The following is a 111,497-nucleotide window of genomic DNA, read 5'->3' as shown; positions in this document are numbered from 1 at the left end:
CCTGGAACCGACCTCCGGCAACACCGGCATCTCCCTCGCCATGGCCGCGAAGCTCAAGGGCTACCGCATGGTGTGCGTGATGCCTGAGAACACCTCGCAGGAGCGCCGGGAACTCCTCGCGATGTGGGGCGCGGAGATCATCCCGTCACCCGCGGCGGGCGGCTCCAACACCGCCGTACGCGTCGCCAAGGAGCTGGCGGCCGAGCACCCGGACTGGGTGATGCTCTACCAGTACGGCAACCCCGACAACGCGGGCGCCCACTACGCGACCACCGGGCCCGAGATCCTCGCCGACCTGCCCTCCGTCACCCACTTCGTCGCCGGGCTCGGCACCACCGGCACCCTCATGGGCGTCGGCCGCTTCCTGCGCGAGCAGAAGCCCGGCATCAAGATTGTCGCCGCCGAGCCGCGCTACGACGATCTCGTGTACGGCCTGCGCAACCTCGATGAGGGGTTCGTCCCCGAGCTCTACGACGCGTCCGTCCTCACCACCCGCTTCTCCGTCGGCTCCGCCGACGCCGTGACCCGTACCCGTGAGCTGCTCCAGCAGGAGGGCATCTTCGCCGGTGTCTCCACCGGGGCCGCGCTGCACGCCGCGATCGGCGTCGGCGCCAAGGCCGTCAAGGCCGGCGTGTCCGCCGACATCGTCTTCGTCGTCGCCGACGGCGGGTGGAAGTACCTGTCGACGGGCGTCTACACCGCGGCCACCACGGAAGAGGCCATCGAGACGCTGCAGGGGCAGCTCTGGGCTTAGCGCCCGGCCCACCGGCCCCTCAGTGGAGGGCGCGTCCTGTCCCTGCCCGGGTTTCTTCGCCCCCGCCGCCCCTGTCCGTCCCGTACCCGGGGCTCCGCCCCGGACCCCGCTCCTCATACGCCGGAGGGGCTGGATTCAGCCCGTCCGGTGCTTGAGGACGAGCGCGCAAGCGCGATACGGGGGTCTGGGGGCGGAGCCCCCAGGTACGGCGCGGCAGAGGACCGGCTGCGGGGCCGTGGGCCCCGGGAAGAGCGTCAAGCCAGGTGGCGGAGCTGGTCCCAGAGGGCCGGGTCGACCACGCCGACCCGCCGCCGGAACTCCCGTACGGGAACCTGCCGCAGCTCATCCGTCTCAAGGAAGCTGGGCCTCCCGTGGGCATCGCCCACGGCCCCCGGCGGCAGCGGAATCACCCCGGCACGCTCGTCGTGATACTTGGTGGTGATCTTCGCGACCTTGGCCCGCCCACCCCGCACGGACAGCACCAGACAGGGCCGGTCCTTGGCCCCCGGCCCGTCCTCGAACGGAACGTTCGCCCACCAGATCTCCGCCGGCCGAGGCCCCGCCGCCCGCCCCCGCGGGCGGCCCGGCGGCCGCGTACGCCCCGCGGGCCCACGCCCACCACGGCCCCAGCCGTCGATCAGCGTCGCGACCAGCGCGAGCAGTACGACCGCCGCCAGCGCGAGCCACCAGGACGTGTCCATACCGTAGAAGGTACCGGCGCGCACCCCGGGCCGCTCCCCTGAACGCCTTCCTCCACACAAGGCCCACCCGCCCCATCTGCATCAGGTCCATCCGAACCGGTGACAGCACGGGTGAGTTCGCCCACAACGGCCCCTGGCGGAGGAGCGACCGGCCCTTTTGCGCCTTACGCTCGATGGACCGCACGCCCCCCTTTTCCCCTGTCCCATCCGAGTACCTGCTCACCGCATCTGCTCTCTGCACTTCCTGACAGCGCGGAGGTTCCAGCTCTCATGAAGCTCACCGTCGTCGGCTGCTCGGGGTCGTTCCCGTCCGCGGAATCGGCCTGCTCGAGCTACCTCGTCGAGGCCGACGGCTTCCGGCTGCTTCTCGACATGGGCAATGGTGCCCTTGGCGAGCTTCAGCGCCACTGCGGTCTCTACGACCTCGATGCGATCTTCCTCAGCCATCTGCACGCCGATCACTGCATCGACATGTGCGCGTACTTCGTCGCGCGCTACTACCGCCACGACGGCGGCCGCTGCGACCCGATCCCCGTCTACGGACCCGAGGGCACGGAGCAGCGCCTGACCACCGCGTACGCGGACACCCCCAGCGCCTCCTCGATGAGCGAGGTCTTCGACTTCCACACGGTCAAGCCGGGCACGTTCGAGATCGGTCCCTTCACCGTGCACACGGAGAAGGTGCGCCACCCCGTGGAGGCGTACGGCATCCGCGTCGAGCACGGCGGGCGCGCGCTGACCTACTCCGGGGACACCGGCGTGAGCGACGCTCTGGACGAACTCGCCCGCGACGCCGACCTGTTCCTGTGCGAGGCCGCGTTCACGCACGGCAAGGAGAACATCCCCGACCTCCACCTCAACGGGCGCGAGGCGGGCGAGACGGCCACCCGCGCGGGCGCGCGCCGCCTGGTCCTCACCCACATCCCGCCGTGGACGGACCCCCAGGTCAACCTGGCCGACGCCCGGGAGGCCTACACCGGAGCGGTGGAACTGGCGGCCCCCCGGTCGACGTACGAGATCTGAACCCTCCCGCAGCCACGACACACGAAGACCCCGGAACCGACTGGGTTCCGGGGTCTTCGTGTGTGCGTTGCGGCCGGGACTCACGCCTTGGTGAGGTCCTCGACCTCCTCCTCGGGCTCGCGGCCCGGGGTGGGGAGATTGAACTTGGTGATCGCGAAGCGGAAGAGGACGTAGTAGACCGCGGCGAAGACCAGGCCGATCGGGATGATCAACCAGGGCTTCGTGGCGAGGTTCCAGTTCAGGGCGTAGTCGATCGCGCCCGCGGAGAAAGTGAAGCCGGCGTGGACGCCGAGCCCCCAGGTGATCGCCATGGACAGGGCGGTGAGGACCGCGTGGATCGCGTACAGCACCGGCGCGATGAACATGAACGAGAACTCGATCGGCTCGGTCACACCGGTCACGAAGGACGTCAGCGCGAGCGAGACCATCATGCCCATCACGGCCTTGCGGCGCTCGGGGCGGGCGCTGTGCGCGATGGCGATCGCGGCGGCCGGAAGGCCGAACATCATGATCGGGAAGAAGCCCGACATGAACTGTCCGGCGGTCGGGTCACCGGCGAAGAACCGGTTCAGGTCGCCGTGCACGACGTCGCCCGCGGCGTTCTGGAAGTCACCGATCTGGAACCAGGACACGGTGTTCACGAACTGGTGCATGCCGACCGGGATCAGCGCACGGTTGATCAGACCGAACAGCCCCGCACCCAGCGCGCCGAGGCCGGTCATCCACTCGCCGAAGTTGGAGATGACCTCACCGATCGGCTCCCAGACCAGACCGAAGAAGACGCCCATGAGGGTGCCGACGAAGGCCATGATGATCGGAACCAGGCGGCGACCGTTGAAGAAGCCGAGCCAGTCGACCAGTTGCTTGCGGTGGTACTTCTGCCACAGCACGGCGGCGAGCAGACCCATGATGATGCCGCCGAGCACGCCCGGGTTGTTGTAGGTCGCGGCTATGTCCGCGCCCTTCTGGACCTTGGCCTCGGTGACCGGGAACGCCTTCAGCACATTGCTGTAGACAAGGAAGCCGACCAGAGCGGCGAGAGCGGTGGAGCCGTCGGACTTCTTGGCGAAGCCGATCGCGACACCGATACAGAAGAGCATCGGCAGGTTGTCGAAGATCGCGCCACCGGCCGTGGCGAATACCGCCGTGACCTTGTCCGGCAGGTTGAGCTTGTCGTGGATGTCCGTCTGCCCCAGCCGGAGCAGAATGCCCGCCGCCGGCAGCACGGCGATGGGGAGCTGTAGGCTTCGGCCGACCTTCTGCAGGCCCTGGAACAGGCCGGATCCCCGCTTCTTAGCGGGGGCCGCCGTAGCGCTGGCGGTGCTCATAGTTCCTCCATGTGCCGGTGCTGCCGGGGGACGGGAAGGGCGAATCAAGGGGTGGGCAGCAACCGCGTGGTCTACACCACTCAGTGGTGTAGACCTGTTGTAGCACGGTGAAGGCTGGATAAGGAACCCGCGAATTTTGTGGTCTGGGCCATACCGGAAGAACCGCGTCCACTCATGCCGAAGGACCCCTGGACCGGCCGGTCCAGGGGCCCTTCGAGTTCATTCGGCACGGAAACCGCGCCGACTCCTACGCCTTCGTCGTGTCCTCGACCTCCTCCTCCGGCTCGCGCCCCGGAGTCTTCAGATCGAACTTCGTGATCGCGAAGCGGAAGACCGCGTAATAGACGGCGGCGAAACACAGGCCGATCGGGATGATCGCCCACGGCCTGGTCGCCAGGTTCCAGTTGATGACGTAGTCGATCAGACCCGCCGAGAAACTGAAACCGTCATGCACACCCAGACCCCAGGTCACCGCCATGGACACACCGGTGAGCACCGCGTGGACCGCGTACAGCAGCGGCGCGATGAACACGAAGGAGTACTCGATCGGTTCGGTGATACCGGTGACGAACGACGTCAGCGCGACCGACAGCATCATGCCGCCGATCTCCTTACGGCGATGGGGCTTTGCACAGTGCGTCATCGCCAGACACGCGGCCGGCAGCGCGAACATCATGATCGGGAAGAAGCCCGACGTGAACTGACCCGCGTTCGGATCGCCCGCCAGGAACATGTTGATGTCACCGTGCACCACCGTGCCGTCCGGCTTCGTGAAACTCCCGAACTGGAACCAGATGGGCACGTTCAGGAACTGATGCAGCCCGATCACCAGCAACGCGCGGTTGGCGAGACCGAACACACCCGCACCCCACGCACCCAGACTCACCAGCCAGTCGCTGAAGTTCTGCAGACCATCACCGATCGGCGGCCAGATCCACAGACACAGCGCCGCGAACGCGATCGCCACGAACGCCATGATGATCGGCACCAGCCGGCGCCCGTTGAAGAAGCCCAGCCAGTCCACCAGCCGGGTCCGGTGGAAACGCTGCCAGAAGTACGCCGTCATCAGCCCCATGACGATGCCGCCGAACACGCCCGGATTCTGGTACGTGAACGCCGTCACCGAACTGTCCGCCGCCTGGCAGCCGATGTTCTGGATCACCTTCGCCTGCTGCGCACAGGACTCCGGGAACTGACGCAGCACGCTGAAGTAGACGAGGAACCCCGCGACCGCCGCCAGCGCCGTCGAACCGTCCGACTTCTTCGCCATCCCGATCGCCACACCCACACAGAACAGCAGCGGCAGACCCAGCGAACCGTCGAGCAGGGCGCCACCGGCACCCGCCATCACCTTGGAGACATTGGTCCAGCCAAGGCCGTCGTCCCCGAACACATCCGGCTGCCCCAGCCGGTTCAGGATGCCGGCGGCCGGCAGCACCGCAATGGGAAGCTGGAGACTGCGGCCCATCTTCTGCAACCCCTGGAACGCATTGTTCCAGCGGGCACGCGCGGGCGCGGCAGCGCTGTCGGCACTCATCGGCGTCCTCCGGACCGGGCCGGGTTTGGCTCCCGTCCGCCAACTGGTGTAGACCAGTCGACAGACGGTCGCCCTGTCGTGAACGCCATCATTCGGCACCCGCGACATGACCGCTCGCGAAGATGGGCCAACTGTGGGTTACTGCGACAAAGCGGTTCGGATCAGGGAGTAGGGACATGGCCACCAAGGCTGAGAAGATCGTCGCCGGGCTCGGCGGCATCGACAACATCGAAGAAGTCGAAGGCTGCATCACCCGCCTCCGCACCGAAGTCCACGACCCGAGCAAGGTCGACGAAGCCGCCCTCAAAGCCGCCGGCGCCCACGGCGTCGTCAAGATGGGCAACGCCATCCAGGTCGTCATCGGCACCGACGCCGACCCCATCGCCGCGGACATCGAAGACATGATGTGAGCCGACGGGCCCCCGCCGGCCCCCGCTCACCCCTGAGGGGCTGCCTCCCACACCCGAGGCAGCCCCTCAGCCATGTACAGCTAGGCTCATCCGCATGTCTCGAATCGACGGCCGCACCCCCGACCAGCTCCGCCCCATCGCCATCGAGCGAGGCTGGAGCAAGCACGCCGAGGGCTCCGTCCTCGTCTCCTTCGGCGACACCAAAGTCTTCTGCACCGCCTCCGTCACCGAAGGCGTCCCGCGCTGGCGCAAAGGCAGCGGCGAAGGCTGGGTCACCGCCGAGTACTCCATGCTCCCCCGCTCCACCAACACCCGCGGCGACCGCGAATCCGTCCGCGGCAAGATCGGCGGCCGCACCCACGAGATCAGCCGTCTCATCGGCCGCTCCCTGCGCGCAGTCATCGACTACAAAGCCCTCGGCGAGAACACCATCGTCCTCGACTGCGACGTCCTCCAGGCCGACGGCGGCACCCGCACCGCCGCCATCACCGGCGCCTACGTCGCCCTCGCCGACGCCATCACCTGGGCCCAGGGCAAGAAACTCGTCAAAGCCGGCCGACAGCCCCTCACCGGAACCGTCTCCGCCGTCTCCGTAGGCATCGTCGGAGGCATCCCCCTCCTCGACCTCCGCTACGAAGAAGACGTCAAAGCCGACACCGACATGAACGTCGTCTGCACCGGCGACGGCCGATTCGTCGAAATCCAGGGCACCGCCGAAGCCGAACCCTTCGACCGCAAAGAGCTCAACACCCTCCTGGACCTCGCCGTATCCGGCTGCGACGAACTCGCCGCGATCCAACGCGCCGTCCTCGAAGCAACCGCGCGATAACCGATCGCGTTCTAACAGGTACGGGCGTACGGTCCAGCCGTGCGCCCCGCCGACCACACCACGGGGTCGACCACACCATGCCCACGGGGAGGGACCGTTCCATGGCCGCGCGCCACCGCCGCCGCACCGCCGCAATCGCCGTCGTCACCGCACTCATCGCCCTGCCGGCCGCCGTCGGCTGCGACGCCGTCAGCAAAGCCCTCGACTGCGTCCAGACCGCCGACGCCATAGCCGACAGCGTCACCGACCTCCAACAGGCCGTCGAAAACGCGGCGAACGACCCCACGCAGACGGACCAGTCCCTCAACTCCATCGAGAAAAACCTCGACAAGATCGGCGACAAAACCGACAACGCCGACGTCAACAAAGCCGTCGACGACCTCAGCCAAGCCGTCGAAAACGTCCGCACCGCCGTCAAGAACGGCGACAACACACCCGACATCAGCCCCGTCACCGACGCGGCGGGCGAACTGACGAAGGTCTGCACACCGTAGGAGCGCCCGGAAGGCGCACGGCGCACCCCGGGAACCTGGGGATACTGAGGGCCATGACCCGCCTGATCCTCGCCACCCGCAACGCCGGCAAAATCACCGAACTGAAGGCGATCCTCGCCGACGCAGGCCTCACCCATGACCTCGTCGGCGCGGACGCCTACCCCGACATCCCCGACGTCAAGGAAACCGGCGTCACCTTCGCCGAGAACGCCCTCCTCAAAGCCCACGCCCTCGCCCAGGCCACCGGCCTGCCCGCCGTCGCCGACGACTCCGGCCTCTGCGTCGACGTCCTGGGCGGCGCCCCCGGCATCTTCTCCGCCCGCTGGGCCGGCCGCCACGGCGACGACAAGGCCAACCTCGACCTCCTCCTCGCCCAGCTCGGCGACATCGACGCACCTCACCGCGCCGCCCACTTCGCCTGCGCCGCCGCGCTCGCCCTCCCCGACGGCACCGAACGCGTCGTCGAAGGCCAGCTCCGCGGGACCCTCCGCCATGCCCCGTCCGGCACGAACGGGTTCGGCTACGACCCGATCCTCCAGCCGGACGGCGAGACCCGCACCTGCGCGGAACTCTCCCCGGACGAGAAGAACGCGATCAGCCACCGCGGCAAGGCGTTCCGGGCACTGGTGCCGGTGGTTCGGGAGTTGTTGGGCTGAGGACGCGCACAGAAACGGCCTGCAAATCGTCCGCCGATTCGCAGGCCGTCCAGGTGCGGCGGAAGGGATTCGAACCCTCAAGCCGTTTCACGGGCCACAGATCCTAAGTCTGCTGCGTCGCCTGTTGCGCCACCGCCGCTAGCCGCATGCCATCGTACCGGGCAGGTGGACCAGCCTGAGCGGGGGTTTTGCCGACGGGTCGTTCGCGGCGCCGATTGCCTCGTCTGCACCAGGTGCTCGTGAGCGAATGGCAGTTGGGGCACATATAGCGGAGATTCTCCTGGCGGTTGTCCCGCCAGTCCCCGTTGGCATGGTCGATCTGCAAGGTGATCGGCTGCCCGAGCCACTCACCGGTGCTGCCGCACCCTACGCATACGTACGGCACTCCGACTTCGGCCAGGGCTCGGTGGAGCTGGCTCCTGTTGGTCCGCCCGGCTTGGTCCGGGAGAACCACCAGTACCCGGTGGGCTGTCGATGCGGGCGCCGGCCGTTCTGGCCGCCCCCAGGCCCGGCGCTTGAAGTGGCTGGTGTCGAGCCTGAGGCGGGACGCCTCGCGCCGGACGCGCCGGTGGTTGGTGTCGTTGACCTCCATACCGAGGCCTCGCATCACGTCGGCGTAGCTGGAGGCGCTCGGTACGAGGGCGCGCAGCCGGTCCTCGGGAATCGGCACCCGCCGGTGCGAGAAGTGTCCGATGTCGATGTGCTGGGTGCGCAGCATGCGGCCCAGTGCCGCGCGCGAGCTGCTGTCATCCCGAACCCCCAGGACGCGGGCCACTGCGCGCACGCTCGTTGCCGCAGCGGCGGCCGTACGCAGCTCTTCCCGGGTGAAGGGCAGCTCCAACTCGGGCCGATCCACGCCCCGGAAGTGGCCGATGTCGATACCCGCCGCGCTGATGCGGCGTCGGATGTGGGAGAGCGTGCCCGTGGCGGGGGTGGCACCCAGCTTCAGAGCCACTTCGCGCAACGAGGACGATGATGCGCACGCTTCGGCAATCGCTGCGTCCGGGTACTTGCGCCACGGGCTGCGCTTGCCGAAGTGGCTCGTGTCGAGCCCGTGTCCCGTTACCTTCTCCTGCAGCACCCGCCGTTGGCCCCCATTCGTGCCGAGGTCGAGCCGCCGCATCAGGTCGGTCCGGTTGCGGGCCTCGGCGACGACCGGCGCGAGCCGTTCCTTGCTGTACGGGTCCGGCCGCTGGATACCGCGGTCGCAGTGGTTGTCCGGTGTCGGTTCCGGTGCGCTCCGCACGCTCATGTTCCCCTCCGCCCCGGCCACACGTTCGTGGCCTCGCACGGAGTAACGAACCGACTATCGGACAGTCACGCGGGGTGTCAGAAGCGTAGTACCGGGGCCTGGGCCTCGACCAGTTCCGCCGCCTCCTCGTGGGTTTCGACCGAGGGGGGTGATCCCGCCAGGGGCTTCTGGGCGGTCTCCTTCATGCAGGCGACGGCGATGACGCCGACGAGGGCCGCGGCCATGGCGTAGTACGCGGGCATCAGGTCGGAGCCGGTCACGCTGATGAGGGCGGTGATGACGAGGGGGGTCGTGCCGCCGAAGAGGGAGGCGGAGAGGTTGTAGCCGACGGAGAGGGAGCCGTAGCGGACCTGGGTGGGGAAGAGGGCGGGGAGGGCCGCCGACATGGTGCCGAGCATGCAGACCAGGGAGAGGCCGAGCATCAGCATGCCCGCCGAGACCGCGACCAGGCTGCCCTGCTTGACCAGCAGGAAGGCCGGCACGGACAGGACGAGGAAGCCGAGCATGCCGGACATGAGGAGCGGCTTGCGGCCGAAGCGGTCGGAGAGCCGGCCCACCTGGCTGATGATCAGCATCAGCACGGCCATGGTGGCGATCAGGATCAGCAGGCCGTGGGTCTCGCTGTAGCCCATCTCGTCGGACAGGTACGTCGGCATGTACGACAGCAGCATGTAGTCGGTGATGTTGTACGCGCCGACGAGGCAGATGCACAGGATCAGCGTCGGCCAGTAGTCGCGGAAGATCTTCGCGAGGTCGCCCTTGGCGGTGGTCTCGACCGTGGAGGCCGCGTCGGAGGCCTTGTGCGAGGTCGCGTCCTCCAGTTTCTGGAAGGCGGGGGTCTCGTCCAGCTTGAGCCGCAGGTACAGGCCGACGAGGCCGATGGGCCCGGCCACCAGGAACGGGATGCGCCAGCCCCAGGACTCCATGCCGGCGCTGCCGAGGAACGTCGTGAGCAGGGTGACCAGGCCGGCCGCGCCCACGTATCCGGCGAGCGTGCCGAACTCCAGGAAGCTGCCGAAGAAGCCGCGGCGCTTGTCTGGGGCGTACTCCGCGATGAAGGTCGACGCTCCGCCGTACTCGCCGCCGGTCGAGAAGCCCTGGACGAGGCGGAAGAGGATCAGCAGGACGGGCGACCAGAAGCCGATCGTGGCGTAGGCGGGGATGAGGCCGATGGCGAAGGTGCCGATGGCCATCAGGATCATCGTCAGGGCGAGGACCTTTTTGCGGCCGACCTTGTCGCCCATGGGCCCGAACACCATGCCGCCGATGGGCCGCACGAGGAAGGAGACGGCGAAGGTGGCGAAGGAGGAGAGCAGTTGGACGGTGCCGTTCCCGGACGGGAAGAAGACGTGGCCGATGGTGACGGCGAGGTAGCTGTAGATGCCGAAGTCGAACCACTCCATGGCATTGCCGAGCGAGGCGGCTTTGACGGCGCGTTTGACCGCGCTTTCGTCGGTGACGGTGATGTCGGTGCGTCGCAGTGGGGGGTTGCGGCGGCGCCGGACGGCGCGGAAGAGCGTGCGGTGACGTTTCACTGCCTCGGGATCGGCAGCGACCTCTGCGGTTTCGGGCGCGGTGGTCGCCATGGGGGTGATCCTTTCGTTTCTGGACGCACGTACTTCCAGGGGATCACCTGCTCGGGGTTGCCGACCGCAAACGGAAGTCCTCACTGAGAGGGACTTCCGTCACATATGGGCGAGCCCCCACCCGGGGTGCGGGCGGGGGCGGCCGTGCGGGGCCTTCGGGGGTCCCGGCCTGCGGAGACGCGGGCGGCGCCGGCGCCGGCGGGCGGTGCGGCAGCTCGGGCGTGCGGGCAGGGGGCGGGCTTGCGCGCAGGGACGGGCGTGCGGGCAGGCGCGGGTGCGTCAGATGCCCAGGTCCTTGATGATCTTCGCGACGTGTCCGGTCGCCTTGACGTTGTAGAACGCCCGCTCGATCTTGCCCTCCTCGTCCACGATCACCGTGGAGCGGATGACGCCGAGGTAGGTCTTGCCGTAGTTCATCTTCTCGCCGAAGGCGCCGTAGGCCTCGATGACGGTCTTGTCGGGGTCGCCGACGAGGGTGACCTTCAGGTTCTCCTTGTCGCGGAACTTGGCGAGCTTCTCCGGCTTGTCGGGGGAGACGCCGATGACGTCGTAGCCGGCGCTCGCCAGTACGTCGAGGTTGTCCGTGAAGTCGCAGGCCTGCTTGGTGCAGCCGGGCGTCAGGGCCGCCGGGTAGAAGTAGACGATGACCTTGCGGCCCTTGTGGGCGGCCAGGGAGACGTCGTTGCCGTCGGCGTCGGGCAGGGTGAAAGCGGGGGCGGTGTCGCCGGGCTGGAGTCGCTCGCTCATCGGTACCTCACGTGGCAGGGGCGGTTTGGACACCGAGCCTAATGCGCTTCGGCGCACCCAATAGGGGCGCATCCAATAGGGGTGCCGTGGGGTGCGTTCGCTCCGGAGCTGACAGACTGTCGACCACGGGAAGGCGGAGTCGGGCCCCAGGGTCGGACGGAGCCGGACCACAGAAGCCAGTACGTCGCTACGACCACGGAGGCAGCGCGGTGTCGGATACGTCGAGAACGTCGGATACCAGGACTCCGGCGCAGATCGAGGCGGACATCAAGCGCCGCCGCGAGGTCCTCGCCGAGACGCTCGACGAGATCGGGGTGCGGGTGCATCCGAAGACGATCGTCGGGGACGCGAAGGCCAAGGTCGTCTCGAACATCGACCACACGCTCGGCCGGGCGTACGTCGGTGTGAACCGGGTCGTGGGCGATGTGAAGGGGCGGTTCGTCACCGAGGAGGGTGCGCCGCGGCTGGAGCGCATCGTGCCGGTGGCCCTGGTGGTGGTCGGGGTCGTCGGTCTGCTGGCCGTGGGTTCACGGCGCCGCAGGGGCTGACCCGACTGCGTACGGATTCGGCCGAGGCAGGTAGGTTCGGGGCGTGAGCGAGAAGAACCATCACGACGACAAGCTGCCCATCCGGATGCTGCACGACCGTGTGCTCGTGCGGCAGGACGCCGCCGAGGGCGAGCGGCGGTCCGGCGGCGGCATCCTGATTCCCGCGACCGCGGCCGTGGGCCGGCGCCTCGCCTGGGCGGATGTCGTGGCGGTGGGGCAGAACGTGCGGACGGTGGAGCCGGGCGACCGGGTGCTGTACGACCCCGAGGACCGTGCCGAGGTCGAGGTGCGGGGTATCGCGTACGTCCTGATGCGTGAGCGGGATCTGCATGCGGTGGCCGCGGACCGTTTCGAGGGGTCCGAGGACTCGACCGGCCTGTATCTGTAGGGCCTGCCGCAGGGTTTCGAAAGGGGCTGGTGACCATGGTCACCAGCCCCTTTCGCCTGGGTTTTGCTACCTTTGAGGGACCCCGACGAGACGCGCCGTACCGGGTGGGAGCACGAACGAGGGCTCCTGGGCAAAGACGACGCACCCCTGTTGATTCCCAGACGGAGGTGCCTGTCATGGCCTGGATTCTGCTGCTCGTCGCCGGTCTGCTCGAGGTCGGCTGGTCGATCGGAATGAAGTACACGGACGGCTTCACGCGGCTGGTGCCGAGTGTGCTCACGGGCGCGGGCATCGTGGCGAGCATGGTCCTGTTGTCGTACGCCGCGAAGTCCCTGCCGATCGGTACCGCCTACGGCGTGTGGGTCGGGATCGGTGCCGCCGGGGCGGCGGTGCTCGGCATGGTCGTGCTCGGTGAGCCGGTGACCGCCGCCCGGATCTTCTTCGTCTGTCTGCTGCTGGTGGCCGTAGTGGGGCTGAAGGCGACGTCCGGCCACTGAGGCCGCCGCCGGCCCGCGGCCTACGGGCGCCGGTGCGTGGGGCGGCTGAGCGGGCCCGCGGTGGTTGTCCCCGTGGTGCCGCCGTCCGTCGTTCCGCCGTCGGTTGTGGTGCCGCCGCCGTCGGTGGTGGTGCCTCCGTCGGTGGTGCCGCCGTCGGTCGTCGTGCCACCGTCGGTGGTGGTGCCCCCGTCGGTCGTTCCGCCGTCGGTCGTCGTGCCGCCGTCCGTGGTGGTGCCGCCGTTCGTCGTTCCGCCGTCCGTCGTGGTGCCGCCGTCGGTGGTGGTGCCGCCGTTCGTCGTTCCGCCGTCGGTCGTCGTGCCGCCGTTGTCCTGGCCGCCCGGGCCGGAGGGCCGGTCGCTGGGTTCGTTGGTGGGGGGCTGCTGCTCCTCCGCGCCCGGCTGCAGCTCCAGGTCGAACTCCTTGGCCGGGCTGCCCTTCAGGGCCGCCTTCGTGTACTGGGCCCAGATCTGCGCGGGGTAGGCGCCGCCGTTGATGCGGTCCTGGCCGAGTGCGCCGTACAGCGACTTGGGTGCGCCGGTGTCGGGGTCCTGGCCCATCACGGAGACGACGGTGGCGAGGTCGGGGGTGTAGCCGGCGAACCAGGCCGCCCGATCCTCCTCGGCGGTGCCGGTCTTGCCGGCGGCGGGGCGGCCGGCGGCCTGCGCGGCCGTACCGGTGCCGCCCTCGACGACGCTCTGCAGGATCGCGGTCGTCGTGTCGGCGGCTTCGCGGCTGACGGCCTGCTTGGTGTTCTGCGCCGGCAGTTTGACGTCCTCCGCGCCGTCCTTGGTGATCTTCTCGACGAGGGTGTACGTGCCGTGCCTGCCGTGGTTGGCGAGCGTCGCGTAGGCCTGGGCCATGTCGAGGACGCTGGCCGTGGCCGGGCCGAGGGCGATGGACGGGGTGGCGGTCAGGTCGGGGGTGTCCGCCGGGATGCCGAGGCTGACGGCCGTCTGCTTGACCTTGTCGGGGCCGACGTCGACGGCCATCTGCGCGTACACGGCGTTGACCGACTTGTCGGTGGCGGTGCGTACGGTGATCGGGCCGTAGGAGACGTTGTCCTCGTTCTCGGGTGCGTACGGGCCGCCGTTCCAGCCCTGCACGGGGCGCTTGTCGGTGCCGTCGTAGATCGTGTTCGGCGTGATCGTGCGGCCGTCCTGGGTCTCGGAGTCGTTCTGCACGGCCGAGGTGAACACGTAGGGCTTGAAGGTGGAGCCGACCTGGTAGTCGCGGCGGGTGGCGTTGTTGACGTACTGCTTGGTGTAGTCGATGCCGCCGTACATCGCGACGACCTTGCCGCTCGCGGGGTCGATGGAGACGCCGCCCGCGCGGACGTAGTTGTCGGCCTTGCGGTCCTTCTTGTCGAGTTCGCTCATGACCTGGTCGTCGACGGCCTTCACGAAGTCGTCCTGCTTGGTCTTCTGCAGGGTGGTCGTGATGCGGTAGCCGCCGACGTTGAGAGTGGCCTCGTCGATGATCTTGTTCTCGACGAGATAGTCGTTCACGGCCTTCAGGAGGTAGCCGCGCTGCCCGGACATGCCGGCCGCGACGACCGTCTGCTTGGGCTCGGGGAACTTCACCTTGTCCCGCGCGGCCTGGGTCAGCCACTTCTTCTTGACCATGCCGTCGAGCACGTAGTTCCAGCGGGCCAGGGCCGCCGACTTGTTCTCGGGGTGGGCGATCACGTCGTACTCGCTGGGCGCGTTGAGGAGCGCCGCGAGATACGCGCCCTGGCCGGCCGTCAGGTCCTGTGCGTCGACGCCGTAGTACGCCTGCGCGGCGGCCTGGATGCCGTACGCGTTGCGGCCGAAGTAGCTGGTGTTGAGGTAGCCCTCGAGGATGTCGTCCTTGCTCTTCTCGCGGTCCAGCTTGATGGAGATGAAGAACTCCTTCACCTTCCGGGTGACCGTCTGTTCCTGGCCGAGGTAGTAGTTCTTCACGTACTGCTGGGTGATCGTCGAACCGGACTGCCTGCCCTTGCCGGTGACGGTGTTCCAGGCCGCGCGGATCATCGCCTTGGGGTCGACGGCCGACTCGGTGTAGAAGTCCCGGTCCTCGGCGGCGAGTACTGCGTGCTGGGTGTTCTTGGCGATCTGCGCGAGCGTCACGTTCTCGCGGTTGACCTCGCCGTCGCGGACGAGTTCGCTGCCGTCCGCGTACAGGTACACGTTGCTCTGCTTGGTCGCCGCGGCGTTCGCGGGCGGGATCTGGACGAGGTAGTAGCCGAGGGCGAAGAGGCCGACCAGCAGCAGGACCAGGCCGATGAACGTGCCGAGCACCATCCGCCAGGTCGGGAGCAGCCGGCGCCAGCCGGTGCGCCTGCGCTTCTGCTTCTTGCCGGGCGTGCCCGGCGCCGCGCCGGGTTCCGGTGCCGGAGCGTGCGCGGACTCCGGGTCCCGAGGGGCCCAGCCCTGGCTGTTCTCCTGCGGCTTCGGCTCGTCGCTCATCTGTCTGCCCGGACTCCCGTTTCGCGTCGTACGTTCCCGTACGCCCTCGTACGCCTTCTGCGCCCCCTCTTGAAGACTGTCGCACCATGCGTTCCGTTCCCTGACCTCGGCACGCGTCCTGCGGGAAAAATGCGTGGCACACGGCGTCACCGGCGGGCTAGGCTCCTGCGCTTTGGTCCGACGCGGCGGAAGGGGCGGTCTCGTGGGGACTGGACGGTTGTACGCGGCCGTCGCGATGAGCGGGTTCCGGCGGCACGCCACCTACCGGGCGGCCACGGCGGCGGGGGTCTTCACCAACACCGTCTTCGGGCTGATCATGGCGTACGTCTTCATCGCGCTGTGGGACGTCAGACCGCACCTCGGGGGCTACGACCAGGCGCAGGCGCTCACCTATGTGTGGCTCGGCCAGTCGCTGCTCATGGTGGTGTCCGTGATGGGCGGCGGCTTCGAGGACGAGCTGATCGAGCGCATCCGTACGGGTGACATCGCGATCGACCTGTACCGGCCCGCCGACCTTCAGCTGTGGTGGCTGGCGCAGGACGCGGGCCGCGCGCTGTTCCATCTGCTGGGGCGCGGGGTCGTGCCGCTGGTGTTCGGGGCGTTCTTCTTCGACCTCGCGCTGCCTACCGACGCGCTGACCTGGGTCGCGTTCCTGGTCGCGGTCGCGCTCGGGGTGCTGGTCAGTTTCTCGATCCGCTATCTGGTGGCGCTGTCGGCGTTCTGGCTCCTCGACGGGGCGGGCGTGGCGCAGATCGTGTGGATCGCGGGGCTCTTCTGCTCGGGGATGGTGCTGCCGCTGAACGTCTTCCCGGGCGTGCTCGGCGAGGTCGTACGGGCGCTGCCCTGGTCGTCGCTGATCCAGGCGCCGGTGGACGTGCTGCTCGGCACGGCCGATCCGCTGGGCACGTATGCCTTCCAGTCGGCCTGGGCGCTCGCGCTGCTCGCGGCTGGGCGGCTGGTGCAGTCGGTGGCGACACGGAGGGTGGTGGTGCAGGGTGGCTAGCCCCGTACGCGAGGACGAGCCCGGATACGAGGGACCCGGCGGCGTGGGTGGGACCGCGGCGGACGGGCGGGTGCGGGTGGCCGGGTGGCCGGCCGAGCGGCAGGGGGCGTACGCCCGGGTGTGCGACGGACTGCGCGCCTATCGCATGATCGCCGCCATGTGGATCCGCTCCACGATGGCCTACCGCGCGTCCTTCCTGATGACCGCCTTCGGCAACTTCGCGGCGAACGCGCTCGACTTCGTCGCCATCATGCTGATGTTCTCGGGGATCGACCGGCTCGGCGGCTACACCCTGCCCGAAGTCGCCTTCCTGTACGGCGTCTCGGGCGCCGCGTTCGGGCTCGCGGACCTGGTGCTGGGCTCGATGGACCGGCTGGGCCGGCGGGTGCGCGACGGCACGCTCGACACCCTCCTGGTGCGCCCCGCGCCGGTGCTCGCGCAGGTCGCCGCGGACCGTTTCGCGCTGCGCAGGCTGGGCCGGATCACCCAGGGCCTGCTCGTCCTCGGTTACGCGATCGGCGCGCTCGACATCGCGTGGAGCCCGCTCAAGGTGCTGATGATCCCGCTGATGCTGGTCAGCGGCGGGGCGATCTTCGGGGCCGTGTTCGTGGCGGGCGGGGCCTTCCAGTTCGTGGCGCAGGACGCCTCCGAGGTGCAGAACTCCTTCACGTACGGCGGCAACACGCTCCTGCAGTACCCGCCGACCGTCTTCGCCAAGGACCTGGTGCGCGGGGTGACCTTCGTGCTGCCGCTGGCCTTCGTCAACTGGCTGCCCGCGCTGTATGTGCTGGGGCGGCCCTATCCGCTCGACCTGCCGACGTGGGCCGCCTTCGCCCCGCCGCTGGTGGCCGCCGGCTGCTGCGCGCTCGCGGGGCTGGCCTGGCGGGCGGGACTTCGTTCCTATCGCAGTACGGGGAGCTGAACTCGCTTGGAAACAGACCAGGTTGGTGCCTTCATCGAGCTCGACGGCGTCGAGAAGGTCTTCGACGTGCGCAAGAAGACCGGCTTCCTGCGCAGCGAGCGGCGGCAGGTCCGGGCGGTCGACGGTCTCTCCTTCACCGTGCCGCGCGGTGAGATGGTCGGCTACATCGGCCCGAACGGCGCGGGCAAGTCGACCACCATCAAGATGCTGACCGGGATCCTCACCCCGAGCGGTGGCCGGCTGCGGGTCGCCGGCATCGACCCGTCCCGCGAGCGGACCCGCCTCGCGCAGCGCATCGGGGTCGTCTTCGGGCAGCGTACGACGCTGTGGTGGGACCTCCCGCTGATCGACTCGTACCGGCTGATGCACCGCATGTACCGCATCCCCGACGCCCGTTACCGGGCGAACCTCGACCGGTGTGTCGAACTCCTGGAGCTGCACGCCCTGTTGGACGTGCCGGTGCGGCAGCTCTCGCTCGGGCAGCGGATGCGCGGCGACATCGCGGCGGCGCTGCTGCACGACCCCGAGGTGCTCTACCTCGACGAGCCGACGATCGGCCTCGACGTGGTCTCCAAGGCCAAGGTCCGGGAGTTCCTGCGGGAGCTCAACGCCGAGCGCGGCACGACCGTGCTGCTCACCACGCACGACCTCACCGACATCGAGCAGCTGTGCCGGCGCGTGATGGTCATCGACCACGGGCGGCTGATGTACGACGGTCCGCTCGCCGGGCTGCACGAGGTGGGGGAGAGCGAGCGGACCCTGGTCGTGGACCTGGAGCGGGAGCTGGCGCCGATCGAGATCGAGTCGGCGCGGGTGGTCAGGGTGGAGGGGCCGCGGCAGTGGCTCGCCTTCCCGGCCGCGGAATCGGCGGCTCCGCTGGTGGCGCGGATCGCGGCGGACTATCCGCTGGTCGATCTGTCGGTGCGGGAGCCCGACATCGAGGCGGTCATCGCGAAGATGTACGCGGAGAAGGCGACCTCGTAGGCTGCTTTCATGACCGACGCCGAGCCTTCCCGGGGAAACGACGACGAGCTGCCGGTGCCGCGGGCCTCCGGCCTGCCGAGCCCGGAGCTGCGTGCCTCCGACGCCGATCGTGAACGAGTCGCCGAGCAGCTGCGGGACGCCGTCGCCGAGGGCCGTCTCGACATGGCGGAGTTCGAGGAGCGGCTTGAGGCCACGTACGCGGCGCGTACGTACGGGGAGCTGGCGCCGATCACCCGCGATCTGCCGGGCGCGGCGGCCGTCGTCCCCGTGTCGATGGTCAAGCCGCCTGCGGAGAGCGGGAGTTGGGGCGAGCGGATCGTCGGTGGCGAGGGCTCGTCCTCGTGGGGTGTGGCGATCCTGTCGGGGTTCGAGCGCAAGGGCCGCTGGACCGCGCCGCGGCGCTTCACCTCCTTCTCGTTCATGGGCGGCGGGGACATCGACCTGCGCGACGCGAACTTCGCGGACCGCGAGGTCGTCTTCAACTGCGTCGCGGTGATGGGCGGGATGAACATCGTGGTGCCGCCCGGCGTCGAGGTCGTCGTCCGCGGCATCGGCATCATGGGCGGCTTCGACCACCGTGAGGACGGCGTCCCGGGGGATCCGGGCGCCCCGCGCGTGATCGTCACCGGCTTCGCGTTCTGGGGCGGTGTCGGCGTCGAGCGCAAGCTGCCCCGCGCCGAACGCCAGCGCCTGAAGGAGGAGCGCCGCCGGCAGAAGCTGGAGCGCAAGGACGCCCGCCGGGAGCTCTACGGGTCCGGCCGCGACGACCTGGACGCCCTCGACGACGGCGCGAACGACGCCGGCGGGGAGCGGGAGGAGCATCGCGACCTTGTGCGCGAGCGGCACGAGGAGCGCCGGGAGCGGCACGCGGAGCGCCGCGAACAGCACCGGGAACGCCGGGAGTCGCGCCGCGACGAGCGCCGGCGGCGGGACTAGGCCGCGGGGCCCGGCGGCGGGACGAGGCGGCGGGACTGGACCGCGGGACCCGGCGGCGGGGCGGGGCGGCGGGACCGGATCATGGGACCCGGCGGCGGGGTTTGAGCCCCGCCTGGGTCTCCTGACCCTCCGTCACAGCTCCGCCGGCGCCGCCCCCTTCAGGCTCTCCAGGTCGAACACGTCCGCCATCCGCTGGTAGCCCTTGTCGCTCGGGTGGAGATGGTCGCCCGAGTCGTAGTCGGCGCGCAGTCGGCGCGGGTTGTACGGGTCGCGCAGTGCCCGGTCGAAGTCGGCCACGGCGTCGTACACCTGGCCCGACCGGATCCGCGCGTTGACGGCCTCGCGCACCGCCTCACGGTCGTTCCGGTAGCCGCGGTGGCCCTGGAAGGGCATCAGCGTGGCGCCGACGACGCGCAGCCCGCGCGCGTGCGCCTGCTGGACCAGCGTGCGCAGCCCGGTGACGATCCGGTCGGCGTCGGCCCGGCCCGGGTTGCGCAGGATGTCGTTGACACCGAGGTCGATGACGACGGCCTTGACGTTCGTACGGCTGAGGACGTCGCGCTCGAAGCGGGACAGGCCGCTCGGGTTGTCGGCGGGGCGGCCCAGGCCCGCGGCCAGCACCTGGTTGCCGCTGATGCCCTGGTTCACGATGCTGTAGCGGGGCACGTCGCGCGAGCCGGCCGCGTTCCGCAGCCGCTCCGAAAGCACGTCCGTCCAGCGCTTGTTGGCGCCCACGGTCGACGTCACACCGTCGGTCAGCGAGTCGCCGATCGCGACGACCGTGCCGTCCGACTCGTTGCTCAGCACGTCGAGCGCGGTCAGATAGCGCCAGTACGGCGTCTGCGCGGTGTACGGCGTGCCGCTGACGTTCTCCGTGCGGTCGCCCTCGGCCGTGTAGGACATCTGCCGTGCCTGCGGGTGGTAGGTGACCGGGCCCGACGGGGTGGGGGAGTACGTGGTGACGAGGATGTCGCTGCCCCGCGGGACCGTGATCTGCACGGCGTCGCTGATCACCTGCCGGCCCGCCGGGACGATCACCGAGACGTTGCCGCCGAAGGTCAGCCGGCGCATGGTGTCGGCCGCCGCGGCGGGGTTGTTCGTGGCCATCGCGACGGCGAGCGTGGCGTGCGTGATGCTGAGCGGCTGCTGTCCGTAGAGATTGGACAGTGTGATGCGGGCACTCGTACCACCGACACTCGCGTGCACGACGTTGCGTACGGAGCGGCCGGCCATGCCGTTCGTCTCGGTGCCCGGTTCGGCGCCGGCCGGGGAGGCCGACCATGAGCCGACCCACGCACCGGTGGACGCCGGGGCGGCCGGATTGTGCGGGGTGCGACCGCCGGCGATGTCCGTCCGGCCGCCGCCCTCATCAGTGGAGGCACCGATGTATATGGCGGCGGAAAAGACGACGATCACGGCAACGATCGCCGCCAGCAAGGCGCCGTGCCTTGCGGGGGACACCCCCGCACCCCCGGCGTGACGCTTGGTCATGCGGCGTGTGTCTCCTCGGGCGATGGGAGCCCGAGGCTCCGATGTGATGACCCCATGATGCGTCATGGGGAGGAAGAACACCGAAAAGACCCCCGAGGTCCCCCGGCGAACTCCCGTCCGGACAGACGCCGGGAACTCCTGTTCCGTTCCAAGAGTCGGTCAGGAAGGGACAATGTGTACGAGGTCACCGAACGGGTGGAGTGGATGGAACGTACGAAACCGGAAGAAGAGGGCCCCGAAGGGCAGCATGCCCGGCCGGACGCCGCCGTGAACCGCACGACGACGGCCGCCGGCCCGCCCGGCCGCCCGCGCAGCGCGACGGCCCCGACCCGCGCCATGACCTCCTTCAGCCCCGCCGACGAGGAGAAGCGCCGCGGTGTCCGCCGGATGAAGACCACGGCGACCGGCCTGCTGCTCCTGGTCGCCGTCGTGTACGTGCTGGCCAAGTGGGCGTCCCAGGAAGGCGCGGGCGTCTGGGCCGACTATGTCGCCGCGGCCGCCGAGGCCGGCATGGTCGGCGCGCTCGCCGACTGGTTCGCCGTCACCGCCCTCTTCCGCCACCCGCTCGGCCTGCCGATCCCGCACACGGCGATCATCCCCACCAAGAAGGACCAGCTGGGCATCTCCCTGGGCGAGTTCGTCGGCGAGAACTTCCTCTCCCAGGACGTCGTACGGCAGCGGCTGCGCGCCGTCGGCATCGGCAGCCGCCTCGGGGCCTGGCTCGCCGAACCGGAGCACGCCGACCGGGTGACCGCCGAGCTGGCCACGGCACTCCGGGGCGCCCTGACGGTCCTGCGCGACTCCGACGTCCAGGCGGTCGTCGGGGAGGCCATCACCCGGCGCGCCGACGCCCAGGAGGTCGCGCCCGGCATCGGGAAGATGCTGGAGAAGATCGTCGCCGACGGCGGTCACCGGCGGGTCGTCGACCTGGTCTGCGTCCGCGCACACGACTGGCTGGTCGAGCACGGGGACTCCGTGATGGACGCCGTACAGGGCGGCGCCCCTGGCTGGACCCCGCGGTTCGTCGACAAGCGGGTCGGCGAGCGCGTCTACAAGGAACTGCTCCGATTCGTCACCGAGATGCGCGACGCGCCCTCGCACCCGGCCCGCGGCGCCCTCGACCGCTTCCTCACCGACTTCGCCACCGACCTGCAGTCCGACACCGACACCCGCGCCCGCGTGGAGCGCCTCAAGGGAGAGGTCCTCGGCCGCGGCGAGGTCCAGGACCTGATCGCCTCCGCCTGGACGGCCGTACGATCCATGATCGTCTCCGCCGCCGAGGACGAGCGCAGCGAGCTGCGGCTGAGGGTGCGGGCCTCGCTGCTGTCCCTCGGCGCCCGCATGGCCACCGAGCCCAAGCTCCAGGACAAGGTCGACGGCTGGGTCGAGGGCGCGGCGGTGTACGTCGTGACGACGTACCGCAAGGAGATCACCTCCCTGATCACCGACACCGTCGCGGGCTGGGACGCCGAGCACACGACGAAGAAGATCGAGGCCCACATCGGGCGCGACCTGCAGTTCATCCGGATCAACGGCACGGTGGTGGGCTCGCTGGCCGGACTGCTCATCTACGTGGTGTCGCGAGCGCTGGGAGCCTGACTTCTCCGGCCGGCCGCCGAACGGCCGGTCCGCCGTTCGCGCGCCGCGGGCTGCTGTCCCGGTCCGTCGCGCGCCTGGCGCGGGCCGCCGTCCCGGTCCGCCGTTCGCGCGCCGCGGGCTGCTGTCCCGGTCTGTCGTGCGCCTGCCGGGGGCCGTGCGGACACGCCGCTCGCCGGGCGTGGGAAGCGCGGATCAGGGCACTCTGGATGAGGTCACCCACGGGTCACTCAACGGAGAGGGAGCCATGACAGCATCCGACACGCCGGCCTCTGTACCCGCCGCCACGGGAACCGTCACCACCGCCGTACCGGCCCGCCTCGACCGGCTGCCGTGGTCCCGCTGGCACTGGATGATCGTGATCGGCCTGGGCACCGTATGGATCCTGGACGGCCTGGAAGTCACCACCGTCGGCAACATCGCCGGCCGCCTCTCCGAGAAGGGCAGCGGACTGGCCATCTCCTCCGCACAGGTCACCGGCATCGCGGCGGCCCTGTACGTGGCGGGAGCCTGCGCGGGCGCGCTGTTCTTCGGCTGGCTGACCGACCGCTTCGGCCGTAAAAGGCTGTTCATGGTCACCCTCGTGGTCTATCTCGCGGCGACGGCCCTGACCGCGCTGTCCTTCTCGCCCTGGTGGTTCTTCACCTTCCGCTTCCTCACCGGCTTCGGCATCGGCGGCGAGTACGCGGCCATCAACTCGGCGATCGACGAGCTGATCCCCTCCAAGTACCGCGGCCGGGTCGACCTGATCATCAACGGCAGCTACTGGCTGGGCGCGATCGGCGGTGCCCTGCTGTCCGTCGTGATGCTGAACACCGACATCTTCCCCAAGGACCTCGGCTGGCGGCTGACCTTCGCCCTCGGCGTCGTACTGGGCCTGGTCATCCTGCTGGTCAGGCGGCACGTCCCGGAGAGCCCGCGCTGGCAGTTCATCCACGGCCGCGGGGAGGAGGCCGAGGAACTGGTCTCCTCCGTGGAGCGCGAGATCGAGCAGGAGAAGGGCGAGACGCTGCCGCAGCCGGACCGCGAGATCACCATCAAGCAGCGCAAGAGCATCGGCTTCGGACTGATCGCCAAGACCGTCTTCGGGCGCTACCCGAAGCGGGCCACGCTCGGCCTCGCGCTCTTCATCGGCCAGGCGTTCCTCTACAACGCGATCACCTTCGGCTTCGGCGCCATCCTCACCAAGTTCTTCGACGTGCCCACCGACCGCACCGGCTACTACTTCGCCGTCATCGCCGCCGGCAACTTCATCGGCCCGCTGGTGCTCGGCAAGCTCTTCGACACGGTCGGCCGACGCATCATGATCTCCTCGACCTATCTGCTCTCCGGCATCCTGCTGTTCGGCACCGCCTGGCTCTTCGACCGCGGCTCGCTGAACGCGACGACGCTGACGGCCTGCTGGTGCGTGGTGCTGTTCTTCGCCTCGGCGGGCGCCTCCAGCGCCTATCTGACCGTCTCGGAGATCTTCCCGATGGAGACCCGGGCCATGGCCATCGCCTTCTTCTACGCGCTCGGCACCGCCGCCGGCGGTATCAGCGGCCCGCTCGTCTTCGCGGACCTCACCAAGTCCGGCGTGGTCGGCGACACGGTGCTCGCCTTCCAGATCGGCGCGGGACTGATGTGCGCGGCGGGGCTGGTCGCCGCGTTCCTCGCGGTGAACGCGGAACGCCGGTCCCTGGAGGACATCGCCACACCGCTGTCCGTGGCGGAGCCGTCGGGGCCGGCCTCGGCGCCGGCGACGTGATGCCGCGAGGGTGAGCAGGCGGCCGGCCGGTCTGAGTACGCGTACTCTGTCGGACTCCTCCCGCGCGCGGGAGGCTCGTACACATGACCGAGAAGCTGTTGAGCCCCTTGCGGACGCGCCCCTGGCCGGAACGCTGGCTGACGCGCACACTCGGCGCCGCCCTCGCCGCGGCGGCGTACCTCCTCTGCCTCCCCTGGGATCTGCGCAACCGCGTCCAGAGCGCGGACTCCGTACAGGAGACGACCCCGGTGACCGGCGTCGGCGTCCTGCTGCTCGCCGTCGCCCTGCTCCTGCTGGCCGCCTACTTCGGCCGCCGGGACGCGCTCGCCTGGCCGCTGCTGGTGGTGGCGGTGCCACCGGCGGCCCTGATGTACGTCTCCCTGCGCACACACCCCGGGCCGGCGGGCGGGTTCGCGTCGGCGTGGCCCCTGGCATGGGCGTCCTTCACGCTCCTGATCGCGGCCGCGGTCCTCGTCGCGGCGGCGGTGGCACGGCAGTTCAGGGCAGACTTGGGGGACTTGATGTACGAGGAATTCGTCGTGTCCCGAGTCTGTGACGTGTGACGTGTACGTGTCACGCGTGTGAGTCGTCGTGCCCGTGACCGTGCTCGCCCGAGTCTGTGATGTGTGAGGAGCTGCTCTCCATGACCGTCCGCAGGATCGTTCCGGACATCCACGTCGAGTCCGAGCAGGCGATGGGGGCGAACCGCGACTTCTACGGCCTGCTGGGCTTCGAGGAGGTCATGAACCAGGGCTGGGTCATGACCCTCGCCTCACCCGCCAACCCCACCGCCCAGATCAGCTTCCTCACCGAGGAGCGGACCGCCCCGGTCGTCCCCGACCTCAGCGTGGAGGTCGAGGACGTCGACGCGGTCCACGCCCAACTGCTCGCCTCGGGCGCGGAGATCGTACGGGACCTGCGTGACGAGGAGTGGGGCGTACGGCGCTTCTTCGTACGGGATCCGAACGGGCGGGTGGTGAACGTGCTGGGGCACCGGGGGTGAGCCGGGAGAGGGACGAGCCTCGGCGGGTTCAGGCGCCGTAGAAGTACGCCGTGCCCTTCTCGACGAAGTGCGAGGCGTAGACCCGGCCGAGCGCAGGCTTCCCGCGGTACATGCCCACGTACTGGCGGCCGCTGTCGACCACGACGGGCCGTGTCATACAGGCGAACTTGAGGCGCTGCTGCTCCTCGGCCCAGTGCACCGCGGCCGGGTCGACCCGATCGCTGACCAGGACGGGGAAGGCGCCGATCCCGTTCTGCAGGCCGACCGGCAGACCGCCCTTGTGGTCCTTGGCGTACTTCGTCACCTGGTCGGTGAAGGCCGAGACGGTCGCGACGGTTATCTCCGGAACGGCCGCGGCCACGGTGAACAGATGCAGCTTCGTCGCCATCCAACGCATCCGGAAGTCGGCCCGACGCCCCACGAGTACGGGCACTCCGCTCCAGTCCTCCCATCGGGTGGCGCATCCATCGGCCGTCAAGCGGCCCTCCAACGAGGCGAGGTAGGCCTGTGCGGCCCCCGCCTGCTCGTGCTGTCCATACATGAGCGGGATCCTAAGCCCCGGTCGTGGACGACCCCGGCGGGGTGACCATCAGGACGGTGACGGTGACGGTGGCCGACGCCGGGCGGTCCGGGGGCTCAATGTGCCGGTGGCTCCGGTGGCTCCGGTGGCTCCGGTGGCTCCCGTGCCCCGGGGCGTGGCGGGCCGGTGCCAGGGGCTGGGCGTTGTGGTCGGCCACGGTCCGGGAGACGAGGGCTCCCCTGTGCCGGTGACGCCGGGGTGGCGGGCCGGTGCCAGGGGCTAGGCGTTGCGGTCGGCCACGGTCCGGGAGACGAGGGCTCCCCTGTGCCGGTGACGCCGGGGTGGCGGGCCGGTGCCAGGGGCTAGGCGTTGCGGTCGGCCACGACCCATGAGGCGAGCGCCACCGCGCCCGCGACACCGAACACCGCGGGCCAGGCGCCCACCTTCTTGGCGAGCGGGTGGGACCCGGCGAAGGCGGCGACGTAGGCGACGCTCAGCGCCCCCGCGGCCTTGCCGCCGGCCTGCTGCCGCCACTGCTGCGCGGCCGCGGCCCCCGCGACTGCCAGCACCGCCCCGCCGAGGGGCCGCTTCCTGGTCCAGCGGGCCACGCCGTACCCGCCGATGAGCCCACTCGCGGCCACCGCCGCCGCCGGTACCTTCGCCATCGCTGCCTCCCGTTGCTGCTCCGTCTGTCGAACGAACCGAGGCTAACGCGGCCGGTCGCCCGGACGACGGGCACCCTCACCGCGCATTGCCCATCCGTGCACACACTGCCGCGCGCCTGCTGCGTATTCGGTCCTGCGCATTCCGTCCGCCCCCGGGCTTGAGTCGAGGCTTGTCAATTTTCCTCCCCCGAGCTATATAAGAAGCCGTAGGGGGCATCGCACCCACCATCAGCTGAAAGGAGTGACCTGTGATGCTCATGCGCACCGATCCCTTCCGTGAATTCGACCGACTCACGCAGCAGGTCTTCGGCGCCGCCCGCCCGGCCGCGATGCAGATGGACGCCTACCGCGCCGGTGACGATTTCGTCGTCCACTTCGACCTCCCTGGCATCGATCCCGAGACGATCGCCCTGGACGTCGAGCGCAACGTCCTGAACGTGCACGCCGAGCGCCGTTCTCCCGCCCCCGAGGGTGCGGAGATGATCGTGTCCGAGCGCCCCACGGGAGAATTCACCCGTCAGCTGTTCCTCGGTGAAACCCTCGACACGGAGCGCATCGACGCCTCGTACGACGCCGGGGTCCTGACGCTGCGCATTCCCGTGGCCGAGCAGGCCAAGCCCCGCCGCATCCAGATCACCGGCGGCAGCAAGCCCAAGCAGCTCAACGGCTGACCGGCGCACACTCCGGCACCGCCGCCTCCGCGGGCACGCATGCCGGCCCGCGGGGCGGCCCACGGCCACCGTCGGAAACGGACCACGGAGGAGACCACCCGATGATGACGCTGAACAAGACGAGTACGAGTACAGGTACGGGTACGGGAATGAGCGCGACCGGGACTGCGGTGAGGACGATGACGCCCGCGCCGTTCAGGTCGGCGCTGCCGTTGACCTCGGCGGGCCCGACGAGGTGGCGCGAACTGGTGGAACTGGTCAGGCGGTTCGGCCAGTACGCCACAGGGGCGGAGGCCGAGCGGGTCACCCGCATCGTGCTGTCGGCCCTCGGAGCCCTGGTGGTCGGCGACGAACGCGTCGACCTCGTGCGCCGGCTCCCCGAAGAGGCGGCACTCCTGATCGCCTCCCAGGTGCCGGCCACCCGGAAGCCGACCGCTGCGGAGTTCGTGGAGAGTGTCGCCCCGCGTATCCCGGGCGCGACCCCGGCCACGGCCCGCTGGGACGTCAGCTCGGTGCTGAGCATCCTGCCCCAGGTGATCGGCGAAGACCTCACCGACCGCATCCTGAGCCAACTCCCCAACGGCTACGCCCTGTTGTTCGGCCGAGCGGAACTCAAGCGGTCGGCCTGACCGCAGGAGGCCCGGTTTCGTGGCGCTACCCGAAGGCGGCGCCACGACGAGGACCACGCCACGCCACTCCGCCAACGGCCGGCACCCGGCGCAATCCACCGCAAGCGCCGGGTGCCGGCCGCAGCCCGATCCGCAACCAATCCCGCTCCCCGGCCCCGGCCTCTCCACCGACCGCATGCCGCCAGACCCGCCCGGCGTGCAACCGAGATGCACTCGCGCCCCACAAGCCGGCCGCTCGCCGCTGAGCCTGCACGGCGTGCAGGCGAGACGCAACCGCGCCCGCAAACCCCGGCCTTCCCTCCACCCCGCCCAAGCGCACACCCACCCGAGGACCCCTCACCCCTGGTCCGCACGCACGCTTCTCCCACGTGTTGGAGTGGTCCGAGTCAAGGGTGGAGCGCAGCGAAATCGCCGCAGGCGACGCGACCGGAGGGAGCGCCCTTTACTCGGCCCACGGAAGCACGACACTCCCCAGAAGCGGGCGGACCCACGGCACCATTGGAACCAAGGACCGCCAAAACTCCTCGGACAGTCAGCCCATCAGCGCGGCTACGAAGTCCGCCCACGCTCCCGCCGACACCCCGACACGAGGCCCTTCCGGCCGCTTGGAGTCCCGCACCATCACACCAGCCGGTACGAAGGCGGCCTCCACGCACTCTGTCGCGTTTCCGCCGCTGTACGACGACTTGAACCATGCCTGTTCAGAGGGGGGTTGAGGGGCGACGGACATTCATAGCTCCTTGCGGACGCGATGGATCAGGGAAGAGGAAGCCTCCATGTCCAACGCTTGTGCGCGAAGGTACTCGAACGCAAGTCTGTATCGCTCCAGTTCCTCATCCTTCTCAAGGAAGAGCGAGCCCGTGTGGAAGTCGACGTACACGACGTCGAGCGCGGGTTCAGTGCCACCGATCGTCACGAAGCTCCCAAGCGCCGCACTGTGAGCCCCCTTGGAGAACGGCAGTATCTGGAGTGTGATGTGAGGAGACTCGTTCGCCTCGAGCAGCCGGTCCAACTGCTCTTTCATGATGGCCGGAGACCCGACGACACGGCGGATCACTGACTCGTCGAGGATCGCCCACAGGCGCGGCGGCTTCGGACGGGTGAGGATCTCCTGCCGCTTCATGCGGATGTCGACGAGCCGCTCGATCTCCGTCGATTCCAGGGGGACTTCGTTGGCCTTCTGGAGAGCGGTGCTGTAGGAGCGGGTCTGCAGAAGCCCTGGCACGTAGACGCATGAGAAGTGGTCCTCCCGTACGGCCTCGTCTTCAAGCGTGAGCAGCAAGTTCATGCTCTCGGGGATGGAATCGGCAAAGGAACTCCACCAGCCCTGCTGCTTGGCATCCTTTGCGAGGCCGACAACGGAAGTCCGTTCAGCTTCAGTTGCGGCGTACGCCCGGCACAGCGCATCGACGACGATCCACTTGACCGGGCCGGCCTGAGTCTCGTACCGGCTGACCGTTGCCTTGGACACCCCGACGAGCCGACCGGCTTCTTCAAGGGTCAGTCCTTTGCGGGCACGCAATTTACGCATCATCGCACCCAGTTGGCGACGGCGTGTGGTGGTCCGAACGGACATACGGCTCCTCTGCGCGTGCACCGGGCAACTGCCCGGAAGCCCAATCAGGCTAGGCAGTACGGGAGTCGGCCCACCACCAGGTTCACTCGATGGATTCTCATGAGAAGTTACACGGTGAGAGTTCTCTCTGGCATGCTCGCTCGCAGACCGCTACGCAATGCAGCCGTACGGATGCGGCGGGCGCAGCATGCGCGTGGCATGGGAGGGAGGAGTGGCCTTGCCTGGCTACGAATTCACCGAACCCCGACTCCGCTGTGTCCTGCCTTTCGAGGCGGCGCCGGCGGAAGTGCGCCTACTCCGAAGAGCCGCTGCGGCGCAGCTCGGTCAGTGGGGGATCTCCGCGGCATCGGATGAGGCGGAACTGCTCGTCACGGAACTGGCGACGAATGTCGTCAAGCATGTCGGCGAAGGCGTCTCGGCGACCCTGATCCTTGAGCGGAGAAGCGAGCGACTACGCGTTGAAGTCCATGACAAGAGTCGACGTCTCCCCTCACTCAGGGGTGCAGTCTGTGATGAGGAGTGCGGTCGTGGCCTGCACTTAATCGCGGCTCTGGCGGTGGACTGGGGGACCGTCCTGACGGGGGCGGGCAAAGCGGTCTGGTGCGAGATCTCGCTCGGCGCGGGCCGTGCTTATCGCCGAATCGAGCGGGCTGTCGCGGCGCTGGAGAGCTATCGGGAGTCCAAAGGCGGAGCTGCCCTCCGCGGCGCCAGGAAAGAGACGGACCTGAAGGAGTCGGCGGTGGAGCTGATCGCCGACCTACTCCACTGGACCGCCGACTGCGGCCATGATCCGGACGACATCCTCGACCGTGCGCAGATGCACTACGAAGCTGAGGTGGACGTGGCCTGACGAGCAGCTCTGCTTGGAGAAACGTCGTTCTTGATCGAGGCCCCAATCGTCACCACTTGATGATTCGTGGGCTTGCCGAGGGGTTCGCCGGCCTGGTTGTCGGCGGGCCCACTCGTGTGCTGTTTCGGCGACTGACCGTGACGTGCCGACGATGCACTCGGCAAGTGATGGGTCGCTGTCCGGTTGGCGCCGGCGCTGCTGGGAACACCGGGGGCATGGCTTGCGCAGCGACGGGAGCGCGGGAGACTTGGGCCATGTCACCGATCGCGTCGTCTCCGGCCGTCTCCGCTCGCATGAGTCGGCAGGCGTCCCGTGACACTCAACCGGAACGGACCGTACGCCGCCTGCTGCATGCCGACGGTATGCGGTACCGGGTCCACTATCCCGTCCCGGGCATGCCGCGGCGGAGCATGGACATCGCCTTCAGCAAATTGCGGATCGCCGTGTTCCTCGACGGCTGCTACTGGCACGGATGCCCCGAGCACGCCACGCATCCACGGGCCAACGCGGAGTGGTGGCGGTCGAAGCTTGATCGGAACATTGCGCGTGACCGCGAGACGACCGACCACCTGACTGCCGCCGGCTGGGTCGTGCTGAGGTTCTGGGAGCACGAGGCGGCCGATGCCGTTGCCCGTCGGATCGGGGCCGAAGTTCTGTCTCGTAGATCGGCGCCGAACGGCCCTTGACCCAAGCCGCCCGCACCTGAGAGCACTCCGTTCCCGGTCGTGCCCTTGGGTTCCCGCATGGGCTTCGCGACGGCTGAGGTTCCGTACCGGGCTGGGACCACGATTTGGAGTATCAGGACTTGCTTCACGCAATATCGTGTAGACGTTGTGTGCACACGGCGTGACTCCTTGATGCACGTCAAGGTGTCTGCGTCGCGGGTGGGCTGATCTGCGAGGGGCAGGCCTGGCAGTCCGGTTGGCTCCAGCGAACAGAAACGGGGAACGGTCGACTCCCATGACCGACGAACTCGACGGAATGTACGACACGTTCAAGGCTCTGCTCGACTCGTTTCCTCCGGCGGAGGCGGTCAAGCGGTTGGAGGTGTTCGGCATCGCTCCCGAGATCGTGCAGCAGATCCGGGAACGCCATGAGCAGCAGATGATCCGCATCAAGGAGCTCGAGGAACCCCACGCGGTGATCCTGGGACATCGGGACACCTGGTATACGGGGCCGCAGGCCAAGGACAAGTGCTGGCCGGCGATCGAGGCTCTGCTGCGCAAGGACGGTTGGCCCGAGAAGCCCGCGATCAGGAGCCTCGACGACTCCTCAACCCGTGTGGTCTCCTTGCTGAACCATCCCAAGGAGAAGTCGTTCTCGACTCGGGGCCTCGTGGTCGGTTACGTGCAGTCGGGGAAGACAACAAACTTCACCTCCGTCATGGGGAAGGCGGCGGATCGCGGCTACAAACTCTTCATAGTGCTGGCCGGCATCCACAACGGACTCCGTCGCCAGACCCAGGCCCGTCTCGTGCAGCAGCTGGTGGAGCCGAACCCCTCTCTGTGGTCACAGCTGACCGGACTCGAGAAGGACTTCACCCCGCAAGAGAACCCGGCCTCCTATTTCGGCAAGAGCAACAAGACCCACGTGCTGTGCGTGGTGAAGAAGAACGCGGCGGTCCTGCGAAAGCTCTCCAAGTGGCTCGAGAAGGCTTCGACCTACCTTGAGGACTGCCCCGCGCTGATCATCGACGACGAGGCCGACCAGGCCACCGTGGCGACGAACTCGATCAACCCGCTGATTCTGAGCATCATGAGTCACCTGCCCAGGTCGGCATACGTCGGCTACACCGCGTCCCCGTTCGCCAACCTGCTGATCGATCCGAGTGCCGAGGACCTTTACCCCAAGGACTTCGTCGTCAACCTGCCCAAGCCTGCCGGACACTTCGGCACCGAAGTCCTCTTCGGTCGCTATGCCCTCGACGGTGAGGACCCGGAGCAGGTTGACGACGGATACGACATGATCCGCTCGGTGCCGGTGGAGGACGTTCCCGCGGTGCGGCCCGGGACCAGGGCGGACGTCGAAGGCTTCGAGCCGTACATCACGGACACCCTGCGGCGGGCAGTCGAGTACTTCTGGTTGGTCACCGCGGCGCGTCGCATGCGGGGCACCGGAAACCCGCACAACACGATGCTGATCCACACCAGCGTCAACACCGCGGTCCACAACAGCTTCAAGAGACCTCTGGAGTTCTTGCGCAAGCGTGCGGCGCAGTCGCTGGAGAGCGCCGATTATCTCTCCGGGCTGCGTGCCTTGTGGGACAGCGAGACCGAGCGCGTCACGGCCGAGGAATTCGGCGAGACGAAAGTACCGTTCGAGGATTTGGTGCCGCAGTTGCCCGGAGTGCTCGACAGCTGTCGCGTCATCATGGACAACTCCAGCAGTGAGGACCGACTCGACTACGAGAACGGCCCGGTCGTCGCGATCGCAGTGGGCGGCAACACTCTCTCTCGAGGACTCACCCTCGAAGGGCTGTCAGTCAGTTACTTCGTCCGTTCGGTCTCGGCGTACGACACCTTGCTCCAGATGGGCCGCTGGTTCGGCTTCCGCAACGGGTACGCCGACCTTCCCAGGACCTGGATGACCGACGAGCTCGCCGAATGGTTCCGCCACCTGGCGACGGTCGAGACCGAGATGCGCCGCGACATCGACATCTACATGACCGAGGACGAGAACCCGCTCACCTTCGCCGTGCGCCTGCGCACGCACCCTGCCCTGCGCGTGACTGCGGCCGCCAAGATGCGCGACGCCGTCGTCGCTGCTTCCTCGTACGGCGGCAAGCGCGTCCAGACCCGCTACTTCCACACGAACGCCGAGTGGCTGCGCGGGAACATCGACGCCGCACGCACGCTTGTCGCTGCCGCTGTCTCGAACACGCACCGTTTGGAGGAGCGCGCGAGGGAGGGGCGTTACGTCTTCCGGGATGTGCCTCATGACCTCGTGCTCGACTTCCTGTCGAAATACAAGTTCCACAAGAAGTCCCCGGAGAACGACGCCGATTTGATCAGCAACTACGTTCGCAAACGGGTCGCCAGCGCCGGTTCGCTGGGCCGCTGGAATGTTGCCATCGTGGGCAACCCTGCGGGGAGGGGCGAAGACTTCACCTTCGCGCCTCACGTGGCCGTCGGGCTGAACAACCGTGCCCGCCTTGCCCTGCCCAACCCCGATCCTGACTTCGCCGACATCAAGACACTGATGAGCCGCAGGGACGCGGCGGTCGACCTTGCCGGGGACACCGGGAAGTTGACCGAGAAAGGGATCAAGGAGGAGCGGCGCAAGCAGCTTCCCGACGCTGGTCTACTCGTCCTGTATCCGATCGACAGGTTGTCCGAGCCCAGCCCGTCGAAGAAGCTCCGTGCAGCGCTCGACGCGGAAGAGCACGTCATCGGCGTCGGACTGGTCTTCCCCGAGCCGTTGAACGGCGACAGCACCGTGGAGAGTTACATCTCTGCGGACTTGTCCAACGTGCCCGTCGAGATCGAGGAAGTGGACTACAGCCTCGTCGATGGCGAGGACGTATGAACGAGGACGAACTTCACAGTCTGGTCGAGCAGCGCTGGGCCGCGCTGGAGGCCGAGCCGACTTCGGGGGAGCGTCGGCTGCGGGTGGCGGAACTCTCCGTCGCCACCGGCAGTGGCCCGCTGGCAGTGGCTGTCGACCACGAGGGGCATCGCCATCTCCTGGTGCCGATCCACACGCACATAAAGGTTCGCACCGGCCTGGACGGGCCGGTGCTCCGGCTGCGCAAGCGTCCCCTGGAGGGTGCTGATACCTACCAGACTTATGCGGATCTGGCTTGTCTGCGCAACGATCTCTCGGACCTGTTCAGTGAGTTGTGCGTGGACGTGTTGGAGGAGGCGGTTGCGCTTCCCGAGAATCCTGTCAAGGCGCTGTATCGGGTGCTCGACCGTTGGAAGTCGCTCTTTCGGACGCAGGGGCTTCCACTGGGTCCGGAGGAACTCGCCGGTCTCTTCGGTGAGTTGACTGTACTGAATCGTCTTCTCGCCAAGGACCCGAGTGCACATCGGATCTGGCATGGACCTCAGGGCTACCGCCACGACTTCGCGGCAGCAAGCAACGCTGTCGAGGTGAAGGCGAGCACCGGCAGCGAGGGTCGACGGCCGCGGATCCACGGCCTCGACCAACTCGAAGCCCCGACCGGTGGAACTCTCTGCCTGGCCTGGCTCCGACTGCACCGCACCTCGAGCAGTGTGGGTGTCCGATTCGTGGATTCGGTGAACGAAGCCCTTCGGTTGTGCGACGACGAGGGAGCCCTTCTCGAACTGCTTGCCAAGGCCGGCTACCGTCTCGCCGACGCCGACCTCTATGAGGACGTGTGTTTCGCGATCGGCGAGGAGCGGTGGTACCGAGTCGACGCGAACTTCCCCGGATTGACCGGGGAAGCGCTCACCACGGCCGGTGTGCCTGTGTCCGTCCTCGATGTCGACTACACCATCGACCTGTCCGGTGAGGTCCCCGCGCCGATGAAGCCCGCGCAGGTGACGCAGATGATCGAGAAGCTGGTTCAGGAGCCCGCGTGACCGAGCCTCGTTGGTTCTCCCAGCCCTATCCGCCGGAAGGCGCCAGCGCCGCCGAAGGCATCCGCAACCAACTCGGACGCCCGGAACTCGACCTGCTCACCATCCTCGTGCGCGAGTCCGCCCAGAACAGCTGGGACGCTCGCATCGGGAGTTTCCCAGGTCCGGTCGACTACCGCATTGACATGTGGACGGTCGGCCCCGCGCACGCGAGTACCTGGCGCGAGCTTCTCCTCGGCGGCGCGCCCACGAGCGCGGATCATTTCCCGTTGCGTGAGACGCTCAAGCGGGGCCCTGCCCGAGTGCTGGCTGTTTCCGACCGTGGTACCCGAGGGCTCGGCGGTCCGACACGGGCCGATGACGCCGTAGGTCCTGAACGCGACTTCGTCTCCTTCATCCGCAATATCGGGGAGCCGCGCGACACCGCACTCGGTGGCGGCACGTACGGATTCGGCAAGGGGATTTTCTACCTGTTGTCGAAATCGGGAGCGGTACTCGTCCACTCCCGATGCCTGGCTCCCCAGGGCGGTTACGAGACGCGGCTCATGGGATGCGTCCTGTGGAAGAGCTATGTGGCCCAGGAGAGCAACGGAGAGCGCCGATACACCGGCCGTCACTGGTGGGGTGACACCTCGGGAGACGTCGTCGAACCCTTGATCGGTCCAGAGGCGGAGACTGTTGCCCAGCGCCTGGGGCTTCGGGCGTTCGGGCCGGAGGAGACCGGGACGACCATCGTCGTCATCGACCCCAACTTGGATGAGCTCGAACCGGCCGCAGCTGCCGCCTACTTGGCCGAGACCGCGGCATGGCATCTGTGGCCGAAAATGATCTCCGTGGAGGGCAAGGATCCGGCCATGCGCTTCACCGTCACCTGTGACGGCGTCGATCACCCTGTGCCGGATCCCCGGGGCACTCGCCCGCTGAACATGTTTGTGGCTGCCTACGAAACGATGACGGGACCGGACGGCAGCGAGCTGGCATGCCACAGGCCGAGGCAGAACCTCGGTCGACTCGGGCTTGTGAAGCGCATCATGCCACCGCTGGAACCGACGCGCGCCTCACGCATGCTCGACATCGAGGATCTCGTGCACCATGTCTGCCTGATGCGGCCCGCGGAACTCGTCGTCACCTATCACCCAGGGCCGAAGCCGCCGAGCGTGAACCAGGGCTATGCCGGGGTCTTCCGTGCGGACGAAGCCATGGACGACGTTTACGCGAAGGCCGAGCCGCCGACTCACGATGCCTGGCATCCGCAGTCATTGGACAAACCCCAGAGCACCTTCGTGAGGACGACGTTCCAACGTATCGGTGAGGCGTTGAACGACTTGCTGTCCTTGACCGGGGTAGCTCGTTCCGGCGCGAGCAATGTCGCGTTGGGCGCCGCCAGTTCATTCTTTTCCGGTCTGGTGGGTGGGGCCTGGGGCATCGGTGGGGCCACGGCCTATTCCCAGCAGGGCAGCGCTCCCTCGCGTGCCTCGAAGCAAGCGGAGAGCTCACGTCGTTCGGCAGCGGGTCGCCGCGACGCGAAGGGGGCGTCCTCCGGCCGGGAGGAGGAATACGTCGCCGGCGGTTCGGGCGACTCCGGCGCCTACGAGGAGTCGTACGGAACCAGGAACGGTGAGAGAGGCACCCCGCGGCGACGCCCACGTGTCCAGTACGTGGGGGAGCCGTACTACGAGGACCGAGGCGTTGACGAACTCCTCGTCCAGGACTTCCGTCTGCCCGTGGACGGTCCGCAGCGAGTCCGCATAGACCTGGCCGTCACCCTCCCTGGAACGGGCGGGCGCGAGACCGACCCACCGATCGGGGCGAGCATGCCTGTGCTCGTCGGATGGGAAGACGCCCACGGTCATCTGCACCCTATCGGCGACTGTGTCATTGAGGGCGGCGAGGCCGTGTGGCGTGCGCTCGTACGGCCGGCCCCGGACACCATGACCGAGATCGGCATCAAGGTCGAGGCGGTGAACGAGTCGTGACCCGCCGCGTTCTCCCGTACCGCGTCCCGTCCGAGGACGTCGTCACTACCGAACCATGGCTGTTGGTGACCGAGGATGGCGAGATCCCGATGCCGGAAGCCCTGCCGGACTGGGACTACCAGATGGATCTGCACCTGCGAAGAACCGTCAGCGTCGATCTCGACCGGGCTCGCTCGCAATCGGGCCTTCCGGTCGGTGCACCGCTCACGCTTGCTGTCGTGTGGACGGCCACCGGCTCCAACCTCAGCGGGCCGGCTGAACACGCGCGGCTGTCCGACAACGGCACGATCACCGCGGAGTTCGACATCGTCCTGCGAGGCGCGGACCTCGGGGGACTGCTCGCGCTCGACACCGCCCTTGTGCTGGCCGAACGCCGTCCCGACGCCCGGCCCGCCTCGCCGCGTCGCGCAGGCTCAGTGCTGTGGAGCGATCGGGAGGAACTGCGACTGCAGGGCGACGCCCCCCAGTTCCCCATGGCAGTGATCGACTTCTCGCTCACGTCGTTCCCGGACGACGCCGCATGGCACCTGCAGATCAGCGGCGGCCTGGAGAGCGCCACCATGGGCTCGCTGCTCCTGCTCGTCAACGAGCGAAACGCCGTCACCGCCACCGCGTTCGGAAACGCAGGCAAGCCCCGACCGATCGACAGGATCGTCCTCTCCGCGGTCTACGCGGACGCGGCCCGCAGCATGATTGAGCATGCGCTGGCCAACGACGACTTCAACGAGGACAGCGACTTTCCCGACGGTTCGCTCGGCGCGACCATGATGAGTCTCTTCGACCGGCTCTTCCCAGGGCAGATGATCACCGACATCCGGCTGCGTCAACGACAGTCATCTGCCCTGTTCGCGTCGGACCTGCAGGCGGCGGTCAAGATCTTCGAGGTGTCATGATGAGTTTCCTCTACCCTCGACTGCTCGCAGAGCAGGCCAGACCACTCTTCGAGGACTACCGGGAGCTGCCGATCGCCGAATTGGCCGGTCGAGTCGGCTTCTCTCACGAGTCCGCCGTGTACGTGGCCACTGGCGGGGACAGGGTTTCCACCGGCCAACTCAGGGAGTTGCGCGCGGCGGTCGTCGACCTCGCCAAGAGGGCGGGTTTCCCCGAGGAGTCGGACCGTACGCGCAACGCCGAATTCGACCTCCGGCTTGCTGCTCTGCTGCACGCCGAGACGGGCATGGTGCCCGCCGAAGCGGCCTCTCGGGACGTCTGGGCCTTCTTTGCCCTCGTCGTTCTCCCGGATGTCGCGTTCTGGCGTTATCCCCAGCCGCCCGGGGACCGCGTCCTCGGAACCGACCTCACCCGGCACGTCTTCGGCCGCTTGTGGTGGCGGGCTCAGCTCGTTCGCGACTTCGACGACCCGGAGCCATACGGCGCGCTCGAGATCCTTGGCGAGGCAGCGTTCGACCAGATCTACGCCCGCCGTGCCGCACTCGGCGGTAGCCCCCACATGGTCCGTGCGATTCTCCGCGTTTGGAAGGACCTCGATCTCCATGGCCTGAACGAGCGTGAGACGCTTCGCGACTTCCTGAAGCGGTTGCTCCGACTCGCTCCTTTTGTTCTGTTTGACGGCATTGAGGAGCGTGCCCTGGACGAAGAGCTGCGGGTGGTTGCCGAGGAATCCGTCGATGCGCAGCGCCCTGCGTCGCAGGGCTCAGGGAGAAGCGTGGCGCAGAGCGCCGCTTTGGCCAACGTCTCCCCTTCTGCCGGGTCGCAGGAGACGTCACCTGTGCCGGAGCCGGAGCCGGCCGAGGTCCATCGGCTCCGCTCCGTTGAGATCTGTGCGGGCTGCGGCGCCCAGGCGCTCGGCCTGGAGCGAGCAGGGTTCGATCCAGTGGTGCTCATCGACAGCAAGTCCGACGCCTGCTTCACGATCGAGCGGAACAGGCCCGAATGGGACACGATTTGCATCGACCTCATGCACTTCCCGCTCAGTGAACGCCCGGACATCTTCGGTATAGATCTCCTCAGCGGTGGCCTTCCACGGGTCAAGTCCATGGCCGCCGTGGGGCGCGACGAGGACACTGATGAGCGCAAGGTTCTTCGGACCGCTATCGAGCTGGCGCGTGCCGTGAAACCGAAGGCCGTGCTTCTGGAGAACGTCCCGGACCTGGCTGAGAGCCCGGAGTTCGAGGTTGACCGTGGGTGGATGGGAGCCCAACTCGCGGAGGCCGGGTACAGCACGACGTGGAACGTTCTGAACGCCGCCGATTTCGGTGTGCCGCAGAATCGCAGGAGCAGTTTCCTGGTCGCCATGCGGGAGCCGTACTTCTCTCGGTTCTCGTGGCCGGAGCCGGATGACAGGCCTGCGCCGACCGTCGGTCAGGTGCTCGGGCCGTCGATGTCTTCGGGGGGTTGGCCGGCCGCGGCGGAGTGGGTCAAGAATGCCGACCGTGTCGCGCCTGCGATCGTGGGAGGCTCCGACCGGAGAGGGGGCGCCGACTTGGGTCCCACCGGCAGCAAGCGTGCGTGGGCTGCACTCGGCGTGAATGGCAACAGCCTCGGCGACGAGCCCCCGGGTGCGGATTTTCCCCGAGGAGAGATGCCCAAGTTGACCGTGGAGCAAGCCGCATTGGTTCAGTCGATCCCTGAGGAATGGATCTTCGCCGGTGGCAAGACGTCCCGCTACCGACAGATCGGCCATGCCATGCCCCCACCCCTTGCCACTGCTGTCGGCCGCTCCATCGCCGCAGCCCTACGAAGCTAAGATCACCCCATGCAAGCGTTCCCTCCCGGCAACCCCAAGATGATCACCGTCCTAGATCTGTTCTCGGGCTGTGGTGGCTTCACCCAGGGATTTCACGAGTTCCGGCCCGAGGGAGAAGAAGACGGTGGGCCGGTTTTCCGAAGCGTCTCGGCGGTCGAGCACAACGCCGCCGCGGCTGCCACGTACGCGGTCAACTTCGGCAGTGGTCGGCTCGACGAGCGACTTCCTCCCGCCCGCGTCCACTTCGGGGACATCGAGAAGTGGGAGCCGACCGAGGACGACCTGCATGCGGACGTGGTGGTCGGCGGGCCCCCATGCCAGGGCTTCTCGGCGCTGAACCGGAACAAGAAGGGCACGGAGCGCAACCGCCTGTGGGAGGAATATGTTCGCATTGTCGCGAGTGTCCGCCCAAAGGTCTTCGTGATCGAGAATGTCGATCGCTTCCTCAAGTCGGATGAGTTCCGCAACCTGCTCGGAGAGGTTGAAGAAGGCGGCAAGTTGGCCGACTACCGGCTGGTCGACCCCCCGGGGCACGCGCTTGCGGACACGGAAGAACAGAAGATCAAGCGTTACCTGCTCAACGCGGCGGACTACGGTGCGGTTCAAGCACGCCGGCGCACCATCGTCATCGGCGTACGTAAGGACATCGACAACGGTCATGCGATGTCCTACCCCACCCCGGCGCGCAGGCGGCGCCCGAGAAACGGGTTGGATGGCGCTGCGCAGACACTCGACGGTGTCGCCAGGCGACCCCTCTACTGGGAAGCCGTGGACCAGGTTTTCGAGGAGTCCGCGAAACTCCGGCTCTCAGGCACCGAGCTCCCCGACGGCGAGGAGCGCATCGAAGAGATCGGCTTGGACATTCCAGGCATCTTCACAACCGATGATCTCCACTTCAGGCGCCAACCGAAGCAACTCTCGGTGGCGCGCTACCTTGCCATTCCTCCGGGCGGGAATCGCAAGGACCTGGAAGGAAAGTGGTACACAGTGGACGAGGACGGCGCATTTGAGTTCTACACCGTCCCGAGTCCCGTGGGTGTGAAGACCGCGGTCGAGTACCTTTCGACCGAGAGCTGGGACAATCACACGACCGGCACCGGCGACGTCATGGGCCGGCTCCGACTCGGCGAGCCATCCGTCACGATCCGTACCGAGTTCTTCAAGCCGGAAAAGGGCCGCTATCTCCACCCGACGGAGCCCCGCCCGATCACCCACTACGAGGCCGCCCGCATTCAAGGCTTTCCCCGACACTTTCGTTGGTGCGGCTCGAAGACGGAGATCGCGAAGCAAATCGGCAACGCGGTTCCGATTCCGCTGGGAATGGCAGTCGCTTCAGCCATTCACGCTTGTCTGCGGTATTCGGCCTGACTGTGCGGTTGTTCAGCCTCGTTCTGGGACTGCGGTCATCGACCTGTGGCGCCCTGAGCAGGGTCATGGCTTGACATGTGACGTAGCGAAGCGGGCTGAGTGCGGCGCTTCTGTCGGCTGTCACGGGTCAAGCAGCGCTCGTGCGTTGGGAAAGGCCCGTCAACTTCTCCTCGCTGGACGGGTGCTCCTCCCATGGAGGAGCACCGCGGGCATCGCCCCGGTCAGCAAGCCGAAAAGCGCGAAATGTCCCAACATGGCGCCCAGGTCACTCGCGAGCCCCGTGGCACTCCCCATACCCCCGCCCCGACCCGCACCAGCAAACATCCCCCCGCTGCGGGGGCCAGGCGACCGCTCGTCCTCGGGCCGCCAGTGTTGTCGCGTACTGCGGTAGCAGGGTCGCGTCGGCCGGGGATGACGCTTCCGAGGCGGCGAAGGCCTCGTACGACGGGACCGTGCCGGTGACGATGCCGAGGTTCGGGGTGCCGGAGGCGGCGAGTTCGCGGAGGGACGCCTCTATCGTCGCGAGGTGCTCCTCGTGGGAGGGGTACTCCTCGGAGAGGGTCGGGTACGCCGACAGGAGTTCGGTCAGTTCGGCCGCCGGCCAGTGGAGGATCGCGACCGGGAACGGGCGGGAGAGGGCCTCGCGGGCCGTGGTGAGTTCGGACTGGAGTCGGGCGATCTCGGCCTGGAGCTCGGCCGGGTTGCTCGAGCCGAGTGACCAGACCCGCTTGGGGTCGTGCAGCTCGTCCAGGGACACCGGCGCCGTGTGCAGCGTGTCCGCCAGCGCGTCCCAGTCGTCGTGGCCGAGTCCGAGCATGCGGCGCACCCGGTGGCGGCCGAAGAGCAGGGGATACGTCGCGTACGGCGGCTCGGACACCCCGGTCAGGAGGAACCGCGCGCCCTGCGTGAACGTCTCCTGCGCCGCCTCCAGCTCGTCGTGCGACTCCAGGGCCTCCGCCACGATCACCCAGGCCGCCGGGTCCCGGGGGGACGACGCGCGGACGCCCTCGATGATCGCCCTCGCCTCGGCCTCATGGCCGTACTCCCACAGGTTGGCCGCCTTGAGGGCCCGTACCAGTTGAGGGTTCTCCAGCGGGGTGGAGGAGGACAGCAGGCTGTCGTAGAGCGACGTCGCGCGCGGGCGCTCGCCTGACAGTTCGAGGTGGGCCGCGGCCTGCACGAGCAGGTGTTCGGCGTCCTCGGGGTAGAGGCCGGCAGTACGTTCCAGGCGGGCTGCTTCGGCGTTGTGGTCGACGTTTTCGGCAGACGTGTCGGGGCGCATGGGTGACACCGTACTGCCGTTGCCCCACGAAAAAGAGATCCCTGCAGGCCAGGGACGGTCGAGAGCAGGCCTTGGGACAAGAAGAGGGACAGGTGGAGGGACGGGAGGAGGGGCAGGCCGAGGGACAGGCGGAGAGGTAGACCCGAGGGTGGGCCCCGCGACGGGTCGGGGTACGTCGTCCGCAGGCCACGGACGTGTCAGAAGTAGCCGTCCGGCAGCAGCGTCGAGATGCGGATCAGGACCGCCGTCAGCGAACCCGCCCACAGCAGGACACCGGCCCACACGCCCAGCACCGCCGACCGGTAGCGGTCCGGCGTGTCCAGGGCCACCGAGTCGGGGGCGCCCGGTGTGCACAGGAGCCGCACCCGGCTGCCCTCCGGCAGGGCGTGCGCGCCGACGGTGTCGGGGACGGGCCGCTCGTACTCCTTCCCGTCGTCACCGGTCCAGCGGACGATCGGGTGCAGAGCGGCGTACGTCGCCTCACGGGACGCCAGGTGACCGGTGACCACGCCCTCCTTGCGGCGGGCGGTGCGGCGCAGCACGTGTTCGGTGATGGCCGTCATGCCCTGCTGCCCCGTCACGGCGAGACCGGCGATGAAGGGGATCAGGGCCAGGAACCAGTACGCACTCATGGCTGGGGAGCCTATGCGGCCCGTGAATTGCGGCCGCCCCCGGTACCGGGCACCCCCGCCCCCGCCCCCGGGCACCCTGGCCCCCGCCCCTGGAGACTTCCGCACGCACCCCCTATCCTGCGCCCCCGGTGAAGGAGGCGTACGGATGCGGGCTCCCGGGATCGTGCACCACGCCACGCGGCGGCGACGGGCCGCGTACCGGCGGGCGTTGTGGAGCGGCGGCGAGGTCCTCGTCACCGTCGGCGTGGTGCTGCTGCTCCTCGTCGCGCACCAGCTGTGGTGGACCAACCGGCAGGCCAGGCAAGGGGCAGAGCGCAAGGTCGAGGCGCTGGAGCGGGAGTGGGACCGGCCGGCCCAGGGCACCGCGAACGGCTCGGCGCCCAGTGAAGGCACCGGCTCCGGCCAGGACACCGGTTCCGGCCGGGACACCCGCTCCGGAGGCGGCGGATCCGACGACGGCGGGAAGCAGGCCGCCGCTACCCGCCAACAGCCCCACTGGTCCCAGGCCTACGCCGTCCTCACCATCCCCCGGCTCTCGCTCCGCGTCCCCGTCGCCGAGGGTGTCAGCAAGCCGAACGTGCTCAACAAGGGGTACGTGGGCCACTACCCCGGGACCCAACAGCCCGGCCAGGCAGGGAACTTCGCGCTCGCCGGGCACCGGAACACCCACGGTGAACCCTTCCGGTACCTCAACCGACTCCGGCCCCACGACACGGTCGAGGTGGAGACCGCGGCCGCCGTCTACACGTACACCGTCGACAAGACCCTTCCGCAGACCTCGGCGAGGGACGGCGGAGTCATCCGCACCACGCCCCGCAGCAACGTGCGGCCCTCGTACGGGTACGACGAGCCCGGGTACTACATCACCCTCACCACCTGCACCCCCGAGTACACCTCCCGCTACCGCCTGGTGGTGTGGGGGCAGCTGCGCTCCATGCGGCCTCGCTAAGGTCCCCTCATGTGAAACCACGTCTCCACCACCTGTGGCTCCTGACGCCCTTCGTCCTCTTCCTCGGCGTGCTGCCGTTCGTGAACCGGGTCGACCCGGTGCTGCTCGGCCTCCCGTTCCTCTTCGTCTGGCTGCTGGGGGCGACCGTGCTCACCCCGCTCGCCGTCTGGCTGACCTGGCGCGGGGACAAGAAGGGGCGGGGGGCGGGGCGGGCATGAGCAACTCCACTGTCGCCACCACCGTGTTCGGCGTCTTCATGGCCGCCACCGTCGCCCTGGGTCTGCTCGCCGTGCGCGGCCGCGGCGGGGGCCAGGGCGGGCTCGCCGAGTGGTCGGTGGGCGGGCGCAGTCTCGGGGCCGTGTTCATCTGGGTGCTGATGGCGGGGGAGTCATACACCAGCTTCAGCTATCTGGGGGCCGCCGGCTGGGGATACAACTACGGCGCCCCGGTCCTCTACGTGGTCGCCTACATGTCCTGCGGATACGCGGTGGGATATCTGGTGGGCCCCATGCTCCACGGGTACGCCCGGCGGCACGGACTCGTCGGCATCACCGACATGATCGCCCACCGGTACGGCCGCCCCTGGGCCGGAGCGCTGATCGCCGTCCTCGCCACGGCCTGTCTGCTGCCCTACATCCAGCTCCAGATCACCGGCATGGGCGTGGTCGTCTCGACCATCTCGTACGGGGCCGTCAGCCTCAACTGGGCCTACTTCATCGCGTTCGCCGTCACCACGGCCTTCGTCGTCGTCAGCGGGCTGCGCGGCAGCGCGTGGGTCTCCGTGCTGAAGGACGTGCTCGTCATCGGGACCCTCGGCTTCCTCGCCGTCTACGTCCCGATGCACTACTTCGACGGGTACGGCGACTTCCTGGACCGGCTCGTCACGCAGAAGCGGGAGTGGCTGACCCTGCCCGGGCACGGCGGCGGCGACAGCAGCCTGGGCACCCCGTGGTTCGTCACCACCTCGCTCCTCAACGCGCTCACGGTGGTCATCTTCCCGACCACCGTGGCCGGTTACCTCGGCGCCCGCGACGGGGACGCCCTGCGCCGCAACGCGATCTGGCTGCCCGCGTACAACCTGCTGCTCTTCGTGCCGATGCTGCTGGGCATGGCCGCGCTCTTCGTGGTCCCGGGGCTGACCGGCGCCGGGTCCAACCTCGCGCTGTTCCGGCTGGTGGTGGACTCCCTGCCGGCCTGGGCGGTGGGGCTCATCGGGGTCGCCGCGGCCCTCTCCTCGATCGTGCCGATGGCCGTGTTCATGCTGGTCATCGGGACGATGTGGGGACGGAGCGTGCTCTCGCACGTGCCCCGATGGCGGGAGCGGCAGAAGCTCGCCTCGCAGGCCGTCGTCGTGGTCGCCGGCACGGTCGCGCTGATCATGACGTACACGGTGCCCAACACCCTCGTACGGCTGTCGCTCATCTCGTACGAGGGGATGGCGCAGCTCGTGCCGATGCTGCTGCTCGGCCTGGTGTGGCGGCGGTTCACGCTCACGGCGGCGCTCAGTGGTCTGGTGGCCGGCGGTGGACTGGTGTGCTGGCTGGTGTTCAGCGACCGGGATCCCGTGTTCGGGGTGAACGCCGGGATCGTCGCGCTGGCGGTCAATCTCGTGGTCGCGCTCGTCGTGGCGTACGCCGGCGTCGGCGCCCGGGGCGACGAGCGGCCCGATGGCGAGGTCCTCGCGGTCAGCCCCGCTCCCGGAGCACCAGCACGCTGACGGTCGCCAGGGCGGCGAGGCCGGCCGAGACCGCCATCGCGAGGTCCGCGCCGCGGGCCAAGGAGCCCTGGGACGTCACGAGCGCGATGGTGAGGGCGACCCCGGCGCACGAGCCGATGTACCGGAAGGTCTGCTGCGCGCCCGAGCCCATCGCCGCCCGGTCGGCCGGGACCGCCTCCACGGACAGCAGCGGCAGCGCCGCGTTGAGGAGGCCGCTGCCCACGCCGGCGACCAGCAGCCCCGGCAGCAGGCGTACCCAGGAGCCCGCGTCGACCGCGCCCAGCATCGCCAGCGCGCCGGCGCCGTGCAGTGCGAACCCCAGCGCCAGCTGGTTGCGCGGCGAGACCCGGCCCGCGAGGCGCCTGGCCTGGAGCGCCACCGCGAAGGATAGTCCGGACCACAGGAGGAACAGCCACGCGGTGTCCATCACCGACAGACCGAGCGTCTGCTGGAGCAGCGTCGGCAGATAGCTGAGCAGGCCGATCACGGCCAGACCCGTGAACAGGCCGCCCGCGGACGAGGCCAGGAAGCGCGGCCGCCGGAGCAGACCGAGGTCGATCATCGGCGCCCGGCCGCGCCGCTCGACGGCGACGAAGGCGGCGGTCAGCAGCACGGCCGCGGCGAACAGCAGCCCCACCGGCGCGCGCAGCCACCCGTCGCGGCCCAGGGTCAGCGCGGCCACCAGCGACGCGAGCGCGAGGCTGAAGACGAGGGCGCCCGCGAGGTCGGGGCGCCCGCCGCGGGGTGCGCGGGACTCGGTGAGCGCGCGGGCCCCGAGGGCCGCGACGACCAGCAGGGCGGCGCCCAGGATCCCGTACGCGGTACGCCAGTTGGGCAGGGAGCCTGCTAGCAGCGGGCCGACCGCGATGCCACCGCTGACGAACGCGCCCCACACGCCGGTCGCGTGCAGCCGGCCGCGCGGGGTCGGGAAGGCGTGCACCAGCAGGCCCAGGCTGCTGGCGAGGACGGCCGCGCTCGCCGCGCCCTGGGCGATCCGGGCCAGCGTGAACATCCAGGTCGAGGAGGCGAGCGCGCCCAGCGCGGTGGTGATGCCGAGGGCGACCGTGCCGGACAGGAAGATCCGGCGGCGGCCGTAGTCGTCCGCGAGGCTGCCGGCGACCAGGAGCAGCGCGGCGAGGCCGAGCGGGGTGCCGTTGAGCAGCCAGGCCTGGGCGGAGACGGAGGTGTGCAGCGCGGCGGCGGTGTCGGGGAGCGTGAACATCGGCGCGGTGTACGTCATCAGGGCCAGGGCGGTGGCGGCGCTGGTGACGACGAGGGTGGCGGCGCCGCGCGGGGTCTCCCGCGCCGGGGCCGCCCGGCGGGCGGGGGCGGTGACTGCGGTGCGGTCGAGCTGTGTCATGGCCTGGCCTTCGGATGAGTAGGTTCGGTCATTGAACTTGCAGTACAGGTCGACGGTAGCACTCCAGGTTCGTTCATTGAACCTATGTGTCGAAAAGTGGCTACAGTGGGGCCATGGCTCTCGGCAAGGACTACGCGACGCAGGACTGCTCGATCGCCCGCGCGCTCGAGGTTGTCGGCGAGCGGTGGACCCTCCTCATCGTGCGCGACGCGCTCTACGGCGTACGGCGCTACAACGACTTCCTCGTCCACCTGGGGATCCCGCGCGCGGTCCTCGCCGCCCGCCTCCAGGCGCTGACCACCGTGGGCGTCCTGGAAAAGCGCCGCTACCAGGACTCGCCGCCGCGCGACGAGTACGTGCTGACCGAACGCGGCATCGCCCTGTGGCCCACGCTGCGCTCACTCGGCCTGTGGCGCCGCGAGCAATTCTCGGAGACGCAGCTGCGCCACTTCCGGCACGCGGACTGCGGCACGGAGCTGGGCCCGTACGGCGAATGCCCGGCCTGCGGAATCGTCGTCCCCGTCCCGGACGTCGAGATGACAGCAGGCCCCGGGCTCGACCCGGACCCGGCGAATCCGGTCAGCCGTGCGCTGTTCGCACCGAGGCGGCTCCTTCAGCCGCTCGAGGCGGATCCTGTATAACGGCAGGACCACTACGCGCACGACAGGGCCGAAGCGCACGCCACGACCAAGGCGTACGACAGGACCGCACCGCGTAGGGCGGGACCGCAACGCATACGAAGGGGGAGCGGCCGATGATCCGGACCTGGGCGAACATGCGCCCCGCCGCGCTGCTGCTCCTGCTTCTCGTCGAGGTGGCCGTGCTCGACAGCGGCAGCCTCTCCGCCGCCGTCGCCGTCGCGTTCACCGCCACCGCCGCGGCCGGCTCCGCGCTCGCCGACTGCGCGTTCCTGACCTCGCGCTGCGCGCCCGCCGTACCGCGTACGCGTGTACGGACGGCCATCCGCGACCGCGAGCACCGTACGGCCTTCCTGCCGCAGCGTGATCCCGACGCATCGGGGCGCAGGCGCCCCCGAGCGCCCGGGCGTGCCCTCCTGACGGCCGCCGCGTAGGGACCCACGCTCGAGTTCACCACCGCGTACCCCGCGCGGGCCGTCATGCCGACATCAGTACGTCCGGCACGACGAGACCCCCGGAGGGCTCATCCATGTCCGCTTTCATGTCCGTTTTCGCCAGTCTGGTCGAGCACCTCGCCGACCTGCTCCAGCCGGTGTTCCACGCCTCCGCGGCGGCCGCCGCGATCGTCCTGTTCACCGCGCTCGTACGGCTCCTGGTGCACCCCCTGTCCCGGGCGTCGGCGCGCGGCCAGCGGGCGCGGGCCCGGCTCCAGCCGCAGATCGCCGAGCTGCGCAAGAAGCACGGCAAGAACTCCGAGAACCTCCAGAAGGCGGTGCTGGCGCTGCACGCCGAGGAGAAGGTGTCGCCGCTGTCCGGGTGCCTGCCCAGCCTCTTCCAGATGCCGGCCTTCTTCCTCCTCTACCACCTGTTCTCCAGCACGACGATCGGCGGCGAGGCGAACGCGCTGCTCGGGCACACGCTGTTCACGGCCCCGCTCGGGGGCCGGTGGGCGGACGCGCTGGGTGACGGCGGGATCTTCGGCGCGCAGGGGCTCGTCTATCTCTGCCTGTTCGCGCTCGTCGCCGTCGTCGCGACCTTCAACTACCGGCGCACCAAGGCGATGATGGCCGCCACGTCCGCGGCCGCCGCGGCTCCGGCGGCCGACGGCACGCAGGTGCCCGGACTCGGTTCGATCAACAAGATCATGCCGTTCATGTCCTTCTTCACGCTCTTCACGGTCGCGGTGGTGCCCCTGGCCGCCGCGCTGTACGTGGTGACCAGTGCGACGTGGAGCGCGGTCGAGCGGGCGGCGCTGTACCGCGACATGCCGGGTGCCGCACCGGCGACGGCGGCCCTCGTCCAGGGCCGGTCCGGCGACGGGTCACGCCGGGGGTTGCGGAGCGGTGGGGTCCAGTCCGTGAACTGGGTATTGCGGACTGGACGCCAAGCTTGGAGGATCGACCAGTCCTCCGATGGCTGCACCCGTCGGTCGGGACGCCGCGATCGAGGGAGACTGTGATCATGAAGCTGCTGCGAGTCGGTACGGCAGGGGCGGAGCGGCCGGCGCTGCTCGACGCCGACGGAACGCTCCGGGACCTGTCGGGCGTCGTCACGGATATCGACGGACCGCTGCTCGCGGACACCGCGGCGCTCGGCCGGATCCGTTCTGCCGCCGAGGCCGGTGAGCTGCCCGCGCTGGACGCCGACGGGCTGCGCGTCGGACCGCCGCTGGCCGGGATCGGCAAGGTCGTGTGCATCGGCCTGAACTACCACGACCACGCCCGCGAGACCGGCGCCGAGCCGCCCGCCGAGCCGGTGATCTTCTTCAAGGCGGCGGACACGGTGGTCGGCCCGACCGACACGGTGCTCGTGCCGCGCAACTCGGTCAAGACGGACTGGGAGGTGGAGCTGGCGGTCGTGATCGGCCGTACGGCCCGCTATCTGGAGTCCCACGAGGAGGCGCTCGCGCACGTCGCGGGGTACGCGGTGGCGCACGACGTCTCCGAGCGCGAGTTCCAGATCGAGCGCGGCGGGACCTGGGACAAGGGCAAGAACTGCGAGACGTTCAACCCGCTGGGCCCCTGGCTGGTGACCGCGGACGAGGTGCCCGACCCGCAGGCCCTCTCACTCAGGCTCTGGGTCAACGGCGAGCTGAAGCAGAACGGTACGACGGCCGAGCAGATCTTCTCCGTCGCCGAAGTCGTCCGCTACGTAAGCCAGTTCATGACGCTCTACCCGGGCGACATCATCAACACCGGTACGCCGGCCGGGGTCGCCCTCGGGCAGCCCGAGCCCAAGCCGTATCTGCGCGGCGGGGACGTGGTGGAGCTGGAGATCGAGGGGCTGGGGCGGCAGCGGCAGGAGTTCAAGCAGGCGTAGGCGCTCCGCTGGTGCACCAGGAAACCACGGTCGGGTCGGGGTCGGTCCGGATGCGTCGCCGGGTGCGGGTTTCGTTGTGGCTGGGCGCGCAGTTCCCCGCGCCCCTGGGCCGGGACGCCCTTGACGGGCGGCCCGGCCCAGGCGCGTCGGGCCTACTCCGCGATGAAGCGCTCCAGGGCCTCCACCACCAGGGCGTGGTCCTCGATCTGGGGGAGGCCGGAGACCACCACCGTGCCGATGACGCCCGCGCCCTCGACGGCGATCGGGAACGCGCCGCCGTGCGCCGCGTACGCGTCGAGGTCGAGGCGGGAGGACTCCTCGAAGGTCGTGCCCTTGGCGCGGAAGCGGGAGCCGACCAGATACGAGGAGCAGCCGTAGCGCTCGACGACCCGGCGCTTGCGGTCGATCCAGGCGTCGTTGTCCGGGGTCGAGCCGGGCAGCGCCGCGTGGAAGAGCTGCTGGCCGCCGCGGCGGATGTCGACGGCGACGGGGGCGCTCCGCTCCCGGGCCAGCTCGACCAGCAGCGCACCGAGGGCCCACGCGTCGTCGTGCGTGAAGTGCGGGAGCGTCAACCGGCGTTCCTGCTCCTCGAGTTCGGGGATCGTGGGAGTGGCGGTGGAGGTGCTCACAGGGACACCACCGCACCCGTGTCGGCGGAGCGGCGCGCGGCCTCCAGGACGTCGAGCGCGGCCGCGGCCTCCAGCGCGGTGACCGGGTTCGGGCCGCCGTCGCGGAGGGCGGCGGCCACCGCCTCGTAGTAGGCGGGGTACGCGCCCGGCAGCGTCGGCTCGGGACGGCCGCCGCCGGTCAGCGGGGACTCGCCGGCGCCGACGCGGCCCCACAGGGCCTCGGGCTCGACACCCCAGTTCGCCGAACTCCCGGGCCGCTTGCCGTCGCGGAGGTCCGCCTCCTGCGGGTCGAGGCCGTACTTCACATAGCCGGCGCTCGATCCCAGCACCCGGAAGCGCGGGCCGAGTTGGGCGGTCGTGGCGGAGACGTAGAGGTGCGAGCGGACGCCGTTGGTGTGCGTGATCGCGATGAACGTGTCGTCGTCGGCCTCGGCGCCGGGGCGGCGTACGTCCGACTCGGCGTAGACCTGCGCGGCCGGGCCGAAGGCGACCAGGGCCTGGTCGACGACATGGCTGCCGAGGTCGTAGAGAAGACCTCCGATCTCTGCCGGGTCGCCGGACTCGCGCCAGCCGCCCTTGGGCTGCGGACGCCAGCGCTCGAAACGGGACTCGAAGCGGTACACGTCGCCGAGTTCGCCCTCGGCGACGAGCTTGCGGAGGGTCAGGAAGTCGTTGTCCCAGCGGCGGTTCTGGAAGACCGAGAGCAGCAGACCGCGTTCGTCGGCGAGGGCGGCGAGCTCGCGGGCCTCGGCCGCCGTGCCGGCGAGCGGCTTGTCGACCACGACCGGGAGGCCGGCCTTGAGGGCGGCGGTGGCGATCGGGACGTGCGTCTTGTTCGGGGACGCGATGACGATCAGGTCGAGCTCGTCGGCGCGCGGCCACAGGTCGTCGGGCGACGCGGCGAACCGGATGCCGTCGCCGAACTCGGCCCGGGCCTCCGCCTGCCGCTCCGGGTTCGAGGTCACGATCGTGTCCAGGGCGAGGCCCTCGGTCGCGGCGATCAGCGGGGCGTGGAAGACGGAGCCCGCCAGACCGTAGCCGACCAGGCCTACGCGGAGGGGGGTGCCGGGGTCAGAACCAGTGCCAGTCATGCCTCCACTTTCGCAACGCTGTTGCCAAAGTGCAAGTGCGGGGGACAATGGCGTACGTGAACAGGACGAACGCGGAGACCGGAGTGGGCCGGCCGGGGGTACGGGGCCGCGGCGCGGAGGCGGGGGTGAACCTGCTGGCGCTGCGCAGCCACAACGGAGCGCTGGTGCTCGCCCTGCTGCGCACGGCCGGGCCGGCCGGCATCAGCCGCCTCGAACTCGCCGAGCGCACCGGGCTCACCCCGCAGGCCGTCAGCAAGATCACCGCACGGCTGCGGGCGGAGGGCCTGGCGGCGGAGGCCGGCCGTCGCGCGTCGACGGGCGGCAAACCGCGCACGGTGCTGCGGCTGGTGCCGGAGGCCGGCCACGCGGTCGGGCTGCACCTCGACCGGGACGAGCTGACGGCGGTCCTGTGCGACCTCACCGGAACGGTGGTCGCCCGCCGGCGGGTTCCGCTGGGCCTCGGGGCGGGGGCGGAGGCCGTCTTCTCGGGAGCCGCGCAGGAGGTGGAGTCGCTGCTCGCGGAGGTGCCGGCGGCCGCCTCCGTGCTCGGCGTCGGCGTGGCGCTGCCCGGCCCGCTCGACCACGCCCACGGGGTGCTGCACCGGGTCACCGGCTTCCCCGAGTGGGACGGGTTCCCGCTGCGGGACGCGCTGACGCGGCGGCTCGGCGTCCCGGTGGTCGTGGACAAGGACACCAACGCGGCCGCGCTCGGTCTGGCGCTCGGCCTCGCGGGGGGCGGATCGGTCGGGGCCGGGTACGGGTCGTTCGCGTATCTGCATCTCGGTACGGGGCTCGGGGCGGGCCTGGTGATCGGCGGGGCGGTGCACCGGGGGGCGCGGACGGGCGCCGGGGAGTTCGGACACCAGGTCATCCAGCTGGACGGGCCCGTGTGCACCTGCGGCAACCGCGGCTGCATCGAGGCGTTGTGCCTCGCCGCGGTGGCGGCCGGCGCGGTGGACGAGGCGGCGCGGGTCCTCGGCACGGGCGCCGCGAACCTCGCCGGGCTGCTCGACATCGACCTCGTCCTCCTCGGCGGCCGCACCGTCGCCGCCCACCCGGAGCCCTTCGTACGAGGGGTCGGGGCCGTCCTCGACGAACGCGCCAGGCGCGAGGGCCTGGACGCGGCGGTCCCGGTCCGCATCGCCCCCGGCGAGGCCCGCGGCGTCGCGGAGGGCGCGGCCCAACTCCTCCTCGCCCCGCTGTTCGGGCGGGCGGAGGGGTGAAGCGGGCGGGGTGATCCCGGGCTGCCGGGTCTCCGGGGGGACCGGCCCCCGGACCGCCGGGCGCCCGTGTTCGGCCGGATCCGCGCCCCGGAGGGGATGGGTGTTCCCGGGCTGCCGGGTGTCCTGGGGGACCGGGACCCGGACCGCCGGGCGCCCGTGTCCGGCCGGACCCGCGCCCCGGAGGGGATGGGCCGCGGGTGGCCGGCCCCGGGCCACCGGGCGCCCGTGCTCCGTCGAACCGGGCGGGCACGCCCGCCGCCCGCGTCCACTGCGCTGATCGAGGGGACTTGAGGCGCCGTCCGGGGCGTCTTGGGCGTGGCAGACCCTGAGGTGCGGTGTGTATGGCGGGTCATATGTTCATGCGACTGTGCACGTCTCTGTCCCTCGCCGTTGCCGCCGCAGCAGCCGTCACCTGCGGCCCCGCCCCGAACGCCGCCCTGGCGCACGCCGCGCCCCACCTGGCCGTCGTCGCCCGCGCCCAGGGCACCGCCCAGGGCACCGCCCGCGATCGCCGGCCCACCTGTGCCACCCCCGGGGCCCGCGCCTTCCCCCTCACCACCCGGGTCCACGGTGGTCCTGGGGCGTACGAACCCGGGGGCGGGGACGGGACCTGGTACATCGATCTCACCAACACCACCGCGCACCCCTGCGGGAACATCCACCCGGTCGTGCTCCTCGTCGACGGCAAGAGGGAGCTGCGGCCCGCGCAGGTGCGGCTGGAGTTCTACGAGGGGACGCGGCCGCATGCCGTGCCCTTCACGCGGACGGACGACGACGAGCTCGTCGGGGCCTTCGACGGCGGGTTCCCGGGATTCACCGTGGCGCCCGGCCGGACCCTCAGCGTGAAGGTGCGGCTGAACGTCACCTCCGACGCGGCCGTCCCCAACGACATCGTGGCCAACGCCGCCGTCGTGCAGCGGCACAGCGACGACGGCGAATGGGTCGGCCAGTCGAACGACTACCGCTTCCGGATCGACGACGACCCGGACGCCACCGCCACGGAGTCCGCGTCCGGCGACCCCACCGCGTCCGGCGACGGCGCATCCGACGGCACGTCGGCCGCGGACGAACTCGCCAGCACCGGCCCCGGCGCACCGCACGGACTCGGAGTCGTCATCGGAGGCCTGCTGCTCGCCGCGGGCGGCGTGCTCCTGGTCGTCTCGCGCCGCGCACTGCGCGGGCGCCGCTGAGCCGGGCGGCCCGCGACCTGACGCCGATGCGCAGACCGCGCCGTGACCCCTGATCCGTGAGCAGGCCGGCCCATGGACGGACCGGAGATCTTCGAACCCGAGTGGGCCGAGAGCGACAACCACCTGCTGGGTTGCCTCGCGAACCGGAGGACCGTGATCGGTGGCTGATCGCTAGGCTGAGGCGGACGCAGCACCGCGTACGGCAGGAGAACGGCATGGCAGACCGCAAGCCCATCGAATCGTGGCTCACCGACATGGACGGTGTGCTCATCCACGAGGGCGTGCCGATCCCCGGCGCCGACGCCTTCATCAAGAAGCTGCGGGAGTCCGGGCGCCCCTTCCTGGTGCTGACCAACAACTCCATCTACACCGCCCGTGACCTGCACGCCAGGCTCCAGCGCATGGGCCTTGACGTGCCGGTCGAGAACATCTGGACCTCCGCCCTCGCCACCGCCAAGTTCCTGGAGGACCAGCGGCCCGGCGGCACGGCGTACGTCATCGGCGAGGCGGGTCTGACCACCGCCCTGCACGACATCGGGTACGTGCTCACCGACCACGAGCCGGACTACGTGGTGCTCGGCGAGACCCGTACGTACTCCTTCGAGGCCATGACGAAGGCGGTCCGGCTGATCAACGCCGGCGCCCGTTTCATCTGCACCAACCCGGACGAGACCGGCCCCTCGACGGAGGGCCCGCTGCCCGCCACCGGCGCGGTCGCCGCCCTGATCACCAAGGCGACCGGCAAGCAGCCGTACTTCGCAGGCAAGCCGAACCCGCTGATGATGCGGACGGGTCTGAACGCCATCGGGGCGCACTCCGAGACCAGCGCCATGATCGGCGACCGGATGGACACGGACGTGCTCGCCGGCCTCGAGGCCGGGATGGAGACGTTCCTGGTGCTCACCGGGCTCACCACGCCCGCCGAGATCGAGAAGTACCCGTACCGCCCCTCCTCGGTCGTGGACTCGATCGCGGACCTCGTCGACCGCATCTGAGCCCTCGCGGACCCGGTCGACTGCGTCCGAGTCCCGGTCGCGGACCCGGTCGGCCGTGCCGGAGGCGATCTCGGCCGCGTCGGAGGCGACCGCGGAGCTCGTCGACCGCGTCCGGGCCGGATTTCCGGCCGGGGCCGCGGTCCGGATTCCATGCCTCGAGCGGCCGGATTCCGCTCGAACGGAGCAGCGATTGCCCTCCCCGGGATGCGCGGGGCGCCCCGCGGGAGCACTCTCCAGGTATCTGGAGGTTCACGATGGGTTCACTGCGACTCACTCTCTGTGCCGGGGCGGTCCTCGCCGCCGCGTTCACTCCCGCGGCGTACGCCGCGCCCATGGCGTACGCGGGCGACGCGGGCGTCTCCGTCACACCGTCCACCCCGGCTCCCGGCGGCGACATCTCGCTGCGGGCGACCGGCTGCAAGGGCAAGACGGGCACCGCGACATCCCCTGCGTTCGTCTCGGACGCCCGGCTCACGGGCAAGGACGGTGCGCTCACCGGCGACACCCGCGTGCTCTCGTCGCTGTCGCCCGGCACCTACGACATCAAGGTCACCTGCGACGGCTTCGACGACAAGGTGAAGGGCACCTTCACGGTCGCCGACCGGAGCGGTTCCAGCCATCCCGCCTCGTCCGCCCCGGCCTCGCCGGTGGCGCCCGTGCACGCGGGCGGCGGCGGCACCGCCCACTTCGCCTCCGTCGACACCCGGTCGACCGGCCCCGGTACCCGGCAGGCCCTGGTCGGCCTGGTCCTCGCGAGCGTCGCAGCGGTGGCCGTAGCGGTGCGCAGCGCCCGCCGGGGCCGCGGCGCCGAATAAGGGGACCCGCCATGTCCGACCGGGAGCGTTCTTCCGGCTCCGGGCGCCTGATGACGGGCGTCGCCTGGGCGGTACTGCTGCTCGGGCTGTGGCTCTGGGGCCGCGAGGTGACCGACGTACGGCACGGGATATCGGCGCCGACCACGGGTGACGTGGCGGCGGTCGGCCGACCGTGGGGTGTCGAACTGCCGCCCGCGCACAAGCCGTTGGGCCAGGCGCGTCCGCAGCGCGTGGACATTCCGGCGATGGGGGTCCAGGCCCCGGTCGTGACCAGCGGCCTGGACGGGCAGGGGGCGATCGAGCCACCGCCCTACGACCAGGCGGGCGTGGTCGGCTGGTACGCGGCCGGCGTCCAGCCAGGCGCCGCCGGCACGGCCCTCTTCGTGGGCCACGTCGACACCGAGACCCGGCCCGCCGTCTTCTACAAGCTCAGCTCGGTACGGCCCGGCGACACGGTCCGGGTGATCCGCGACGACGGCACGGTCGCCGAGTTCACCGTCGACGACGTCCAGGTCATCCCGCGTGACCGCTTCGACGCCCAACAGGCGTACGGGGCAAGGAAGTCGGGCCGGGCCGAACTGCGGCTCGTGACCTGCGGCGGCACCTTCGACCGGGCCAGCAGCTCGTACACGGCGAACGTGGTCGTGTCCGCGTATCTCACGGGCAGCGGACTCTGAGCCGTACCCGTGCGACGCGGGAACGGCCCACCCGACCCGGTCGGCGACCCGCTCCCCCCCGGAGCCGCCGACCGGGCCGGTCCTCGACCGCGCTCGCTCGGGTTGCGGGAGTAACCCGGCGACCGGCACGGGAGGTTCCGGTGGGTGCGTCCGAACCTCGCACATGAGGTGACGAGCCAGGGTCTGGGGGCCGTATGGCACGACTCTAGAACGGCCGGGCGTCCCGGCCTGGAAGAGAGTCGGACAGCCGGCGCCCGGGGCTGTAACAGCTCGCAGACAAGGACCGTGCGACCTCGTGGCCGAGGCGTCGCGTATGTCAGGATTGAGCCTTCGGGCAGTACAGCCAAGGGGGAGTTGGATGTACGGCGGCAGGCAGGCCGGGGCGCGCGCGTCCGTGGCGGTGGCGGGGGCGGCACTGCTGCTCGCGGGGTGTTTCTCCACCGGGGACGAGGGCGACAAGAACGACGGATCCGGCTCCAGGATCACCCAGCAGCCCAAGGACACTGACCCGTACTGGGTCAATCCGGACGGCAACGCGGCGGAGCAGGTCGCCGCGTACGAGAAGTCCGGCAGGAAGGACGACGCGCAGCAGATCCGCAAGATCGCCGAGCAGCCGACCGGCGAGTGGATCGGCCCGGAGAACCCGGAACAGGAGGCGCGCGGCTTCACCGAGGCGGCCGAGAAGGCCGACCGGTCCGCCCTTCTCGTCCTCTACAACATCCCGCACCGCGACTGCGGCCAGTTCTCCCGGGGCGGCGCCGCCGACGGCGCCGCCTACCGGAGCTGGATCGACGGGGTCGCCCGGGGCATCGGGGACCGGCCCGCCACGATCGTCCTGGAACCGGACGCGATCCTGCACCTGGTCAACCAGTGCACCCCGGCCGAGTTCCACGAGGAGCGCTACGACCTCCTCAAGGGCGCTGTCAGCACGCTCACTTCGCTGAAGAACACCAAGGTCTACCTGGACGCGGGCAACGCGGGCTGGGGCCACCCCGACCAGATCTTCCAGCCGCTCCAGCGAGCCGGGGTCGGCGCGGCCGACGGCTTCGCGGTCAACGTCTCCAACTTCTACTCGACCAAGGAATCCATCGCCTACGGGAGGCAGTTGTCCGCGAAGGTCGGCGACAAGCACTTCGTGATCGACACCAGCCGTAACGGCAACGGACCGTATACGGGCGGCAAGGCGGACGAGAACTGGTGCAATCCGCCGGGGCGTGCGCTGGGGGAGGCGCCGGCCACGAAGACCGACGACCCCCTCGTCGACGCCTATCTCTGGGTCAAGCGCCCCGGCGAATCGGACGGAGCCTGCAAGGGCGGCCCCAAGGCCGGCCAGTGGTGGCCGGCCTACGCCCTGAAGCTGGCCAAAGCCTCCGGCTGACGGCAGGCGACAGGCGGCAGGGCCCCCGCGCCCCGTCAGGGGCGCGGGCAACTGCGCGCCCCGCCACAGCGCAGACCCGCAGTCAAGGCACCCCGCCCAGCCCCGCCAGGGGCGCGACCGTCCCCCACGCACCCGCAGTCGAAGAGGGCGCCCACCCGGCGGAGCGCTAAGTCACCTTCACCCACTGCGCCTTGGACGGCGTCCCCTGGTCGTCCGTGACGAAGAGCATGTACCAGCCGGACTCCACGAGGTTCCGGTTCTTCGGGATCGTCACCGTGACCCCGTCCTTCGTCTTCGTGAGGTCCAGCGCGATGGACCGCTGATCGGTGTCGGTGACATGCGTGGACGCGCTCGGCCGGATCAGCCGGGCCGACTTCAGCGACGAGGCGTGCGCCGACGTGAACGTCGCCGAGCCGCCGCGCGCGACGGTCTTCGGACCGCCGGAGAGCGAGGGCCGCGCGTCGCGGTAGAGATACGGCGGGGTGTAGATCTCGATCCGCTGCTCGAACGTACCGGGCTTGGTGTTGCCCTTGTCCGCGTAGAGCGAGTCGGAGCCGAAGAACATCACCCGGCCGTCGGGCAGCAGGATCGACCCCGAGTGGTAGTTGCGCCCCACCAGCGGGTCGGCGACCCGGTCGAAGGTGTTGTTCTTCCCGTCGTAGATCCGCGCCTGGAGGATGTTGGAGTCGCCGCGCCCGCGGTAGTCCTCGGAGCCGCCGGACACCAGCACGGTGTCGTCGGGCAGGATCGAGTACTGCGGATAGCGGGTGCCCTTCTCCAGCTCGGGCCCTTCGGTGAACTCCGGCTGCGTGTCCAGCAGATCGATGAGCCGGGTCCGCTTGCTGGACTTGGCCGACTCGCCGACCCCGCCGCCCCCGATGACCAGGTATTTCTCGTCCTGCGCGGGCGGCAGCAGCACCGTGCCCGAGGTCTCAAGGAGCTTCGGGTCGCTCATGCCGGGGAGCTTGGTGAACTCGTTGGTCGCCAGGTCCCAGACGCCGGGGTCGCGGCCCACGTCGGCCGGTCCGTAGCCGGCGTTCGACCCCGAGTAGAACAGCTTGCCGTTCTGCATCAGGGTGATCGCCGGATAGGTCGGGAACTGCCGGGTGCCCCGGGTGTACGTCCACTTCTTGGTCTTGGGGTCGAAGACCTCGTTCTTGCCCGGCACCAGCTGGCCGATCTCGTCCAGGCCGGAGAGGCTGAGGACCTTGCCGTCCGACAGCGTGGTGAGCGTCGGGTACCAGCGGGCCTCGTTCATCGGGTCGACCTTGATGTACTTCTCGGCGACCGGGTCGAACTCGAAGGCGTCGCGGATCCCCTGGAAGTCCTTCTTGTCGAGGGCCAGCTTCTGCGCGATGCCATAGGTGTTGCGGGCCTCGGAGCCGGTCAGGCCCTGGATCCGGTAGTTGTCCTGGGTGCCCGTCTCGTACTTCTTGCCGCTCTTCTGCGCCTCGACGTAGATCCGGCCGAGGCCCGGGTCGTTGCGCAGGAACTTGCCGGTCGCCTTGTCGAAGACCTTCTTGGCCCGCGGCACGAGCACCGGGTCCTTCGACACGAACGTCCTGCCGTTCTCCTTGCCGGTGAACCGGGTGCCGGCGGGCAGGGTGATGGGCCGGTCCGGGTTCTCGTTGTGGACGATCATCAGGCCGCCGGCCTTGGTGACATCCCCCTTCAGCTTCTCGTACCGCTTGGTGCCGCCGGCGATCAGCAGATTGCCGTTGGCGAGCTGCGTGTGCCCCGTGCAGAACAGGTCCTTGGGCGTCGGCACCGTCTTGACGGTCCCCTTGACCGGGTCCCAGATCCGGGTGTCGAACTTCTTCGCGTCGAAGTTGTCCTGGTTGTTGCCCGATCCCGCGATCAGCAGGACCTTGCCGGTGTGCAGCAGGGCCGCGTGGATGGTGTTCAGCCGCAGTTCCTCGGGGAACTCGACGACGTCCCAGTGCCCGTTGTCGGCCTTGTACTCGGGTCTGTTGATCTTGTACTCGTGGTACCGCTCGGTTCCGAAGCGGTAGAGCCACGGCCCGTTCATCCCGGCCAGCGCGAGCACCACCGCCGCGCCCACAGCCAGTCGGCGGGCGCGGCGGTGGCCGGCTCGGTCATTCATTTCTTACGTCCCCCCAGGGCGATCTGCATGGTCTGGTCGCCGCTTCCCTGACCTGCCGGGCCGCCCTGACCGCTCTGTGCCGCGGCCCAACTGGGCCGGGGCTGCGGCGCGTGCTGGGCCGGTACGGCGTCCTGCGGTTCCGGCACCGCCGGATTCCGCTTCTCCTGCCGCAGCGTCCAGCGCCACACGAAGATCGGCGAGGCGGTGATCAGCAGGGCGACGGAGGCCCAGGTGAGCATGGCCGGGTGGGAGTGGCCGTAGAGGAAGGAGGCCGCAATCGAACCGGCGAAGACCAGAACGAAGAACAGATGGATCCGGAAGGTCCCGAACAACGTGTCCGGGCTGGCCGAATCCCCCTTGGGAGTCACCACGAACCTGCTCTTGCGACGCAGTACGGCGTCCATCAGCGAGCGCGCGTAGATCGGCGCCGACAGCGCGGACATCACCATGCCGGCCACCCCGCCGGAGCCCTCGGGCTCGTGCGGGGAGACGTTGTGCCGGCGGTTCCAGATGTACAGGCCGATCTGCAGCGCCGAGGCGTTGCCGTACAGCATCAGCCAGATGGTCGGGTCGATGTTCACACCCGAGGCGCCCAGGCCCAGGAACAGCGCACAACTCAGCGCCGCCAGGATCCAGTTGAGGGCCGACATCGGGTAGAAGATGATCATCATCGTGTAGTTGAAGAACCGGCCGGGAGGCAGCGAGTAGAGGCCCTTCCAGTACTGCTTGAGGATCGTCTCGTAGGTGCCTCTGGACCAGCGCAGCTGCTGGGTGAAGAAGTCCGTCCAGGCGTTGGGTCCCTCGCCGACCGCGAGCACGTCGGGCGTGTAGACCGAGCGCCATCTCCGGCCGGTGGCCGGGTTCTTGGCGCGGTGGATCTCGAAGCCGGTCGCCATGTCCTCGGTGATCGAGTCGTACAGACCGCCGATCTGCTTCAGCGCCCTGATGCGTACGGCGTTGGAGGTGCCCACGAACATGGGGGAGCCGTAGAAGTTGCCCGCGCGCTGGATCAGCGCATGGAAGAGGAACTGCTGCGACTCGGCGGCCTTGGTGACGAAGGAGTCGTAATTGCCGTACACCTGCGGGCCGATGACGAAGCCGACGTCCGGGTCACGGAAGAAACCGAGCATCCGCTCCAGGTAGTTGGGCAGCGGCACATGGTCGGTGTCGACCGAGGCGAAGTAGTCGTAGGCGTCGCCGTGGGCTTCCAGCCAGGCGTTGTAGTTGCCGTGCTTGGTCTTCGCGCGGTGCGGGCCCTTGGGCTGGTTCCAGCGTGCGACCCCCTTGCGGGAGAAGTGGTGCACACCGAGGCGCGCGCAGACCGCCTTCACGCCGGGGTCGTCGCCCTCGTCGAGGAGCCATACGTGCAGAAGGCCCCGGTGCCGCAGCCTGACGGCTGCCTCCAGGGTCTTCGTCACCATCTCCAGCGGTTCCTTGCCGGGTACGAACGAGGTGAGGAAGGCGACTCTCGTGCCGGTCTCGGGCACCACCGGGACCGGGTCCCGGGCGACCAGGGTCGCGTGCGCGTTCGACAGCACGTTCAGGCAGCGGAAGAACTCGATCAGGCCGATCGAGACCAGCATCACGATGTCCAGCGCCGGCAGGAAGTCGTAGGCCGGGTAGTCGCGTTGGGTCCAGTGGTCGGGCTGGAGCAGCCAGCCCAGCAGGATCAGGGAGAGCAGCGGGGCCGCCCCCAGCATCAGCGCGGCCCGCAGCCGGTGCGGCTCCTGCGAGAGCAGGGAGCGGTACTGCACCTTGTACGGCCTGCCCGGATCGGGCTGCGTGAGGGGCCCGGCGAGTCTGCTGTAGTGCTCGTAGTCGTATCTCGGAAGTGTCTTCTTGATTCTGCGGAGTCCGCCGGTCCGATGGGCCGGCACTCTCAGCTGGGTAGTCTCTGACGGGTCGAATTCCTGTCGGGCGCCCGTCGGCGTCGACGTCATGAGTCATTCCCCCCACACGCACGGTGAGGTGCGTGTTCGTTGGTTCTGTATCGCCCGCTCGGGTCCCCCTCGACCGTCCCGGACGCATCAGTGGCAGGCCACCGTCACCACGTCTTCCACACCTGTATGGACATGGAACGACGACCTTCCGGTTGCAGGATGCCCCCCTCGGCATCGGTTCATGAGCAGAGCCCCTGGCCCCACCGCGACGCAACCGGTTCGATCCCCCAACTGCCGTGTACCGACAGTCCCTTGAAGCCCAGGGTTCTATGCCGTTCAGCATGATCGCAAGGGACGAAACGCGGTGTTTACCGGTCATACATCGCTGAATGGGACGTGTGTGCGAGAAAGGGCCCCTCGTTGCCGCGGGGGGACGTGTTGGGCTCGGGGGGTGCGGGTGGTGAAGCCTGCAGGCCGCGAGGGGCCCCGGCGGTCTCGGGGGCGCGGGTGGCGCGGCCCCCACTGCGCCCGGCGGGGGCGGGCAAGAACAACGATGGCGAGACCGGTTCGCGCTGTCCGCGAACCTGCCTCGCCATCGCCATCGTGCGCCGCCAGGGACTCGAACCCCGGACCCGCTGATTAAGAGTCAGCTGCTCTAACCAACTGAGCTAGCGGCGCGCGCTGACCTGGAGAACTCTACCCGATTCGGGTCGGTGGTCCGGACTGCGGAGGCCCGGGCGGGCCGGGGTGCGCGAGAGGGCCCGTACATCATTCGGACCGTCAACATGCGACAACGGATGACAGTTGAGAAACTGACGATCGTGCAGAAATGCGGACATTTCGATCTGGAGTGTGAGGGCAGTCGCATGGGGACTCCGGTCTTCGAGGAAATCGCCCCGGCGAGCGACTGCGACTGCCTCGGCTGTGTTCACTGGCGCAGCCGCGGGGGCCTGCCCGCGCGGGCGCGCCCGGGTGCGGGAGAACCCCGTGCACCGCTGTCCGGTCCGGTCACCCGTCCGGCGGCGCGAGGGGCTCTCGCGCTGGCCGCCGCGGCGGGTGCCGTGCTCGGCGGAGGCCATCCGGCACCGGCCCTCGCCGCCACCCACGGGCCGGCCAGGCCGGGCATTCCCGCAGGTGACGAGCCTGACACCCCGCAGGGCGGAAAGGCTCCCCTGCACGGCCCGTCCGGGAGACCGGTGGAACGGCCCGGCAAACCCGCGGCCGCCGCCAAGGCCCCGGCCACCACCCGGGCCGAGATCATCAACCGGGCCAAGAAGTGGGTCACCGCCCAGGTGCCGTACAGCATGAGCGACTACTGGTCGGACGGTTACCGGCAGGACTGCTCGGGCTTTGTCTCGATGGCCTGGAACCTGGACGGCAACGAGTGGACGGGCAGCCTCGACACCTACGGCGTACGGATCGCCAAGGACCAGCTGGAGCCCGGGGACATCCTGCTCTTCCACAATCCGTCGAACCCCGAGAACGGTTCGCACGTGGTCATCTTCGGCGGCTGGACGGACTACACGCACTCGTCCTACATCGCGTACGAACAGACCCGCCCGCACACCCGGAAGCAGGCCACTCCCTACGGCTACTGGAGCAACTCGGACAACTATCTGCCGTACCGCTACAAGGGGCTGAGCGACACGACGGGCGGCACGGTCACGGCCGTGCCGCTGCCGGGGGGGAAGGACGGCAAGGGCGACAAGGGGGCCCGCTACCCCGGGTCCTGGTATTTCGGTCCCGGCGCCGACAACCCCCACGTCAGCCGGCTGGGCCGGCTCCTGGTGGAACGGGGCGCGGCCCGGTTCTACACGACGGGCCCCGGACCGCGCTGGTCGGACGCGGACCGGCGGGCCACCCAGGCCTTCCAGCAGGCCCAGGGCTGGAGCGGGGCGGACGCCGACGGTCTGCCGGGGCCGATGACGTGGTCGTACCTGGTGGAGAAGAAGGGCCGGGACATCCCGGCGACGGGCAGTCCGGGACCCAAGGGGTCGAGCGCCTCCTCGCACGGGGTGCCCGGCTACCCGGGGCGCGCGCTGTTCCGGCCCGGGGCGGACAACGCGTATGTCACGCGGCTCGGCAAGCAGCTGGTCAAGAAGGGGTTCGGCAAGTACTACACGCAGGGTCCGGGGTCGCGCTGGGGCGAGTCGGACCGGCGCAACGTCGAGGCGTTCCAGCGGTCCCAGGGCTGGCGGGGCGGCGCGGCGGACGGCTATCCGGGCCCGGAGACCTGGCGACGGCTCTTCTCTTGACGCCCTGACGCCCTGACGCACCGGGGCGCCGAGGCACCGAGGCACCGAGGCACCAGGGCCCCGAGGCAGGGTGTGCCGGGTCCGGGCACACCGGCGTTCTGACGCAGCTCGTGACAACACTTCCAGGCGCGGAGGCATGGAGGCACGTATGACTACGACGACTTCACACACCCCGGAGTCCGAAGGGGTTGCCTCCGGGCCGCCCCCGGAGGCAGCCCCGGAGACGGCCCCGCGGTCCGCCCGGGTCATCCACAACGAGGCGACCACCGAGATCCCCGTCCACCTGCTCTTCCGGGACGACCCCGTCCCGGTCTCCGTACCGGTCGCGCCCGCCGTCGTGGGGCGGCGGCGCGGCACGGGGGAGCAGCCGCGGGTCCGGCGTCCCGCTCCGGTGCGGGCCCGGCCGGTCCCGGAGGTCGATCCCGAACTGGCCGAGCGTCCGGCGCGGGTGCTGCCGGGAGCGGCCGGTGTGCTGGCCGGCGCCTGCGGGGTGGCCGGATGCGTGCTCACCTCCTGGTGGGCGGGGGTGCTGCCGCCGACCGTGACGCGGGCGCTCGAACTGCCGGTGTTCGCCGCCGGGCTCGGCCCCGCCCAGTGGAGCGCGTACGCCGGAGCCGGTGCCCTCGGGCTGTTCGGCTTCGGCGGGCTCGCCCGGGGCCGGGCCGGGCGGGCCTGGGTGCTCGGGCTCTTCGGCCGCTACCGGGGCACGGTCCGGCGCACCGGCCTGATGTGGGTCAACCCGCTGGTGCTGCGCCGCCGGGTCGACGTACGGCTGCGGCACTGGCGCAGTGAGCCGATGGCCGCGGTCGACGCGAACGGGGTCGCGCTGCGGGTCGTCGTACTCGTGGTCTGGCGGGTCAGGGACACCGCGCGCGCCACGCTCGGCGTCGAGGACCACCAGACGTATCTGCGCGAATGTGTGGAGGCGGCGCTGGCCCGGGTGCTCTCGCAGCTGCCGGCCGATGTGCCGACGGGCGGGCGCGGGGTGCTCGGCAAGGACGGCCCGACGCTCCGCAACACCGAGGCGGTCGGCGACGCGCTGACCCGGATGGTGGTCGCGGACACGGCGCCGGTCGGTCTGGAGGTGTTCTCGGCGCAGCCGATCCGGATCGAGTACGCCCCCGAGGTCGCGGACCGGATGCAGCGCCGCCGGATCGCGGCGCTCGACGCCCAGCACCGCGACACCGTGCTCACCTCCGTCGTCGACTCGGTCGAGGACACGGTGACCCGGCTGACCATGCGCGGTCTGGTCGAACTCGACGACTACGAACGCAAGGCGCTGGTGAAGGACCTGACGGTGGCCTTCTGCACGGGCCGCAGCGGCGACGGCGCGTGAGGGGCCGTCAGGGGCGTGGGCGCCGTACAGAACTGGCTTGCTGATTGGTATGGACATGTTCAACTACTGGCAATAATCTGGGACTTGGTCTAGACCTGAAGAAACGCGCGCACAGCTCACGGAACTTCCCCACGTACTCCAGGAGCGGCAGCCATGCGCATACGGACGACCAAGAAAGCGAAGTGGTACGCGGCCGCCCTCGGTCTGACCACCGCCGGGGCCTTTGTGCTCTCGGCCGGTGGCGCGAGCGGCCACGGCTACACCGACCTCCCCGTCAGTCGGCAGAAACTGTGTCAGAACGGCACGGTGACCAACTGCGGCAACATCCAGTGGGAGCCGCAGAGCGTCGAGGGCCCGAAGGGGTTCCCCGGCGCGGGACCCGCCGACGGCCAGATCTGCTCGGCGAACCACACCGAATTCGGTCAGCTGAACAGTCCGACGAAGCCGGACGGCGGCGCCTGGCCGACGACCAAGGTCACCGGCGGCCAGAGCTACACCTTCCGGTGGCAGTTCACGGCCAGTCACGCCACGACCGACTTCAAGTACTACCTCACCAAGCAGGGCTGGAACGCGAACCATGCGTTGACCCGCGCGGACCTGAACACCACGCCGTTCCTCACCGTCCCCTACAACAACGCGCGCCCGCCGTCCACGCTCTCGCACAGTGGCACGATTCCCACGGGCCGGACCGGCCACCACGTCATCCTCGCGGTGTGGACGATCGCCGACACGGCGAACGCCTTCTACTCCTGCGCGGACGTCACCTTCTGATCCACGCTCGGGTGTCCCGGCCCGAACGCGCTCGGGTAGGGTCCGCGTGCGCCGTGATCGACTCCGGTCGGCACGGCGCACACGGATCCGTATTCGAGCACGGGGGTGCGCTGTCATGGACGCCGTCTTCACCATATTGATGCCGCTGATCATCATCGGCATGCTCTGGGCCGCCTACGCCATCGTCCGCAGGACCAAGGAGCGGCAGGAGGCCTGGGAGAGCGGGCTCAGCGCGCGGGCCCGCGTGGTGCGGGCGTGGGTGCGGGTCCAGATGGTCAACAACATGCCCCGGCGCATCCAGTTCCACCAGTACGACTTCACCACGGGCGACGGCCGCGCCGTCCGCTTCGAGGAGTCCGGCGGCCCCGCGAACCGGGTCGTCGGCGACGAGACCGTCGTCTACTACGCGCCGGACCGGCCCGACAAGGCGACCGCGTCCGAGCCCCAGGCGGGCAAGGACATGGCGCTGACGGTGATCTGGCTGATCCTCATCGGCGTGGGCGTCGTCGTCATCATCAACGCGATGGTGCAGTACGGCTGATACATGTTCTGAGCATCCCTTGAGGCGCGCACCCGTGCGGCGCGGGTAGGTTCCCTGCACGTCGGCAGTCTCCGACGGGGCAGTGGACATCGGGGGAACACAATGGATGCCTTTTTCTACGTCGTGCCGAGCCTGATGATCGCCATGGTCCTCCTGGCCGCGATCAGAGTGGTCAGGCGCTCGCTGCACCTGAGGAGCGCCTGGAACAGCGGGCTGACGGCGGAGGCGCGCTGTCTGCGGACGTACACGACGACGCGGGGCGGCGGTGACAGCTCCGTGCGCACGACACTGCACCACGTGTACGAGTTCAGCACGCGCGAGGGCCGGCCGGTCCGCCTGGAGGAGGCGGACGGCCCGTCGACCGTCATCGAGGGCGACATCGTCACCGTGCACTACACGGCCAAGCACCCCGAGCGGGCCACCGCCCACCCCCCGGCGTCCGGCAGGGCGGCCGCGGGGACGGTCGGCCTCCTGGTCTTCTTCGCCGTGTTCATCGCCTTCTGCATCGGCTTCATGGTCACGTATCACCAGGCCTTCGCGGCCGACGACCTGTTCACGAGCATGCCGTGACCGCCCCGGCTCTCCACATCTGACGGTATGTCAGTTACCGTGCGCCCCCATGGGATCCATGAGGGGTACCGTCGCGGAGCTCGTGCGGGAGCGGTGGGACGACCACCGGCCGGGGCTGTGGTTCGAGGGGCGGATGCTGAGCCACCACCGGGTGGCGGCGGGCGCGGCGGCGCGGGCGGCGCTGCTGGCCGACCTGCTGCCGCCGGGCGCGGAGCCGCACGTCGGCGTGCTGCTCGACAACACCCCCGAATACCCGATGTGGTTGAGTGCGGCCGCGCTGGCCGGGGCGGCCGTCGCCGGCATCAACCCCACGCGCCGCGGCCCCGAACTGGCCCGCGACATCCGGCACACCGACTGCCGCGTCCTGGTCACCGAGCGAGTCCACCTGCCGCTCCTCGACGGCCTCGAACTCCCGGGCGTACGCGTCCTGGTGACCGATACCGACGCGTACGCCGAACTCCTCTCCTCGTACGAGGGCGCGAAACCGGACGCCTCGTCGGCCACCGCGTCGGACCGGCTCCTGCTCTACTTCACCTCCGGTTCCACCGGCGCCCCCAAGGCGGCGATCTGCACCCAGGGACGCCTGGCGGCCGCCGGCCGGTCGCTGGTCGACCACTTCGGGGTGCGCCGGGACGACGTCCACTACATCTGCATGCCGATGTTCCACGGCAACGCGGTGATCGCCGACTGGGCGCCCGCGCTCGCTGCGGGCGCCGGTATCGCGCTGCGCCGGCGCTTCTCGGCGTCCGGCTTCCTGGCGGACGTCCGGGCCTGCGGGGCCACGTACTTCACCTATGTCGGGCGCGCCGTCCAGTACCTCCTGGCGACCCCGGCCCGGCCCGACGACCGCGACCACGCGCTGCGCCTCGGCTTCGGTACGGAGGCGGGCGCGGTCGACGCGGCGGCCTTCCAGCGGCGCTTCGGGGTGCGGCTCGTGGAGGGCTACGGCTCCTCGGAGGGCGGCGCGGCGATCCAGTGGACCCCCGGGACCCCGTCGGGCGCCATCGGCCGGGCGGCCCCCGGCGACGACCTCGCGGTGGTCGACCCGGCCACCCGCCGGGAGTGCCCGCCGGCGGTGTTCACCGACGCGGGGCGGCTGCTCAACGGCTCCGAGGCCATAGGAGAGTTGGTGAACCGCGGCCCCAACCCCTTCGAGGGGTACTGGCGCAACCCGGAGGCGGAGGCGGCCCGGCAGCGCGACGACGGCTACTGGACCGGAGACCTCTTCTACCGCGACACGGACGGCTTCCTGTACTTCGCCGGCCGCACGGACGACAGGCTGCGCGTCGACAGCGAGAACCTGGCCGCCGCGGTGATCGAGAACATCCTCGCCCGCGACCGCCGCACGGCGGCCGTCGCGGTGTACGCGGTGCCGGACCCGGTGGCCGGCGACCAGGTGATGGCGACGCTCGCCCTGCACTCAGGACCCGCGTCCTTCGATCCGCTCGCCTTCGCCGAATTCCTGCTGTCCCAGCCGGACTTGGGCACCAAGATGGCACCGCGGTTCCTGCGGATCGTGGACCGGATGCCGGTCACCGCGACCAACAAGATCCATCGGGTACGGCTGCGGCGCGAGGGTTTCCGCTGCCCCGACCCGGTGTGGTGGCGGCCGCCCGGGGAGAGCGCCTACCGCCGGCTGCGGCAGGCGGATGTGCGGGAGTTGACGGCGGAGTACCGGGCGCGGGGCCGTGAGCACCTGCTGGGGGACGGAGGCACGGCGGTGGACCGGGACGCGGTGCAGGGCCGGGGGTAGGGCCCAGGGGGTAGGGCCCAGGGGGTAGGGCTGGACCTACCCCGGAAGACCCCCTGCCCGTATGGTCCGTGTCCCGCGGCGCCGCCTACGGTGGGCGCATGATCAGCGGTCTTCGGCGGTTCCCTCTGCGTGCGCTCGCCCACCTCGTCACGGGCGTGCTCGTCGGCGTCCCGCTGCTCGTGGGACTGCTGGTCCTCGGAGTCGCCGGTGCCGCACTGACGCCCGTACTCGTGGGGCTGCCGCTGCTGGTGATGCTCGCGCTGTCCGGCGTACCCGTCGGGGCCCTGGAGCGTCGCCGGCTGCGGCTCGTCGACCCGGTGCCGCCGGCCGACCCGCACCGCGTCCCGGCCGTGCCGGGCCTCGTCGCCTGGGCCCGGCTGCGGCTCACCGAGCAGGCGACCTGGCGCGAACTGGCGTACGCCGCACTGCTCGCGCTCGTCCTGTGGCCGCTCGATCTACTGGTGCTGGCGGCCGCGCTCGGTGTGCCCGGAGCGCTGCTCGGGGCGCCCCTGCAACTCGCCCTCGCCGGTGGCGACACCCGGATCGCCAAGCTGTGGCTGATCGACACCTACCCGCAGGCGATGGTCTGCGCGGTCGCCGGCGCCGTACTCCTGCTGCTGCTTCTGTGGCCCCTCGGCCGGTACGCCCGGGCCCGTGTCGCTCTGGCGTGGCTGCTGCTCGCTCCGCGCGCCACCGAGCTGCGGCTGGCCGAGGTCACCGAGTCGCGGGCCCGGCTGGTGGCCGCGTTCGAGGCGGAGCGGCGCCGGATCGAGCGGGATCTGCACGACGGGGCGCAGCAGCGGCTGGTGGCGCTGAGCATGCACCTGGGTCTCGCCCGCCTCGACGCGCCGCCCCGACTGGCCGCGCAGCTCGCGGCCGCACACGCGGAAGCGGGTCAAGTCCTCTCCGAGCTACGGGAGTTGATCCACGGCATTCATCCGCAGGTCCTCGCCGACTACGGGCTCGGCGACGCGATCGCCGATGCCGCGGACCGGTCCGCCGTTCCCGTGGAGGTGGACGCGGAGCTGCCGAGGTTCGCCGAACCCGTCGAGTCGGCCGCGTACTTCGCGGTGCGGGAGGCGCTCGCCAACGTGGGCCGGCACAGCGGGGCGGGGCGGGCGTGGGTCAACGGGCGGTACGGCGCCGGGCGGCTGGTGATCGAGGTGCGGGACGACGGGTGCGGGGGAGCGGAGCCGGGCCGGGGTTCCGGGCTGGCCGGGCTCGCCGACCGGCTCGCGGTCCTCGATGGGACACTGACCGTCACGAGCCCGGCCGGCGGGCCGACCGCCGTACACCTGGAGATCCCGTGCCTGCCCAGCTGAGAGTCGTGCTCGCCGAGGACGGTGTGCTGCTGCGCGAGGGACTCGTGGGACTGCTGGCCCGCTTCGGGCACGAGGTCGTCGCGGCGGTCGGCGACGCGGACGGGCTGCGCGCGGCCGTCTCCTCGTACGGCCCCGATCTCGTCGTCACCGACGTCCGGATGCCGCCCGGCTTCCAGGACGAGGGGCTCCGCGCGGCCCTCGCCCTGCGCGCGGACGACCCCGCGCTGCCGGTCCTCGTGCTGAGCCAGTACGTCCAGCGCGCGTACGCCGCCGAGCTGCTGGACACCGGGGACGGCACCGGCGTCGGCTATCTGCTCAAGGACCGGATCGGACAGGTCGAGCAGTTCGCCGAGGCGGTGGAGCGGGTCGCCGCGGGCGGCACGGTCGTCGACCCGGAGGTCGTACGGCAGCTGCTGCGGCGCCGGCGTGATCCGCTCGCGGCGCTGACGCCCCGCGAGCGGGAGGTGCTCGCGCTGGTCGCGGAGGGCAGGTCGAACGGGGCGATAGCCCGCGACCTGGTCGTCACCGAGGCCGCCGTCGGCAAGCACATCGGCAACATCCTCGGAAAGCTCGACCTGCCCCCGGCCGTCGACACCCACCGCCGCGTGCTCGCGGTGCTGACGTACCTGAGGGCATGACTCCCACGAGCCTCCACGGCCGGCGAGCCCCGCAGGCCGTGCGGCGAGGCAGCACAAACCCGCCGCACCCCCGCAGGTCGGGAACCGAAGCCGCACAAACCCGCCCACGCCCGCAGGCCGGGCGGCGAAGACCGGGTGCCCGCGGCCACCCGGACGGCTCCCCGGCTGCGGCAGCTGGTCGAGGACTGCCGGGCCGCCTCGATCCCGGTGATCTGGACCATCTTCGACGACACCCATCGGACTGGACCGGCCGCGCGCCCTGCCCTTCCTCCCGCATGCCGGCACCGACTGGCGCCGCCCGGGCCCCGCCGAGGAGATCACGAACCGACTGGTCTCAACCACGCCGCCACCGGAGGGCGGGGGCAGGGTGAACGTTGCCTGATGCGGCACTGGCATCCGCCCCCGAAAACGACCAAGGGCGTTCTCCCAAGAGGAGAACGCCCAGATCGCAGATGGTGCGCCGCCAGGGACTCGAACCCCGGACCCGCTGATTAAGAGTCAGCTGCTCTAACCAACTGAGCTAGCGGCGCATGACTCTCGCCGACCCGCTCTCGCGGGCTGACGACAGAGAAAATACTACCCGGTCCGGAGGGATGGTTCTGACCACCCGGGCGCGAGCCGGGTGGCCGGAATCAAGGCCCTGTCCTAGATGGCCAGGGAGAGCAGCACCGGAGCCGCGCCCCGGTTCAGCGTCTGCGCGGCCTGCCGCAGCCGGTGCGCGTGCTCGACCGGCAGGGACAGCGCGAGGCACCCGACGGAGGAGCCCGCGGTGATCGGGACGGCCGCGCACACCGTGCCGACCGCGTACTCCTGGAGGTCGAGCACCGGCACCGTCGGCGGCTGGGCGTCGAGCCGGCTGAGCAGCACCCGCTCGTTGGTGATGGTCCGCGAGGTGAGGCGGGCCATCTTGTGGCGGGAGAGGTGGTCGCGACGGCCGTTCAGATCCAGCTGGCCCAGCAGGCTCTTGCCGACCGCGCTGGCGTGGGCGGAGGAGCGGAAGTCCACCCACTCGTTGACCGCGGGCGTGGCGGGACCCTCGGCGTACTGGGTGACGTGCACCTCGCCGTCGATGTACCGGCTGATGTAGACGGCCGCGCCCACCGAGTCGCGCAGCCGGTCCAGCGTGTGCTGGAGCTTCTCGTGCAGGGCCTGGTCGCGCCCGTGCGCGGAGCCGAGCCTGTTGAGGGAGGCGCCGGCCACATAGGCGCCGTCGGTGATCTGCTCGACGTACCCCTCGCGGCGCAGCATCCGCAGGAGTGCGGTGAGCCGGTCCGTGCCGAGGCCCGTCTCGCGGGCGAGTTCAGTGTCGGTGGTGCCGGTGCTCTGCTGCGCCACTGTCTCCAGGACGCGAAGGGCGTCCTGAGCCGAGTGGTACGGAGCGGTCGGCTCGTTCATCAGCGCCACGGTTTCCCCCTGCGCTTTTCGGCCCGGCTCGGCGGAACAAGCCCGGACGGCGGGCTCTCTCCACGATAACCACCAAAGTGCCTGCTGTGAGCGTCTGTTGACGAGATTGGTGGCGCGTTCCATGCCTCTCAGCAGGAGCGCGCCACCCTGGCATATGCCAGTGTCACGACTCAGGAGTCATGTCCCACCGGCTGGACCTCGCGCCTTGCGTGTTCACTTCTCGTAGTCAGAGAACCGCGCTGAGGAATTCCCGCGTCCGGTCGTGTTCCGGATCGCTGAAGATCCTCTCGGGCGGCCCCGCCTCGATGACCCGGCCCGAGTCGAACATCAGAACCTGGTCCGATATGTCGCGGGCGAAATTCATCTCGTGGGTCACACAGAGCATCGTGATGTCCGTGGTGCGGGCGATGTCACGGAGGACGTCGAGGACACCCGCGACCAGTTCGGGGTCGAGCGCGGACGTCACCTCGTCCAGGAGCAGCACCTGCGGCCGCATCGCCAGCGCCCGCGCGATGGCCACCCGCTGCTGCTGGCCGCCGGAGAGCTGGCTCGGGTACTTGTCGATGTGGTCGGTCAGACCCACCAGGTCGAGCAGCTCCCGGGCCCGCTGCTCGGCCTCGTCCCGGGACAGGCCGAGGACGGTGACCGGCGCCTCGGTGATGTTCCGCAGCACCTTCATGTTCGGGAAGAGGTTGAACTGCTGGAACACCATCCCGATGTTCTTGCGGACCTCCCGGATGTGCTTCTCGCCGGCCGGGACCAGCTTTCCGTTCCTCTCCTCGTGGGTCAGACAGTCGCCGCCCACCTTGATCGTGCCCTCGTCGGGTCTGGTCAGGGTCATCAGCAGCCGCAGGATCGTCGTCTTGCCGGAGCCTGACGGGCCGATCAGCGTGACGTGCTTGCCGGACTCGACCGAGAAGTCGAGCCCGTCGAGCACGGTGTTGTCCCCGAAGCGCTTGGTGACCCGGTCGAAGCGGATCAGCTCGCTGCCGTCCACCGGCGGATTCGCGGGATCTTTTACGGGATTGATGTCAGCGGACAAGACGTCGCTCCAGGGCTCGCATGAGGAGGGAAGCCGGATAGGAAATGAGGATGAAGGCCACGCCGATGACCGTGAGCGGCTCGGTGAACTGGAAGTGCTCCTGAGAGAAGAGCCGCGCCTCACCGAGCATGTCCAGCACGGTGATCGCCATCAGCAGGGGCGTGTCCTTGAGCATCGAGATGACGTAGTTGCCCAGCGCGGGCACCACCCGGCGAATCGCCTGCGGCAGGATCACCGCGGTCCAGGTGCGCGTCAGGGGCAGGTTGAGTGCCGTGGCCGCTTCCCACTGGCCGGCGGGCACTCCCTCGATGCCGGCTCGGTAGACCTGCATCGTGTACGTCGAGTAGTGCAGCCCGATCGCGACCACACCGGTGGTCAGCGCGGAGAACGTGAGTCCCCACTCCGGCAGCACATAGAAGAGGAAGAACAGCTGCACGAGCAGCGGGGTGTTGCGGACGAACTCCGTGACGACCCCGACCGGCCAGCGCACCCAGCGCGTCGGCGTCCGCATCAGCAGCGCCCAGAGCAGACCGAGGGCGAAGGAGATCAGCGAGCCGAGCACCAGCGCCTGCAGGGTGACCAGCAGGCCGTCCCGGAAGTGCGGCATGAAATCGCCGACCGCGCTCCAGTCCCACTTCATCGCGCACCCCCGGTTCCGGCGCCGGCCGTCGCCGTGTCCGCCGCGTCACGCCGTAGCGACCACGCGCCCTTGCGCTGCGGCGCGCGGCCGAGCCCCGCCTTCAGCCGCCGCTCGAGACCCCGCATGATCCGGGTGAGCAGGAAGGCGATCACGAAGTAGATCAGCAGGATGTACGTGTAGATCTCCGCGCTCTCCTGGAGGGCGAGCCGTACCAGGTTGCCGCTGAACGCCAGGTCGCCCATGCCCATGACCGACACCAGGGCGGTGCCCTTGAGCAGTTCGACCAGCAGGTTCGAGAACGACGGGATCATCTCCGGCACCGCCTGCGGCAGCAGGATCAGCCGCATCCGCTGCCAGGGCGTGAAGCTGAGCGCGATCCCGCCCTCGAGCTGCGCGGGGTCGACGGCGTTCAGGGCACCGCGCACCACCTCGGCGCCGTACGCGCCGTAGGTCAGTCCGAGCGCCAGCGTGCCGGCCCACAGGGGCACCAGCTGCCAGCCGAAGGCGGGCGGCAGCACGAAGAACACCCAGAAGATCATGATGAGCGCCGAGGTACCGCGGAACACCTCGGTGTAGAAGCCCGCGAGGAAGCGGACGATCCACAGCCGGGAGGTGCGCGCGATGCCCACGACGAAGGAGACGGCCGTGGCCAGCAGCGCGCTGAACACCAGCAGCTGGACGGTGGTCCAGATCCCCTTGAGTACCAGTTCCCAGAGTCCCGAGGTCATCCGCCGCAGAGCTCCTTCGCGGTCATGCCGGTCATCTCGGACTTGGTGAAGCCGAACGGCTTCAGGATCCGGAAGAGCTCACCGCTCTTCTTCATCTTCGCCAGCTCGCGGTTGAAGGCGTCCCGCAGCTTCGTCTCGGTCGGCCGGAAGGCGAAGCCGCCGCCGTCCACATGCGGCTTGCCCTTCACCAGCGGGGCGAAGGGCTTCGTGCTCTCGGTCCTGCCGGACTTCTTGACCACCTCGCGGACCGTGAGCGCCGTACCGGCGAAGACGTCGACGCGCCCCGCCTCCACGGCGTTCAGCCCGGCCACCTGATCCGGCACGATCAGGATGTCGCTCTCCTTGTACCCGGCCTCCACGGCGTACTGGATCTCCGCATAGCCGGTCCCGGTGGCGAACTTCGCCTTCTTCCCGACGACGTCCTTGTAGTCGTGCAGGTCCTTCGGATTGCCCTTGCGGACGATGAAGGCGTCCAGCATCTGGTAGTCCGGGTCGGAGAAGATGACCTGCTCGCAGCGGTCCGGGTTGATGTACATCCCCGCGGAGACCACGTCGAACTGCTGCGAGTTGAGGCCCGGGATGAGCGAACCGAACTCCGTCGGGACGGGCTGCACCCGGTCGACGCCCAGCCGCTTGAAGATGACTTTCGCCAGCTCCGGCGCCTCGCCGGTCAGCTCGCCGTTCCTGTCGATGTAGCCGAAGGGGATCTCACCGGCGATGCCCAGGCGTACGACACCCTGGGCCTTCAGCCGGTCGAGGAGATCACCGCCCTCGGTGGTGGAGGCCGTGGCCACGCGGCTGCAGCCGGCGGCTCCCAGCGCGCCGACCGCGCCGAGCGCCGAGGCGCCCGTGAGCAGCGATCGCCGGCTGGGCCCTCTTATGCCTGCGTCCTGATCGTCGTTGTTCCCTTGTGGTGGAGCCATGGGCGCGCGGCTACCCGAGTCCAGCCGTCCCATGCGGATCAATTTCGGCCCGCCCGGGCTCGACGCCCCCTTGACCGCGGAGGGACCATGGAGTGCATGGCTGATCGCTACATCGAAGTCTCCCTGCTCAAGCGGGGGGTCCACTGCACGGCAAAGCTCCTCGACGACCGGGCGCCGGTCACCTGCGCGGCGGTGTGGGACGCCCTCCCGCTGGGCGGCGACGTCTACCACGCGAAGTACGCACGCAATGAGATCTACGCCCTTTTCCCGCCCTTCGCGGCACAGGAACCACCTCTGGAAAATCCCACTATCACCCCCATACCGGGCGATCTCTGCTATTTCGCCTTCGCCGGCTCCGAGTTGGGCACCAAGGCGTACGGCTACGACACCGAGCTACGGCCGGGCACCACGGTCGTCGACCTCGCCCTCTTCTACGAGCGCAACAACCTGCTGCTCAACGGAGACGTGGGCTGGGTGCCCGGCATCGTCTGGGGTCAGGTGACCGAGGGCCTCGACGCGATGGCCGAGGCCTGCAACGACCTGTGGCGCTCGGGCGCCCTGGGGGAGACGCTCAGCTTCCGGCGGGCGTGACGGGCGGGCGCGGGGAGGTGTCCCGGGCCGCCCACAGCCCGAGTCCGAACCGGTCGCCCTCGCGGCGGACCTCCGCCGCGCCCGAGCCCGCGAAGTGCGCCGGGATCACCAACTCGCGCTCGTCCGCGGCCCGTTCGAGGATGCGGCGACGGCTGGCCGCGGACCGGCGCGGGTCCTGGCACAGACCGCTGCTGCACGACGGTTCGAGAAGCTGGACCGGGCTGTGCACGAGATCGCCGACGAACACGGCCCGGTCGCCGCCCGAGGCGAGGCGCAGCACCGAGGAGCCGGGAGTGTGACCCGGCGCGGACTCCAGGACGAGGTTGCCGTCGACGCGGTGCGTGCCGTCCCACAGCACCGCCCGGCCCGACCGCACCACCGGCTCGACACTGTCGGCGAAGACGAAGCGATGGTTGTCGCCGGCCGTGCGTGCCGCGCCGCCGGGGCCGTAGAAGGCGTGGTCGGCGGCCGGGATCAGGTAGGTGGCGTTCGGGAAGGTGGGCACCCACGCGCCGTCGCGCTCGACGGTGTTCCAGCCGACGTGATCGCCGTGCAGGTGCGTGTTGACGACGACGTCGACGTCCTCGGGCCGCACCCCGGCACGGGCCAGCCGGTCGAGGAAGTCCGTGTCCCACCCGGCGAAGTGCGGTGCGCCCGGCCGCTCCCGCCCGTTGCCCACCCCGGTGTCGACCAGCACCGTCCGTCCCTCGCTGCGCAGCACCCAGGTCTGTACGGCGGCCACGACACTGTCGCTGTCCGGATCCCAGAAGTCGGGGACCAGCCACTCCCGGTTCTCCCGCCAGACTTCGGGGGGCAGGTCCGGGATCATCGCCCCGGGCGCCCCGAACCTCCCTTGCAGCTCGACGACCTTGAACACCTCGACGTTCCCCAGCGTGATGCGCTCCAGTTCCATACCGTCACCGTAGGAAGAGGACGCTGAGCGTCTCAATGCTCGAAAGGATCATCCCGATACGCAGATGTCTCAACTCGCCTACGCTGGCCGCATGGACGTGGTCAGTGACGCCATCGCGGCCGTCCGCGTGGGACAGCCCTCCGCCAACCGGGTCCGGGTGACGGGACGTTGGTGCACCCGGCTGCCCTCGTACGAAGGCGCGGGGTTCCGCGTGGTCCTGGCGGGCAGTTGCTGGCTGCTGCCCGACGAAGGGCCGGCGTTCGCGCTGCGGGCGGGCGACGCGGTCCGGCTGCCGCACGGCGCGGGTCATCTCCTCGCCGACGCACCCGTCGACGCGGCGCGGGCGGCAGCGGCGGTGCCGTTCGACCGCTGGCTGGAAACCCACGAACTGCCCCTCGTCGCCCCGGACACGGCCGGCGGGCCCCCGGCGGTCGAGCTGATGTGCGGCAAGTACCGCCTCGACCGCAGCCTCGCCCACCCGCTCCTCGCCGAGCTGCCGGACGTCGTCCATCTGCCGTCCGGCGACGGCCGGCACCCCGAGCTCCGGGCGGCCATCGACCTGCTCGGCCGGGAGGCCGGCGCCGGGCAGCCCGGCGCGGGCGTCGCCGTACCGGGCCTGCTCGACCTGCTCCTCGTCTATCTGGTCCGGGCGTGGATGGCGGACGGCGCGACCACCGGCACCGCCCGCTGGCCCGCCGCGCTGGACGACCCGGTCGTCGCCACCGCGCTGCGCCTGCTGCACGGTGACCCGGCCCACCCCTGGACCGCCGCGCACCTCGCCGCCCGCGCCGGCGTCTCCCGCGCGACCCTCGCCCGCCGCTTCACCGCACTGGTCGGCCGCCCGCCGATGGCCTATCTGAGCTGGTGGCGGATGAACCGCGCGGCGGCCCTGCTGCGCGAGAGCCGGGACCCGCTGGAGACGATCGCGCGCCGGGTCGGATACGGCTCGCCGTACGCCCTGTCGCACGCGTTCCACCGCACGTTCGGGGTGACACCGGGGAGGTACCGGTCGGGGGCGGCCTAAAGGTGCCGGGCCAGGACACGCCCTACAGCGTCGGGGGAGCCACCCCCGCCGTCCCCGCCTCGTACAGCACGTGGGCCGTCCGCAGGACCAGGTCGTCGCGGTGCCGGGCGGCCACGATCTGCAGACCGATCGGGAGCCCGTCCGCGTCCGTACCGACGGGAACGGTCGCCGCGGGCTGCTGCGTCAGATTGAAGGGGTACGTGAACGGGGTCCACCCCGTCCAGCGGCGGTGGCCCGAGCCCCTGGGGACCTCCGCCCCCGCCTCGAACGCGGTCAGCGGCAGCGTCGGCGTCACCAGCACGTCGTACGACTCGTGGAAACGGCCCATCCGGCGCCCCAGTTCCATCCGGACGTCGACGGCGGCGAGATAGTCGAGGGCGCTGAACCCGGCGCCGGCCGCGCAGACCTCCCGGAGTCCCGGGTCGAGCAACTCCCGCTGGTGCGGCCCGAGTCGCTGGGTCACCCGGGCCGCCCCGCTGAACCACAGCACATGGAACGCCCCGGCCGGGTCCGTGAAGTCGGGGTCGGCCTCCGACACATACGCGCCGAGCCCCGCCAGCCGCTCCACCGCCCCGCGCACCGCAGCCGCGACGGCGGGCCGGACCGCGACCTGGTTGCCGAGAGAGGGCGAGTACGCGATCCGCAGCCCTCGCACCCCGCCGTCCAGCCCGTCCGTGAAGGAACCGCCCACCGGCCCGAGCCCCGACCAGTCACGTGGGTCGGGGCCGCTGATCACGTCCATCAGCAGGGCCGCGTCGGCGGCGTTCCGGGTCATCGGACCCACATGCGCCAGCGTCCCGAACGCGCTGGCCGGATACAGCGGCACCCGTCCGTACGTCGGCTTCAGCGCGAAGATCCCGCAGAAGGCGGCGGGGATACGGACACTGCCACCGCCGTCCGTGCCCAGCGACAGCGGGCCCGCGCCGAACGCCACCGCCGCCGCGCTGCCGCCGCTGGACCCGCCGGCCGTGCGCGAGACGTCGTACGGATTACGGGTCACCCCCGACAACGGTGAGTCCGTGACGCCCTTCCAGCCGAACTCCGGCGTCGTCGTCTTGCCCAGGAAGACCGCCCCGTGCTCGCGCAGCCGCGCCACCGAGGGCGCGTCCTCGTCCCAACGGCCCTTCGGGTCGATGGTCCTGGAACCGCGCAGGGTCGGGCCACCGCGCTGCAGGAGGATGTCCTTGACGGTGACCGGGACGCCGTCAAGGAGGCCCGCCGGCTCTCCGCGCCGCCAGCGGTCCGCCGACTCCCCGGCCTGCGCCAGAGCTTCGTCCGCGTCGATGCGGACGAAGGCGTTCACGGCGGGCTGCACCCGCTCGGCCCGTTCCAGGGCCGCCCGGGTCGCGTCCACCGGGCTGAATTCGCCCTTGCGATAGCCGTCGACGAGTTGTACCGCGGTCAGCTCGGTGAGCTCGGTCATCCGCCCCTCCAAAGGAGTCAGTGCCCTGCGCAGGTTCAGTGCCCGGGAACGTACCCACGCTTCTTGTCGACCACGTTCGGCAGTGGCTCGCCGGCTTCCCAGCGCTCGTACAACTCCACGAACTGCGCGCCGAGTTCGTCCCGCCAGCCGATCGTGTCCCCGCTCATGTGCGGCGAGACGATCAGTCCGGGGAGGTCCCACAGGGCGCTGTCGGGACCCAGCGGCTCGTGCGGGAAGACATCCAGCGCCGCGCCCGCGATCCACCGCTTCTCCAGGGCCTCCACGAGCGCGTCCTCGACGACGAGCTGCCCACGCCCGACGTTGATGAAGCGCGCCGACGGCTGCATCATCCCCAGCCGCCGCGCGTCGAACATGCCGGCCGTCTCCGCGGTGAGCGGCGCCGCGGACACCACCCAGTCGGCGCGGGTCAGCAGCCGGTCCAGCTGCTCCGGGCCGTGGACGCCGCCGCGCGCGGTGCGTCCCACCAGCGCCGTCGTGATGCCGAGGGCCTCGAGCGTGCCGGCGATCGCCCGCCCGATCGGCCCGGAACCGACCACGCACGCGCGCGTGCCCGCCACCCGCTGCGTCTCGCGGTGCCGCCACTCCCGCGCCCGCTGCAACTCCCAGGTGCGCGGCAGATCCTTGGCCATCGCGAGGACGAGGGCGGCGACGTACTCGGCGATCGGACGGTCGAAGACCCCGCGCGCGTTGGTCACCACCGTGTCGGACGCGGCGAGTTCGGGGGACATCAGATGGTCCACGCCCGCGCTCGCCGTGTGCACCCAGCGCGGCCGGTGACCCTCGCCGGGCCAGGCGTGGCGCACCGCGTGCGAGGTGAAGTCCCACACCAGCAGCACATCCGCCCGCGGCAGCCGCTCGGCCAGCGTCGCCTCGTCGGCGTGCTCGACGCGCACCCGGCCGCTGAGGCCGCCCAGACGGGGCAACGGCTCGGCGTCCAGGACGAGAAGGGTCACGGGGGAAGGGAGTTCGGACATCGGGGGGAAACCGTTTCGCAATGCGCGTCCGCTTCTCTGGAGTGAATGTTCTCTGGGCCCCGGAAACGTGTCTCCGAGATCGTGGAGGGTGGGTCGGCCGCAGCCGTCTGAGATGCGCGGATTGACCACGCTCGCACCCGAACCTACCTTCGTCAACACGGGCTCTGTTCGCGGTCCGTTGCTCACCCGTTTCCGTTCGTGAGGCCGGTGCCTGCTTTGGACATTTCCTTCCTTGGTGGACCGCGCCCGCAGCGCGGTGTCGGTGTGGTGGCCCCCTTCGACTTCGCCCTCGACCGCGAGCTGTGGCGCTGGGTGCCGGACGACGTCTCACTGCATCTGACCCGGACACCCTTCGTGCCGGTCGAGGTCAGCCTGGACCTGGCCCGGCTCGTCTCCGAGCACGAGACCCTCGGCGAGGCGGTGCGCGCCCTGAACGCGGTCGCGCCCGAGATCGTCGCCTACGCCTGCACCTCGGGCAGCTTCGTCGGCGGCATCGCCGGCGAGCGGGCGATGTGCGAGGCGATGACGCGGGCGGGCGCCGTCCCCTCGGTCACCACCTCCGGTGCGCTGCTCGAAGCGCTGGCGGAGCTCGGCGCGCAGCGGATCGCGCTGGTCACGCCGTACACGGTCTCGGTCACCCAGTCCCTGGAGGAGTATCTGGCCGAGGCCGGCATCCAGGTCACCGGGCGCGCTTTCATGGGCCTGACCCGGCACATCTGGAAGGTCCCGTACCGCGATGTGGTCGACATGGCCCACGAAGCCGTACGAGGCGCGGCGGACGCCCTGTTCATCAGCTGCACCAACCTTCCGACGTACGACGTCATCCCCCAGCTGGAGGCGGAACTGCGGATCCCGGTGATCTCGGCCAACCAGGTAACGGTGTGGGCGGCACTGCGCCAACTGGGTACCCGGGCTGTGGGGCCCTATCAGCGGCTGATCGATCAGTCCGCGCGACAGCGGCCCGTACTGCCGGAAGAACAGGAAGGTTGGGCATGACCGCACTCGGATTCCTCTACCCGGGCCACTCGGCCGAGGACGACTATCCGCGCATCGAGCAGCTCCTGGGCAGCGACATCCGCCTTCCCCTCGTCCACACGGATATCGGGGAGGACGCCCATCGCGTCGACGCGCTGCTGGAGATGGGCTCCACGGCCCGGCTCGCGGCGGGCGTCGAGGAGCTGCGGCTGTCCGGCGCCGAGGCGGTGGTGTGGGCGTGCACCAGCGGCAGCTTCGTGTACGGCTGGGAAGGCGCCCACGAGCAGATCCGCTCCCTCGCCCGTGCGGCGGGGCTGCCCGCCTCCTCCACCTCGTTCGCCTTCGCCCATGCGGCGCGGGAGATCGGGGCCCGGCGGGTCGCCGTCGCGGCGACGTACCCCGACGACGTGGCCGAGCTCTTCGTCTCCTTCCTCAAGGACGCGGGCATCGACGTCGTGTCGATGCGGGGCTCCGGGATCATCACGGCCGCGGAGGTCGGTACCTGGGGCGAGGACGAGGTGCTCGCCCTCGCCCGCGCGGGGGACCACCCCGACGCGGACGCGGTCCTCCTCCCCGACACCGCCCTGCACACCGCCTCCCTCCTCCCCGCCTTGGAGCAGGCCCTCGGCAAGCCGGTCCTCACCGCCAACCAGGTCACCGTCTGGGAGGCACTCCGACTCGCCGACCGTCGCGTCAACGCTCCGACGCTGGGCGCCCTCTTCACCAGGGAGCCCCTGGTCCAGGCGTAAATTCAGCCCCTCCGGCGTTTGAGGAGCGGGGTCTGGGGCGGAGCCCCAGGAACAAGGGACGGGTAGGGGCGGAGGGGGCGAAAACCCCGTAGGGACCCCCGGCCTCAGCCCCCACCCCGCCCCGCCGGGGAATAAGCGGAGACAGCCTCCTGTTAGCTGACGGCGGAAGCGCGACGCATCAACACAGGAGGCACCCCGGTGGAAGACACGGACGAGATCCGAGGCAAGACGCAGGGCACAGCCCCGGTCCCCCTCTCCGTACTGGACCTGGTCACAGTCGGCGCAGGCCGCACCGCGACGGAGGCCCTCCGGACCAGCGTCAAGATCTCCCGCCTGGCGGAATCCCGCGGCTTCCACCGCTACTGGGTGGCCGAACACCACTCCATGCCGGGCGTCGCCTCCTCGTCCCCGGCCGTGATCCTCGCCCACCTGGCCGCCCACACCACCCGCATCCGCCTCGGATCCGGCGGAGTGATGCTCCCGAACCACGCCCCGCTGGTGATCGCGGAGCAGTTCGGCACGCTGGAGGCGATGGCCCCGGGCCGCATCGACCTGGGCCTCGGCCGGGCCCCCGGCACGGACGGCGCGACCGCGGCGGCCCTGCGCCGCACCGACAGCCTGAACGAAGGCGCCGACGACTTCCCCGAGCAGCTCGCCGAGCTGACCCGCTTCCTGGACGACGACTTCCCGGCGGGCCACCCGTACGCCCGTATCCACGCGGTCCCGGGCCCCGTCCAGTCGACCTCGCCCGGCGGCGTCCAGTCCCCGCACCGCCCCCCGGTCTGGCTCCTCGGCTCCTCCGGCTACAGCGCCCGGCTGGCCGGCGTGCTCGGCCTGCCGTTCGCCTTCGCGCACCACTTCTCGGCCCGCAACACGATCCCGGCGCTCGACCTCTACCGCGAGTCCTTCCGCCCGAGCGCGCTGCTGGACGCGCCCTACGCCCTGATCGGCGTCTCCGCCCTCGCCACGGACGACGAGAAGGAGGCCCGCCGCCAGGTCATGGCCGCCGCCCTGAACATGGTCCGGCTGCGCACCGGCCGCCCGGGACTCGTCCCCACCCCGGAGGAGGCGGAGGCGTACGAATTCAGCCCGCTGGAGCGAGAGTTCATCGACAGCTGGAACGCCAACGTCATCCACGGCACCGCCGACGAGGTCCGCGCCGGCCTCGACGACCTGCAGAAGCGCACCGGCGCCGACGAGTTGATGATCACGGGCAACGCGCACAGCGGAGACGTACGGCTGCGCTCGTACGAACTCATCGCGGACGCCTACGGTTTGCCGACGCCCGCCTGAACACCCGGCACGCCCAGCAGCTCGGAGATACGGTCCGGCGCCACCGGGCGTGAGTACAGCCACCCCTGCCCGGTGTCGCAGCCGATGCCGCGCAGGCGGGTGGCCTGGGAGGACGTCTCCACGCACTCGGCGGTGACGGTCAGCCCCAGCCGGTGGGCGAGTTGGATGAGCGCCTCGACGATGACCTCGTCGGCCGGGTTGGGGTGGGTGTCCGTGCCGTCGAGGCTCTCGTACTGGAAGCCGCGGACGAACGAGCCGTCGAGCTTCAGGACCGAGACCGGCAGCCGGCTCAGATACGCCAGATTCGAGTAGCCGGTGCCGAAGTCGTCGATGGCGATGCGTACGCCCATGTCGCTGAGGGCCTGCAGCGCCTGGAGCGGGCGGCCCGCCGACCCCATCACCGCGGACTCGGTCAGCTCCAACTGCAGCAGATGCGGGGCGAGTCCGGTCTCGGCGAGGATCTGCGCCACGTCCGCGACCAGGTCGGAGTCCCACACCTGACGTACCGCCACATTCACGCTGACGAAGATCGGCGGTGTGTCCGGATGGTCGAGCTGCCAGCGCCGGGCCTGGCGGCAGGCGGTGGCCAGCACCCAGCGGCCGAGCTGCACGATCGAGCCGTCCTCCTCGGCCAGTCCGATGAACCGATTCGGCGTCAGCATGCCGAACTGCGGGTGGTTCCAGCGCACCAGCGCCTCCACCCCGCGCACCCCACCGTCCTCCATGCTCACCAACGGCTGGTATTCGAGGGCGAATTCACCGCGCTCGACAGCGGGCCGCAGCGTGGAGGAGAGGGCCTGCCGGGTCATGCGGTGGGCGTTGCGCTCCGGGTCGAAGAGCGTCCAGCGGGCCTTGCCGTCCGCCTTCGCCCAGTACAGCGTGGTGTCCGCGGCCTGCATCAGACCGGTCGCGGTGGTTCCGGCCGCGTGGCGCTCGACGACGCCGATGGAGGCCGACACCGACAGCCGCTGGCCGGACAGGTCGAACGGCGCCTGCAGGGACCGCAGCACGGACTCGGCGAGGTCGGCCAGCTGGTCGGTGCCGGTGGAGTCCTCGACGAGCAGCGCGAACTCGTCGCCGCCGAGCCGGGCCACCAGGGGAGCGGCGCCGCGCGCGTGGCCCGCCTGGTCGGCGCAGCGTGTCAGGCGTTCGGCGACGGCGGAGAGCAGCCGGTCCCCGACGCGGTGCCCGAGCGTGTCGTTGACCGCCTTGAACCCGTCCAGGTCCAGATAGCAGAGGCCGATCCGGCCGGTGCCGCTCTCCTCGTACGCCTCCGCCTCCAGGGCGGCCGAAAGGCGCTCGAAGAACAGGGTGCGGTTGGGCAGCCGGGTCACCGGGTCGTGCATCTGCAAGTGGCGCAGCCGTGCCTGGAGTTCACGGCGGGCGCTGATGTCGGCGACCGACAGCAGGACGGCCCGCTCCTCCTGAGGCAGGGGCGCGATCGTCACCTGAACCCAGAGGGAGTGTCCGTCGGGGTGCTTGATCCGGCGCGTGCAGCGCAGCCGGGCCTGCCGGCCGCGCAGCACTTCGCGGTACGCGTGCCAGGTGCGGGCGTCGGACGCCAGGTCCACCAGGTCGGCGGCGACCCGCCCGGCGAGGGCGTCCGCGCCGGTGCCCAGCAGCATGCCCAGCGTCTCGTTGGCGCTGACGACCAGGCCTTCGCGGTCGACAACGGCCATGGCGAGAGGGGCGGCGGCGAACGCGGCGCGGACAGGTCCGCCGGCCGGTCCCGCGACGACTCCCTCGGGTGCCTCGTCGGGCAGTCGCGAAGGCATGGCCGTACGAGAAGGTGTGTCAATGTGACGCTCTGTGACGGCCGGCCGGACGAGGTCTGCCGCGGGCGCCGGCCCTTCGGACGTTCCGCTCACCGCTCACTCCCGCAGTGCACTCGTTCTTCGTATGGGTCTCGTCGGGGTGTTCGGCCGAATGGGGGACGGCCGCACAAGCCGTGGCCGTGCAGGAAAGTGTGCCGATCATAGAGGTTGGCCCAAAGGCCTTCCAGCCACTGTCCAGTGTCCCGGAACAACCACCCCTTCTGACAGATCGTTTCTGCCCGCGCTGGGACCGGTTCCCTCCTGCGGCGATCGCTTGTGACGTTCTGTGAGTGTTCGGGGGTGTCGGCCGTCAGGGCGTCTCACTCTTCTGGTGCAGACAAACAGGGCAAAGTATGACAAATCAGATGAGGCTGGGTGCGGTGTCCTGACAACCGCATCCGGAGGTCGACGTGCCGCGTCCGCTCCCACTGAAGGGGCTCACTCGTGATGCTCTGAAGGGCCTCACCCGTGAGGGCGCGCCCCGGCTGCGCAGCACCGCGGCCGTCTTCACCTCGATGACCGCGCTGGCCGCGACGTCCCTGATCACCGGCCCCGCGCTCGCCGAGCCGCTCGCCGCCCCCTGCACCCTGAAGCGCACGCCGGCCCACCACTCGGAGGGCGTCGACACCTGGAACACCGCCTATCCGCGGCCCACCCGGCCCCTCAACGCGGTGCTGGTCTTCCTCTCCTTCCCCGACTCGGCCCCGACGACGACGCCCGCGGAGCTCACCGCCGACTACTTCCCGGCGACCAGCCGCTTCTTCGAGCGCGCCTCGTACGGCAAGTTCACGCTGCGCCCGCATCCGCAGCCCCAGTGGATCCGGATGCCGCACCCCTCCACCTCGTACGCCATACGGCGTGACTGGAACTCCGCGCGGCGCGGCGCCTATCTGCGCGACGCGCTGCGGGCGGCCGACGGGCAGGTCGACTTCTCGCGGTACGACATCGTCTACTTCGTGGCCGACCCGGACGCGCCGGGCGTCGACTCGGACGCGACGAAGGTCGTCAATCTCGACACCCCGATGCGGGCCGACGGCAAGCAGATCCGACGGGTCGTCACGGTCTTCGAGAAGCATCCGCCGGACCGCCTGGTCCTCGCCCACGAGACGGGTCACGTCTTCGACCTGCCCGACCTCTATCACCGCCCGACGGACGGCAAGGGCGACTGGGACACGTACGTCGGCGACTGGGACCTCATGGGCAGTCAGTTCGGCCTCTCACCGGACCTGTTCGGCTGGCACAAGTGGAAACTGGGCTGGCTGGAACCGCCCCAGGTGGCGTGCGTACAGGGCACCGGCACCACGCGGCTCACCCTGGAGCCGCTGGCGCAGGGCCCCGCGGACACGGAGGCGGTGGCGCCGGCGGGTCCGGCGGGATCCCGGGCACCCGGGGCGGACGGGGCGCTTGCCGACGGATCCTTCGGCTCGGGCGACCGTCCACTCGGCGGGGGCGGACAGCCTCCCGACGGCGGTGGGCAGTCTCCCGGCTCGGTTGGTCGGGGCGCCGGCTCGGAGGGGCAGCCCGTCGGCACGGACGGGCAGGTGCTGACTCCGGACACGGGGACCGTCAGGGCAGGTCCGCGGATCATCGGCCCGGGGGCGCAGGTCGTGGGCTCCGGCGGGCGGGTGGTGGGTTCCGCTCCGCAGGTCATCGGTACGGGGATGCCGGCCGTCGGCCTGGACGCGCAGCCCTTCGGGGCCGGGCGCGGCACGAAGCTGGCGGTGATCCGCACCGGCCCCGACAGCGCGCTCGCGTTCGAGGCGCGCGGTTCGTCGGGCAACGACAGTGCCACCTGTACGCAGGGGGTCCTGGTCTACAAGGTGCGCAGCGAGACCGAGTCCGGCGGCGGCCCGGTCGAGGTCGTCGACGCGCACCCGCACTCGGAGGGCTGCTGGGACGACTCGGTGTACCCGCCCCTCGCGGACGCCCCGGTAGCGGTCGGCGAGAGCTTCAAGGTGCCCGGGGAGAACGTCCGGGTCGAGGTCGAGGACCACGCGGTCTCCGGAGCCTGGACAGTCAAGATCACCACGGGCTGACCCGCGGGGGTACGACGCCCCGGTTGCGCCGGGCCGGTGTGTCCGCGAGGGGTGGGACCACCGAGGCCCCGCAGCCCGTCCCGGCCGTCCTCGGCTTCCCGGCCGGCCCCCTCACCGACATCCGGCCGGCGCCGCACGCGGCCGTCGTCCGTGGCCTGCTCCCACGCGTCGACGGAGATGCGCTGGACGCCGCCGCCCTCGATCCTCCGGACTCCGGGGATCTACTCCCGGCCCTACTACTGGGTCTTCCACTTGGCGTTGTCGGGGATCGATTTGTCGGGCACTCGGACCTGGATGATGGATGGACTGCTCGAGTTCTTCAGAGCACCCGCCATGGCATCCCTCAGCTCTCGGTACGTGCCGACTTCCCATCCCTGGCAACCGAACACCTCTGACAGCACGCTGTAATTCCATCGGTGCAGGACGCACGGCTTGTAGAACGCCTTGTCGGAATGGAAAACCGATGAATCGGCGAGCCACTGTTCCACGGCATAGACGCCGTTGTCAATGACGAAGACGATCGGGTTGAGCTTGAAGCGCGTCTGCGTCGAGAGGCATTGGGCGGTCATCTGGAAGCCGCCGTCACCGGTGAAGACCATCACCCTCTGGTCCGGCCTCTTTGCCAGGCAGATGCCCGTCGCAGCCGGCGCGCTGTAGCCTATCGACGAGTAGGACGACTGAACGACAAATCCTCCGGGCCCCGGCACATCGAGCAGCAGGCTCCCGAAGTAGTTCATGCTCGCATCACTGCCGACGATGGTGTTCCTGTCGATGTACTGCTGTATGAAGTTGTAGAAACCCTGGTACGTGATCACGTCGGACGCGCCCACGGTCGGTGTGCTACGAGTGGGCCTCTTCGGCAGTTGCCGCACTTTGGGCGTGATCTTTTCGGCCAGTAGGCCGTCTATCAGGTGTTCCAGGGCGACCTGTCCGCCGAAATAGGTTCCGAACTTGACCGCGTCGAAGGACGCGAATGCGGTCTTGTCGTAGTCCGGGTTCCAGCCCAACGAGTTGATGTCTGTCAGCCATACGCCGAGGGCCAGTACAAAGTCGGACGTCGCCGCCAGATCGGCCACGGCCGGTGATGATGCCTGGCCGTCGAGCACGCCGACAAACAGCTCGTCGTCTTCGGAGAGGACGGCCTTACTGAGGAGTTCCGTGACGAAGGGGACGTTCAGTTGCTGCAGCAGACTCGTGGTCTTGTCCTGAAGGCCGAGCCGGTCGACCTCCACCCCGACCCAGATGAGCGGGTTCTCAGCGCTTTCAAGCCTTGCGCAGATCCGCTCGACCGACTGTTTCAGGCTGGTCTCATCCGAAAAGGTTCTGGCCGGCTTGAGAACGCCCCTCGGTGGCTCGCACTCCAAGTCGACCATGTCCTGGAGAAGCTCAATATAAATCGGCCGCCGTTCGCTTATGCACTGGGTCAGTGCATAATCTATGAGCGCCGGTGCAAGGTCCGGCTTGTCGATTCGTATCGCGGCAACCGTTATGTGCTCGAACGACTGCATATCCGTTTCGCGCCCGCTGATCAAGTGATGCGCGCTGAAACCGGTCTGCTCGAAGGTGATGGTTTTCTGTATGCTCGGTGTGCCGTTGATGAGCACGAGCGGAACCTTCTCGACGTACGCGCCGGCGACAGCGTTCACGGCACACAACGCGCCCGCTGAGTAGGTGACACAGAGGGCCCCGATGCCCTTCAGCCGCGCATATCCGTCCGCCGCGTAGCCGGCATTTACCTCGTTGACTTCCTCGATGATTTGAATGCTGCTCGGCGTGACGTACCGGTTCAACCAGTCTATCGAATAGTCGCCCGCGATGGAAAACAGATGCTCCAACCCCAGCTGACGGAGCCGGTCTACCAGGTACTGTCCTACCGTGCAGCCCTCATTCATGGCTGGAGACCTCCGTGGTCAGTAGTCGCTCGCACCGCCGAACAGCCGGGGCATGTATATGTCGAATATCCCCTGGCATTGGCGTTCCGGATACCGTTGAAGCATGAAGTTCTTGAAGGCGTCGCCCGTCAGCCCGTCGCCGATTGCCTGCCGTGCGGCCGAAAGGTACTCGATATTGCGAGCGACCTCATTTTTGTCCGCCGGCAACCCGTGGCCCGGCATGAACAACTCGTAGTCCGAGGTCAGCATCTCCTGCAGAACCCGAGTCCAGTGGCCCATGTGTTTCGTCAGGTACAGGTGGGTGCCGCTGTAGATCAGGTCCTGAGCGAAATACACTCCTAGCTCGGGAAGCTTGATGGTGAGATCGTAATCGATTTCGGTGTCCACTACTCGGTCGAATACGTACCTGACCCCGTCGATCGTCTCTTCGCCGGGGCCGACGACTTGTTTGGGGACTACTATGTGGTCCGGGGCGAGGTCACCGAGTTTCCAGTGGTCATTTATCGATTCCTCCCCATGGTCCTGGATGAAGTTCATCGTTTCCGACAACGCGTAGACGGGGATGTCGCTGAACGCGGTTCCCAGGCCGAACCAGTGGTCCGGATGCCGGTGCGAGAGGTACAGCCTTTCGATCGGCTTGCCGAGGCTGTCTGCGTAGTTCCTGAATGCCCTTGCATAAGGAGCGAGGAACTGTCCGTCCACGAGAACCAGCTGGTTCCTGGTTTCGATGACATGGGTGGCGTTCGCGATATTGCCGTACATGAAGGAGGAGACGAAGGTGTGAATGCGGACATCGCCTGTCTGCTTCACGACCATGATGATGGGATCCGACACCTGAGCTATCATTCGGAGCCTTTCCGGGATGATGTGGTGTGCGATCGCAGTTCCTCCAACGCGGCCCGCGCGACGTCGTAAGCGCTGTCGCCGCCCGGTACGGGGTCGTCCTCGCCCGGCCGCCAGAAGCGCCGGCGTGCCATTCGCATGGAGCTGTCGAACGGCGGGATGGCGTTGAACACCTCGATCAGGTACGGCCCGTCATACACCGGCTCGATCTCGTTCAGGACGATGTCCCACGGGATCCAGCTGTCTTTCACCGCACCCCGGTCGGGTGCGGATATGTGGACGTAGTGGAGCCGATTCTGCTGTGCGGCCCGCGCGACATTCTTCTTGAAGATCGACGGACCCTGGCTCTCCATCACTACTTGCGCGGTGTCGATCGTCACGCCACCCTGCGTGTGCTCAAGGCTTTCGAGGAAATCCAGTGCCTCCGAGACCATGTTGGGTGGGGGTGTCTCCCAGCTCTTGACGGGCTCGATGGCGAGCTTCACCTCGCGCGCCGCGGCGTACTCCGACAGGTCCTCGAAGACGGAACGCGCCGCGTGATAGCGCGACTTCATCCAGTCCTGGAGGGCGTCGCTCCATATCGGCTCATTGGCGTCCGTGACCGGAAAGACGCCGTAGGGGTAGAGGAACGGCCCTGACATGATCGAGTCGCCGCCCAGGACGCGTGTGATGTCGACGCGTGACTTGAGGTAGGACAGGGCCTGCCTGCGCTGCTCCTCGTATGGTGAAGTCAGGTCGAAGGTCCGCGTGGTGCCGACGTTGGTGGTGAACTTCGCCTCGCGCAGGCCTGCCTGGTCGAAGGCCTTCTTGAGGCCGATGTAGCTGTCGACCTCGAGCTTGTGATCGACGGTCGTGGGCTGGGAGGCGATATGCACGTCGAAGCCGTCATAGCCCATGTCGGTAAGGGCCTTGAGGTGTTTGATCAGGGTCTGCGCATAGCCTGAGTCGTGCGGCCTCAAGTCGGCCGTGAACATGAAGAAGCTGAAGAAGACGTCTCGTTCGGATGTCGCGTTCATCGTCACCAGCCCAGGACGTCGGTGAGGTAGGCGCGGGCCTTCTTCGCGTACTCGAGCGGGATGGCCTTGTTGGGATCCTGCTCGGCTTCCACGACCAGCCACCCCTGGTAATCGGCGTCGGCCAGCACCTCCAGGATGGGACGGAAGTCGATCGAGCCGTCTCCGGGCACGGTGAAGACGCCGAGTTCGACGCCCTCCTGGAACGAGAGGCCTTCTTCACGTACCCGGCTGACGACCTCGGGCCGGATGCTCTTCATATGGACGTGCCCGATGCGGTCGGCGTAAGCCCGGGCCAGGTCCAGCGGATCGTCGCCGGCAAAGGCGATGTGGGCGGTGTCGAGCAGGAGGTGGACCAGGGCCGGATCGGTCGAAGCCATCAGCCGGTCGATGTCGGCCCGGGTCATGACGCCGGTACCCATGTGGTGGTGATAGCTGAGCTTCATCCCGGCCGAGCCCGCGATCTTGCCGAGCTCGTCCAAGCCGGACGTCAAGGCGTCCCACTGGGCGTCGGTGAAGACCGGGCGGTTGGCGAACACGTCGACGGGGAGCAGGTGCGACGAGGCTCCGAACTCGGCCACGACCAGCTCGGTCCCGCCCAGCTCCTGGACATGGGCCAGGGTCTCCTCGAAGGCGGCGATCGTCTTCTGCCGCATCTTGCCGATCGTGAAGTATGTGCTCGTCCAGGGCTCGGACACCTGGAGGCCGCGGAGGTCGAGGGCGGCCTTGAGCACGGCAGCGTCCGAAGGGTACTTGTGCCCGATGCTGCAACCCTGGAAGCCGGCGAGTGCCATCTCGCTCACGGCCTGGCCGAAGGAGATGCCGGCGTCGATGGCGGGGAAGTCGTCGTTCCACCAGAGGGTGCAGCAGACGCCGAGCTTCACCTTGTCCGGGCCCAGGCGGTCAGCCAAGTCGGTCATTTCGTCGCCCCTTTGAGGTAGCGCTCGTCGATGCGGGGTGGCTGTGCCCAGGAGCCGTAGCCGGGTGCCTTGGCACCTGGAGGATTGGCCCCGATGGCCCGCCACAGCAGCCCCTCCTGGTAGGAGGCGGCGGTGACCGTGCAGGTCTCGGCGGCCGTACGGGCCCCGTAGCAGTCGGTCCACTCGGGTGGCAGCGCGTACCACGTCCCGGCGTACCAGAGCTTGATCACATTGCGGGCCACCGGGCCGAGGCGGTCGTCGCTGAAGATCCGGTGGCGCAGGGCCCGGTCGAGCACATCCCGGTCGAGCACGGTCCGGTGACGACTCGAGGCATCACCGGCATCACCGGCGGCGTCGGCCCGGGCTGCCCGGTGGGCGTCCAGGAGGGCGGTGACGACCTCGTCGCCGCAGGCCGCCCGCACCTTGGCCAGATACTGGCGGGCCAGACCCGTGCCGAGCAGGTCGGTCTCCTCGAAGGCGGTGAGGTCGACCGACAGGGAGAGGAAACCCTTGAACGACTTGGTGGTCACGGCGTCACCGCCGGGATCTCGAAGGTAGGGGCGGCGTGCAGGCCGTCGCTGCCCGGCAGCGGGTTGCGTACCAGCCGGTTGAACCCGTCGCGCAGCCGGAACATGTCGCAGACGGCATCCTGCAAGAGGCATGGCTGCCCGGTGAACGCCTTGGTGAGCAGGGCGAGGAAGGCCGCGTAGTCGGCGTTGAACTTCCGGGCGACCCCGGCGAGCTCCGATCCCTCCGGGTAGTCGGCCAGCCGGGCACTCACCTTCACCTTGTGCACATCGTCCCAGGAGATGCCGAGCGGCGGCCCCGAAGGCGAGTCGGGGGCGTCGCCCACCTGGTAGTAGCGGCCGAGTTGCAGCTGCCGGAACCGGTAGTAGTGGGACAGCTCCCCGTCCCCGTCGTAGATGCCGGAGTCAAGGCCCTCGCCCTGATCGGCGATGAAGCGCAGCGCCCGGCAGGCCGAGTCCAGGTCGGAGACGACGACGACGTCCCCGCCGCCGGAGTAGAAGTACTCGGACCCCACCTGAAGGTCCGGGCTCCCGCGGAAGAGTCCGGGGTCGACGGCAGCCACCTTCTCGAGTCCTTCGACGATCTCCGCGTAGAACTCGCCGATGCTGTAGAAGCGCATCCCCTCGGTCGTGGGGCTGGAGACCAGGAGATCGGTCCCGCCGTCCGGGGTCTTCACCAGCCGCGAGCCGGCACTCGGGGCCTCGCCCGGCCGCTCGATCTTGCAGAACGTCTCCACCGCCTCGGGGGAGAAGGGCTGCAGGTCGACGGTGAAGTCGTCCTCCCCGTCGGGCAGATAGGCCGGGTAGGACGGCACGAAGCCGGGACGGGTCAGGTCGGGCTTCCCGCCGATGGCGTTCAGGACGTTGGCGACGAGCGTCAGATGGAGCATCTCCTCCACCGCGACCACCCGGATGATGTGGGCGGCGTCGGAGTTGGTCGTGGACCGTATGGAGTAGTACGCGGTCAGGTACGGGGGGATGGTCGCGTGCTCGAGCACCATCGCCGCCTGCAGATAACTGATCAGGTCGTCACGGTTGTTGATGGTCGACTCGGTCACCGGGCCACCTCCTGAGCCTTCCGCTGGGAGATGACTTCGATCGGTGCGGTCTCGGAGTCGAGCTGGGCCAGCATGGCCCGGCTGCTGCGCAGGCACAGGGCGGCGACGGTGAGCGTCACGTTCGACGTGCCCACGGTGGGCATGCTCCCGCCGCCGACCAGATAGAGGTTCTCGTGGTCCCAGCTGCGCTGATCCGGGTCGACCACCGAGGCCGACGGGTCGCGGCCCATCGTGTGGGTGCCGGCGAGGTGATTGCCCCCTCGGATCTCGTACCCCTGGCCGGCGTGGACGGCGTACCCCCAGAAGTTCGGGTCGTACGCGGTGTGGTCCTCGGCCCCGAGGCGGGCGAAGATCCGTTTCGACAGCTGCCGGGCGTACGCCACCCCCCGCATCGTGTAGTCGGGGATGTCGTAGCTGAGGATGGGGCGCATGTTCCCCAGGCGGTCGGTGAAGGCGGGGTCCACGGTGACCCGGTTGCTCGGGTTGGCGGGGACCTCGACCATGAACGCCAGTTGCAGCTGGCGGGACACGCGGTCCACCAGGCCCTGGCGGAGGGACTCGCCGTAGCGGCCGCCGGCGTCGACCATGTCGATCAGGTCGGTCATCGGCGCCCCTCGGGCCCAGCCCCAGCCGTCGTTGTGGATGTCGACGCCGAATGCGGCCTGGTTGCGGCGGAAGCGGCCGCCGCGCAGGTCGGTGATGCCGCCCGTGCAGTTCGTGCCCCGGAAGGTGCCGGCCACCTCGGGCAGCAGGGCCCAAGCCAACAGGTAGGCGTGGTCCATGAAGTTCCGCCCCATCAGGCCGCTCGAACTGCGCAGCCCGGAGGCCAGCATCAGCCGGGGGTTCTCCACCGCGTTGGCGGCCAGGATGAACAGCCGGCCCCGGGCTCGCACGGTGGTGAAGCCGGGGCTGTCGGGCCGGTCGTAGCGGCGGTACTCGATCTCGGTCACCCGGCGGGTCTGCTCGTCGACGTGCACCTTGTAGGCCACCGCCTGGGCCACGAGGTCGACCCGGCCGCTCCGGAGGGCCACGGCGAGGGTCTTGCCGGCGTTGTACTTGGCTTGCACGGGGCAGATGGGCACGCAGTTGTTGTTGCCCTGGCACCGCTCGCCGACCTCGACCTGGTACGTGCTCACCGCTCCTTGCGGTACGTAGCCCTTGCCGCCGTCGTAGGCCGGGTTCGGTATCCCGTTCCGCCCCTGGGGGAACGGCCGCACCCGTAACTCTCGCTGCTCCCCGTCGAGTTCGACCTGCATCCCGTTGAGATCCTTGGCCACCATCCGGTCCAGGTACGACAGCGGGAGCCCCCTCATGGGGAACACGTAGTCCTCGTCGAAAGTCATCCCGAGGTAGGCCTGGTCCTCGACGTCGGCGGAGACACCGATCTCGCGTTCGGCCTCGTTGTAGTACGGGGCGAGGTCCTCGTAGGTGAGCGGCCAGTCGGCTCCCTCGCCGTAGAGCGTGCGCATCCGGAAGTCCTCGGGCAGCATCCGCAGCGTCTTGCCCTCCCAGTGCATGGTGGTGCCGCCGAGAACCCTCGTATAGGTGGTGTCGGTGGCGAAGGGCCCGCTCTGGACGATGTAGGCCGAGGCGTCGGGCGCACCAGGGGAGATGCGTCGTGCGTCGGTGCCGCGGGGCATCGGGGCGTTGGCGACGACCGGGTAGGGGGCCTGGTTGTCCTTGCCGGTCGCCGAGTAGAAGCGGTCGAGATAGCTCTCGTAGCCCCTCAGGGTGAGGTCTTCGGCCGGGCCCGCTTCGAGTATCAGTACGCGCCTGCCGGCGTCGCTCAGCCGCGAGGCGATGAGGGCGCCGGCAATCCCGCCGCCGACGATGACGGCGTCGTAGAGAACCTCGGCCGCCGCCGCGGGGTCGGTGCTGTTCGCCGCCCCGCCGGGGAACTTCTCGTACATGGGGCGGTCACCCCTCCTTTGCCAGGTGCGGCCGGGACCGGCGCAGTGGCCGGGATGCGAGTCGGTCGGCCACGGTCACACGGCCTCGGCCCGGGCTCGCATGGCGGACAGGTAGGCGGCGTAGCTCCACGTCAGGTTGTGGACACTGCGCTCGAAGCCGGTGGCGCCGTCGAACTGCTCGGAGAGCTCCAGGTGGTCACTGTGGTAGACGACGGACCGCACCATGGCGTCACCGGTCGCCGCCAAGGCAGCGGCAGCCGCCGCCGGAGCCGTCGACGCGTCGATGCCGGACTGGGCGAAGAAGGGTGCGGACAGGTCGTCCACGGGAACCTTGCCGCTCGACTTGATCTCGGACGCCAGCTTGTAGTGCAACTCGGCGACGTTGCACGTGGAGAGGGCCCAGGGGTGGCCCCCGAGCACCGGGTGCGCGGTGTCACCGTCGTAGACGTCGCCCGGGTAGCGGCCGAACAGCGGCCCGATACCGAACTGTTCCTTGTCCGCCTTGTTGATCGGGTAGAAGGCGATGCCGCCCTCTTCCCATTGCGAGCGCAGCTGGGCCGCCGTGGCCAGCAGCTTGGTGTCGATGACGGGCACGGCGCCGTAGAGGGCCGACTGGACGATGTCGATGTTCGGGTCGTAATCGCTGACGACGGGATTCTGGGGCGATGGCTGGGACCCGTTACCGGGGTCGGCCAGCATGCTCACGTACTTGTTCCCGTCCCAGTGGTCGGCGAGCGCCTGGCGCAGCCACTTGGCGGCGGGCCGCAGGTCGGTCGGCTTGTCGATGCCGACGATGGTCGAGGCCTGGATCTCCTCGAAGCAACGCAGTTGGGCGGACCGGGCGAAGAAGCTGTACCCGCTGTGCTCCTCCCACAGGTTCGTGGTGGAACGCCGGTAGACGTCGAGGAGGAAGGCCACGTTCGAGTTCACCAGGTCGACGGCCCGCTTCTGGGTGCCGAGATCGAGCTGGTCGTAGGCGGCCAGGATGGTGATCGTCTGCAAGGCGGGACCGTCGTTCTGCTCGGTCCACGGGCGGGCGTCGCCGGCGATGTTGAAGCAGGCGTGCCCCTTGGTCAACGGTGGCTGGGCGTTGGACTGGCAGAGTTCGGCGAACTGCACGTAATCGTTGAGCGTCTGCACCGTCCCGCCCGGGCCGGTGGGCAGGCCGGCCCTGGCCACCTCCATGGCCGTGATGGCCCCGTCGCGCACCCAGTTGAAGACGTAGTCCTCGTCGATGCCGGGGGTTTCCTCCGGGAAGGACGGGGCGGCGATGATGCAACCCGGCTTCGAGTCCCGGGAAATTTCGCCGGGCCACTGTGGATCGCTGAAGGCGAAGCCGTCGCTGGCGATGTTCCGGAACAGGAAGGTAAACATGATCGGCACGAGCGACGGTAGATCGGTCGCTCCCGGAGCAAAGGAGGTCTGGACGGTCGCCCGGACTAAAGAAGTACTGGTTGGCCGGTTCGCGCGGATATGCATGTCGGGCGTGGTGGTGTACTCGGACATTGCTGAACTCCGTTATCTTTCGAGTGGATCCCTCGAATTCGGCCGGCGGTCGGCTTCCTGATCACGCGGGATCGAAAGGGCTGGAACTGAGCGCGTCGCTGAGTTGCATTCAGGGGGTGCGTGGGACACCGGCGCGAGCAAGCCGGATGGACAGCACGCAAAGACCACTGCCGCGGCACCAGCTGTGCACGCGAACCACTGAGATTTGCCGAGCGGACCGCGGACCTTTTCGGCCGACTCGGCCGCCAGGGTGCGGCAGGCCTCTCGTGGGCCACGCGTGCGGCCGACCGGGAGGATGCGCGGGCCGGCGGTGCCATACGCCTGCCGGGCGAGGCAGGCAGACCGTGAATCAGGTGCCCGAGTCGATGCAATTCCCGTAATCGCATTAATAGGGAATGCATCCCTCCGTCCCGGTCTGCTCAGAAAGCGTGTGACGCAGAGACTTTCCGGTGACGAGTCCCAATACGGCTTTTCGCTGAACGGCATGGAGATGTTCTGGGCCGACCTGGGACGTGGCCGATACTTTTACCCGCGATGGCTATGTCGCTTTGACGGTACCCCCACTTTTCTTAACGCAGGCTACAGCCGGTGGCAAGGGGCCGCAATAGTAAATCCGAATGTTGCGTACGGGGTTAGAGTAATCGATTATCGGTTACTGAAGTCTCGATCTTTGCCCCGGATCCGGACGCGTCCCGTGCGGCTTCGGCCGGCGAAGTCGATGTTGTTTTGGACGGCTGTTTCGCAGGCGATTGTTGATCGCTGATGGAGGCGGGAACGGCGATGCCGGGTGTGGTGTCTGTGCAGCCCTGCCTGTTGGCGCTCGGGGGGCCGCGCCGGGGTGAGGGCATCGGACTGCGCTGGCCGTGCGTGGAGGTGGACGCGGGCGCGGGCGCGCTCGCCATCGTCCAGCAGGTCGTGCAGGTCGTGCAGGTCGTGCAGGTCGTGCAGGTCGTTCAGGCGGGCTGGAAGACGGCCGTCACCCGGCCCAAGCGACGGCGCCCTCAGCCCCGCGCCGGAATCCGCCCCCGAAAACGACCAAGGGCGTCCTCCCCGAGGGGAGAACGCCCAGATCGCAGATGGTGCGCCGCCAGGGACTCGAACCCCGGACCCGCTGATTAAGAGTCAGCTGCTCTAACCAACTGAGCTAGCGGCGCCTGCTGACGTCGTAGACCTTAGCATCCTGATCGGCGGGAGGAAAAATCGATATCCGCACCGCCGCGGAGGCGGCCGCGCGGGCTGCGCGGACCGTCGCCCAGAGCAGGATTTCGGGCCCGGGGAGCCAGGGGTGCCGGGTGTCGGGGGCGACGAGCCAGCGGGATTCGAGCCGGGCGGCGGGCGCGGGAGCCGGGGCCGTGCTCAGGGCCGGCACGGTGACGGCGTCGCCGGTGCCGTGGCAGAGCAGGGGCGGGATCGCGGCGCGGTGACCGGCGCCTTCCTCGGCGCTGGAGTCGCTTCGGGAGCCCCATTCCTCCCAGTCCAGCAGTGACGGCAACCGCTGGGCCGTACCGGGGGCGGCGAAGAGGAGCATGCGGCCGCGGTAGGTCGCCACCGGGCCGGAGCCCGGCCCCTCGTCCCAGAGCCGGTCGAGCATCCGTCGCCCGAAGATCGCGGGGGCGTTGACGACGTCGAAGGCGGTGCCGCAGGGCAGCACGACCGGGGCGCCGGGCCGCTCCTGCCAGAGCGCGAGCGTGCTGCGCGGATACGTACCTGCCGAGGCGAGCCAGGCGGCCCCCTCCGCGGTGACGCCCGAGGCATCGAACCGGTCGGAGGAGGGATCGACGGCGCCGTAGCCGTGAAGGGGCGTGCCTGCCGGATTCCGTGGGCTGCTCATGCCACCTACATCTACCGGCGGTGAGCGGTCCGTTTCAAAGAGTTGCGGAAAATCGGGACGAGAGGGTGGGGGGTGGAGTATCTTGCCCACCTGGCATATGACAAACAAACGTGCGAGCGGGCCGTGGGGGCCGTCCGCCGGGACCCGGCCCGCCCCCGTCGGCCCGCCGCGGACTCACGCGTGGTCGCTGATCCCATGTCCATGGCTGTGGCCGTTGCCCTCAGCGCCCCGGAGCAGGTCGCGGCCGAACTCGACCATCTTCTTGGCGTAGTCCTCGGTCCACTCCGCGCGCTCGGCGATCGCGGCGGGAGTCAGCCGGTCGAAGCGGCGCGGGTCGGCGAGCTGGGCGGCGGCGATGGCCTGGAACTCGACCGCACGGTCGGCCGCCGCGCGGAACGCATGGGTCAGCTCCGTGGCCCGGGCCAGCAGCGCGCGCGGGTCGTCTATCGACTCCAGGTCGAAGAAGTGCTCCGGGTCGCCGGCCGCCTCGGCCGGCTCGAAGAGCAGGGGCGCGGGGCGTAGCCGCGGTTCGTTCCGACGCGGCGTGGGCTCCGCCATGTCTTCTCCTCCTCGTACGGTTCCGGTGGCGCGTCCTACTGGATGGGCCACCGTCCATTGTCTCCCGAGCGCGCAAGTGGGCCCCCGGGACGGGGCGTGCGCCGTCCCCGGTGCGCCGTGTCGGTGGATCACCTGGGACGCGGCCCACCGGCCGGGTGCACGGCGACGCGGCCGTCCGGGCCCGAGCATCGCGGCCCGAGCTCCGGTCAGGCTGCTCACGAGCTCACGCGCCCGCGGCTCACCCGGATTCAAGGACGCCAGGTCACCCGGTGTTCCGCCAGCTGCGCTAGCACCGCATGGTTCGCCTCCCAGCCGTCAGGAAACTTGACCGTGACGCCCAGCTGGACCGGCTCCGTCGAGGGGTGGTCGTCCAGCAGGTCGGCGACCCCCGCCCGGCACACCACGATGCAGGCGTGCCGGTGCCGGGAGGTGAGCACGCACAGCCGGCCCGTCTCCAGGTGGAACGCCGTCGCGTCGGGACGCCCGGAGAGCGGATGCAGCACCACCGTCACGTCGTACTCACGGCCCTGGAGCCGGTTCGCCGTGTCGACGGTGACGTCCGCGACGCCGAGGTCCGACAGGGCGGCGCGCACGGCGGCGGCCTGGTCGCGGTGGGCTGTGCCGACGGCGATCCGGTCGGCCGTCAGCGGGGCCGGATCGGGGGAGCGCTCCGAGGTGGCGGCCCCGCCCCGGTCCAGCAGACGGCGGACGACCTGGGCCACCGCACGGACCGCCTCCGGATCCGTGCGCGGTGTGTGCCGGGCGGGCAGCTCCAGCAGACCCCAACCCGCCTCCGCCGCCTCGTCGATCACCCGGTCCGGGCCCGAACCGTCCGACGGGACGGCGAAGCCGAGCCGCCGGTCACCGTGGTCCGTGCCGCTGCGGAAGGGCGTGTACGGGTAGAACGCGGCGGAGACCAGCGGCGCGGCGGAGGCCGGCAGCCGCCAGGACACCGGCAGCCGGTGCTGCGGCAGCTCGGGGTTGTGCGCGAGGAGCGTCGTCACGGCCGAGGCCGACGGGTCGTACGACAGCCCCGCCCACTGCTCCGAACCCACGATCGCGAACGGGTCCAGCTGCCCCGGGTCACCCACGAACAGCGCCCGCTCGAACAGCCCTGCCACGGCGAGCAGCGCGTCCGAGCGCATCTGGTACGCCTCGTCGACGATCGCGTGCCCCCACGGCTCGACGTCCTTCACATGGGCCCACTTGGCGGCCGTGGAGATGACGACCGACAGGCCCGCGAGATCGGCCGCCTTCGTGGACTTGCGGACGTTCGCCAAGTCGTCGAGCGCCTTGTCGTACGGATCGGGATCGCTGCTGTGCAGCCGGCCGACGGGCAGCTCGGCGTCCTTATCGGCGAGCCGCAGGACCAGGTCGTCGACCTGGGCGTTCGTCTGCGCGATGACCATCAACGGGCGGCCGGCCGCGGCCAGTTCGCGTGCCGCCCGGACGACGAGCGTGGACTTGCCGGCGCCGGGCGGGGAGTCCACGACGATCCCGCGGTGGGTGCCGTGCAGTGTGTCGCGCAGGATCGCGTCGGTGGCGCGCGTGGCCGCCGCCCCGGGGTCGAGGGGGGCGGTGGAAAGGCCGGTCACAGGACGTCCTCCGCGGTCACCGGGTCGGGGGCGGGCGCGGTCCCGGCCTCACCGGGCGGCCCGCCGTGGGTCCAGGGCGTCTGCTCCGGATCGGGCAACTTGGCACCGCCGCGCTGCTCGTGCTCGAAGAGCGTGAAGCAGACGAGGTTCCCCTTCTCCGGCACCGAGCCCGGTTCGGGCTCCTTGCCGCGCCCCATCTTGTCGACGATCCGCAGCACGAGGAGACCGGGGGCGTCCTCGTGCTCCCGGGGCTCCGCGTATCCGACGAACTCGGCGGCCTGCGGCTTCCCGCCCAGCGAGCGGTAGACCTTCGTACGCTCCCCGAGATGCGGCCGGTCGTCCGTGCGGACGGTCACCAGTGGACGGGGACTGGGCCGCTTCCCCTCGCTGTACGCCATGACGGCATCCGTCACCTCGCCCGCGAACGCCTCGCCGTTGAGCCGCCGTCCGGCCATGACGAGCGGGTCGTCCAGGGCTTCCTGGGCCTCCAGCCGGGCCTGTTCGCGCTCGCGGGTGGCCAGCTTGTTCGCCGCGGTGACCGCGTCGTCGCGGCGGGGCTGCGGGGGCTCGCCCGCGACGATCCGGTCGCGGTGGCCGGTGAACGACCAGCGGTCGCGGGTCCACCGGTCGGTGACGTGCGCTCCCTGGGGCAGCGCCCGCAGCAGGTCGAGCCCGCGCCACACGGCGTCCCAGGTGGGCCGGGTGCGGCTCTCGACGAGGGCGTGGATCTCCCGCTCGGCGGCGGTGAGTTCGCCGAGCCGGTCATCGGCCTCCAGGCCGTCCTGGGCCGCCGCCAGCGCCGTACGCGCGCGGTCGTAGCGCTCGATGGCCGGGGCCAGCAGCTTGTTGTCGAAGGCGGGATCGGTGGCGGGGCCGGCCGGCGGGCAGACGAGTTGTCCCCGGGAGTCCCGCTGCAGTTCCGCGCGCAGGGCGGCCGCCGCGCCCGGCTCGCCGGCCGCCGGGTCGATCCAGGCGAGCAGCGCTCCCAGGTGCTGGTCCTCCAGGCTGCTCTGCCCGGTGGCCCAGTGCCGGGACAGCACGTCGGACAGGGCGAGCAGCAGGGAGGAGCCGGGCACCCGGGCCCGCTCTCCGTAGTGCGTCAGCCACCGTCCGAGCAACGGCACGCGGGGCGGCGCAGGATGGGGCGCCTCGGGTTCCTGCTCGGCGGTGCGCCTGAAACGCATGGAGCGCCCCAGCAGTCGTACGAACTCGATGCCCGCGCGGCTCGGCACGATCAACTGCGGTGCGTTTGCGCACAGTTCGACCTCGACCTTGACACGCTTGCCGGTCTCCGGGTCGGTCTCGGTGCGCTCGGCGGCCTCGACCGCGTCCGCGAACCCGTCGATGTACGGCAGGACGACGTCCGCCAGTTCGGCGAGGAACGCGAACCGCAGGTCACGGTCGCGGGGCTGGGGCACGACGAGCAGCCGGGGCGCGTCCCGCTCGGTCCCGACCAGCGCGCCGAGCGGGGCACCGGCCTCACCGGCGGTGGTCAGCGGCACGAAGACGAGGGGGCGCTCGGAGAGATGGCGGTGGCGCACCGTGGCGGCGGGCTGGGCGCGACCGCTGCTGACGGCTTCGAGACGGGCCAGGGCGGCGATCAGTGACAAGGGGCCACCTCCTGAAGGGTCTCCTGGCCGGCCGTCTCCTGGCCGGCCAAGGGGCCCATGTGCTCCCGCAGCGCCTCGGCGCGCAGTCGGGCCGCTCTGCGCAGGGCCGCCACCGCCGGATCGCGGGGGTCGCCGGCCTCTCCGTGAGCCGCCGCCAGGACCTCGCCGACCGTGGTCAGACCGCCCAGCTCGGCGCGCAGGGAACGCCCCAGCGCCGTCACCGCACCCTCGGCGCAGGACCGGTCGCGGCAGTGGAAGGCCAGCTCGCAGGCGGCCAGGCACTCGGGTGCGTACGTCGCCGGGACGGACTCGACGGCGGCCGTCAGGTCGGCGGCCGGGAGGTCCGGGGCGAAGGAGGTGCCTTCCGGGAGGGCGTCCGCGATGTCCTCGACCCGGGTCAGGCGCGCGAGCTGCCTGCGGGTGACCGAGCGCTGCTTGCGGACGTCCACGGCGGACGCGGTGGGCAGGTTGGAGAAGTCCTTCGGGCACACCAGCAGGACGCGGTGGCGGACCTCGGGCGCGGGGTCGATCCGCGCGGCGACGCGCTCCAGCGCCAGTACGTACACCGCGGACTGGCGGGCGGCCGCGCCCACTTTCGCCGGGTCCGCCGAACCGTCCAGCATCGGGAAGGACTTGATCTCGACGACCGTCCAGCCGCCGTCCGGATGCACGACCACCGCGTCCGGCTCCAGGAAGGCGGGGGAGCCCGCGACGTCCAGGGCGAGCATCGGGTGGTCGAGGAGGGTCCAGACACCGGCCTCGGTGGCCTCGCGCAGCGCAAGCGCCGTACGGGCCGCGCGTCCTTCGGGGCCGACGGCCGTGAGGTCGGGGACGACACCGGCGGCGGGCGGCTCGGCCCCCGGGTCGAGCTTCTCGTGCACCAGCCGCAACAGCTCCGCGCCGCCGTCGGCCTTCACCCGTGCCTCGAACGCGTTGCCCCGCATGAAGGCGAACTGCGACTGGCCGAAGGCGGACGGCGAGCCCAGCCCTTCGGCCAGCTTCGCCTTGTCGACCCCCGCGCCGTCCAGCAGGGCGCGGCGGTCGCATCCCGGGTTCGCGGCGAGGGCGGCGAGGGCGCGGGCGTCGAGCGCCTTGGGCGCTACGGCGGGGCCGCGCAGGTCAGCGAGCCGCTGCCGGAGCGCCGTCGTCCGCGGACGCGGGAGAGGCATCCGGGTCGGCTCGGGGCTCGCGCTGTCGGGGAATTCGCTCACCCGCCGAAGTCTGGCACTCCCCACTGACAATTGAGGAACGTGCGCCCCACGAGGCGAGTGCGACCGGCGCGAAACGGGCCGCGAGCCGCTTCCTCGCGGCGTCCGCGAAACGCAGCACCAGCGGGGTCAGCGCCAGCCCGACACCCATCACGGCGGCGCCCGCGACCGCGTCGAGGAAGTAGTGGTTCGCGGTGCCCATCACGACGATGGTGGTGAACAGCGGATACACGATGCCCGCGACCTTGGCGGCCGGCGTACGGCCGTGACGCCACAGCATGACCCCGCACCACAGGGCCCAGCCGACGTGCAGGCTCGGCATGGCCGCGTACTGGTTCGTCATGCCGCCCATGCCCCGCGGCGCGCTCGCCTGGCCGCCCCACCAGCCGTAGTCGCTGTACTGCGCCATCGTGTCGACGAAGCCGTGGCTCGCGGTCAGCAGCCGGGGCGGGCAGGTGGGCAGCAGCGTGAACCCGATCAGGCCTATGAACGTGGACGTCATCAGCCACGTGCGGGCCACGCGGTAGCGGACCGCGTGGGAGCGGAAGACCCACACCAGGATCGCGGGCGTCACCAGATAGTGCAGCGACGCGTACCAGAAGTCGGCGGGTACGCCGAGCCAGGACTCCCGCGTGAAGAGACGGTTCAGCGGATGCTCGGCGTTCAGGTGCAGGAACTTCTCGACGCGCAGGATCGTCAGACCGTGGTCGACCGCGCTCGACACATCGCCGCGGGCGAGCAGCCGGCCCGCCGAGTACGACGCGTACACCATCACGATCAGCGGGAGCTCGGTCCACCAGCGCAAGCGGATCCGCTGGGCCGTCCGTGACCGCGGGATCGCCTCGATGCCTGGTGTCTCGGTCTGCGGCATCCGATCGCCCTCCCCCATCTACGTGCCGTTGTGCGGCCCGTAGCCCGCCGGTCCACTTTACGGTGTATGTGCGCGCCCCCGAGGAGCGCCCCCGGTCGTCAAAGACGCAGAGATCGCCCGGCGGGTTGCCCCGTGCAAGCGTGCGCGATGATGGAGGGACCCGCCTCTCATTTCCCCGGAAAGGCCTCTTCATGGCACCGCGCATCCTGCTGGCCCGACACGGACAGACGGAATGGTCGCTGGCCGGCAAGCACACCGGCCGGACGGACATCCCGCTTCTGGAGGGCGGCCGACGCGGTGCCAAGCTGCTGGGCGAGCGACTGTACCGCGCGCCGTTCGAGGCGCTGGCCGGTGCCGAGGTGCGCACAAGTCCGCTGGTACGCGCGCGTGAGACGTGCGACCTGGCCGGCTTCGGCGAGCGGGCGAGCACCTGGGACACGCTCATGGAGTGGGACTACGGCGCGTACGAGGGCATGACGCCGGCCGAGATCCAGGGGATCCGGCCCGGCTGGCTCATCTGGCGCGACGGGGTGCCCGGCGGCGAGAGCCTTGAGCAGGTCACCGCGCGCGCGGACGAGGCGGTCGCCTGGGCCCGCGCCGAGGACCGGGACGTCCTGATCTTCGCCCACGGCCACATCCTCCGCGCCATCGGCGCCCGCTGGCTCGGTCTGCCGGTCGACTTCGCCGCCCGCATCCGCCTCAACCCGACCTCCCTGTCGGTGCTCGGCTGGGCCTACGGCGAGCCCGCCATCGAGACGTGGAACGACTGCGGCCACCTGGTCGACCAGGGCTGATCCGGACGCCGTCCCCGGCCCGTCACGCCGTACGGGGCAGGCTCGCGTGGCGGTCGAGAAAAGCCGACACGCCCGAGGCCCTGCGGTGCGGGAGGAGGACCCGGGCCGTGCCCGAGAGCATCGTCTGGATCCGGGAGGACTGGACCTCGTCGAGGAGGTCCAGCACGCGCAGTCCCGCCGCGGCGGCCTCGTCGGGGCGGCCGCCACGGGCGAGGTCGTCGGCGAGTTCGGCGGTGTAGAGGGCGATGTTGCGGGTGAAGTGCGGGTCCTGGAGATGGGCCGCGCGGCGGGCGTGCCGGGCCGCGCGCGGCCAGTCGCCCAGCGTGGACCGGCACTGCGCCTCCAGCCCTTCCAGTTCGGCCTCCCCGTAGAAGCTCATCCACTCCGGATCCGACTCCGACGGGCCCCGCTCGTAGAGGGCCTGGGCCCGGGCCAGGGCCCGCTCGCAGCCGGTGCGGTCGGCGAGCCCGGCCCAGCCGCCCGCCTCCCGCAGGGCGAGCAGGGACATCAGACGGGGGGAGCCCAGGGGGCCGGCCGCGCGCTGGGCCGCCTGCGCCGCCCGTACGGCCTCCCGGGGCCGGCCCGCGTCGCGCGCGAGGAACGCGGTGTTGCAGAAGGCGTGCGCCTCCAGACCCGGGTCCCCGGACATCCGGGCGGTCGCCAGCGCCTCCGCGTAGTGCGAGCGCGCGTCGTCGAACCGGCCCGAGTCGTGCGCCAGCCACCCCACGGAGATGGCCAGTTCACCGGCGCCCGCGTACAGCCGGTCGGCGGTCGTCTGCCGCATCGTGCCCGCGTCGAGCAGCGCGTAGGCCGTGCGCAGCGGGGTGGCGGCGCGCCGGTAGAGACCGTCCGCGCCGTGCCGGTCGTCGAGCAGCCGGATCTTCCGGACGGCCTCCTCGAGGGCGCCCGCCTCCGGCCTGCCGGCCCGGTGGACCGGACGGCCCGCGTCCGTGGCCGCGGCCGGGGAGTCAAACGTGAGCCCGAAGGGGCCCAGTGAAGCGACCGCCACGCTGGCGGTGCCGCCGGTCATGAATGCGCGACGCTGCACGTCGCTCTCCTCGTGGTTCTGATCGTGGTACTCGTGCGTGTCGCACGCGTCTTGCGTGTCATACGGGTCGCACGCCCTCGCCGTCTCATGCGGGGCGCACGGAAGGCTGGTGAGGTGCGCTGAGGGTGCCTCGTCCGATGTACGCGCCCCCCGTCCGCGTACGGACGAGCGAGGCGCGAAGCCGAGATCGACCAGCGTGCGACCGGGGAACATGTGCAGGAACACCCGCTCGTACGCGTAGTTGGGGCAGCGGATCTCGCCTGCCTCCACGCGGCCGATGTAGCGCGCGTCACAGCTGACCCGCTCGCTGATCTCACGCGCCGCCCGTCGCACCGCCGCGGCGAACTCGCCCGGTGAGCGCTGCCCGCGCAGCTGCCGGAAGGCGAGGTTCGGCCGTGGCGGCCGGGGGAACTGGGACGAGGTCACCGTTGACGACGCCATGGCCGGCCCCTCTCATGCGAACCGTCGAACCATGCCGGATTCAAGGTGAGTTGCCCTTTTACTGCACTGTTGGCGCCTTGTTCCCGGCGAGCAAGAACGTACCTGCTGTAACGAGGTCGCCACTCTGGGTTTGGCTACAAACCGGATATCTCATCCACGTTCTGCCATGAACTGCCATCCTTTGCGGCGGAGTTCCGCCGTAGCCGTTGACGTTCTGACGCGTTGAACCCTGTGGACCGGGAGCCGCCCGAACTCCCGACCTACTCGTCAGGAGGAGGGTTCCGTGTTGGAGGCCGGGATGGAGATCAGGCAGACCACCGAGTTCCGTACGGCGTTGTCGACGGCGCGGCATGTGCCGACCGCGGAGTGCAGCGCCCCACCACAGCCGGTCGCCGACTGCGACCTCGTGACCGTCCCGGCGCGGCAGGGCCTGGAAGCGGTCGACATCCTCCGCCGCGGCTCCTGCGACTCCGTCGGACCGGTGCTCCACGACGACAGCTGCGACACCCTCGGCTTCCTGGTGCCGCCCGGCACCGCCGACGCCTGGGACGTGCCCGGCAGCACCTGTACGCAGACCAACGGCCGCGGAATCAGCCTCGCCCCCCAGCCCCCGGTCGAGGGCTCGGACTGGCTGCTCCCGCCCGGGGACGCGGACCTGGCGACGGATCCGGCGGTGCTGCGGCAGGCGCTCGGAGAGGCCGCCCGGCTCATCGAGGCCGCCGACAACTGCCGCTGACTCCGGCTCCCTGTCCCGTCCTGTTCCGTACGTCGGCCGCCGGCTCTGCGTGTCGCCGGCCGCCCCGGACCCCGGCTGTCGCGGACCTCGAGAAGCGCCGCCGGGCCGACGTGCCCGTAGGCCCCGATAATGGCGGGATGGGAAAGCCGAGGAGTGCGCGGAACGCGCGGCGCGGACAGCCGGCGGCCGAAGCCGTCGTCGAGCCGGTCGACGGAGGGCTCGCCGAGCTGATACCCGACCGGGACCGGGCGCGGGCCTGGACCCTGCTCATCGACGGGGCCCCGCAGTCGCACGTCGACCTCGACGACCCCACGTATCTGAACTTCGAGTACCAGCGCCGGCTCGGCCACGTCATCGATCTGGTCGCCCCGGCCGGCCGGCCCGTGCACGTCGTGCACCTCGGCGGCGGCGCCCTCACCCTCGCCCGCTATACGGCCGCCACCCGCCCGCGCTCCACCCAGCAGGTCGTCGAACGCGACGCGCCCCTCGTCCAACTGGTCCGCCGCGAGCTCCCGTTGGACCCGAACGTCCGGATACGGGTGCGCTCGGCGGACGCCCGTGAAGGACTCGCCAAGGTCGCGGACGGCTGGGCGGATCTGGTGATCGCGGACGTGTTCAGCGGAGCGCGGACACCCGCCCACCTCACGTCGGTCGAATTCCTCGACGACGTCCGCAGGGTCGTCAAGCCCGGCGGTCTCTACGCGGCCAACCTCGCCGACGGGCCGCCGCTCGCGCATCTGCGCCGCCAGATCGCCACCGCCGCGGCCGTCTTCCCCGAGCTGGCCCTGATCGCCGACCCGACCGTGCTGCGCGGCAAGCGGTTCGGCAACGCCGTCCTCGTCGGCTCCGACCAGCCGCTCCCGGTGGCCGAACTGACCCGGCGCGCGGCCTCGGACCCGCATCCCGGGCGCCTCGAACACGGCAGGGAACTCGCCGACTTCACCGGAGGAGCCGGGCCGGTCACGGACGCGGCGGCGGTGGCGTCACCCGCCCCGCCCTCCTCCGTGTTCCGCTGAGCCGGCGTGGGCGGGCCGCGGTTCCCGGACGCCTACGCGCTCAGTAGTTGCCGACCTCCACCCGCGGCGGGCCGTCGTGCCAGGTGCAGAACACCGACACCCGGTCCGCGCCCGAGCCGAACTCCACGCGGATCCATTTCTCCGTCTTCCACACCTGCATCGACCAGCCCGAGCGCGGCGTCGCGGAGACGAGGGTCGCGGAGGCCTTGCCGAGCTCGAAGACGGCCCGTCCGCCGTCAGTGTCGTAGCTCTTGACCTGTCCGGAAGTGCTGGTTCCGGCGCTGGGGGTGCGCTTCGCCGGAGTGGAGGCCGAAGGTGTCCCGCTCGGCGTCGGGCTCTTCTCGGGTGTCTTCGAAGCGCTCTTCGAGGGCGAGGGGCGGGTCGTCGAGGAGGCGAGCGGTTTCGCGTCCTGCGTGGTGGCGTCGCCGGCCGTGATGGGCAGGGCGCGGGGCGGGTCGTAGGCCGTGCCGGCCATCACCGTGTGGACACCCCACCACGAGAGCGTGACCGCCGCGCCCGTGGCGAGCGACCAAGCCAGTACGTGTACGAGACCTCTGCGCATCGCGGGCCATACTGCACCACGCGCCCCACCGGTGTCTCTCGGGTGGGTCACACCGGCGGTTGTCCACAGGCGCCGGACCCCCGTCCCCCGAATGGCGTACGGTGCCGCCCATGGCAAGTGTGCTCGTGGTCGAGGACGACCAGTTCGTACGCTCAGCCCTCATTCGGCATCTGACCGATGCCGCGCACACCGTGCGCAGTGTCGGCACCGCTCTTGAGGCGCTGCGCGAGGTCGCCCATTTCTCTTTCGACGTCGTCATCCTGGACCTCGGTCTGCCCGATCTGGACGGGTCCGAGGCGCTGAAGATGCTGCGCGGGATCACCGACGTCCCGGTGATCATCGCCACCGCGCGGGACGACGAGACGGAAATCGTCCGCTTGCTGAACGACGGCGCGGACGACTATCTGACCAAGCCGTTCTCGGTGGAGCACCTGTCGGCGCGCATGGCGGCCGTCCTGCGGCGTTCGCGTGCGGTCGTGGGCGAGGCGCCGCCGTCTCGGGTGATCAGGGTCGGCGGTCTGGCCGTCGACCCGCTGCGACGCCAGGCCGAGCTGGACGGCGTCCGGCTGGACCTCACCCGCCGCGAGTTCGATCTCCTCGCCTTCCTGGCCGGCCGGCCAGGAGTGGTCGTCCCGCGCAAGGAGCTGCTCGCCGAGGTGTGGCAGCAGGCGTACGGGGACGACCAGACCATAGATGTGCATCTGTCGTGGCTGCGACGGAAATTGGGTGAAACGGCAGCGAAGCCGCGCTATCTGCACACCCTGCGGGGCGTCGGCGTGAAGCTGGAGCCGCCGAGAGCGGAGTCGACGCCATGAGGCGGGCGCGATGAGGTGGGCGCTGGTCAAGGTGTGCGTGGCGGTGACCACGATGGTTGTGGTGGCCTTCGCGATCCCGCTCGGTCTGGTGATCAAGGAGATGGCCCGCGACCGGGCGTTCTCGAACGCGGAGCGGGAGGCCGCGGCCGTGGCGCCCGCGCTCTCCATCACCACCGACCGGGACCAGCTGGCGCGGGTCGTCGCCTCCGCAGGCACCGACGCCGGGATGGCCGTGCACATCCCGGCCGCCGACGGCGCGGCCGCGGTTGAGCTCGGCAAGCAGCGCGCCGCCGACAAGGACATCACCACGACCCGGAAGCTGGGCCGCGCCTCCACCACGGAGGTGTCCGGCGGCTCCACCCTGCTCCAGCCCGTCGCGCTGAGCTCCGGCGAGATAGCCGTCGTCGAGGTGTACGTCCCCGAGGCCGAGGTCAGCAACGGGGTCGCCACGGCCTGGGCCGTGCTCGCCGTGGTCGGTGTCGCGCTCATCATCGGCTCGGTCGCCGTCGCCGACCGGCTCGGCGTACGGATGGTGCAGCCCGCGCAGCGGCTGGTCGAGAGCGCGCACGAGCTGGGGGAGGGGAAGCTCGGCGCACGGGTGCCCGAGGAAGGGCCGACCGAACTGCGGCTCGCAGCGGTCGCGTTCAACTCCATGGCCGATCAGGTCGTACAACTCCTGGCCAATGAAAGGGAGTTGGCCGCCGATCTGTCGCACCGGCTGCGGACGCCGCTGACCGTGCTGCGGCTGAACACGGCGTCGCTCGGCGACGGTCCGGCGGCTGAGCAGACCCGGGCCGCCGTTGCCCAGCTGGAGCGCGAGGTCGACACGATCATCCGGACGGCCCGGGAGGCCAAGCCGCAGACCGCGGCGATCGCCACCGGTGTCGGCTGTGACGCGTCCGAGGTCGTTCGGGAGCGGATGGACTTCTGGTCGGCGCTCGCCGAGGACGAGGGCCGCAAGGTGCGGGTCGCGGGCGTGGACCGGCCCGTGCGGATACCCGTCGCCCGGGCCGACCTGGTCGCCTCGCTCGACGCCCTGCTGGGCAACGTCTTCCGGCACACCCCGGAGGGCACGGCCTTCGCGGTCGACGTGCACAACGGCGAGGACGCGGTGATCGTGCTGGTCTCGGACGCGGGCCCCGGGATCGTGGATCCGGACGCGGCGATGGCCCGCGGGCAGGGCTCCGGAAGTGACGGGTCGACCGGCCTCGGCCTCGACATCGTGCGCCGTCTCGCGGAGTCGACGGGCGGGGACGTACGCATCGGCTCGTCCGTGCTGGGCGGCACCGAGGTGCGGATCTGGATCCAGCTCGACGGGCGGGCTCCGGTCCGCCGGGGCCACCGGGGTTCCGTACGGCGCCGCAGGCGCGCGGGCGTGAGCTGACGCCCGTCGGCGTCCCGGGGTTTCACGACGGCCGACGGTCGAAATTGGTCTCGACCTTTAACCACTCCCGATGCCTTCCTTAAGCGCACCCTAAGATCCCCAACCACCGTCCGGATCAAGCGGTTTGCCCGATTCCGGATCGCTAGCGTGCTGCTCGCACCCACCCCGGAGGCCTCCCTCGTGAGCCGCCCCGGCGAACCCCCCCCGTGAAACCGCGAAGGCAGGCACGCGATGAGCAGCACGCACCGGCGCAAGGTCAGTGGCAGGAACAAGGCGATAGGCGGCATCGTCGCGGCGGCGGTGGTCGGCGGAGGTGCCTTCCTGGTCACCGGGACCGCGCAGGCGGCCTCCGTCGGCGCCGC

At 70.0% G+C, this 111,497-nt stretch carries 103 protein-coding genes, 4 tRNA genes, 1 pseudogene and 1 riboswitch (2 of these 109 only partly in view); of the genes and pseudogenes, 60 read left to right on the top strand and 48 right to left on the bottom strand.

Annotation, left to right across the window (positions count from 1 at the left end):
* A protein-coding gene (locus ACFWM2_RS27015; protein WP_383285042.1) for a PLP-dependent cysteine synthase family protein crosses the window boundary here: on the top strand, window positions 1-754 show its 3' portion. It extends 197 nt beyond the left edge of the window; only the last 754 of its 951 coding nucleotides appear in the window; its start codon lies beyond the left edge, outside the window; it ends in the stop codon at window positions 752-754.
* Window positions 755-1,008: 254 nt separating this feature from the next.
* Here ACFWM2_RS27015 and ACFWM2_RS27010 read toward each other — a convergent pair whose 3' ends face one another.
* Window positions 1,009-1,455: a type II toxin-antitoxin system PemK/MazF family toxin gene (locus ACFWM2_RS27010; RefSeq protein ID WP_383285039.1), complete on the bottom strand. Its 447-nt coding sequence runs from the start codon at window positions 1,453-1,455 to the stop codon at window positions 1,009-1,011.
* Window positions 1,456-1,725: 270 nt separating this feature from the next.
* On the opposite strand from ACFWM2_RS27010, the gene ACFWM2_RS27005 reads away from it, so the two are divergent.
* A complete protein-coding gene (locus tag ACFWM2_RS27005; RefSeq protein ID WP_383285036.1) occupies window positions 1,726-2,478 on the top strand; it encodes an MBL fold metallo-hydrolase in 753 nt (250 codons plus the stop codon).
* 80 nt (window positions 2,479-2,558) lie between these two features.
* Here ACFWM2_RS27005 and ACFWM2_RS27000 read toward each other — a convergent pair whose 3' ends face one another.
* Both ACFWM2_RS27000 and ACFWM2_RS26995 read right to left on the bottom strand, forming a co-directional pair.
* Window positions 2,559-3,806, bottom strand: coding sequence for a PTS transporter subunit EIIC (locus tag ACFWM2_RS27000; RefSeq protein ID WP_383285033.1), 1,248 nt, complete (start codon window positions 3,804-3,806; stop codon window positions 2,559-2,561).
* A 247-nt stretch (window positions 3,807-4,053) separates the two neighbouring features.
* Window positions 4,054-5,343: a PTS transporter subunit EIIC gene (locus ACFWM2_RS26995; protein ID WP_383285364.1), complete on the bottom strand. Its 1,290-nt coding sequence runs from the start codon at window positions 5,341-5,343 to the stop codon at window positions 4,054-4,056.
* Between the two features lie 176 nt (window positions 5,344-5,519).
* On the opposite strand from ACFWM2_RS26995, the gene ACFWM2_RS26990 reads away from it, so the two are divergent.
* From ACFWM2_RS26990 to rdgB, 4 genes are all read left to right on the top strand, one after another.
* Window positions 5,520-5,753: a glucose PTS transporter subunit EIIB gene (locus ACFWM2_RS26990; protein ID WP_383285030.1), complete on the top strand. Its 234-nt coding sequence runs from the start codon at window positions 5,520-5,522 to the stop codon at window positions 5,751-5,753.
* Between the two features lie 94 nt (window positions 5,754-5,847).
* Complete coding sequence (rph, locus tag ACFWM2_RS26985; protein ID WP_383285027.1) at window positions 5,848-6,582, top strand: ribonuclease PH; 735 nt, start codon at window positions 5,848-5,850, stop codon at window positions 6,580-6,582.
* Between the two features lie 101 nt (window positions 6,583-6,683).
* Window positions 6,684-7,076, top strand: coding sequence for a hypothetical protein (locus ACFWM2_RS26980; protein WP_383285024.1), 393 nt, complete (start codon window positions 6,684-6,686; stop codon window positions 7,074-7,076).
* A 53-nt stretch (window positions 7,077-7,129) separates the two neighbouring features.
* Window positions 7,130-7,732 carry an RdgB/HAM1 family non-canonical purine NTP pyrophosphatase gene (gene rdgB, locus ACFWM2_RS26975; RefSeq protein WP_383285021.1) on the top strand — a complete coding sequence of 201 codons (603 nt, stop codon included), beginning with the start codon at window positions 7,130-7,132 and terminating at the stop codon, window positions 7,730-7,732.
* A gap of 54 nt (window positions 7,733-7,786) precedes the next feature.
* Here the strand turns inward: rdgB and ACFWM2_RS26970 are convergent.
* The 4 genes from ACFWM2_RS26970 to bcp form a co-directional block, all read right to left on the bottom strand.
* Window positions 7,787-7,871, bottom strand: a tRNA-Leu gene (locus ACFWM2_RS26970).
* Window positions 7,836-8,984, bottom strand: coding sequence for an HNH endonuclease (locus ACFWM2_RS26965; protein ID WP_383285017.1), 1,149 nt, complete (start codon window positions 8,982-8,984; stop codon window positions 7,836-7,838). Before ACFWM2_RS26965 ends, ACFWM2_RS26970 begins: the two co-directional genes overlap by 36 nt.
* 77 nt (window positions 8,985-9,061) lie before the next feature.
* Window positions 9,062-10,570: a glycine betaine/L-proline transporter ProP gene (gene proP / locus ACFWM2_RS26960; protein WP_383285014.1), complete on the bottom strand. Its 1,509-nt coding sequence runs from the start codon at window positions 10,568-10,570 to the stop codon at window positions 9,062-9,064.
* A 279-nt stretch (window positions 10,571-10,849) separates the two neighbouring features.
* A complete protein-coding gene (bcp, locus tag ACFWM2_RS26955) occupies window positions 10,850-11,317 on the bottom strand; it encodes a thioredoxin-dependent thiol peroxidase (RefSeq protein ID WP_383285011.1) in 468 nt (155 codons plus the stop codon).
* A 209-nt stretch (window positions 11,318-11,526) separates the two neighbouring features.
* Here bcp and ACFWM2_RS26950 point away from each other — a divergent pair, with 209 nt between their 5' ends.
* From ACFWM2_RS26950 to ACFWM2_RS26940, 3 genes are all read left to right on the top strand, one after another.
* Complete coding sequence (locus ACFWM2_RS26950; protein ID WP_383285008.1) at window positions 11,527-11,865, top strand: DUF3618 domain-containing protein; 339 nt, start codon at window positions 11,527-11,529, stop codon at window positions 11,863-11,865.
* Between the two features lie 43 nt (window positions 11,866-11,908).
* On the top strand, window positions 11,909-12,253 hold the full coding sequence (locus ACFWM2_RS26945; protein WP_383285005.1) for a GroES family chaperonin: 345 nt from the start codon (window positions 11,909-11,911) through the stop codon (window positions 12,251-12,253).
* Window positions 12,254-12,317: 64 nt separating this feature from the next.
* Window positions 12,318-12,399, top strand: a riboswitch (guanidine-III (ykkC-III) riboswitch).
* Between the two features lie 30 nt (window positions 12,400-12,429).
* On the top strand, window positions 12,430-12,750 hold the full coding sequence (locus ACFWM2_RS26940) for a DMT family transporter (protein WP_383285002.1): 321 nt from the start codon (window positions 12,430-12,432) through the stop codon (window positions 12,748-12,750).
* 20 nt (window positions 12,751-12,770) lie between these two features.
* Here ACFWM2_RS26940 and ACFWM2_RS26935 read toward each other — a convergent pair whose 3' ends face one another.
* Window positions 12,771-15,197, bottom strand: coding sequence for a transglycosylase domain-containing protein (locus ACFWM2_RS26935; RefSeq protein WP_383284999.1), 2,427 nt, complete (start codon window positions 15,195-15,197; stop codon window positions 12,771-12,773).
* Between the two features lie 235 nt (window positions 15,198-15,432).
* Here ACFWM2_RS26935 and ACFWM2_RS26930 point away from each other — a divergent pair, with 235 nt between their 5' ends.
* From ACFWM2_RS26930 to ACFWM2_RS26915, 4 genes are all read left to right on the top strand, one after another.
* The gene (locus ACFWM2_RS26930; RefSeq protein WP_383285362.1) at window positions 15,433-16,200 is read left to right on the top strand and encodes an ABC transporter permease; all 768 of its coding nucleotides are present in this window, start codon (window positions 15,433-15,435) and stop codon (window positions 16,198-16,200) included.
* 70 nt (window positions 16,201-16,270) lie between these two features.
* Window positions 16,271-17,122, top strand: a complete 852-nt coding sequence (locus ACFWM2_RS26925; protein WP_383285359.1) for an ABC transporter permease — start codon at window positions 16,271-16,273, stop codon at window positions 17,120-17,122.
* A gap of 6 nt (window positions 17,123-17,128) precedes the next feature.
* The gene (locus ACFWM2_RS26920) at window positions 17,129-18,106 is read left to right on the top strand and encodes an ATP-binding cassette domain-containing protein (protein WP_383284996.1); all 978 of its coding nucleotides are present in this window, start codon (window positions 17,129-17,131) and stop codon (window positions 18,104-18,106) included.
* Between the two features lie 9 nt (window positions 18,107-18,115).
* Entirely contained in the window at window positions 18,116-19,042 is a 927-nt protein-coding gene (locus ACFWM2_RS26915; RefSeq protein ID WP_383284994.1) for a DUF1707 domain-containing protein, read from the top strand.
* 132 nt (window positions 19,043-19,174) lie between these two features.
* On the opposite strand, the gene ACFWM2_RS26910 is transcribed toward ACFWM2_RS26915, so the two are convergent.
* Complete coding sequence (locus ACFWM2_RS26910) at window positions 19,175-20,533, bottom strand: SGNH/GDSL hydrolase family protein (RefSeq protein ID WP_383284991.1); 1,359 nt, start codon at window positions 20,531-20,533, stop codon at window positions 19,175-19,177.
* A 174-nt stretch (window positions 20,534-20,707) separates the two neighbouring features.
* On the opposite strand from ACFWM2_RS26910, the gene ACFWM2_RS26905 reads away from it, so the two are divergent.
* From ACFWM2_RS26905 to ACFWM2_RS26890, 4 genes are all read left to right on the top strand, one after another.
* Window positions 20,708-22,132, top strand: a complete 1,425-nt coding sequence (locus tag ACFWM2_RS26905; RefSeq protein ID WP_383284988.1) for a DUF445 domain-containing protein — start codon at window positions 20,708-20,710, stop codon at window positions 22,130-22,132.
* 244 nt (window positions 22,133-22,376) lie between these two features.
* Entirely contained in the window at window positions 22,377-23,876 is a 1,500-nt protein-coding gene (locus ACFWM2_RS26900) for an MFS transporter (RefSeq protein ID WP_383284985.1), read from the top strand.
* A gap of 83 nt (window positions 23,877-23,959) precedes the next feature.
* Entirely contained in the window at window positions 23,960-24,439 is a 480-nt protein-coding gene (locus ACFWM2_RS26895) for a hypothetical protein (protein WP_383284982.1), read from the top strand.
* 80 nt (window positions 24,440-24,519) lie between these two features.
* Window positions 24,520-24,879, top strand: coding sequence for a VOC family protein (locus ACFWM2_RS26890; RefSeq protein ID WP_383284979.1), 360 nt, complete (start codon window positions 24,520-24,522; stop codon window positions 24,877-24,879).
* A gap of 28 nt (window positions 24,880-24,907) precedes the next feature.
* Here the strand turns inward: ACFWM2_RS26890 and ACFWM2_RS26885 are convergent, their stop codons facing one another.
* Window positions 24,908-25,420 (bottom strand): levansucrase, encoded by a 513-nt coding sequence (locus ACFWM2_RS26885; protein ID WP_383284976.1) that lies wholly within the window; start codon window positions 25,418-25,420, stop codon window positions 24,908-24,910.
* Window positions 25,421-25,761: 341 nt separating this feature from the next.
* On the bottom strand, window positions 25,762-26,064 hold the full coding sequence (locus ACFWM2_RS26880; protein WP_383284973.1) for a hypothetical protein: 303 nt from the start codon (window positions 26,062-26,064) through the stop codon (window positions 25,762-25,764).
* Window positions 26,065-26,315: 251 nt separating this feature from the next.
* Here ACFWM2_RS26880 and ACFWM2_RS26875 point away from each other — a divergent pair, with 251 nt between their 5' ends.
* Entirely contained in the window at window positions 26,316-26,735 is a 420-nt protein-coding gene (locus tag ACFWM2_RS26875) for an Hsp20/alpha crystallin family protein (protein ID WP_383284970.1), read from the top strand.
* A 179-nt stretch (window positions 26,736-26,914) separates the two neighbouring features.
* Window positions 26,915-27,364, top strand: coding sequence for a DUF2267 domain-containing protein (locus ACFWM2_RS26870; RefSeq protein ID WP_383285356.1), 450 nt, complete (start codon window positions 26,915-26,917; stop codon window positions 27,362-27,364).
* A gap of 532 nt (window positions 27,365-27,896) precedes the next feature.
* Here the strand turns inward: ACFWM2_RS26870 and ACFWM2_RS26865 are convergent.
* Complete coding sequence (locus ACFWM2_RS26865) at window positions 27,897-28,094, bottom strand: DUF397 domain-containing protein (RefSeq protein ID WP_383284967.1); 198 nt, start codon at window positions 28,092-28,094, stop codon at window positions 27,897-27,899.
* On the bottom strand, window positions 28,095-28,940 hold the full coding sequence (locus ACFWM2_RS26860; protein WP_383284964.1) for a helix-turn-helix domain-containing protein: 846 nt from the start codon (window positions 28,938-28,940) through the stop codon (window positions 28,095-28,097).
* Between the two features lie 217 nt (window positions 28,941-29,157).
* Here ACFWM2_RS26860 and ACFWM2_RS26855 point away from each other — a divergent pair, with 217 nt between their 5' ends.
* The 8 genes from ACFWM2_RS26855 to ACFWM2_RS26820 all read left to right on the top strand — a co-directional run bounded on the left by ACFWM2_RS26855 (window position 29,158) and on the right by ACFWM2_RS26820 (window position 40,382).
* Window positions 29,158-29,790: an ATP-binding protein gene (locus ACFWM2_RS26855; RefSeq protein WP_383284961.1), complete on the top strand. Its 633-nt coding sequence runs from the start codon at window positions 29,158-29,160 to the stop codon at window positions 29,788-29,790.
* Window positions 29,791-30,044: 254 nt separating this feature from the next.
* Window positions 30,045-30,476 (top strand): very short patch repair endonuclease, encoded by a 432-nt coding sequence (locus tag ACFWM2_RS26850; protein ID WP_383284958.1) that lies wholly within the window; start codon window positions 30,045-30,047, stop codon window positions 30,474-30,476.
* Between the two features lie 274 nt (window positions 30,477-30,750).
* Window positions 30,751-33,315: a Z1 domain-containing protein gene (locus ACFWM2_RS26845; protein ID WP_383284956.1), complete on the top strand. Its 2,565-nt coding sequence runs from the start codon at window positions 30,751-30,753 to the stop codon at window positions 33,313-33,315.
* Entirely contained in the window at window positions 33,312-34,334 is a 1,023-nt protein-coding gene (locus ACFWM2_RS26840; protein ID WP_383284953.1) for a PD-(D/E)XK motif protein, read from the top strand. The genes ACFWM2_RS26845 and ACFWM2_RS26840 overlap by 4 nt, the downstream gene beginning before the upstream one ends.
* Complete coding sequence (locus ACFWM2_RS26835; RefSeq protein WP_383284950.1) at window positions 34,331-36,307, top strand: hypothetical protein; 1,977 nt, start codon at window positions 34,331-34,333, stop codon at window positions 36,305-36,307. The genes ACFWM2_RS26840 and ACFWM2_RS26835 overlap by 4 nt, the downstream gene beginning before the upstream one ends.
* Window positions 36,304-37,200: a hypothetical protein gene (locus ACFWM2_RS26830; RefSeq protein ID WP_383284947.1), complete on the top strand. Its 897-nt coding sequence runs from the start codon at window positions 36,304-36,306 to the stop codon at window positions 37,198-37,200. Before ACFWM2_RS26835 ends, ACFWM2_RS26830 begins: the two co-directional genes overlap by 4 nt.
* Window positions 37,197-39,014: a DUF6339 family protein gene (locus tag ACFWM2_RS26825; RefSeq protein ID WP_383284944.1), complete on the top strand. Its 1,818-nt coding sequence runs from the start codon at window positions 37,197-37,199 to the stop codon at window positions 39,012-39,014. Before ACFWM2_RS26830 ends, ACFWM2_RS26825 begins: the two co-directional genes overlap by 4 nt.
* A 9-nt stretch (window positions 39,015-39,023) precedes the next feature.
* Window positions 39,024-40,382 (top strand): DNA cytosine methyltransferase, encoded by a 1,359-nt coding sequence (locus ACFWM2_RS26820; protein ID WP_383284941.1) that lies wholly within the window; start codon window positions 39,024-39,026, stop codon window positions 40,380-40,382.
* Between the two features lie 265 nt (window positions 40,383-40,647).
* Here the strand turns inward: ACFWM2_RS26820 and ACFWM2_RS26815 are convergent, their stop codons facing one another.
* The gene (locus ACFWM2_RS26815) at window positions 40,648-41,664 is read right to left on the bottom strand and encodes an SEC-C domain-containing protein (protein ID WP_383284938.1); all 1,017 of its coding nucleotides are present in this window, start codon (window positions 41,662-41,664) and stop codon (window positions 40,648-40,650) included.
* A 197-nt stretch (window positions 41,665-41,861) separates the two neighbouring features.
* Window positions 41,862-42,296, bottom strand: a complete 435-nt coding sequence (locus ACFWM2_RS26810; RefSeq protein ID WP_383284935.1) for a DUF3592 domain-containing protein — start codon at window positions 42,294-42,296, stop codon at window positions 41,862-41,864.
* A gap of 145 nt (window positions 42,297-42,441) precedes the next feature.
* On the opposite strand from ACFWM2_RS26810, the gene ACFWM2_RS26805 reads away from it, so the two are divergent.
* From ACFWM2_RS26805 to ACFWM2_RS26795, 3 genes are read left to right on the top strand one after another with little or no spacing between them, the layout of a single operon-like run.
* A complete protein-coding gene (locus ACFWM2_RS26805) occupies window positions 42,442-43,245 on the top strand; it encodes a class E sortase (protein ID WP_383284933.1) in 804 nt (267 codons plus the stop codon).
* A gap of 11 nt (window positions 43,246-43,256) precedes the next feature.
* Window positions 43,257-43,463 carry a DUF3311 domain-containing protein gene (locus ACFWM2_RS26800; RefSeq protein WP_383284930.1) on the top strand — a complete coding sequence of 69 codons (207 nt, stop codon included), beginning with the start codon at window positions 43,257-43,259 and terminating at the stop codon, window positions 43,461-43,463.
* On the top strand, window positions 43,460-44,962 hold the full coding sequence (locus tag ACFWM2_RS26795) for a sodium:solute symporter (protein WP_383284927.1): 1,503 nt from the start codon (window positions 43,460-43,462) through the stop codon (window positions 44,960-44,962). The genes ACFWM2_RS26800 and ACFWM2_RS26795 overlap by 4 nt, the downstream gene beginning before the upstream one ends.
* Here the strand turns inward: ACFWM2_RS26795 and ACFWM2_RS26790 are convergent.
* On the bottom strand, window positions 44,931-46,322 hold the full coding sequence (locus ACFWM2_RS26790; RefSeq protein ID WP_383284924.1) for an MFS transporter: 1,392 nt from the start codon (window positions 46,320-46,322) through the stop codon (window positions 44,931-44,933). The two genes, ACFWM2_RS26795 and ACFWM2_RS26790, sit on opposite strands and share 32 nt — an antisense overlap.
* A gap of 113 nt (window positions 46,323-46,435) precedes the next feature.
* Between ACFWM2_RS26790 and ACFWM2_RS26785 the strand changes: the two genes are divergently transcribed.
* From ACFWM2_RS26785 to ACFWM2_RS26770, 4 genes and pseudogenes are all read left to right on the top strand, one after another.
* Complete coding sequence (locus ACFWM2_RS26785) at window positions 46,436-46,963, top strand: winged helix-turn-helix transcriptional regulator (RefSeq protein WP_383284921.1); 528 nt, start codon at window positions 46,436-46,438, stop codon at window positions 46,961-46,963.
* Window positions 46,964-47,076: 113 nt separating this feature from the next.
* Window positions 47,077-47,394 carry a DUF6412 domain-containing protein gene (locus ACFWM2_RS26780; protein WP_383284918.1) on the top strand — a complete coding sequence of 106 codons (318 nt, stop codon included), beginning with the start codon at window positions 47,077-47,079 and terminating at the stop codon, window positions 47,392-47,394.
* Window positions 47,395-47,489: 95 nt separating this feature from the next.
* Window positions 47,490-48,221: pseudogene (locus ACFWM2_RS26775) on the top strand (YidC/Oxa1 family membrane protein insertase); the annotation flags it as partial.
* A gap of 200 nt (window positions 48,222-48,421) precedes the next feature.
* Window positions 48,422-49,279 carry a fumarylacetoacetate hydrolase family protein gene (locus tag ACFWM2_RS26770; protein ID WP_383284915.1) on the top strand — a complete coding sequence of 286 codons (858 nt, stop codon included), beginning with the start codon at window positions 48,422-48,424 and terminating at the stop codon, window positions 49,277-49,279.
* A 152-nt stretch (window positions 49,280-49,431) separates the two neighbouring features.
* Here ACFWM2_RS26770 and ACFWM2_RS26765 read toward each other — a convergent pair whose 3' ends face one another.
* The gene (locus ACFWM2_RS26765; RefSeq protein ID WP_383284912.1) at window positions 49,432-49,908 is read right to left on the bottom strand and encodes a heme-degrading domain-containing protein; all 477 of its coding nucleotides are present in this window, start codon (window positions 49,906-49,908) and stop codon (window positions 49,432-49,434) included.
* Window positions 49,905-50,999, bottom strand: coding sequence for a Gfo/Idh/MocA family oxidoreductase (locus tag ACFWM2_RS26760; RefSeq protein ID WP_383284909.1), 1,095 nt, complete (start codon window positions 50,997-50,999; stop codon window positions 49,905-49,907). The genes ACFWM2_RS26765 and ACFWM2_RS26760 overlap by 4 nt, the downstream gene beginning before the upstream one ends.
* A 56-nt stretch (window positions 51,000-51,055) precedes the next feature.
* On the opposite strand from ACFWM2_RS26760, the gene ACFWM2_RS26755 reads away from it, so the two are divergent.
* The 6 genes from ACFWM2_RS26755 (at window position 51,056) to ACFWM2_RS26730 (ending at window position 57,277) form a co-directional block, all read left to right on the top strand.
* Entirely contained in the window at window positions 51,056-52,222 is a 1,167-nt protein-coding gene (locus ACFWM2_RS26755; RefSeq protein ID WP_383284906.1) for an ROK family protein, read from the top strand.
* Between the two features lie 353 nt (window positions 52,223-52,575).
* Entirely contained in the window at window positions 52,576-53,412 is an 837-nt protein-coding gene (locus ACFWM2_RS26750) for a hypothetical protein (protein WP_383284903.1), read from the top strand.
* Between the two features lie 215 nt (window positions 53,413-53,627).
* The gene (locus ACFWM2_RS26745; RefSeq protein WP_383284900.1) at window positions 53,628-54,407 is read left to right on the top strand and encodes an HAD-IIA family hydrolase; all 780 of its coding nucleotides are present in this window, start codon (window positions 53,628-53,630) and stop codon (window positions 54,405-54,407) included.
* Between the two features lie 254 nt (window positions 54,408-54,661).
* Window positions 54,662-55,222 carry a hypothetical protein gene (locus ACFWM2_RS26740; RefSeq protein WP_383284897.1) on the top strand — a complete coding sequence of 187 codons (561 nt, stop codon included), beginning with the start codon at window positions 54,662-54,664 and terminating at the stop codon, window positions 55,220-55,222.
* Window positions 55,223-55,233: 11 nt separating this feature from the next.
* The gene (locus ACFWM2_RS26735; protein WP_383284895.1) at window positions 55,234-55,899 is read left to right on the top strand and encodes a class F sortase; all 666 of its coding nucleotides are present in this window, start codon (window positions 55,234-55,236) and stop codon (window positions 55,897-55,899) included.
* 358 nt (window positions 55,900-56,257) lie between these two features.
* Window positions 56,258-57,277, top strand: a complete 1,020-nt coding sequence (locus ACFWM2_RS26730) for a glycoside hydrolase family 6 protein (protein WP_383284892.1) — start codon at window positions 56,258-56,260, stop codon at window positions 57,275-57,277.
* A gap of 166 nt (window positions 57,278-57,443) precedes the next feature.
* Here ACFWM2_RS26730 and ACFWM2_RS26725 read toward each other — a convergent pair whose 3' ends face one another.
* The 3 genes from ACFWM2_RS26725 to ACFWM2_RS26715 all read right to left on the bottom strand — a co-directional run bounded on the left by ACFWM2_RS26725 (window position 57,444) and on the right by ACFWM2_RS26715 (window position 61,939).
* The gene (locus ACFWM2_RS26725) at window positions 57,444-59,381 is read right to left on the bottom strand and encodes a galactose oxidase-like domain-containing protein (RefSeq protein ID WP_383284889.1); all 1,938 of its coding nucleotides are present in this window, start codon (window positions 59,379-59,381) and stop codon (window positions 57,444-57,446) included.
* The gene (locus tag ACFWM2_RS26720) at window positions 59,378-61,321 is read right to left on the bottom strand and encodes a glycosyltransferase family 2 protein (RefSeq protein ID WP_383284886.1); all 1,944 of its coding nucleotides are present in this window, start codon (window positions 61,319-61,321) and stop codon (window positions 59,378-59,380) included. Before ACFWM2_RS26720 ends, ACFWM2_RS26725 begins: the two co-directional genes overlap by 4 nt.
* 544 nt (window positions 61,322-61,865) lie before the next feature.
* Window positions 61,866-61,939 (bottom strand) — tRNA-Lys (locus ACFWM2_RS26715).
* Window positions 61,940-62,127: 188 nt separating this feature from the next.
* Between ACFWM2_RS26715 and ACFWM2_RS26710 the strand changes: the two genes are divergently transcribed.
* From ACFWM2_RS26710 to ACFWM2_RS26675, 8 genes are all read left to right on the top strand, one after another.
* Complete coding sequence (locus ACFWM2_RS26710; protein WP_383285353.1) at window positions 62,128-63,516, top strand: peptidoglycan-binding protein; 1,389 nt, start codon at window positions 62,128-62,130, stop codon at window positions 63,514-63,516.
* A gap of 148 nt (window positions 63,517-63,664) precedes the next feature.
* Window positions 63,665-64,852 (top strand): SPFH domain-containing protein, encoded by a 1,188-nt coding sequence (locus tag ACFWM2_RS26705; RefSeq protein WP_383284883.1) that lies wholly within the window; start codon window positions 63,665-63,667, stop codon window positions 64,850-64,852.
* 153 nt (window positions 64,853-65,005) lie between these two features.
* Complete coding sequence (locus tag ACFWM2_RS26700) at window positions 65,006-65,623, top strand: lytic polysaccharide monooxygenase (protein WP_383284880.1); 618 nt, start codon at window positions 65,006-65,008, stop codon at window positions 65,621-65,623.
* A 115-nt stretch (window positions 65,624-65,738) separates the two neighbouring features.
* On the top strand, window positions 65,739-66,164 hold the full coding sequence (locus ACFWM2_RS26695) for a DUF3592 domain-containing protein (protein ID WP_383284877.1): 426 nt from the start codon (window positions 65,739-65,741) through the stop codon (window positions 66,162-66,164).
* Window positions 66,165-66,266: 102 nt separating this feature from the next.
* The gene (locus ACFWM2_RS26690; protein WP_383284875.1) at window positions 66,267-66,734 is read left to right on the top strand and encodes a DUF3592 domain-containing protein; all 468 of its coding nucleotides are present in this window, start codon (window positions 66,267-66,269) and stop codon (window positions 66,732-66,734) included.
* A gap of 49 nt (window positions 66,735-66,783) precedes the next feature.
* The gene (locus tag ACFWM2_RS26685; protein WP_383284872.1) at window positions 66,784-68,487 is read left to right on the top strand and encodes a long-chain-fatty-acid--CoA ligase; all 1,704 of its coding nucleotides are present in this window, start codon (window positions 66,784-66,786) and stop codon (window positions 68,485-68,487) included.
* A 98-nt stretch (window positions 68,488-68,585) separates the two neighbouring features.
* Window positions 68,586-69,809: a sensor histidine kinase gene (locus ACFWM2_RS26680; RefSeq protein WP_383284869.1), complete on the top strand. Its 1,224-nt coding sequence runs from the start codon at window positions 68,586-68,588 to the stop codon at window positions 69,807-69,809.
* The gene (locus ACFWM2_RS26675; protein ID WP_383284866.1) at window positions 69,794-70,447 is read left to right on the top strand and encodes a response regulator; all 654 of its coding nucleotides are present in this window, start codon (window positions 69,794-69,796) and stop codon (window positions 70,445-70,447) included. Before ACFWM2_RS26680 ends, ACFWM2_RS26675 begins: the two co-directional genes overlap by 16 nt.
* Window positions 70,448-70,900: 453 nt before the next feature.
* Here the strand turns inward: ACFWM2_RS26675 and ACFWM2_RS26670 are convergent.
* The 6 genes from ACFWM2_RS26670 to ehuB form a co-directional block, all read right to left on the bottom strand.
* Window positions 70,901-70,977: transfer RNA gene (locus tag ACFWM2_RS26670), tRNA-Lys, on the bottom strand.
* 115 nt (window positions 70,978-71,092) lie between these two features.
* A complete protein-coding gene (locus tag ACFWM2_RS26665; protein WP_383284862.1) occupies window positions 71,093-71,851 on the bottom strand; it encodes an IclR family transcriptional regulator in 759 nt (252 codons plus the stop codon).
* Window positions 71,852-72,077: 226 nt separating this feature from the next.
* Window positions 72,078-72,893: an ectoine/hydroxyectoine ABC transporter ATP-binding protein EhuA gene (ehuA, locus tag ACFWM2_RS26660; RefSeq protein ID WP_383284858.1), complete on the bottom strand. Its 816-nt coding sequence runs from the start codon at window positions 72,891-72,893 to the stop codon at window positions 72,078-72,080.
* Window positions 72,883-73,533 (bottom strand): ectoine/hydroxyectoine ABC transporter permease subunit EhuD, encoded by a 651-nt coding sequence (gene ehuD, locus ACFWM2_RS26655; protein WP_383284855.1) that lies wholly within the window; start codon window positions 73,531-73,533, stop codon window positions 72,883-72,885. Before ehuD ends, ehuA begins: the two co-directional genes overlap by 11 nt.
* Complete coding sequence (ehuC, locus tag ACFWM2_RS26650; RefSeq protein WP_383284852.1) at window positions 73,530-74,261, bottom strand: ectoine/hydroxyectoine ABC transporter permease subunit EhuC; 732 nt, start codon at window positions 74,259-74,261, stop codon at window positions 73,530-73,532. Before ehuC ends, ehuD begins: the two co-directional genes overlap by 4 nt.
* Window positions 74,258-75,184 (bottom strand): ectoine/hydroxyectoine ABC transporter substrate-binding protein EhuB, encoded by a 927-nt coding sequence (gene ehuB, locus ACFWM2_RS26645; protein WP_383284849.1) that lies wholly within the window; start codon window positions 75,182-75,184, stop codon window positions 74,258-74,260. The genes ehuC and ehuB overlap by 4 nt, the downstream gene beginning before the upstream one ends.
* 96 nt (window positions 75,185-75,280) lie before the next feature.
* On the opposite strand from ehuB, the gene ACFWM2_RS26640 reads away from it, so the two are divergent.
* Window positions 75,281-75,775 (top strand): DUF3830 family protein, encoded by a 495-nt coding sequence (locus tag ACFWM2_RS26640; RefSeq protein WP_383284846.1) that lies wholly within the window; start codon window positions 75,281-75,283, stop codon window positions 75,773-75,775.
* Here the strand turns inward: ACFWM2_RS26640 and ACFWM2_RS26635 are convergent.
* Window positions 75,756-76,688 (bottom strand): MBL fold metallo-hydrolase, encoded by a 933-nt coding sequence (locus ACFWM2_RS26635; protein WP_383284843.1) that lies wholly within the window; start codon window positions 76,686-76,688, stop codon window positions 75,756-75,758. The two genes, ACFWM2_RS26640 and ACFWM2_RS26635, sit on opposite strands and share 20 nt — an antisense overlap.
* A gap of 91 nt (window positions 76,689-76,779) precedes the next feature.
* Here ACFWM2_RS26635 and ACFWM2_RS26630 point away from each other — a divergent pair, with 91 nt between their 5' ends.
* Window positions 76,780-77,712, top strand: a complete 933-nt coding sequence (locus tag ACFWM2_RS26630; RefSeq protein WP_383284840.1) for an AraC family transcriptional regulator — start codon at window positions 76,780-76,782, stop codon at window positions 77,710-77,712.
* 22 nt (window positions 77,713-77,734) lie between these two features.
* Here ACFWM2_RS26630 and ACFWM2_RS26625 read toward each other — a convergent pair whose 3' ends face one another.
* Both ACFWM2_RS26625 and ACFWM2_RS26620 read right to left on the bottom strand, forming a co-directional pair.
* Complete coding sequence (locus tag ACFWM2_RS26625) at window positions 77,735-79,135, bottom strand: amidase (RefSeq protein WP_383284837.1); 1,401 nt, start codon at window positions 79,133-79,135, stop codon at window positions 77,735-77,737.
* A 35-nt stretch (window positions 79,136-79,170) separates the two neighbouring features.
* Complete coding sequence (locus ACFWM2_RS26620) at window positions 79,171-80,130, bottom strand: D-2-hydroxyacid dehydrogenase (RefSeq protein WP_383284834.1); 960 nt, start codon at window positions 80,128-80,130, stop codon at window positions 79,171-79,173.
* A gap of 216 nt (window positions 80,131-80,346) precedes the next feature.
* On the opposite strand from ACFWM2_RS26620, the gene ACFWM2_RS26615 reads away from it, so the two are divergent.
* The 3 genes from ACFWM2_RS26615 to ACFWM2_RS26605 all read left to right on the top strand — a co-directional run bounded on the left by ACFWM2_RS26615 (window position 80,347) and on the right by ACFWM2_RS26605 (window position 83,147).
* Window positions 80,347-81,126, top strand: a complete 780-nt coding sequence (locus ACFWM2_RS26615; RefSeq protein ID WP_383284831.1) for an aspartate/glutamate racemase family protein — start codon at window positions 80,347-80,349, stop codon at window positions 81,124-81,126.
* Window positions 81,123-81,854: a decarboxylase gene (locus tag ACFWM2_RS26610; protein ID WP_383284828.1), complete on the top strand. Its 732-nt coding sequence runs from the start codon at window positions 81,123-81,125 to the stop codon at window positions 81,852-81,854. The genes ACFWM2_RS26615 and ACFWM2_RS26610 overlap by 4 nt, the downstream gene beginning before the upstream one ends.
* Before the next feature lie 198 nt (window positions 81,855-82,052).
* A complete protein-coding gene (locus tag ACFWM2_RS26605; RefSeq protein WP_383284825.1) occupies window positions 82,053-83,147 on the top strand; it encodes an LLM class flavin-dependent oxidoreductase in 1,095 nt (364 codons plus the stop codon).
* On the opposite strand, the gene ACFWM2_RS26600 is transcribed toward ACFWM2_RS26605, so the two are convergent.
* Window positions 83,123-85,015, bottom strand: a complete 1,893-nt coding sequence (locus ACFWM2_RS26600; protein WP_383284822.1) for a putative bifunctional diguanylate cyclase/phosphodiesterase — start codon at window positions 85,013-85,015, stop codon at window positions 83,123-83,125. The two genes, ACFWM2_RS26605 and ACFWM2_RS26600, sit on opposite strands and share 25 nt — an antisense overlap.
* Window positions 85,016-85,371: 356 nt before the next feature.
* Here ACFWM2_RS26600 and ACFWM2_RS26595 point away from each other — a divergent pair, with 356 nt between their 5' ends.
* On the top strand, window positions 85,372-86,997 hold the full coding sequence (locus ACFWM2_RS26595) for a M6 family metalloprotease domain-containing protein (protein WP_383284820.1): 1,626 nt from the start codon (window positions 85,372-85,374) through the stop codon (window positions 86,995-86,997).
* Between the two features lie 236 nt (window positions 86,998-87,233).
* Here ACFWM2_RS26595 and ACFWM2_RS26590 read toward each other — a convergent pair whose 3' ends face one another.
* From ACFWM2_RS26590 to ACFWM2_RS26520, 15 genes are all read right to left on the bottom strand, one after another.
* The gene (locus ACFWM2_RS26590; protein ID WP_383284817.1) at window positions 87,234-88,889 is read right to left on the bottom strand and encodes an alpha-keto acid decarboxylase family protein; all 1,656 of its coding nucleotides are present in this window, start codon (window positions 88,887-88,889) and stop codon (window positions 87,234-87,236) included.
* Between the two features lie 18 nt (window positions 88,890-88,907).
* Window positions 88,908-89,699 carry an MBL fold metallo-hydrolase gene (locus ACFWM2_RS26585; protein ID WP_383284814.1) on the bottom strand — a complete coding sequence of 264 codons (792 nt, stop codon included), beginning with the start codon at window positions 89,697-89,699 and terminating at the stop codon, window positions 88,908-88,910.
* 32 nt (window positions 89,700-89,731) lie between these two features.
* Window positions 89,732-90,748: a sugar phosphate isomerase/epimerase family protein gene (locus ACFWM2_RS26580; RefSeq protein ID WP_383284811.1), complete on the bottom strand. Its 1,017-nt coding sequence runs from the start codon at window positions 90,746-90,748 to the stop codon at window positions 89,732-89,734.
* A gap of 2 nt (window positions 90,749-90,750) precedes the next feature.
* Window positions 90,751-91,665, bottom strand: coding sequence for a myo-inosose-2 dehydratase (gene iolE / locus ACFWM2_RS26575; RefSeq protein ID WP_383284808.1), 915 nt, complete (start codon window positions 91,663-91,665; stop codon window positions 90,751-90,753).
* Window positions 91,662-92,195, bottom strand: coding sequence for a hypothetical protein (locus ACFWM2_RS26570; RefSeq protein WP_383284805.1), 534 nt, complete (start codon window positions 92,193-92,195; stop codon window positions 91,662-91,664). Before ACFWM2_RS26570 ends, iolE begins: the two co-directional genes overlap by 4 nt.
* Window positions 92,192-93,250, bottom strand: coding sequence for a ferritin-like protein (locus ACFWM2_RS26565; protein WP_383284802.1), 1,059 nt, complete (start codon window positions 93,248-93,250; stop codon window positions 92,192-92,194). Before ACFWM2_RS26565 ends, ACFWM2_RS26570 begins: the two co-directional genes overlap by 4 nt.
* Window positions 93,247-95,160, bottom strand: a complete 1,914-nt coding sequence (locus tag ACFWM2_RS26560; protein WP_383284799.1) for a GMC family oxidoreductase — start codon at window positions 95,158-95,160, stop codon at window positions 93,247-93,249. The genes ACFWM2_RS26565 and ACFWM2_RS26560 overlap by 4 nt, the downstream gene beginning before the upstream one ends.
* Before the next feature lie 75 nt (window positions 95,161-95,235).
* Window positions 95,236-96,534, bottom strand: a complete 1,299-nt coding sequence (locus tag ACFWM2_RS26555) for a glycoside hydrolase family 15 protein (RefSeq protein WP_383284795.1) — start codon at window positions 96,532-96,534, stop codon at window positions 95,236-95,238.
* Between the two features lie 1,209 nt (window positions 96,535-97,743).
* Window positions 97,744-97,820: transfer RNA gene (locus tag ACFWM2_RS26550), tRNA-Lys, on the bottom strand.
* Window positions 97,811-98,497, bottom strand: coding sequence for a bifunctional DNA primase/polymerase (locus ACFWM2_RS26545; RefSeq protein WP_383284792.1), 687 nt, complete (start codon window positions 98,495-98,497; stop codon window positions 97,811-97,813). Before ACFWM2_RS26545 ends, ACFWM2_RS26550 begins: the two co-directional genes overlap by 10 nt.
* A 174-nt stretch (window positions 98,498-98,671) precedes the next feature.
* Window positions 98,672-99,055, bottom strand: coding sequence for a hypothetical protein (locus tag ACFWM2_RS26540; RefSeq protein WP_383284789.1), 384 nt, complete (start codon window positions 99,053-99,055; stop codon window positions 98,672-98,674).
* A 248-nt stretch (window positions 99,056-99,303) separates the two neighbouring features.
* Window positions 99,304-100,650, bottom strand: a complete 1,347-nt coding sequence (locus ACFWM2_RS26535) for an AAA domain-containing protein (protein WP_383284786.1) — start codon at window positions 100,648-100,650, stop codon at window positions 99,304-99,306.
* Window positions 100,647-102,260: a hypothetical protein gene (locus ACFWM2_RS26530; RefSeq protein WP_383284783.1), complete on the bottom strand. Its 1,614-nt coding sequence runs from the start codon at window positions 102,258-102,260 to the stop codon at window positions 100,647-100,649. The genes ACFWM2_RS26535 and ACFWM2_RS26530 overlap by 4 nt, the downstream gene beginning before the upstream one ends.
* The gene (locus ACFWM2_RS26525) at window positions 102,251-103,429 is read right to left on the bottom strand and encodes a hypothetical protein (protein WP_383285350.1); all 1,179 of its coding nucleotides are present in this window, start codon (window positions 103,427-103,429) and stop codon (window positions 102,251-102,253) included. Before ACFWM2_RS26525 ends, ACFWM2_RS26530 begins: the two co-directional genes overlap by 10 nt.
* Complete coding sequence (locus tag ACFWM2_RS26520; RefSeq protein WP_383284780.1) at window positions 103,380-104,339, bottom strand: phosphatase PAP2 family protein; 960 nt, start codon at window positions 104,337-104,339, stop codon at window positions 103,380-103,382. Before ACFWM2_RS26520 ends, ACFWM2_RS26525 begins: the two co-directional genes overlap by 50 nt.
* Window positions 104,340-104,530: 191 nt before the next feature.
* Here ACFWM2_RS26520 and ACFWM2_RS26515 point away from each other — a divergent pair, with 191 nt between their 5' ends.
* Complete coding sequence (locus tag ACFWM2_RS26515; RefSeq protein WP_383284777.1) at window positions 104,531-105,133, top strand: histidine phosphatase family protein; 603 nt, start codon at window positions 104,531-104,533, stop codon at window positions 105,131-105,133.
* A 22-nt stretch (window positions 105,134-105,155) separates the two neighbouring features.
* On the opposite strand, the gene ACFWM2_RS26510 is transcribed toward ACFWM2_RS26515, so the two are convergent.
* Window positions 105,156-106,622 carry a hypothetical protein gene (locus tag ACFWM2_RS26510; RefSeq protein ID WP_383284774.1) on the bottom strand — a complete coding sequence of 489 codons (1,467 nt, stop codon included), beginning with the start codon at window positions 106,620-106,622 and terminating at the stop codon, window positions 105,156-105,158.
* A 283-nt stretch (window positions 106,623-106,905) separates the two neighbouring features.
* Between ACFWM2_RS26510 and ACFWM2_RS26505 the strand changes: the two genes are divergently transcribed.
* Both ACFWM2_RS26505 and ACFWM2_RS26500 read left to right on the top strand, forming a co-directional pair.
* Complete coding sequence (locus ACFWM2_RS26505) at window positions 106,906-107,358, top strand: hypothetical protein (protein ID WP_383284771.1); 453 nt, start codon at window positions 106,906-106,908, stop codon at window positions 107,356-107,358.
* Between the two features lie 137 nt (window positions 107,359-107,495).
* Window positions 107,496-108,374 carry a spermidine synthase gene (locus ACFWM2_RS26500; RefSeq protein WP_383284768.1) on the top strand — a complete coding sequence of 293 codons (879 nt, stop codon included), beginning with the start codon at window positions 107,496-107,498 and terminating at the stop codon, window positions 108,372-108,374.
* A 40-nt stretch (window positions 108,375-108,414) separates the two neighbouring features.
* On the opposite strand, the gene ACFWM2_RS26495 is transcribed toward ACFWM2_RS26500, so the two are convergent.
* Window positions 108,415-108,936 carry a hypothetical protein gene (locus ACFWM2_RS26495; RefSeq protein ID WP_383284765.1) on the bottom strand — a complete coding sequence of 174 codons (522 nt, stop codon included), beginning with the start codon at window positions 108,934-108,936 and terminating at the stop codon, window positions 108,415-108,417.
* Window positions 108,937-109,046: 110 nt separating this feature from the next.
* Between ACFWM2_RS26495 and ACFWM2_RS26490 the strand changes: the two genes are divergently transcribed.
* The 3 genes from ACFWM2_RS26490 to ACFWM2_RS26480 all read left to right on the top strand — a co-directional run.
* Window positions 109,047-109,751 carry a response regulator transcription factor gene (locus ACFWM2_RS26490; protein WP_383284762.1) on the top strand — a complete coding sequence of 235 codons (705 nt, stop codon included), beginning with the start codon at window positions 109,047-109,049 and terminating at the stop codon, window positions 109,749-109,751.
* 10 nt (window positions 109,752-109,761) lie between these two features.
* Window positions 109,762-111,135, top strand: a complete 1,374-nt coding sequence (locus tag ACFWM2_RS26485) for a sensor histidine kinase (RefSeq protein ID WP_383284759.1) — start codon at window positions 109,762-109,764, stop codon at window positions 111,133-111,135.
* A 231-nt stretch (window positions 111,136-111,366) separates the two neighbouring features.
* Window positions 111,367-111,497, top strand: the 5' end (the start) of a protein-coding gene (locus ACFWM2_RS26480) for a cellulose binding domain-containing protein (RefSeq protein ID WP_383284755.1). 1,339 nt of this gene lie beyond the right edge of the window; 131 of the gene's 1,470 nt are visible here — the first part of the coding sequence; the start codon lies at window positions 111,367-111,369; its stop codon lies off the right edge, out of view.

Source organism: Streptomyces sp. NPDC058371 (assembly GCF_042723265.1).
Taxonomy (GTDB): domain Bacteria; phylum Actinomycetota; class Actinomycetes; order Streptomycetales; family Streptomycetaceae; genus Streptomyces.
The sequence above is the reverse complement of the archived record's forward strand: the minus strand, read 5'-3'. Positions and strand labels throughout refer to the sequence as shown.

What these genes read in the sequence shown, in the direction of transcription:
- ACFWM2_RS27010 (WP_383285039.1), bottom strand. Translation starts at nt 1,455, where the DNA reads ATGGACACGTCCTGGTGGCTCGCGCTGGCGGCGGTCGTACTGCTCGCG.
- ACFWM2_RS27005 (WP_383285036.1), top strand. Translation starts at nt 1,726, where the DNA reads ATGAAGCTCACCGTCGTCGGCTGCTCGGGGTCGTTCCCGTCCGCGGAA.
- ACFWM2_RS27000 (WP_383285033.1), bottom strand. Translation starts at nt 3,806, where the DNA reads ATGAGCACCGCCAGCGCTACGGCGGCCCCCGCTAAGAAGCGGGGATCC.
- ACFWM2_RS26995 (WP_383285364.1), bottom strand. Translation starts at nt 5,343, where the DNA reads ATGAGTGCCGACAGCGCTGCCGCGCCCGCGCGTGCCCGCTGGAACAAT.
- ACFWM2_RS26990 (WP_383285030.1), top strand. Translation starts at nt 5,520, where the DNA reads ATGGCCACCAAGGCTGAGAAGATCGTCGCCGGGCTCGGCGGCATCGAC.
- rph (WP_383285027.1), top strand. Translation starts at nt 5,848, where the DNA reads ATGTCTCGAATCGACGGCCGCACCCCCGACCAGCTCCGCCCCATCGCC.
- ACFWM2_RS26980 (WP_383285024.1), top strand. Translation starts at nt 6,684, where the DNA reads ATGGCCGCGCGCCACCGCCGCCGCACCGCCGCAATCGCCGTCGTCACC.
- rdgB (WP_383285021.1), top strand. Translation starts at nt 7,130, where the DNA reads ATGACCCGCCTGATCCTCGCCACCCGCAACGCCGGCAAAATCACCGAA.
- ACFWM2_RS26965 (WP_383285017.1), bottom strand. Translation starts at nt 8,984, where the DNA reads ATGAGCGTGCGGAGCGCACCGGAACCGACACCGGACAACCACTGCGAC.
- proP (WP_383285014.1), bottom strand. Translation starts at nt 10,570, where the DNA reads ATGGCGACCACCGCGCCCGAAACCGCAGAGGTCGCTGCCGATCCCGAG.
- bcp (WP_383285011.1), bottom strand. Translation starts at nt 11,317, where the DNA reads ATGAGCGAGCGACTCCAGCCCGGCGACACCGCCCCCGCTTTCACCCTG.
- ACFWM2_RS26940 (WP_383285002.1), top strand. Translation starts at nt 12,430, where the DNA reads ATGGCCTGGATTCTGCTGCTCGTCGCCGGTCTGCTCGAGGTCGGCTGG.
- ACFWM2_RS26935 (WP_383284999.1), bottom strand. Translation starts at nt 15,197, where the DNA reads ATGAGCGACGAGCCGAAGCCGCAGGAGAACAGCCAGGGCTGGGCCCCT.
- ACFWM2_RS26930 (WP_383285362.1), top strand. Translation starts at nt 15,433, where the DNA reads ATGAGCGGGTTCCGGCGGCACGCCACCTACCGGGCGGCCACGGCGGCG.
- ACFWM2_RS26915 (WP_383284994.1), top strand. Translation starts at nt 18,116, where the DNA reads ATGACCGACGCCGAGCCTTCCCGGGGAAACGACGACGAGCTGCCGGTG.
- ACFWM2_RS26910 (WP_383284991.1), bottom strand. Translation starts at nt 20,533, where the DNA reads ATGACCAAGCGTCACGCCGGGGGTGCGGGGGTGTCCCCCGCAAGGCAC.
- ACFWM2_RS26900 (WP_383284985.1), top strand. Translation starts at nt 22,377, where the DNA reads ATGACAGCATCCGACACGCCGGCCTCTGTACCCGCCGCCACGGGAACC.
- ACFWM2_RS26895 (WP_383284982.1), top strand. Translation starts at nt 23,960, where the DNA reads ATGACCGAGAAGCTGTTGAGCCCCTTGCGGACGCGCCCCTGGCCGGAA.
- ACFWM2_RS26890 (WP_383284979.1), top strand. Translation starts at nt 24,520, where the DNA reads ATGACCGTCCGCAGGATCGTTCCGGACATCCACGTCGAGTCCGAGCAG.
- ACFWM2_RS26885 (WP_383284976.1), bottom strand. Translation starts at nt 25,420, where the DNA reads ATGTATGGACAGCACGAGCAGGCGGGGGCCGCACAGGCCTACCTCGCC.
- ACFWM2_RS26880 (WP_383284973.1), bottom strand. Translation starts at nt 26,064, where the DNA reads ATGGCGAAGGTACCGGCGGCGGCGGTGGCCGCGAGTGGGCTCATCGGC.
- ACFWM2_RS26875 (WP_383284970.1), top strand. Translation starts at nt 26,316, where the DNA reads ATGCTCATGCGCACCGATCCCTTCCGTGAATTCGACCGACTCACGCAG.
- ACFWM2_RS26870 (WP_383285356.1), top strand. Translation starts at nt 26,915, where the DNA reads ATGACGCCCGCGCCGTTCAGGTCGGCGCTGCCGTTGACCTCGGCGGGC.
- ACFWM2_RS26865 (WP_383284967.1), bottom strand. Translation starts at nt 28,094, where the DNA reads ATGTCCGTCGCCCCTCAACCCCCCTCTGAACAGGCATGGTTCAAGTCG.
- ACFWM2_RS26860 (WP_383284964.1), bottom strand. Translation starts at nt 28,940, where the DNA reads ATGTCCGTTCGGACCACCACACGCCGTCGCCAACTGGGTGCGATGATG.
- ACFWM2_RS26850 (WP_383284958.1), top strand. Translation starts at nt 30,045, where the DNA reads ATGTCACCGATCGCGTCGTCTCCGGCCGTCTCCGCTCGCATGAGTCGG.
- ACFWM2_RS26845 (WP_383284956.1), top strand. Translation starts at nt 30,751, where the DNA reads ATGACCGACGAACTCGACGGAATGTACGACACGTTCAAGGCTCTGCTC.
- ACFWM2_RS26840 (WP_383284953.1), top strand. Translation starts at nt 33,312, where the DNA reads ATGAACGAGGACGAACTTCACAGTCTGGTCGAGCAGCGCTGGGCCGCG.
- ACFWM2_RS26825 (WP_383284944.1), top strand. Translation starts at nt 37,197, where the DNA reads ATGATGAGTTTCCTCTACCCTCGACTGCTCGCAGAGCAGGCCAGACCA.
- ACFWM2_RS26820 (WP_383284941.1), top strand. Translation starts at nt 39,024, where the DNA reads ATGCAAGCGTTCCCTCCCGGCAACCCCAAGATGATCACCGTCCTAGAT.
- ACFWM2_RS26815 (WP_383284938.1), bottom strand. Translation starts at nt 41,664, where the DNA reads ATGCGCCCCGACACGTCTGCCGAAAACGTCGACCACAACGCCGAAGCA.
- ACFWM2_RS26810 (WP_383284935.1), bottom strand. Translation starts at nt 42,296, where the DNA reads ATGAGTGCGTACTGGTTCCTGGCCCTGATCCCCTTCATCGCCGGTCTC.
- ACFWM2_RS26805 (WP_383284933.1), top strand. Translation starts at nt 42,442, where the DNA reads ATGCGGGCTCCCGGGATCGTGCACCACGCCACGCGGCGGCGACGGGCC.
- ACFWM2_RS26795 (WP_383284927.1), top strand. Translation starts at nt 43,460, where the DNA reads ATGAGCAACTCCACTGTCGCCACCACCGTGTTCGGCGTCTTCATGGCC.
- ACFWM2_RS26790 (WP_383284924.1), bottom strand. Translation starts at nt 46,322, where the DNA reads ATGACACAGCTCGACCGCACCGCAGTCACCGCCCCCGCCCGCCGGGCG.
- ACFWM2_RS26785 (WP_383284921.1), top strand. Translation starts at nt 46,436, where the DNA reads ATGGCTCTCGGCAAGGACTACGCGACGCAGGACTGCTCGATCGCCCGC.
- ACFWM2_RS26780 (WP_383284918.1), top strand. Translation starts at nt 47,077, where the DNA reads ATGATCCGGACCTGGGCGAACATGCGCCCCGCCGCGCTGCTGCTCCTG.
- ACFWM2_RS26770 (WP_383284915.1), top strand. Translation starts at nt 48,422, where the DNA reads ATGAAGCTGCTGCGAGTCGGTACGGCAGGGGCGGAGCGGCCGGCGCTG.
- ACFWM2_RS26760 (WP_383284909.1), bottom strand. Translation starts at nt 50,999, where the DNA reads ATGACTGGCACTGGTTCTGACCCCGGCACCCCCCTCCGCGTAGGCCTG.
- ACFWM2_RS26750 (WP_383284903.1), top strand. Translation starts at nt 52,576, where the DNA reads ATGTTCATGCGACTGTGCACGTCTCTGTCCCTCGCCGTTGCCGCCGCA.
- ACFWM2_RS26745 (WP_383284900.1), top strand. Translation starts at nt 53,628, where the DNA reads ATGGCAGACCGCAAGCCCATCGAATCGTGGCTCACCGACATGGACGGT.
- ACFWM2_RS26740 (WP_383284897.1), top strand. Translation starts at nt 54,662, where the DNA reads ATGGGTTCACTGCGACTCACTCTCTGTGCCGGGGCGGTCCTCGCCGCC.
- ACFWM2_RS26735 (WP_383284895.1), top strand. Translation starts at nt 55,234, where the DNA reads ATGTCCGACCGGGAGCGTTCTTCCGGCTCCGGGCGCCTGATGACGGGC.
- ACFWM2_RS26730 (WP_383284892.1), top strand. Translation starts at nt 56,258, where the DNA reads ATGTACGGCGGCAGGCAGGCCGGGGCGCGCGCGTCCGTGGCGGTGGCG.
- ACFWM2_RS26725 (WP_383284889.1), bottom strand. Translation starts at nt 59,381, where the DNA reads ATGAATGACCGAGCCGGCCACCGCCGCGCCCGCCGACTGGCTGTGGGC.
- ACFWM2_RS26720 (WP_383284886.1), bottom strand. Translation starts at nt 61,321, where the DNA reads ATGACGTCGACGCCGACGGGCGCCCGACAGGAATTCGACCCGTCAGAG.
- ACFWM2_RS26710 (WP_383285353.1), top strand. Translation starts at nt 62,128, where the DNA reads ATGGGGACTCCGGTCTTCGAGGAAATCGCCCCGGCGAGCGACTGCGAC.
- ACFWM2_RS26705 (WP_383284883.1), top strand. Translation starts at nt 63,665, where the DNA reads ATGACTACGACGACTTCACACACCCCGGAGTCCGAAGGGGTTGCCTCC.
- ACFWM2_RS26700 (WP_383284880.1), top strand. Translation starts at nt 65,006, where the DNA reads ATGCGCATACGGACGACCAAGAAAGCGAAGTGGTACGCGGCCGCCCTC.
- ACFWM2_RS26695 (WP_383284877.1), top strand. Translation starts at nt 65,739, where the DNA reads ATGGACGCCGTCTTCACCATATTGATGCCGCTGATCATCATCGGCATG.
- ACFWM2_RS26690 (WP_383284875.1), top strand. Translation starts at nt 66,267, where the DNA reads ATGGATGCCTTTTTCTACGTCGTGCCGAGCCTGATGATCGCCATGGTC.
- ACFWM2_RS26685 (WP_383284872.1), top strand. Translation starts at nt 66,784, where the DNA reads ATGGGATCCATGAGGGGTACCGTCGCGGAGCTCGTGCGGGAGCGGTGG.
- ACFWM2_RS26680 (WP_383284869.1), top strand. Translation starts at nt 68,586, where the DNA reads ATGATCAGCGGTCTTCGGCGGTTCCCTCTGCGTGCGCTCGCCCACCTC.
- ehuD (WP_383284855.1), bottom strand. Translation starts at nt 73,533, where the DNA reads ATGAAGTGGGACTGGAGCGCGGTCGGCGATTTCATGCCGCACTTCCGG.
- ehuC (WP_383284852.1), bottom strand. Translation starts at nt 74,261, where the DNA reads ATGACCTCGGGACTCTGGGAACTGGTACTCAAGGGGATCTGGACCACC.
- ehuB (WP_383284849.1), bottom strand. Translation starts at nt 75,184, where the DNA reads ATGGCTCCACCACAAGGGAACAACGACGATCAGGACGCAGGCATAAGA.
- ACFWM2_RS26640 (WP_383284846.1), top strand. Translation starts at nt 75,281, where the DNA reads ATGGCTGATCGCTACATCGAAGTCTCCCTGCTCAAGCGGGGGGTCCAC.
- ACFWM2_RS26635 (WP_383284843.1), bottom strand. Translation starts at nt 76,688, where the DNA reads ATGGAACTGGAGCGCATCACGCTGGGGAACGTCGAGGTGTTCAAGGTC.
- ACFWM2_RS26630 (WP_383284840.1), top strand. Translation starts at nt 76,780, where the DNA reads ATGGACGTGGTCAGTGACGCCATCGCGGCCGTCCGCGTGGGACAGCCC.
- ACFWM2_RS26625 (WP_383284837.1), bottom strand. Translation starts at nt 79,135, where the DNA reads ATGACCGAGCTCACCGAGCTGACCGCGGTACAACTCGTCGACGGCTAT.
- ACFWM2_RS26620 (WP_383284834.1), bottom strand. Translation starts at nt 80,130, where the DNA reads ATGTCCGAACTCCCTTCCCCCGTGACCCTTCTCGTCCTGGACGCCGAG.
- ACFWM2_RS26610 (WP_383284828.1), top strand. Translation starts at nt 81,123, where the DNA reads ATGACCGCACTCGGATTCCTCTACCCGGGCCACTCGGCCGAGGACGAC.
- ACFWM2_RS26590 (WP_383284817.1), bottom strand. Translation starts at nt 88,889, where the DNA reads ATGAATGAGGGCTGCACGGTAGGACAGTACCTGGTAGACCGGCTCCGT.
- ACFWM2_RS26580 (WP_383284811.1), bottom strand. Translation starts at nt 90,748, where the DNA reads ATGAACGCGACATCCGAACGAGACGTCTTCTTCAGCTTCTTCATGTTC.
- iolE (WP_383284808.1), bottom strand. Translation starts at nt 91,665, where the DNA reads ATGACCGACTTGGCTGACCGCCTGGGCCCGGACAAGGTGAAGCTCGGC.
- ACFWM2_RS26560 (WP_383284799.1), bottom strand. Translation starts at nt 95,160, where the DNA reads ATGTACGAGAAGTTCCCCGGCGGGGCGGCGAACAGCACCGACCCCGCG.
- ACFWM2_RS26555 (WP_383284795.1), bottom strand. Translation starts at nt 96,534, where the DNA reads ATGTTTACCTTCCTGTTCCGGAACATCGCCAGCGACGGCTTCGCCTTC.
- ACFWM2_RS26545 (WP_383284792.1), bottom strand. Translation starts at nt 98,497, where the DNA reads ATGAGCAGCCCACGGAATCCGGCAGGCACGCCCCTTCACGGCTACGGC.
- ACFWM2_RS26540 (WP_383284789.1), bottom strand. Translation starts at nt 99,055, where the DNA reads ATGGCGGAGCCCACGCCGCGTCGGAACGAACCGCGGCTACGCCCCGCG.
- ACFWM2_RS26525 (WP_383285350.1), bottom strand. Translation starts at nt 103,429, where the DNA reads ATGCCTCTCCCGCGTCCGCGGACGACGGCGCTCCGGCAGCGGCTCGCT.
- ACFWM2_RS26520 (WP_383284780.1), bottom strand. Translation starts at nt 104,339, where the DNA reads ATGCCGCAGACCGAGACACCAGGCATCGAGGCGATCCCGCGGTCACGG.
- ACFWM2_RS26515 (WP_383284777.1), top strand. Translation starts at nt 104,531, where the DNA reads ATGGCACCGCGCATCCTGCTGGCCCGACACGGACAGACGGAATGGTCG.
- ACFWM2_RS26510 (WP_383284774.1), bottom strand. Translation starts at nt 106,622, where the DNA reads ATGGCGTCGTCAACGGTGACCTCGTCCCAGTTCCCCCGGCCGCCACGG.
- ACFWM2_RS26500 (WP_383284768.1), top strand. Translation starts at nt 107,496, where the DNA reads ATGGGAAAGCCGAGGAGTGCGCGGAACGCGCGGCGCGGACAGCCGGCG.
- ACFWM2_RS26495 (WP_383284765.1), bottom strand. Translation starts at nt 108,936, where the DNA reads ATGCGCAGAGGTCTCGTACACGTACTGGCTTGGTCGCTCGCCACGGGC.
- ACFWM2_RS26490 (WP_383284762.1), top strand. Translation starts at nt 109,047, where the DNA reads ATGGCAAGTGTGCTCGTGGTCGAGGACGACCAGTTCGTACGCTCAGCC.
- ACFWM2_RS26485 (WP_383284759.1), top strand. Translation starts at nt 109,762, where the DNA reads ATGAGGTGGGCGCTGGTCAAGGTGTGCGTGGCGGTGACCACGATGGTT.